The organism is [Clostridium] clostridioforme AGR2157, assembly GCF_000424325.1.
Lineage (GTDB): Bacteria > Bacillota > Clostridia > Lachnospirales > Lachnospiraceae > Enterocloster > Enterocloster clostridioformis_A.
Window position 1 is genome coordinate 1 of sequence record NZ_AUJR01000008.1, and the last position, 115,343, is coordinate 115,343.

Annotated in this window: 107 protein-coding genes, 3 tRNA genes, 3 pseudogenes and 2 riboswitches (1 of these 115 running past the window's edge); of the genes and pseudogenes, 78 read left to right on the top strand and 35 right to left on the bottom strand. The window is 50.7% G+C overall.

The genetic code is table 11. The annotated features are described in order from the left end of the window. Positions 1-797 (top strand): DUF1266 domain-containing protein (locus G614_RS0104625; protein WP_027641007.1); only part of this gene is annotated, 797 nt, incomplete at its 5' end. 702 nt (positions 798-1,499) lie between these two features. Here the strand turns inward: G614_RS0104625 and G614_RS0104630 are convergent. Further along, positions 1,500-2,246, bottom strand: a complete 747-nt coding sequence (locus tag G614_RS0104630) for a GntR family transcriptional regulator (protein ID WP_027641008.1) — start codon at positions 2,244-2,246, stop codon at positions 1,500-1,502. Positions 2,247-2,553: 307 nt separating this feature from the next. On the opposite strand from G614_RS0104630, the gene udp reads away from it, so the two are divergent. From udp to citF, 9 genes are all read left to right on the top strand, one after another. After that, a complete protein-coding gene (gene udp / locus G614_RS0104635) occupies positions 2,554-3,333 on the top strand; it encodes a uridine phosphorylase (RefSeq protein ID WP_027641009.1) in 780 nt (259 codons plus the stop codon). Positions 3,334-3,358: 25 nt separating this feature from the next. Then, positions 3,359-4,561, top strand: a complete 1,203-nt coding sequence (locus G614_RS0104640; RefSeq protein WP_027641010.1) for a NupC/NupG family nucleoside CNT transporter — start codon at positions 3,359-3,361, stop codon at positions 4,559-4,561. Positions 4,562-4,573: 12 nt separating this feature from the next. Then, entirely contained in the window at positions 4,574-5,761 is a 1,188-nt protein-coding gene (locus G614_RS0104645; RefSeq protein WP_027641011.1) for a phosphopentomutase, read from the top strand. A 71-nt stretch (positions 5,762-5,832) separates the two neighbouring features. Further along, entirely contained in the window at positions 5,833-6,468 is a 636-nt protein-coding gene (gene deoC / locus G614_RS0104650; protein ID WP_027641012.1) for a deoxyribose-phosphate aldolase, read from the top strand. A 169-nt stretch (positions 6,469-6,637) separates the two neighbouring features. Continuing rightward, a complete protein-coding gene (locus G614_RS0104655) occupies positions 6,638-7,540 on the top strand; it encodes a DMT family transporter (RefSeq protein ID WP_027641013.1) in 903 nt (300 codons plus the stop codon). 122 nt (positions 7,541-7,662) lie between these two features. Next, positions 7,663-8,427, top strand: a complete 765-nt coding sequence (locus G614_RS0104660) for a Sir2 family NAD-dependent protein deacetylase (protein ID WP_027641014.1) — start codon at positions 7,663-7,665, stop codon at positions 8,425-8,427. A gap of 346 nt (positions 8,428-8,773) precedes the next feature. Further along, positions 8,774-9,073 (top strand): citrate lyase acyl carrier protein, encoded by a 300-nt coding sequence (gene citD, locus G614_RS0104670; protein WP_027641015.1) that lies wholly within the window; start codon positions 8,774-8,776, stop codon positions 9,071-9,073. After that, positions 9,070-9,972, top strand: coding sequence for an aldolase/citrate lyase family protein (locus tag G614_RS0104675; RefSeq protein ID WP_027641016.1), 903 nt, complete (start codon positions 9,070-9,072; stop codon positions 9,970-9,972). Before citD ends, G614_RS0104675 begins: the two co-directional genes overlap by 4 nt. A gap of 1 nt (position 9,973) precedes the next feature. Then, positions 9,974-11,536, top strand: a complete 1,563-nt coding sequence (gene citF, locus G614_RS0104680) for a citrate lyase subunit alpha (protein WP_027641017.1) — start codon at positions 9,974-9,976, stop codon at positions 11,534-11,536. A gap of 131 nt (positions 11,537-11,667) precedes the next feature. On the opposite strand, the gene G614_RS0104685 is transcribed toward citF, so the two are convergent. After that, a complete protein-coding gene (locus tag G614_RS0104685) occupies positions 11,668-12,354 on the bottom strand; it encodes a response regulator transcription factor (RefSeq protein WP_027641018.1) in 687 nt (228 codons plus the stop codon). Between the two features lie 120 nt (positions 12,355-12,474). Here G614_RS0104685 and G614_RS0104690 point away from each other — a divergent pair, with 120 nt between their 5' ends. The 3 genes from G614_RS0104690 to G614_RS0104700 all read left to right on the top strand — a co-directional run bounded on the left by G614_RS0104690 (position 12,475) and on the right by G614_RS0104700 (position 16,777). After that, complete coding sequence (locus G614_RS0104690; RefSeq protein WP_027641019.1) at positions 12,475-14,664, top strand: ATP-binding protein; 2,190 nt, start codon at positions 12,475-12,477, stop codon at positions 14,662-14,664. Positions 14,665-14,771: 107 nt separating this feature from the next. Continuing rightward, positions 14,772-16,112 carry a CitMHS family transporter gene (locus G614_RS0104695; RefSeq protein ID WP_027641020.1) on the top strand — a complete coding sequence of 447 codons (1,341 nt, stop codon included), beginning with the start codon at positions 14,772-14,774 and terminating at the stop codon, positions 16,110-16,112. 86 nt (positions 16,113-16,198) lie between these two features. Next, positions 16,199-16,777, top strand: coding sequence for a L,D-transpeptidase family protein (locus G614_RS0104700; protein WP_027641021.1), 579 nt, complete (start codon positions 16,199-16,201; stop codon positions 16,775-16,777). A 104-nt stretch (positions 16,778-16,881) separates the two neighbouring features. Here G614_RS0104700 and G614_RS0104705 read toward each other — a convergent pair whose 3' ends face one another. Continuing rightward, on the bottom strand, positions 16,882-18,339 hold the full coding sequence (locus G614_RS0104705; RefSeq protein WP_027641022.1) for a sodium:solute symporter family protein: 1,458 nt from the start codon (positions 18,337-18,339) through the stop codon (positions 16,882-16,884). A gap of 195 nt (positions 18,340-18,534) precedes the next feature. Between G614_RS0104705 and G614_RS0104710 the strand changes: the two genes are divergently transcribed. From G614_RS0104710 to G614_RS0104745, 7 genes are all read left to right on the top strand, one after another. Next, the gene (locus G614_RS0104710; protein ID WP_027641023.1) at positions 18,535-19,248 is read left to right on the top strand and encodes a LytR/AlgR family response regulator transcription factor; all 714 of its coding nucleotides are present in this window, start codon (positions 18,535-18,537) and stop codon (positions 19,246-19,248) included. 7 nt (positions 19,249-19,255) lie between these two features. Then, entirely contained in the window at positions 19,256-20,560 is a 1,305-nt protein-coding gene (locus G614_RS0104715) for an ATP-binding protein (protein ID WP_027641024.1), read from the top strand. A 210-nt stretch (positions 20,561-20,770) separates the two neighbouring features. Continuing rightward, a riboswitch (TPP riboswitch) is annotated at positions 20,771-20,880 on the top strand. Between the two features lie 149 nt (positions 20,881-21,029). Beyond that, entirely contained in the window at positions 21,030-21,821 is a 792-nt protein-coding gene (gene thiD / locus G614_RS0104725; RefSeq protein WP_027641025.1) for a bifunctional hydroxymethylpyrimidine kinase/phosphomethylpyrimidine kinase, read from the top strand. A gap of 12 nt (positions 21,822-21,833) precedes the next feature. Then, positions 21,834-23,042 (top strand): putative hydroxymethylpyrimidine transporter CytX, encoded by a 1,209-nt coding sequence (gene cytX, locus G614_RS0104730; RefSeq protein ID WP_027641026.1) that lies wholly within the window; start codon positions 21,834-21,836, stop codon positions 23,040-23,042. A 213-nt stretch (positions 23,043-23,255) separates the two neighbouring features. Next, positions 23,256-23,969 carry a peptidylprolyl isomerase gene (locus G614_RS0104735; protein WP_027641027.1) on the top strand — a complete coding sequence of 238 codons (714 nt, stop codon included), beginning with the start codon at positions 23,256-23,258 and terminating at the stop codon, positions 23,967-23,969. A gap of 205 nt (positions 23,970-24,174) precedes the next feature. Next, a complete protein-coding gene (locus tag G614_RS0104740) occupies positions 24,175-25,611 on the top strand; it encodes a L,D-transpeptidase family protein (protein ID WP_027641028.1) in 1,437 nt (478 codons plus the stop codon). A 43-nt stretch (positions 25,612-25,654) separates the two neighbouring features. Next, a complete protein-coding gene (locus G614_RS0104745; RefSeq protein WP_027641029.1) occupies positions 25,655-27,034 on the top strand; it encodes an MATE family efflux transporter in 1,380 nt (459 codons plus the stop codon). Between the two features lie 15 nt (positions 27,035-27,049). Here G614_RS0104745 and G614_RS0104750 read toward each other — a convergent pair whose 3' ends face one another. Continuing rightward, the gene (locus G614_RS0104750) at positions 27,050-28,285 is read right to left on the bottom strand and encodes a BTAD domain-containing putative transcriptional regulator (protein WP_027641030.1); all 1,236 of its coding nucleotides are present in this window, start codon (positions 28,283-28,285) and stop codon (positions 27,050-27,052) included. A gap of 194 nt (positions 28,286-28,479) precedes the next feature. On the opposite strand from G614_RS0104750, the gene G614_RS0104755 reads away from it, so the two are divergent. The 5 genes from G614_RS0104755 to G614_RS0104780 all read left to right on the top strand — a co-directional run bounded on the left by G614_RS0104755 (position 28,480) and on the right by G614_RS0104780 (position 33,133). Then, on the top strand, positions 28,480-29,340 hold the full coding sequence (locus tag G614_RS0104755; protein ID WP_027641031.1) for a hypothetical protein: 861 nt from the start codon (positions 28,480-28,482) through the stop codon (positions 29,338-29,340). A 26-nt stretch (positions 29,341-29,366) separates the two neighbouring features. Next, a complete protein-coding gene (gene srtB, locus G614_RS0104760) occupies positions 29,367-30,290 on the top strand; it encodes a class B sortase (protein WP_027641032.1) in 924 nt (307 codons plus the stop codon). Positions 30,291-30,600: 310 nt separating this feature from the next. Then, on the top strand, positions 30,601-31,545 hold the full coding sequence (locus tag G614_RS0104770; protein WP_027641034.1) for a transporter substrate-binding domain-containing protein: 945 nt from the start codon (positions 30,601-30,603) through the stop codon (positions 31,543-31,545). A 44-nt stretch (positions 31,546-31,589) separates the two neighbouring features. Next, positions 31,590-32,393, top strand: coding sequence for an amino acid ABC transporter permease (locus G614_RS0104775; protein ID WP_027641035.1), 804 nt, complete (start codon positions 31,590-31,592; stop codon positions 32,391-32,393). Further along, positions 32,390-33,133, top strand: a complete 744-nt coding sequence (locus G614_RS0104780; protein ID WP_027641036.1) for an amino acid ABC transporter ATP-binding protein — start codon at positions 32,390-32,392, stop codon at positions 33,131-33,133. The genes G614_RS0104775 and G614_RS0104780 overlap by 4 nt, the downstream gene beginning before the upstream one ends. Positions 33,134-33,280: 147 nt before the next feature. Here the strand turns inward: G614_RS0104780 and G614_RS31905 are convergent, their stop codons facing one another. Together G614_RS31905 and G614_RS0104795 are read right to left on the bottom strand one after the other, a co-directional pair. Beyond that, on the bottom strand, positions 33,281-33,445 hold the full coding sequence (locus tag G614_RS31905; RefSeq protein WP_166430217.1) for a hypothetical protein: 165 nt from the start codon (positions 33,443-33,445) through the stop codon (positions 33,281-33,283). A 111-nt stretch (positions 33,446-33,556) separates the two neighbouring features. Continuing rightward, the gene (locus G614_RS0104795) at positions 33,557-35,170 is read right to left on the bottom strand and encodes a CTP synthase (protein ID WP_027641037.1); all 1,614 of its coding nucleotides are present in this window, start codon (positions 35,168-35,170) and stop codon (positions 33,557-33,559) included. Positions 35,171-35,405: 235 nt separating this feature from the next. On the opposite strand from G614_RS0104795, the gene ftsH reads away from it, so the two are divergent. Next, positions 35,406-37,367 (top strand): ATP-dependent zinc metalloprotease FtsH, encoded by a 1,962-nt coding sequence (ftsH, locus tag G614_RS0104800; protein WP_027641038.1) that lies wholly within the window; start codon positions 35,406-35,408, stop codon positions 37,365-37,367. Between the two features lie 361 nt (positions 37,368-37,728). Here ftsH and G614_RS0104805 read toward each other — a convergent pair whose 3' ends face one another. Then, on the bottom strand, positions 37,729-38,556 hold the full coding sequence (locus G614_RS0104805; RefSeq protein ID WP_027641039.1) for a DUF4397 domain-containing protein: 828 nt from the start codon (positions 38,554-38,556) through the stop codon (positions 37,729-37,731). A gap of 457 nt (positions 38,557-39,013) precedes the next feature. Further along, a complete protein-coding gene (locus G614_RS0104810; RefSeq protein ID WP_027641040.1) occupies positions 39,014-39,904 on the bottom strand; it encodes an AraC family transcriptional regulator in 891 nt (296 codons plus the stop codon). Between the two features lie 87 nt (positions 39,905-39,991). On the opposite strand from G614_RS0104810, the gene G614_RS0104815 reads away from it, so the two are divergent. The 4 genes from G614_RS0104815 to G614_RS26785 are packed head-to-tail and all read left to right on the top strand — an operon-like array spanning position 39,992 to position 45,364. After that, positions 39,992-41,347 carry a glycoside hydrolase family 32 protein gene (locus tag G614_RS0104815; protein WP_027641041.1) on the top strand — a complete coding sequence of 452 codons (1,356 nt, stop codon included), beginning with the start codon at positions 39,992-39,994 and terminating at the stop codon, positions 41,345-41,347. An 18-nt stretch (positions 41,348-41,365) separates the two neighbouring features. Beyond that, positions 41,366-42,763, top strand: coding sequence for a sucrose-specific PTS transporter subunit IIBC (locus G614_RS0104820; protein WP_027641042.1), 1,398 nt, complete (start codon positions 41,366-41,368; stop codon positions 42,761-42,763). Between the two features lie 2 nt (positions 42,764-42,765). Further along, positions 42,766-44,979 (top strand): alpha-galactosidase, encoded by a 2,214-nt coding sequence (locus G614_RS0104825; RefSeq protein WP_027641043.1) that lies wholly within the window; start codon positions 42,766-42,768, stop codon positions 44,977-44,979. Beyond that, entirely contained in the window at positions 44,954-45,364 is a 411-nt protein-coding gene (locus G614_RS26785) for an HAD family hydrolase (protein WP_049948047.1), read from the top strand. The genes G614_RS0104825 and G614_RS26785 overlap by 26 nt, the downstream gene beginning before the upstream one ends. Here the strand turns inward: G614_RS26785 and G614_RS34245 are convergent. The 7 genes and pseudogenes from G614_RS34245 to G614_RS26805 all read right to left on the bottom strand — a co-directional run. Beyond that, a pseudogene (locus G614_RS34245) lies at positions 45,319-45,545 on the bottom strand (amino acid ABC transporter substrate-binding protein); the annotation flags it as partial. The gene G614_RS26785 and the pseudogene G614_RS34245 overlap by 46 nt on opposite strands. Next, complete coding sequence (locus tag G614_RS0104835; protein ID WP_027641044.1) at positions 45,514-46,374, bottom strand: helix-turn-helix domain-containing protein; 861 nt, start codon at positions 46,372-46,374, stop codon at positions 45,514-45,516. The pseudogene G614_RS34245 and the gene G614_RS0104835, both read right to left, overlap by 32 nt. 19 nt (positions 46,375-46,393) lie before the next feature. Further along, positions 46,394-46,858 (bottom strand): macro domain-containing protein, encoded by a 465-nt coding sequence (locus G614_RS26790; RefSeq protein ID WP_242827999.1) that lies wholly within the window; start codon positions 46,856-46,858, stop codon positions 46,394-46,396. Between the two features lie 5 nt (positions 46,859-46,863). Continuing rightward, positions 46,864-47,196 carry an AAA family ATPase gene (locus G614_RS29700; RefSeq protein WP_044917426.1) on the bottom strand — a complete coding sequence of 111 codons (333 nt, stop codon included), beginning with the start codon at positions 47,194-47,196 and terminating at the stop codon, positions 46,864-46,866. A 97-nt stretch (positions 47,197-47,293) separates the two neighbouring features. After that, a complete protein-coding gene (locus tag G614_RS29705) occupies positions 47,294-47,932 on the bottom strand; it encodes an ATP-binding protein (RefSeq protein ID WP_044917427.1) in 639 nt (212 codons plus the stop codon). 48 nt (positions 47,933-47,980) lie between these two features. Continuing rightward, a pseudogene (locus tag G614_RS34250) lies at positions 47,981-48,233 on the bottom strand (hypothetical protein). 26 nt (positions 48,234-48,259) lie between these two features. Beyond that, positions 48,260-48,661 (bottom strand): MmcQ/YjbR family DNA-binding protein, encoded by a 402-nt coding sequence (locus tag G614_RS26805; RefSeq protein ID WP_080664473.1) that lies wholly within the window; start codon positions 48,659-48,661, stop codon positions 48,260-48,262. A 182-nt stretch (positions 48,662-48,843) separates the two neighbouring features. Here G614_RS26805 and dapF (G614_RS0104860) point away from each other — a divergent pair, with 182 nt between their 5' ends. From dapF (G614_RS0104860) to G614_RS0104890, 7 genes are all read left to right on the top strand, one after another. Continuing rightward, complete coding sequence (gene dapF, locus G614_RS0104860) at positions 48,844-49,704, top strand: diaminopimelate epimerase (RefSeq protein ID WP_027641045.1); 861 nt, start codon at positions 48,844-48,846, stop codon at positions 49,702-49,704. A gap of 211 nt (positions 49,705-49,915) precedes the next feature. After that, positions 49,916-51,253: a type I glutamate--ammonia ligase gene (gene glnA, locus G614_RS0104865; protein ID WP_027641046.1), complete on the top strand. Its 1,338-nt coding sequence runs from the start codon at positions 49,916-49,918 to the stop codon at positions 51,251-51,253. Positions 51,254-51,298: 45 nt separating this feature from the next. After that, positions 51,299-51,850, top strand: coding sequence for an ANTAR domain-containing response regulator (locus G614_RS0104870; protein ID WP_027641047.1), 552 nt, complete (start codon positions 51,299-51,301; stop codon positions 51,848-51,850). 56 nt (positions 51,851-51,906) lie between these two features. Further along, a complete protein-coding gene (dapF, locus tag G614_RS0104875) occupies positions 51,907-52,737 on the top strand; it encodes a diaminopimelate epimerase (RefSeq protein WP_027641048.1) in 831 nt (276 codons plus the stop codon). Positions 52,738-52,951: 214 nt separating this feature from the next. Then, on the top strand, positions 52,952-54,172 hold the full coding sequence (locus G614_RS0104880) for an LL-diaminopimelate aminotransferase (protein ID WP_027641049.1): 1,221 nt from the start codon (positions 52,952-52,954) through the stop codon (positions 54,170-54,172). A 74-nt stretch (positions 54,173-54,246) separates the two neighbouring features. Then, positions 54,247-54,681: an Lrp/AsnC family transcriptional regulator gene (locus tag G614_RS0104885; RefSeq protein ID WP_027641050.1), complete on the top strand. Its 435-nt coding sequence runs from the start codon at positions 54,247-54,249 to the stop codon at positions 54,679-54,681. A gap of 81 nt (positions 54,682-54,762) precedes the next feature. Continuing rightward, positions 54,763-55,545, top strand: coding sequence for an N-acetylmuramoyl-L-alanine amidase (locus G614_RS0104890; protein WP_027641051.1), 783 nt, complete (start codon positions 54,763-54,765; stop codon positions 55,543-55,545). A gap of 95 nt (positions 55,546-55,640) precedes the next feature. On the opposite strand, the gene malQ is transcribed toward G614_RS0104890, so the two are convergent. The 3 genes from malQ to G614_RS0104905 all read right to left on the bottom strand — a co-directional run bounded on the left by malQ (position 55,641) and on the right by G614_RS0104905 (position 60,350). Beyond that, entirely contained in the window at positions 55,641-57,140 is a 1,500-nt protein-coding gene (gene malQ / locus G614_RS0104895) for a 4-alpha-glucanotransferase (protein WP_027641052.1), read from the bottom strand. Between the two features lie 30 nt (positions 57,141-57,170). After that, entirely contained in the window at positions 57,171-58,043 is an 873-nt protein-coding gene (locus tag G614_RS0104900; protein WP_027641053.1) for an endonuclease/exonuclease/phosphatase family protein, read from the bottom strand. A 66-nt stretch (positions 58,044-58,109) separates the two neighbouring features. Continuing rightward, positions 58,110-60,350 (bottom strand): PTS transporter subunit IIBC, encoded by a 2,241-nt coding sequence (locus G614_RS0104905; protein ID WP_080664474.1) that lies wholly within the window; start codon positions 60,348-60,350, stop codon positions 58,110-58,112. A 389-nt stretch (positions 60,351-60,739) separates the two neighbouring features. Between G614_RS0104905 and G614_RS0104910 the strand changes: the two genes are divergently transcribed. From G614_RS0104910 to G614_RS0104930, 4 genes are all read left to right on the top strand, one after another. Further along, the gene (locus tag G614_RS0104910) at positions 60,740-61,777 is read left to right on the top strand and encodes a LacI family DNA-binding transcriptional regulator (RefSeq protein ID WP_027641055.1); all 1,038 of its coding nucleotides are present in this window, start codon (positions 60,740-60,742) and stop codon (positions 61,775-61,777) included. A gap of 351 nt (positions 61,778-62,128) precedes the next feature. Beyond that, a complete protein-coding gene (nrdD, locus tag G614_RS0104920; protein ID WP_027641056.1) occupies positions 62,129-64,288 on the top strand; it encodes an anaerobic ribonucleoside-triphosphate reductase in 2,160 nt (719 codons plus the stop codon). Position 64,289: 1 nt separating this feature from the next. Beyond that, complete coding sequence (gene nrdG, locus G614_RS0104925; RefSeq protein ID WP_027641057.1) at positions 64,290-64,826, top strand: anaerobic ribonucleoside-triphosphate reductase activating protein; 537 nt, start codon at positions 64,290-64,292, stop codon at positions 64,824-64,826. Next, positions 64,807-64,944 carry a histidine kinase gene (locus G614_RS0104930; protein ID WP_027641058.1) on the top strand — a complete coding sequence of 46 codons (138 nt, stop codon included), beginning with the start codon at positions 64,807-64,809 and terminating at the stop codon, positions 64,942-64,944. Before nrdG ends, G614_RS0104930 begins: the two co-directional genes overlap by 20 nt. Positions 64,945-64,952: 8 nt before the next feature. On the opposite strand, the gene ribE is transcribed toward G614_RS0104930, so the two are convergent. The 5 genes from ribE to ribD are packed head-to-tail and all read right to left on the bottom strand — an operon-like array spanning position 64,953 to position 68,616. Beyond that, entirely contained in the window at positions 64,953-65,480 is a 528-nt protein-coding gene (ribE, locus tag G614_RS0104935; protein WP_027641059.1) for a 6,7-dimethyl-8-ribityllumazine synthase, read from the bottom strand. 35 nt (positions 65,481-65,515) lie between these two features. Then, positions 65,516-66,715, bottom strand: a complete 1,200-nt coding sequence (locus G614_RS0104940) for a bifunctional 3,4-dihydroxy-2-butanone-4-phosphate synthase/GTP cyclohydrolase II (RefSeq protein ID WP_027641060.1) — start codon at positions 66,713-66,715, stop codon at positions 65,516-65,518. After that, the gene (locus G614_RS31695; RefSeq protein ID WP_162142731.1) at positions 66,694-66,861 is read right to left on the bottom strand and encodes a hypothetical protein; all 168 of its coding nucleotides are present in this window, start codon (positions 66,859-66,861) and stop codon (positions 66,694-66,696) included. Before G614_RS31695 ends, G614_RS0104940 begins: the two co-directional genes overlap by 22 nt. Further along, positions 66,851-67,531, bottom strand: coding sequence for a riboflavin synthase (locus G614_RS0104945; protein WP_027641061.1), 681 nt, complete (start codon positions 67,529-67,531; stop codon positions 66,851-66,853). The genes G614_RS31695 and G614_RS0104945 overlap by 11 nt, the downstream gene beginning before the upstream one ends. After that, entirely contained in the window at positions 67,516-68,616 is a 1,101-nt protein-coding gene (ribD, locus tag G614_RS0104950; RefSeq protein ID WP_027641062.1) for a bifunctional diaminohydroxyphosphoribosylaminopyrimidine deaminase/5-amino-6-(5-phosphoribosylamino)uracil reductase RibD, read from the bottom strand. Before ribD ends, G614_RS0104945 begins: the two co-directional genes overlap by 16 nt. A 252-nt stretch (positions 68,617-68,868) precedes the next feature. After that, positions 68,869-68,983: riboswitch (FMN riboswitch) on the bottom strand. Between the two features lie 164 nt (positions 68,984-69,147). On the opposite strand from ribD, the gene G614_RS0104955 reads away from it, so the two are divergent. From G614_RS0104955 to G614_RS0104970, 4 genes are all read left to right on the top strand, one after another. Then, positions 69,148-70,398, top strand: a complete 1,251-nt coding sequence (locus G614_RS0104955) for a peptidoglycan-binding domain-containing protein (protein WP_027641063.1) — start codon at positions 69,148-69,150, stop codon at positions 70,396-70,398. A 306-nt stretch (positions 70,399-70,704) separates the two neighbouring features. Continuing rightward, complete coding sequence (locus tag G614_RS0104960; protein WP_027641064.1) at positions 70,705-71,778, top strand: carbamoyl phosphate synthase small subunit; 1,074 nt, start codon at positions 70,705-70,707, stop codon at positions 71,776-71,778. Then, positions 71,778-74,996 (top strand): carbamoyl-phosphate synthase large subunit, encoded by a 3,219-nt coding sequence (gene carB, locus G614_RS0104965; protein ID WP_027641065.1) that lies wholly within the window; start codon positions 71,778-71,780, stop codon positions 74,994-74,996. The genes G614_RS0104960 and carB overlap by 1 nt, the downstream gene beginning before the upstream one ends. A 161-nt stretch (positions 74,997-75,157) precedes the next feature. Further along, complete coding sequence (locus G614_RS0104970; protein ID WP_027641066.1) at positions 75,158-75,772, top strand: CarD family transcriptional regulator; 615 nt, start codon at positions 75,158-75,160, stop codon at positions 75,770-75,772. Between the two features lie 92 nt (positions 75,773-75,864). On the opposite strand, the gene arcC is transcribed toward G614_RS0104970, so the two are convergent. After that, entirely contained in the window at positions 75,865-76,794 is a 930-nt protein-coding gene (gene arcC / locus G614_RS0104975; RefSeq protein WP_027641067.1) for a carbamate kinase, read from the bottom strand. Between the two features lie 158 nt (positions 76,795-76,952). Here arcC and G614_RS0104980 point away from each other — a divergent pair, with 158 nt between their 5' ends. The 7 genes from G614_RS0104980 (at position 76,953) to G614_RS0105010 (ending at position 80,873) form a co-directional block, all read left to right on the top strand. Further along, on the top strand, positions 76,953-77,402 hold the full coding sequence (locus G614_RS0104980) for a CPBP family intramembrane glutamic endopeptidase (RefSeq protein WP_027641068.1): 450 nt from the start codon (positions 76,953-76,955) through the stop codon (positions 77,400-77,402). Between the two features lie 74 nt (positions 77,403-77,476). Continuing rightward, positions 77,477-78,496, top strand: a complete 1,020-nt coding sequence (locus G614_RS0104985) for a glycosyltransferase family 2 protein (RefSeq protein ID WP_027641069.1) — start codon at positions 77,477-77,479, stop codon at positions 78,494-78,496. Positions 78,497-78,566: 70 nt separating this feature from the next. Next, the gene (locus G614_RS0104990) at positions 78,567-78,899 is read left to right on the top strand and encodes a hypothetical protein (RefSeq protein WP_027641070.1); all 333 of its coding nucleotides are present in this window, start codon (positions 78,567-78,569) and stop codon (positions 78,897-78,899) included. Between the two features lie 321 nt (positions 78,900-79,220). Further along, on the top strand, positions 79,221-79,376 hold the full coding sequence (locus G614_RS32455; RefSeq protein WP_242828000.1) for a hypothetical protein: 156 nt from the start codon (positions 79,221-79,223) through the stop codon (positions 79,374-79,376). 54 nt (positions 79,377-79,430) lie between these two features. Then, complete coding sequence (locus tag G614_RS32460) at positions 79,431-79,919, top strand: DUF1016 N-terminal domain-containing protein (protein WP_242828001.1); 489 nt, start codon at positions 79,431-79,433, stop codon at positions 79,917-79,919. 5 nt (positions 79,920-79,924) lie between these two features. Further along, entirely contained in the window at positions 79,925-80,338 is a 414-nt protein-coding gene (locus G614_RS32465; RefSeq protein ID WP_242828003.1) for a PDDEXK nuclease domain-containing protein, read from the top strand. A 205-nt stretch (positions 80,339-80,543) separates the two neighbouring features. Next, complete coding sequence (locus tag G614_RS0105010; protein ID WP_027641071.1) at positions 80,544-80,873, top strand: hypothetical protein; 330 nt, start codon at positions 80,544-80,546, stop codon at positions 80,871-80,873. A 161-nt stretch (positions 80,874-81,034) separates the two neighbouring features. Here G614_RS0105010 and G614_RS0105015 read toward each other — a convergent pair whose 3' ends face one another. Then, the gene (locus G614_RS0105015; protein WP_027641072.1) at positions 81,035-81,700 is read right to left on the bottom strand and encodes a phosphatase PAP2 family protein; all 666 of its coding nucleotides are present in this window, start codon (positions 81,698-81,700) and stop codon (positions 81,035-81,037) included. A gap of 247 nt (positions 81,701-81,947) precedes the next feature. Between G614_RS0105015 and G614_RS0105020 the strand changes: the two genes are divergently transcribed. From G614_RS0105020 to G614_RS0105030, 3 genes are all read left to right on the top strand, one after another. Then, a complete protein-coding gene (locus tag G614_RS0105020) occupies positions 81,948-82,802 on the top strand; it encodes a MurR/RpiR family transcriptional regulator (protein WP_027641073.1) in 855 nt (284 codons plus the stop codon). Between the two features lie 207 nt (positions 82,803-83,009). Beyond that, positions 83,010-83,912, top strand: coding sequence for a 1-phosphofructokinase (pfkB, locus tag G614_RS0105025; protein ID WP_027641074.1), 903 nt, complete (start codon positions 83,010-83,012; stop codon positions 83,910-83,912). A 21-nt stretch (positions 83,913-83,933) separates the two neighbouring features. Further along, positions 83,934-85,931, top strand: a complete 1,998-nt coding sequence (locus tag G614_RS0105030; RefSeq protein ID WP_027641075.1) for a PTS fructose transporter subunit IIABC — start codon at positions 83,934-83,936, stop codon at positions 85,929-85,931. A 182-nt stretch (positions 85,932-86,113) separates the two neighbouring features. On the opposite strand, the gene G614_RS0105035 is transcribed toward G614_RS0105030, so the two are convergent. The 4 genes from G614_RS0105035 to G614_RS0105050 all read right to left on the bottom strand — a co-directional run bounded on the left by G614_RS0105035 (position 86,114) and on the right by G614_RS0105050 (position 88,959). Beyond that, positions 86,114-86,941: a M28 family peptidase gene (locus G614_RS0105035; RefSeq protein ID WP_027641076.1), complete on the bottom strand. Its 828-nt coding sequence runs from the start codon at positions 86,939-86,941 to the stop codon at positions 86,114-86,116. Between the two features lie 10 nt (positions 86,942-86,951). After that, positions 86,952-87,317, bottom strand: a complete 366-nt coding sequence (locus tag G614_RS26820; RefSeq protein WP_044917429.1) for a YhcH/YjgK/YiaL family protein — start codon at positions 87,315-87,317, stop codon at positions 86,952-86,954. A 51-nt stretch (positions 87,318-87,368) separates the two neighbouring features. Then, complete coding sequence (locus G614_RS0105045) at positions 87,369-88,148, bottom strand: SDR family NAD(P)-dependent oxidoreductase (RefSeq protein WP_027641077.1); 780 nt, start codon at positions 88,146-88,148, stop codon at positions 87,369-87,371. Between the two features lie 73 nt (positions 88,149-88,221). After that, complete coding sequence (locus tag G614_RS0105050; RefSeq protein WP_044917430.1) at positions 88,222-88,959, bottom strand: GntR family transcriptional regulator; 738 nt, start codon at positions 88,957-88,959, stop codon at positions 88,222-88,224. A 488-nt stretch (positions 88,960-89,447) separates the two neighbouring features. On the opposite strand from G614_RS0105050, the gene G614_RS0105055 reads away from it, so the two are divergent. The 6 genes from G614_RS0105055 to G614_RS0105080 all read left to right on the top strand — a co-directional run bounded on the left by G614_RS0105055 (position 89,448) and on the right by G614_RS0105080 (position 96,409). Continuing rightward, entirely contained in the window at positions 89,448-90,161 is a 714-nt protein-coding gene (locus G614_RS0105055; RefSeq protein ID WP_027641079.1) for a GntR family transcriptional regulator, read from the top strand. Between the two features lie 157 nt (positions 90,162-90,318). Beyond that, the gene (locus tag G614_RS0105060) at positions 90,319-91,713 is read left to right on the top strand and encodes a hypothetical protein (protein ID WP_027641080.1); all 1,395 of its coding nucleotides are present in this window, start codon (positions 90,319-90,321) and stop codon (positions 91,711-91,713) included. Between the two features lie 167 nt (positions 91,714-91,880). After that, the gene (locus G614_RS0105065; protein ID WP_027641081.1) at positions 91,881-94,019 is read left to right on the top strand and encodes a hydantoinase/oxoprolinase family protein; all 2,139 of its coding nucleotides are present in this window, start codon (positions 91,881-91,883) and stop codon (positions 94,017-94,019) included. A 6-nt stretch (positions 94,020-94,025) separates the two neighbouring features. After that, positions 94,026-94,823 (top strand): hypothetical protein, encoded by a 798-nt coding sequence (locus G614_RS0105070; protein ID WP_027641082.1) that lies wholly within the window; start codon positions 94,026-94,028, stop codon positions 94,821-94,823. Positions 94,824-94,874: 51 nt separating this feature from the next. Continuing rightward, a complete protein-coding gene (gene yiaK / locus G614_RS0105075; protein ID WP_027641083.1) occupies positions 94,875-95,924 on the top strand; it encodes a 3-dehydro-L-gulonate 2-dehydrogenase in 1,050 nt (349 codons plus the stop codon). Between the two features lie 32 nt (positions 95,925-95,956). Further along, entirely contained in the window at positions 95,957-96,409 is a 453-nt protein-coding gene (locus G614_RS0105080) for a YhcH/YjgK/YiaL family protein (RefSeq protein ID WP_027641084.1), read from the top strand. Positions 96,410-96,454: 45 nt separating this feature from the next. Here G614_RS0105080 and G614_RS34955 read toward each other — a convergent pair. The 4 genes and pseudogenes from G614_RS34955 to G614_RS0105110 all read right to left on the bottom strand — a co-directional run. Then, positions 96,455-96,761: pseudogene (locus G614_RS34955) on the bottom strand (FCD domain-containing protein); the annotation flags it as partial. Between the two features lie 208 nt (positions 96,762-96,969). Beyond that, positions 96,970-98,097 (bottom strand): MFS transporter, encoded by a 1,128-nt coding sequence (locus tag G614_RS0105100; protein ID WP_027641086.1) that lies wholly within the window; start codon positions 98,095-98,097, stop codon positions 96,970-96,972. A gap of 105 nt (positions 98,098-98,202) precedes the next feature. Then, positions 98,203-98,276 (bottom strand) — tRNA-Met (locus G614_RS0105105). A gap of 20 nt (positions 98,277-98,296) precedes the next feature. Continuing rightward, positions 98,297-98,369, bottom strand: a tRNA-Val gene (locus tag G614_RS0105110). Positions 98,370-98,547: 178 nt separating this feature from the next. Here G614_RS0105110 and G614_RS0105115 point away from each other — a divergent pair. The 17 genes from G614_RS0105115 (at position 98,548) to G614_RS0105195 (ending at position 114,404) form a co-directional block, all read left to right on the top strand. Next, the gene (locus G614_RS0105115) at positions 98,548-99,471 is read left to right on the top strand and encodes a diacylglycerol/lipid kinase family protein (RefSeq protein ID WP_027641087.1); all 924 of its coding nucleotides are present in this window, start codon (positions 98,548-98,550) and stop codon (positions 99,469-99,471) included. 268 nt (positions 99,472-99,739) lie between these two features. Next, entirely contained in the window at positions 99,740-100,291 is a 552-nt protein-coding gene (gene ispF / locus G614_RS0105120) for a 2-C-methyl-D-erythritol 2,4-cyclodiphosphate synthase (RefSeq protein WP_027641088.1), read from the top strand. Positions 100,292-100,373: 82 nt separating this feature from the next. Continuing rightward, positions 100,374-101,783, top strand: a complete 1,410-nt coding sequence (cysS, locus tag G614_RS0105125; RefSeq protein WP_027641089.1) for a cysteine--tRNA ligase — start codon at positions 100,374-100,376, stop codon at positions 101,781-101,783. Further along, positions 101,768-102,238 (top strand): Mini-ribonuclease 3, encoded by a 471-nt coding sequence (locus G614_RS0105130; RefSeq protein ID WP_002565294.1) that lies wholly within the window; start codon positions 101,768-101,770, stop codon positions 102,236-102,238. Before cysS ends, G614_RS0105130 begins: the two co-directional genes overlap by 16 nt. Then, a complete protein-coding gene (gene rlmB, locus G614_RS0105135) occupies positions 102,235-102,978 on the top strand; it encodes a 23S rRNA (guanosine(2251)-2'-O)-methyltransferase RlmB (RefSeq protein WP_027641090.1) in 744 nt (247 codons plus the stop codon). Before G614_RS0105130 ends, rlmB begins: the two co-directional genes overlap by 4 nt. Before the next feature lie 30 nt (positions 102,979-103,008). Beyond that, complete coding sequence (locus G614_RS0105140; RefSeq protein WP_027641091.1) at positions 103,009-103,932, top strand: transglutaminase-like domain-containing protein; 924 nt, start codon at positions 103,009-103,011, stop codon at positions 103,930-103,932. A gap of 15 nt (positions 103,933-103,947) precedes the next feature. Next, positions 103,948-105,006: a type II secretion system F family protein gene (locus G614_RS0105145; RefSeq protein WP_027641092.1), complete on the top strand. Its 1,059-nt coding sequence runs from the start codon at positions 103,948-103,950 to the stop codon at positions 105,004-105,006. 17 nt (positions 105,007-105,023) lie between these two features. Further along, on the top strand, positions 105,024-105,353 hold the full coding sequence (locus G614_RS0105150) for a hypothetical protein (RefSeq protein ID WP_027641093.1): 330 nt from the start codon (positions 105,024-105,026) through the stop codon (positions 105,351-105,353). 12 nt (positions 105,354-105,365) lie between these two features. Next, on the top strand, positions 105,366-105,860 hold the full coding sequence (locus G614_RS0105155; RefSeq protein ID WP_027641094.1) for a DUF4860 domain-containing protein: 495 nt from the start codon (positions 105,366-105,368) through the stop codon (positions 105,858-105,860). Further along, the gene (locus G614_RS0105160; protein ID WP_027641095.1) at positions 105,853-106,368 is read left to right on the top strand and encodes a hypothetical protein; all 516 of its coding nucleotides are present in this window, start codon (positions 105,853-105,855) and stop codon (positions 106,366-106,368) included. Before G614_RS0105155 ends, G614_RS0105160 begins: the two co-directional genes overlap by 8 nt. Before the next feature lie 47 nt (positions 106,369-106,415). Continuing rightward, positions 106,416-106,895, top strand: a complete 480-nt coding sequence (locus G614_RS0105165) for a hypothetical protein (protein WP_027641096.1) — start codon at positions 106,416-106,418, stop codon at positions 106,893-106,895. 25 nt (positions 106,896-106,920) lie between these two features. Further along, on the top strand, positions 106,921-107,982 hold the full coding sequence (locus tag G614_RS0105170) for a type IV pilus twitching motility protein PilT (RefSeq protein ID WP_027641097.1): 1,062 nt from the start codon (positions 106,921-106,923) through the stop codon (positions 107,980-107,982). 120 nt (positions 107,983-108,102) lie between these two features. Continuing rightward, positions 108,103-109,050, top strand: a complete 948-nt coding sequence (locus G614_RS0105175; protein ID WP_027641098.1) for an L-lactate dehydrogenase — start codon at positions 108,103-108,105, stop codon at positions 109,048-109,050. Positions 109,051-109,280: 230 nt separating this feature from the next. Next, positions 109,281-109,353, top strand: a tRNA-Thr gene (locus G614_RS0105180). A gap of 297 nt (positions 109,354-109,650) precedes the next feature. After that, complete coding sequence (locus G614_RS0105185; RefSeq protein ID WP_027641099.1) at positions 109,651-110,184, top strand: methyltransferase family protein; 534 nt, start codon at positions 109,651-109,653, stop codon at positions 110,182-110,184. Positions 110,185-110,190: 6 nt separating this feature from the next. Continuing rightward, positions 110,191-111,825 (top strand): GH3 family domain-containing protein, encoded by a 1,635-nt coding sequence (locus G614_RS0105190; protein ID WP_027641100.1) that lies wholly within the window; start codon positions 110,191-110,193, stop codon positions 111,823-111,825. Positions 111,826-111,839: 14 nt separating this feature from the next. Continuing rightward, positions 111,840-114,404 (top strand): HD domain-containing phosphohydrolase, encoded by a 2,565-nt coding sequence (locus G614_RS0105195; RefSeq protein ID WP_027641101.1) that lies wholly within the window; start codon positions 111,840-111,842, stop codon positions 114,402-114,404. Positions 114,405-114,495: 91 nt separating this feature from the next. Here the strand turns inward: G614_RS0105195 and G614_RS29720 are convergent, their stop codons facing one another. Both G614_RS29720 and G614_RS0105205 read right to left on the bottom strand, forming a co-directional pair. Beyond that, on the bottom strand, positions 114,496-114,825 hold the full coding sequence (locus G614_RS29720; protein WP_027641102.1) for a branched-chain amino acid transporter permease: 330 nt from the start codon (positions 114,823-114,825) through the stop codon (positions 114,496-114,498). 3 nt (positions 114,826-114,828) lie between these two features. Continuing rightward, positions 114,829-115,343: the 3' portion of an AzlC family ABC transporter permease gene (locus G614_RS0105205; RefSeq protein ID WP_027641103.1), read on the bottom strand. Its footprint extends 187 nt past the window's final position; 515 of the gene's 702 nt are visible here — the last part of the coding sequence; the start codon falls outside the window, past its right edge; its stop codon occupies positions 114,829-114,831.

The window sequence follows — 115,343 nt, forward strand, 5'->3', positions numbered from 1 at the left end:
CTGAAGGTGGATGGAGGGAAGAAAATGAAAAATGGGTGTTCTACCGGGATGGAGGGAAGGTAAAGAATGATTGGATTTCTGATTTAGGCATATGGTATTATTTCGATTCCGACGGATATATGGTTGGTGACCAGATTTGTAGCATTGATGGAAATTTATATAGTTTTGCAGGAAATGGCCATATGGAAACCAACATTGAAAAATTCTATAATGGGGTCAATTATTACTTTGGTGAAGACGGGATTGGTGTGAGAAAAGCCCATAAATATGATAATATCTATCGCCATAATGAGGTTGTTCAATGGTTCAATGCTACATATGCAATCCTCACCAAATCAAATAATGGAGCATGTACCTATCTTGGGGGATATGCTAAAAATTCTTCTTTCGATTCATATGAGGGTGTATTAGAGTTACTCCAGAGAGATTGGGGGATAACGGACAGAGCCTCCGGGGAAAATGCAGTGGCCAATCTGCTCCTGTCCGCACAAAATGCGGATCATTCAACCAAAGCCTGGTACTATAGCCGCGCCATGCAGCTAAGCGCCTGGTTCTATCTTGTAGACTACTACACGGAACAGGAAAGCCTAGACAGGCAGTTAGAGATTGCCAAGATGATACAGCCTGAATTTTCTTCATGGGATGACTTCAATCGCTCATACATGAATGGATACCAGAAATGGTCAAACAATGAAGAAAAAATAGAAAACCGGCAGTTTATTTATAATTACCTTAATAAATTGGATGACGGACCGTTTACTATCAGGTGGAGTGTTTCATTAACAAAGACCTGGTAACCATTGACTCCTTTGTCCTGCGTCACGCAGGAAGCGGAATCCAAACATGACCTGGCAGCTCACATGGTTTGCCGGGTCATGCCTGTATTTCAGGAGAAAAAGACTTTGAATTCGTCAAGGGAAGATGCTTGCGGGAGCCGTTTAGGCGGAGAATAGCTAATAGTGTCCAGGAGCCGGCAGACCGTCTGGACGGAAACACCGGTAAGTTCTGCGAGTTTTCATGCAAAAGGCAACCTTACAGGCAGTAATCAAGAACCAGTTTTAAAGTTATTCGCCCGGCTTTGCTGGTCGATGTCCTCCGGTCGGGTAGCATCAAGCCACCTGACCTTTAACCTGTACACTTTTTGACCCTGACTATTTTGGCTCTTTGAGGGAAAATGTCTTTGTCTCAAATCCGCTCAACGAGCCAGAACATCCGTGCAGTGGTATATCTTTTCGAGTTAGGGTCTAAAATCGGCACACGGGCTGTTAAGATTTCAGTAAGGAAAACGCAAGGGATTCGAAATTGACAGTCACACGGGCGCTATGGTACAATGACGCACCCCCGGGGGTTTAAGGGGGTGGAAACACGCTGAAAGCAATCGTCGGAAGACAAACACACCGGCCGCTCCATGATGGATACGGCCGGTGTGTTTTCTTTTTGCCGGACCCAGCTGGCTGTATTTGCGGCGAAGCATGATTTGGATTAATGAAAATGGGCCTTCAGACGTGCCCGGCCACAGCGTTGACCTGAGTTTTGAAGGATTCCACAGGTATATAGTGCTTGCTGGATACCAGTACCCGGTGGTTTTCACCGTATAGTGTCTCCTGGATCAGGATGAAGGAGGCATGCTGGGAGAGCATGTACTTGACGGCTGTGAAATTGCCTGTGGTGGTATAGGAGAGCTGGCAGGAGCTGCTGCCGGCATCCTCATATACACCATACTCCAGGTATTGGAGTAAATCTTCTTTCTCCCTTAAATCTATCTGTTTCTCGGAAATAACCTCGATGGGAATGAAACTGAGGCTGTAGGCACACGCCTTCCCGGCGCGTTTATACCAGCGGTCTGCGATCACCACCACGGCGGTTTTCCGTTTCAGGTTCTGATTGATGGATTCTGTGGGGGGTTCTATACGGAATTCCATCTCTGTCTCGACAATGGGGCCGGACAGCGTACAGCGGACCGGGTGCTGTGTGACCTCCAGGCCCGGCAGCTCTGCGTCGGGATTGCGTTCGCTGATGAAATTTCCTTTTCCGCGTATGTTGATAACCAGATTGTCCTCCTGCAGCAGTGCCAGAGCCCTGCGCAGGGTCATGCGGCTTACGTCCATCTGCAGGGCCAGCTCTGGTTCGGAGGGAAGCTGGCTGCCCGGAGGATACACGCCGTCCTGTATCATGGAATACAGGCGGTTATATACTTTCACATGTTTTAATTTCTTTATTTTCTCAGATAATACATCTACTTCCATTGGTTCATCCTTCCTGTCTGGCTGTATCACAAAAATATACAAGTCCTTATTCAACATCATAATTCCCGGAAGCTGTTTTGTCAATAAAATAGACATGTCTAGTTGCATAACAAGATAAAATCAGTAAAAATCCATAAAAAAGCCATGGTATATTGTTGTTATACACAAAAAAAGCTTATATTAATTGTAAATTATTTCATCTGGTAATTATACAAGTTAGATGATATTATACAAGTATGCAATAAACAGACAAGAAAATAAACAAAAAACAAAAGAAAAAGCAATTAAGAAAGAGAGGGTAATTATCATGCAGAACTATTCAGGAGAAGAAGGTTTACAGTACCATTTACAGATCAGGAAGGGAGACGTGGGACGGTATGTCATCATGCCAGGGGATCCGAAACGCTGCGAAAAGATTGCAAAACATTTTGACAATGCAGTGCTGGTAGCGGACAGCAGGGAGTATGTTACATACACCGGTTATCTGGACGGGGAAAAGGTAAGCGTGACCTCCACGGGCATCGGCGGTCCGTCTGCGTCCATTGCCATGGAGGAATTGGTATTGTGCGGGGCTGATACGTTTATCCGTGTGGGAACCTGCGGCGGAATGGACATGGACGTGAAAGGCGGGGATATCGTGGTCGCCACAGGCGCCATCCGCATGGAGGGCACCAGCAGGGAATACGCTCCCATCGAGTTCCCGGCCGTGGCTGACCTGGATGTGACCAATGCCCTGGTTTCCTCGGTAAAGGCGCTGGGATACACGTACCACGTGGGAGTGGTGCAGTGCAAGGATGCGTTTTACGGGCAGCATGAGCCCAAACGTATGCCGGTGAGCTATGAGCTTCTGAACAAGTGGGAGGCCTGGAAGCGCATGGGCTGCAAGGCATCTGAGATGGAATCCGCGGCCCTGTTCATTGCAGCCAGCCACTTAAGGGTGCGCTGCGGTTCTGATTTCCTGGTGGTGGGAAACCAGGAGCGCCAGGAGGCCGGACTGGATAACCCCATTGTCCACGATACGGAGGCAGCCATCAAGGTGGCGGTGGAAGCCATCCGCCGGCTGATTCAGGCAGATAAGCAGGCTTAAGGAGAAAGGTAAGGGGTGGGGACAAATGAAAATATTATTAAACCTTACAGGTATCCTTTTGGTGCTGGCCATCATCTATCTGATTTCCTGGAAGAAGAAAAACATATCTGTCAAAATGTTGGTTAAGGCAGTTATTGCCCAGTTCCTGATTGCGGTGATTCTGGTAAAGATTCCGGCTGGCCGTTACGTGGTGTCCAAGGTATCGGATGCAGTGACCAGTGTCATCAACTGCGGGCAGGACGGTTTAAGCTTTGTGTTCGGTTCACTGGCAGACAGCACGGCTGCCGCCGGATCCATATTTGCAATACAGGTCCTGGGCAACATTGTATTCCTGTCTGCCCTGGTAAGTCTTCTTTACTATATCGGAATTCTGGGATTTGTGGTAAAATTGATTGGTAAAGCAGTGGGTAAGCTTATGGGCACATCCGAGGTGGAAAGCTTTGTGGCGGTTGCCAACATGTTCCTGGGACAGACCGACAGCCCGATTCTGGTGAGCAGGTACCTGGGCCAGATGACGGACAGCGAGGTCATGGTGGTCCTGGTTTCCGGCATGGGCAGTATGTCCGTGTCCATATTGGGCGGTTATACGGCCCTGGGCATTCCCATGGAGTATCTTCTGATTGCCAGCACACTGGTGCCGGTGGGCAGCATCATGGTGGCCAAGATGCTTCTGCCCCAGACAGAGGAGATCCGGGAAGTGGGAAGCGTTAAGATGGACAATAAGGGGAATAATACCAACGTCATAGAGGCAGTTGCAGAGGGGGCTGTCACCGGCATGCAGATGGCTCTGTCCATCGGCGCCTCCCTGGTGGCCATGGTGGCTCTGGTGGCAGCGGTGAATAAGCTGTTAGGCGTCTGCGGTATCAGCCTTCAGCAGGTATTTTCCTATGTATTTGCTCCATTTGGCTTCTTCATGGGCCTGGACCCGTCGGAAATCCTGTTGGAAGGAAATCTCCTGGGAAGCAAGCTGGTTCTCAATGAATTCGTGGCGTTCCAGCAGCTGGGCGGCATGATATCTTCCATGGATTACAGGACGGGGATGATATGCGCCATTTCCCTGTGCGGGTTTGCCAATTTCTCCAGTCTTGGAATCTGCGTTTCAGGTATCGCGGTCCTGTGCCCTGAAAAGAAAAGCACCCTTGCCCGTCTGGTGTTTAAGGCTATGTTAGGCGGTGTGGCGGTTAGCCTGATCAGCGCCATGGTAGTGGGTCTGGTCACATTATTTTAAGGAGGTTGTAAGATGGGAAAATATAAACGTATCTTTGTTGTGGTCCTGGATTCGCTTGGAATCGGGGCAGTGGAGGATTCACCGGAATATGGCGATGTGGGGGTGGACACCCTGGGACATATTGCCCAGAAGGTTCCGGGGCTTAAGATTCCGAATCTGAAAAAGCTGGGCATGGTCAACCTGCATCCCTTAGAAGGGATGGAGAAGGCAGAACACCCCATGGGGCGTTACATGCGCCTGAAGGAGAGAAGCCGGGGCAAGGACACCATGACGGGACACTGGGAGATGATGGGGCTTCTTGTCACCACGCCCTTCCAGACATTTACCAGCCACGGCTTTCCAAAGGAACTGATAGACGAGCTGGAGAAAAGGACCGGACGGAAAATCATCGGCAACAAGAGCGCCAGCGGAACGGAAATCCTGGATGAACTGGCAGAGGAAGAGATTCGGGAAGGCCATCTGATTGTGTATACTTCTGCTGATTCCGTGCTTCAGATATGCGGCAACGAGGAGACCATGGGACTTGACAACCTGTATCACTACTGCGAGATTGCCAGGGAACTGACACTGCGGGATGAGTGGAAAGTGGGACGCGTCATTGCCAGGCCCTATACCGGCATGAAGAAGGGCGAATTCAAGCGCACCTCCAACCGCCATGATTATGCGCTGAAGCCATATGGAAGGACTGCCCTCAACGCCCTTAAGGATGCGGGATATGATGTGGTGTCCATTGGTAAGATATACGATATTTTTGACGGCGAGGGACTGACACAGTCCAATCATTCCAATTCATCTGTTCACGGTATGGAGCAGACAATCCAGTATGCAAAAGCGGATTTCAATGGACTTTGTTTTGTGAACCTGGTGGATTTTGACGCTCTGTGGGGACACCGCCGCAATCCGGAAGGGTACGGCAGGGAGCTGGAGCGCTTTGATGAGAGGCTGGGCCGGCTGCTTCCCCTTCTGCGTGAGGACGACCTTCTGATTCTCACCGCGGACCACGGCAATGACCCCACCTATACAGGCACGGACCACACCAGGGAGCAGGTGCCCTTCATCGCCTATTCCCCGTCCATGGAGGGCGGAAAGGACCTGGGCTGGGCAGATACATTTGCAGTCATCGGAGCAACGGTTGCTGATAACTTTGGGGTGAAGATGCCGGAAGGCACCATAGGGACTTCTGTTCTGAACGAATTGTAATACGGAAGAATGCCCCTTGGATTGTTTTCTCTGCGGGGCGGCTGACTGAAGGATAGAAAGGATTGAAAATTATGGATAAGAAGGATATTTTAAGCAAGGTAGACCACACACTGTTAAAGCAGACAGCTACCTGGGAGCAGATAGAGAAGCTGTGCAGGGAGGGAATGGAATACGGCACCGCCTCTGTGTGCATTCCTCCCTGTTATGTGAAGCAGGCAAAGGATTTTGTGGGGGATAAGCTGGCTATCTGTACAGTTATCGGATTCCCCAACGGCAACATGACTACCGCGGTGAAGGTGTTCGAGACAGAGGATGCGGTGAAGAACGGCGCGGATGAAATCGATATGGTCATCAACATCGGCCTGGTAAAAGCAGGGCATTATGACCAGGTCCTGGACGAAATCAGACAGATTAAGGCTGCCTGCGGCGGCAGATGCCTGAAGGTCATCATCGAGACCTGCCTTCTGACAGTGGAAGAGAAGAAGGAAATGTGCCGTGTGGTCACGGAGTCAGGGGCGGATTTCATCAAGACTTCCACCGGGTTCTCCACGGCCGGCGCAACGCCGGAGGATGTGGCCCTTATGAGGAAGTACTCAGGACCTGAGGTCAAGGTTAAGGCAGCCGGCGGAATCGCCTCCATTGAAGACGCAGAGCATTTCATAGAGCTGGGTGCAGACCGCCTGGGAACCAGCAGGCTGATTCCATAGGACGGGAGCCGCCCAATAAACGGGAGTGGTCCGCAAACGGGAGCCAGCCAATATAGGGAGTCATCCGCAAAGGAGAGTTATTCACTAAAGTATCTGGACGCAGGACGGTTGGTGTGGTAGAATTTCTACAGCAGTTTAGCAACCAATCACTTAAGCGAGGATACATAAGATGAAGTTGATGGAAAAACATCCATTGGTCATGATAATCATAGGAATAGCCGGTATTTCATTATCGGCTATTTTTGTTAAATATTCCCAGGCCCCTGCTGTGGTCACGGCCCTTTACCGCCTGCTTTGGACCGTGGCTCTGATGACGCCGGTGGTTTTGGGACGGAAGGACTGCAGGCGGGAACTGATGGACACGGACAGGAGGACGGTTTTGCTGTGCGGGGCCAGCGGTGTATTCCTGGCGCTGCATTTTACTGCATGGTTTGAATCGTTGAACCAGACCTCGGTGGCCAGTTCCACTGCCATTGTCTGTACGGAGGTCATATGGGTGGCGCTGGGGTACTGCCTGTTCATGAAGGGAAAGATATCCGGGGCTGCTGCCCTGAGCATTCTTGTGACCGTGGGAGGAAGCCTGTTGATTGCCTTTTCCGATTACTCCGCCGGCGGAAACCACCTGTACGGGGATGTACTGGCCCTTGCCGCCGCCGTATTCTGCGCCGTGTACACCCTGATTGGGCGGCAGGCCAGGGGATATATGTCCACGACGATTTACACCTACATTGTCTATGTGTTCTGCGCCCTGGCCCTGGGGCTGGCAACGGCTTTAAGCGGGCTTGCCTTTACTGGCTACGGGGTGCGTTCCGTGGTTGTGGGACTTCTTCTCAGTGTGTGTTCCACCCTTTTTGGGCACAGCATTTTCAGCTGGTGCCTGAAATTCTTTTCCCCCTCCTTTGTATCCGCCTCCAAGCTGTGCGAGCCTGTGGCAGCAGCTGTGTTTGCCCTGTTCCTGTTCGGGGAAGTGCCTGCCCCCCTCCAGATAGCAGGGGATGTGGTGACAATCGGAGGCGTTTTCCTTTATTCTCAGGTGGAAAAGAAAGAAAATGACGTTTTAAAAGGAAAATAGTAAGATAAGATTGACAAAAAAGGTGGAAATTATCTGGAAAAAATTATATAATAGTGATAATAAGAAACAGTTGTAACCTCCCAGGGGGGACTTTCTGGGTTGGACTGGAAGGAGGTATCACTATGAATGAAAAAATAGCTCAGTTGAGAAAGATTCTGGATGAAAGTACCTATACTGTGGCTCTCTGCGGTTCCGGTATGATGGAAGAGGGCGGTTTTATCGGTATCAAGAAACAGGATAAGGCTTATGACATCGAGAACCGGTATGGCTACGGCGTTGAGGAGATGTACACCAGTGCATTTTACAATACCCGCCCGGAGCAGTTTTTTGAGTTCTACAAAAAAGAGATGCTTCACAATGCGCCAAGGGACACTGCTTCCGGCCCGGCCCTGGCTGCCATGGAACGGGCCGGAAAGCTTCAGTGCATCATAGACAGCAACATCTACGACAAGGCCCGCAGGGGCGGCTGCCGTCATGTCATAAACCTTCACGGAAGCATTTACCAGAACCAGTGTCCCAGATGTAAGAAAAAGTATCCCATTGAATACATCGCAGGCGCAAAGCGGGTTCCAATCTGCGGGGACTGTAATGTTCCCATACGCCCCATGATTTCCCTGATTGGCGAGATGGTGGACAGCCAGAACATGACCAGGACCACGGAGGAGATAACAAAGGCAGATACCCTGCTGCTGTTGGGCACTACCCTGGCTTCCGAGGTGTTCTGCCAGTACATACAATATTTTGCCGGGCGAAACATGGTAATCATCCATAAGCAGGAGCACTATCTGGATAAGGATGCAAACCTGGTGATACTGGACCATCCCATGAATGTACTGCCCCGGCTGGGGTATGGGGAAGAGAAAACAGAAGAGAAAACAGAAGAATAAACAGAGATGATGACAGGCCGGGAAGCACGCAGCTTTCCGGCCTGTTTTATGCCCTGATTTGTGCATATAGCCCAAGAAATGATTCATGTATGCAGTTTGGTTAATTCCTGCTCTTAAAGAGTAAGACAATACCCGCTGTTGTGTTTGTTGTTCTGCCCATTGTCACCATCTGGACGGCTCCGGCTGCGCTTCACACGGAGAGCTGCGGGCATTTTTCATGGCCGGAATCTTAACGATTTTTAAGATAAAGCCTTTCTGCATTTAAGATTCCGCCGCTATGATGAAGTCAGAAACAAGGAAATAAGGAACAAAAAATAAATCATGATATAAGGAGGTCCTGGGGAGTATGGAGATTCGCAAACCAGCCGTGGCAGGGACACTGGAGTCCAGTGACTGCCAGGTCACCGTGGAGCCGGGAGAGGGAAATATTGAGTTCGCGCTTGAGAGCGCTGTCATCAACCAGTACGGAAACCAGATTAAGAGAGTGGTCATGGAGACACTGGGAAATCTGGGCGTGGAGGATGTAAGGATTGCCATTGTGGACAAGGGCGCTCTGGACTGCACCATCAGGGCCAGGGTGGAAGGCGCGGTGTTCCGTGCAGCCGGACAATATGACAATCTGCCGTGGGGAGGTGCCATCCGATGATGAATACAGGTAAAAAGAGGCTGAGAAGGACCATGATGTTCCTCAATGCCCAGAAGCCGGGACTGATTAAGGACCCATATATCTACAGGCCGGACTCCATCATGCTGGATTTGGAGGATGCCGTGGCTGAGAACCAGAAGGACGCGGCCAGGTTTTCACTGTACCATGCCCTTAAAACCATTGATTACCGGGGATGCGAGCGGGTGGTGCGCATCAACGGACTGGACACTCCTTACTGGAAGGAGGATATCCGGTGCGCGGTGGCCGGCGGCTGTGACGCCATCCGCATTCCCAAGACAGAGCGTCCTGAGGATGTGAGGACAGTGGAAGACCACATTGAGGCAGCGGAAAAGGAATTCGGCATTCCGGAGGGCAGGACCTTAATCATGGCAGCCATTGAGTCGGCCAGGGGGGTCATGAAGGCCCTCGATATATGCGAGGCCTCGGAGCGGCTTTTCGGCATTGCCCTTTCAGGCGGGGATTATACAAAGGACCTTCAGACCCATATTACAGGGACGGGAATTGAGCTTATGGGCGCCCGCCAGAACATGATTATAGCTGCCAGGGCAGCGGGCGTGCAGTGTTTTGACACGGTTTACACCAATCTGGACGATATGGAAGGCTTCCGCAAGGATGTGGAGACCATACATCTCATGGGATTTGACGGGAAATCCATTATTAATCCCAGGCAGATAACCATTGTCCATGAAATCTTTACGCCCACCCCGAAGGACATCATCTTTGCGGAAAAAGTGGTGAAGGAGATTGACGACAAGAAGGCCAAGGGAATCGGCGTGTTTACGGTTGACGGTAAGATGATTGATATAGCATTTTATGACGGCGCCAGAAGAATCATTGCACTGGCTAAGGCATCCGGCGTGTATAAGGGGGATTTGTAAGATGATGAATGCGGTTGGACGGGACATACCCGAGGAAATCTTAAGGCAGACAGGCAAGGAAGTGTTTCAGGGAGTCCACCATTTTGACGGGTACACCTATAAGAAACACGGACCCATGACACAGTGCGTCATTAACTCCGATGGCAGCAAGCTGGTGGAAAGCATCCATGATGTACTGGTAAAATGCGGCATACGGGACGGTATGACTCTTGGATTCCACCACCATTTCCGGGAAGGTGACTTTGTGGTCAACATGGTCATGGAGGAGGTCCATAAAATGGGAATCAGGGATATCACCATCTGCGCCAGCTCCCTGGGCAAGGCCCATGACCCTATTGTGCCCTATATTGAGGACGGCACCATTACTAACATTCAGTCATCGGGCGTCCGCGGGAAGGTGGGGGAAGCCATATCCGGGGGAAAGCTTAAGGGGCTTGCCATCATGCGGTCCCACGGCGGCAGGGTGAGGGCCATTGAGACAGGGGAAACCGTCATAGATATTGCCTTTATCGGAGCGCCTACCTGCGATGATTACGGCAACTGCCGGGGAATTGGCGGCAAGAGCGACTGCGGCGTGCTGTCCTACGCCATGGCGGATGCATTCCATGCTGATAAGGTGGTGGCCATCACGGACTGTCTTGTTCCCTTCCCCAATTTTCCGGCCCATATCAGCATGACAAAGGTGGATTATGTGGTTGTGGTGGATGCCATCGGCGACCCGGAGAAGATAGCCACCGGAGCAGCCAAGCCAACCACGGATATGAGGAAGCTGATGATGGCGGATTACTGCACCAGGTTTGTGGTCAATACCCCCTATTTCAAGGACGGGTTTTCCTACCAGACCGGAGTGGGGGGAGCTTCCATCGCCTCTACCATCTCCCTGGCAAGAGTCATGAAGGAGAGGAATATCCGAATGAGGTTCGGGGTGGGCGGTTTGACAAAGCCTATGTGCGACCTGTTGATTAACGGCCAGGCGGATTGCCTGCTGGATACCCAGGACTTTGACCTGGATGCAGTGGAAAATTTAAAGGATTTAAAGCATTTCCGCATATCGGCAGGGGCCTATGCCGACCCCTTCAACAAAGGGGCCGTGGTCAATAAGCTGGATTTTGTGATTCTGGCAGCCCTGGAGGTGGACGTGAATTTTAACTGCAATGTGGTGGTTGGCTCTGACGGAGTCATCACAGGAGCCCAGGGCGGTCATCCTGACACGGCGGCCGGTGCAAAGTGCACCATTGTTATCACACCTCTGCTCCAGGGCAGGATACCGGCAGTATGTACCCAGGTGACCACGGTCACCACGCCGGGAGAGAGCATTGACGTGGTTATTACGGATTACGGCATTGCCATCAATCCCCTCAGACAGGATTTGATTGAGTGCATGAAGGATGTGGACCTGCCTTTTAAGACCATAGCGGAGCTGAGGGACATTGCCTACTCCATAGTGGGCGAACCGGAAAAGGTCCGGTTTACAGATAAGGTGGTGGGAATCATCGAAAGCCGGGACGGAACCATCATGGATGTGGTGCGGCAGGTGAAGAAGTTTGAGTTTGCAGAAGAATGAGTTTTCAGAAGAATGTGTTTGCGGAAACGTAAATAACAGAAACAGCAGATGAAAATGGCCTGAACCGGGGACCGCTGGGCGGAACCTGGTTCAGGCCGTCTGTATATTTATATGTCTGTATATTTATAAGGTTACGGAACAAACCGGTACCCCAGGCCCCGTACCGTCATGATGTGGGCCGATTTCTGGCGGTCCTTCTCAATCTTTGAGCGGAGACGGTTGATATAGACCATGATGGCGTTGTCGTCCACGGCAATGGTATTGCCCCACACATGCTCGTATATCATTTCTTTGGTGAATACCTGCCCTGGGTGCTTCATGAACAGGAGCATAAGGCTGCTCTCCTTGGATGAGAGGAAGATTTCCCCGCCGTCCTTATAAAAACGCATGGTGGATGTATTGTATGAAAAGGGGCCGCACTCCAGCTCGTCCGGGCTGTCCGGGGACAGGTTCTTGCTGCGGCGGATTAGCGCCTTGACCTTGGCGCCCAGCACCAGGGGCCGGAAGGGTTTGGTGATGTAGTCGTCCGCTCCGATGGAAAGGCCGTAGAGGGAGTCGTAGTCTTCGTTGCGTCCGCTGACAATCATCACAGGGGTCTTGATGCCCTGGCTCCGCAGGGCCTTGATGACCTCAAATCCTTCCATGTCCCCCAGCATCACATCCATGAGAATCATGTCATAGGCATGGTTTTTAAGGAGATGCAGGGCAGCCTGCCCGCTGTCCGCCACAGTGGTTTCCAGGTCATTGCTGTGCATTACCTTTTCCAGCAGTTTGCAGATGGACGGGTCATCGTCCACAATCAATACTTTATCAGCCATAGTTCCCCCCAAAATCTTTTGTTTCGTTGTTTGTTTTTATGTAAAATTCTTTAAATCATTATAATATTAAGGTGGGGACAAGTCAATAAGGGAGTCTTTTTACATCGTAAGGGGTAGTTTATGAAAGAGAAGAAAAAAGACAGGCAGAGGAACGGATACCTGGCGGCAGCGGCCGGTCTGCTGTACGCGGTGCTGCTGGCCCTGGCCTTTGCCGGGGTCAGTGTGTGGAATGAATATAAACAGTCCATCATAGACAACCAGAAGCAGCAGATGCTTCTGACCGCCCAGAGCCTGGCGGACAATCTGGAGGTGCTGATTGAGGAATATAAGGCGGACCTGGAGGCTCTGAGCGGCATGGCCCTCAGGAGGACTGAGGGGGATGGGGAACCGGACTGGACCGTGTTCCAGGAGTATGCCGGCGCCCATCATGCATTTGTCTATGACATCATGCTGGAAAATGAGGATGGAGAGGTGGTGCGGAGCATGAAGGGGCACCGGATTATCACCATATATTCCGTCAGCGCGGTTGACAGCACCATGAAACTGTATCAGGCCAGGCTGGACAACGGGGAAATCTATCTGATATTAAAGAAAAAGACCGAACACAAGAATTCAATCTCCCTTGTCATTGACGGCCAGGCCTATTACCAGAGCATGATTTCCGGTATTCGCCTGGGGACCAACGGCTATGTGGTGGTCAAGGATTCCAAGGGAACCATCCTGATGCACCCGGCCCAGGAACAATGGGGGATTGATGTCATATATGGACGGCGCCAACTGTATCCGGATAAGGACCTGGCCAGCCTGGAGGATATGATAGACAAACAGAACCAAGGGCAGGAAGGGGTATCGGAGTATTATTCCTACTGGTGGACCGAACCGGAAGCGCCAAGGGTAAAGAAGATAAGCGCCTATTCCCCGGCCCCCATAGGTCAGGATTTCCTGGTGGTCAGCGCTGTCATTGATTATGACGATATCTATATACCCATTGCGGAGGGATTTTTAAAGCTGGTCATGGTGTTTTCAGGCATTATTGGGGCCATCCTTCTTATGGGGGCTTATATGTTCCGCCTGGTGCTCCAGCGGAAAAAGGATACGGAGCAGATTGCCTATCTGACCGAGCTTAACCGCCTGCTGGAGGAAATGCACCAGAGTGAGGAGGCCATTGCCCATCAGCAGAGGCTCCAGATTATGGGGACCATGACAGGCGGCATTGCCCATGAATTCAACAACCTGCTTACGCCCATAATGGGGTATGCGGAGATGCTTATGATGGACCTGGATGAGGACTGCGGGTCATATGACAGTGCGTCGGAAATCTTCGAAGCTTCGGTAAAGGCAAAAGAAATCATACAGCAGATATCCTCCCTCAGCAGGAAGAACATGGAGACAGCCTATAAGAACATGGGGGCGGAGCGGATGATGAAACGCGCCCTGAAATTGGTACGGTCCGTATGCCCATCCAATGTGCACCTGGAAACAGACCTGGATTTCAGGGGAAAATGCATTCTTGGAAATGAAACTCAGATGAACCAGGTCATCCTGAATATATGCGTCAATGCCATTCACGCCATAGGCCATGAGGACGGCCGGATTCTTGTAAGGGGCAGGACAGTGGAAAAAAGGGAGCTGGAGTCCGGCTGTCGTGTACCGGTTTCAGGTACCTGGGATGAGTATGTGAGAATCGGCATTGAGGACAATGGCTGCGGCATGAGCCAGGATGTGCTGAAACAGATATTTGACCCGTTTTTTACCACAAAAAAGGGAGGAAAGGGAACCGGACTGGGGCTGGCCCTGGTGGAACAAATCATCACCTCCCACAGGGGATACATATATGCGCAGAGCCAGCCGGGAAACGGCAGCGTATTCCACATTTACCTGCCTGTCAATGAACAGACAGAGCCGGATAGTGAGGAAGCGGGGACGGAGGCCAGAGAGCCTGAGCTGCGGCTTCTTATTGCAGATGACAACCCCAAGGTGCTGGGGCTTCTGGAAAAGAACTTTCACCGCCTTAAGATACCGGTGGTGACAGCCATGGGATTTGAGGAGGCCAGGAAGCTTCTGAGGACCCGTACCTTTGACGCTGTGGTGGCGGACCAGTACATGGAAGGAGGCAGCGCGGTGGATTTCTGTATGTCCGTCCAGGGGCAGTATCCCGGCCTGATAAAAATTGTCATGGCGGACCAGGTGGACAGGGAGCTGGCGGAGGCCAGGCAGAGGGGAATCATAGACGGGTACATTGACAAGCCGGTCTCAGACACCTCTATACTGAAAGCCCTCAGGAACTGCGGGCGGGAAATGGAATCTTAACAATCATTCATGTTCCTCTTAATCCGATTTAAGGGACCGGCCGTAAGGGTGTAAGGTTGGGCGCTTATACTTGAATCATAAAATAAATGAGAAGAGGAGGAACAGACATGAGTGAGACCATGCTTGCATTGCTGGGCTTTGCAACCATTATCATGATTATTGTTTTGTTGCTGAAAAACGTTACGGTGCCGGCCATTGCATTCATCGGCGTGTCCACGGTGACAGCCCTGATTCTGGTGCTGACCGGTACATTTACGGTAAAAGAAATGGGGGGATTTATCAAGGCGGGCGTACAGGGGGTACATTCCACAGCGGCCCTGTTCATTTTCTCGGTGCTGTTTTTCGGAATCATGACAGATGTGGGGATGTTTGACCGCATCATCAATGCCCTGATGAAGAGAGTGGGACACAATGTGGTGGGGGTGGCCCTTATGACCTGTATCATTGCCATGATTGGACATCTGGACGGAGGCGGGGCATCCACCTTTCTGATTACCATTCCGGCCATGCTGCCTGTGTACAAGCGCTTGAAGATGCGTCCCACCACCCTGCTGCTGATTTGCGTGACTGCCATGGGTGTCATGAACCTACTGCCATGGGGCGGCCCTACCATGCGTACTGCTTCTGTGCTGGAGATTGAGTCCAATGTACTCTGGATGAAGCTTATGCCCATGCAGATTGTAGGTATCGGCATTGCATTGTTCACTGCTGTGTTCTGGGGATTTGTGGAGAAAAAAAGGGGCGCGGGCATTGACAGCGGCCTGGCGGCGGATGACAGCGGGATTTTAGAGATTGCAGAGGAGGCAGGGGACCACAGCGATTTGGTCAGGCCAGGAATGTTCTGGTTCAATGTATGTCTGACCCTGTTCATCATCGTGTGCCTTATATGGCTTCCCGTGCCATCCTATTACACCTTTATGCTGGGGTGCGTGATTGCCCTCCTGGTCGATTATCCCGGAGCCAGGCTCCAGAACAAAATCATCAAGTCCCATGCAGGCCCTTCCCTGATGATGGCCTCTACCATTCTGGCGGCAGGCGTGTTCCTGGGCGTTCTGGAGGACAGTGAAATCATGAACCATATGGCAAATGTGCTGGCGTCCTTCATACCTCAGTCCATGGGCCGGTTCCTGCCGCTTATCATCGGAGTGCTGTCCGTGCCGCTTACACTGATGTTCTGTACGGACTCTTATTTCTACGGGCTGCTGCCTGTGCTGATTGGAGTGGGGAACAAGTTCGGCGTGGACCCGGTACATATCGGCATTGCCATGGTGGTGTGCCGCAACTGCGCCACCTTCATCAGCCCGGTTGTGCCTGCTACCTTCCTGGGGGTGGGACTGGCCGGCGTGGAAATCAAGGACCACATCAGGACCTCCTTCTTCTGGATATGGGGCGTCAGTCTTGTGTGCATGGTGGCAGGACTGCTGTTAGGGGTGCTTTCCGTCAGCTGATTCGATTTTATTACATTGGTTTAGAATTTGGGATTATATGGTATACTAAACCAGATATGAAAATAAGCGTAAGGAGATGGAACAGGATGAGATTCAGAAAATGTGCTGCTGCCGGAGTCCTGGCACTGTCCCTGATGGCAATCAGTCCTCTGAGTGCCCTGGCCGGGCAGACAGCGGGACCGGGGGCAACGTATCAGCCGTCTGTCAACGGGGTGAACATCTATGTCAGCAAGATGGGGAACACGCTGACTTTGAAACAGTATTCCCAGACCATAGGGACCTGGCCCGTAAAGCTGGGACGGCGGTCTGAGACAGGGGACAAGGTGCAGGAGGGGGATGAAATTACGCCTTCCGGATCGTTCTATGTGTGTACGAGAAATGACCAGAGCATATGCTATCTGGCACTGGGACTTTCCTATCCCAATGCCGAGGATGCAGAGCGGGGCCTTAGGGACGGCCTGATTAATGAGGAACAGTATAATGCCATTGTGGAGGCGAATAAAGCAGGCAGACAGCCGCCCTGGAATACCCCTTTGGGCGGGGCCATTGAGATACACGGGGACCAGGGAGGCGGAACCTCCGGATGCATTGCGGTTACCAATGACGTGATGGATATTCTGTGGGAATACTGCCCTCTGGGGGTTCCGGTAACGGTGGGGCCATAGAGCCGGTAATCAGGTATAATCAAGAAAAAAGAGCCATTTCAAAAAAGACAGGGACTGTTGCCGCCGTCCATATGCCGGCGGCAACAGTCCCTGTCATGCCGTATCTAGTCGTCTTCCTCAGGTGCCAGCTCCGTGGTCTCTTCCTTAGGCGGCATGGCCAGTGAGAAAATGATGAAGCAGACAAAGGCAGCCACCAGACCCGGAATAATGGGCTGGCTTAACTTGATGCCGAACAGCATACCATTGGAAACATGCTCCAGGTATACCACCACGATGGTACCGGCAATCAGGGATGCAATGGTGCCTGCTGTGGACGCCTTCTTCCAGTAATGGCCCATGACATATGGGAAGAAGGACCCGGCTGCCCTTAATGTGAAGCAGAACATCAGGATGGATACAATGCTCTGGGTGTTGAAGAGAGCGATGAACATGGAGGCCACGCCAACCAGGCACATAACGATTTTTGTCACCTTCATGACGGACTGGCTGGATGCATCCGGCTTCAGAACTGCCTTGTAGATGTCATTGGCAAAGATGGAGCCCGCGCCAAGGAGGTCGGAGTCAGAGCTGGACATGGTGGCGGAGATGATGCCTGCAAACAGAAGTCCGCATATGAGGGCCGGCATGGTGTTGATGGCAAGGACCGGCAGGGCGTAACGGGCGCCCACGGACTCAAACTGCGCGGAGCTGAACTTGCCCATATTGATTAAGGCCAGCGTGATGATGCCCAGGATGGTAGGAATGAAGGCGTAGATGAAGTTGACCAGGGCTGCCAGCCATGCGCCGCCCCTGGCTGCCTTTTCATCCTTAGCGGCGTAGAAACGTGACACTGCCTCCTGTCCTACGGAGAAGGTGGCTGTGTACATGATTACAAGGGAGATGATTCCAAACAGGTCATAGCCCTGGAACAGGCTTAAGGTGCCCCCCGGTATATTGGACGCCACATTTCCCCAGCCCCCGGCGTAATTCATGGCAAAGGGAACTGCGATAATCATGCCGATAACAATCAGGAATACCTGGACAAAGTCTGTCAGCGTAACGCTCCAGAGGCCGCCCATGATGGAGTAAACCGTAACCACCACGGCCACGATGATGACAGCCACCTGGTAGTCAATGTTCAGCATGGTGGACAGAATGACGGCAGATGCGATAAACTGTCCGGCAGTAAGGCCCACCAGGGGAAGGAGCATGATGACGGCTGTTATGATGCCGCAGGATTTGCCGTAGCGCCTGCGGAAGTATTCAGGAACCGTCTTGACTGTGGCTGCCCTGAATTTTGGGGCCACAAAGCTGAGGATGATGAAGGCGATTCCCATGGTGGTTATGTACCAGGATGCGCTGAGCCCGAAGCCTGACATACCGTTCTGGACCACGCCCAGGGAGCTGCCGCCGCCGATTTCCGTGGCTGCCAGGGTGCCGGCCATGAGAAGCGGTCCCAGACGGCGTCCGGCCACCATGAAGTCGGTGTTGGTGGAAATTTTAGTGGATGAGTACCAGCCAATCCACAGCATCAAAAGCAGGTAGATGATTACAATGATTGTTACAATTACATTTGAATCCATAAAACCCCTCCTGTTGAAATGTTTTTCTTACCATTATTTTACCATAGCAGGAACGGGGGAATAAGGGCCATTTCTGCAGAAAATATACCGAATATGATACTTTGTGGGGGAACTTGACTTATGGTATAAATGTCAATAAAATATAGGATAGGCTGTGGGACGTACAGCAGTTTTATGGGAGAGGGGGTCCTGGGTATGTATGAGGTGGCTATCTGTGACGATACAGAGGAGGAGCGTCTTCAGGCAGCGGAATATGCCGGGCGTTTTTTTGACAGAGAAGGCCTGGAGGTTCACATAGATACATATGCTGCCGGAAAGGAGCTTCTGGAGTCAGGCAAGGCGTATGATTTGTATCTTCTGGATGTGCTGATGCCCGGAATGAGCGGCATTGATACGGCGGAAGCGCTGGCAGGGGAAGATGGGCAGGGCCATCCGGTGGTGGTGTTTATCACATCCTCCCTGGAATCCGCCGTGGAGGGATACCGGGTGGAGGCAGCCGGATTCATCCTTAAGCCGGTGGAGGAGGAGAACTTCCGGTCTACCATGGAACGGGTGATGAGGCGCAGGCTGGGATTGAAAAAGGCGGTCCTGTCCGTGGTCCATAACCGGGTGAATGTGGAGCTTCCTTTGGAGCGTCTGGCCTGGTTTGAGAACCGGCTGCACCGCGTTTTTGTGAGACTGACAGATGGGGAAGTACTGGGCATTAACCAGAAGCTGTCCGAGCTGCAGCAGGCTCTTGAATGCCATTCCCAGTTCCTGCGCTGCCATCAGAGCTACCTGGTGAATCTGGACTATGTGGATAAGCTGGAGGATTCCTGTTTTTACATGAGGGATGGGCAGATGATTCCCATATCCAGGAATTTTTATAAACAGAGCAAGAATGCCTATTACCATTACCGGCTGAAATGAGGTACCTATGAACGACGCGGCTTGTACTGTCTTTATAAATCTGATTAACCTGGCTGTGCGCATGATGCCCATTTTCGTGTGCCTGGAGCCAAAGCACAGCTACAGGGAAAACATAGCAGCCATTTCCGCCTGCCTGTGGGTCATCATGATATCCATGGAATCTGTATTCCATATCAGCCCCCAGGTCTTTTTTGTGTTCCGGGGCATATTTTCCTGCCTTTATTTCCTGGTGCTCCTTATCTTTTTTAAGGGGTCCCTGCTTAAGAAAGGCTTCCTGTACATATCCGCATGGCTGTTCGCGGTCCTGTCCACATCGCTGAACGAGTTTGCAGCATGGATGTTAAAGGGGCATGTTTCCCTGACATACGGACAAATCTGTGTGGCGGTATCCCTGCTGTGGGCCTGCGGCTTTTATGTGTTTGTCCGGTTCTGGCTGAGAGATAAGGTGAACCGGCTTTTTGACCAGTTATCCAGGCGCTCCTGCTCCCTGCTGCTGACGTATCCCTCGGTTTCCCTGTTCATTCTTTTCATCGGGAACAACACCATATTTTCATCCCTTTCCCTGTCTGTGCGCGGGCTGGAGGACGTGCTGTTCTACCTGGCCCTGTGCATCATGATACTGGTGCTCTATGTGCTGATTTTAAGCAGTACCCTGGAAATCATGTGCAGACGCAGGACAGAGGAGGAGCTGCAGTTTGCCAGGCAGCTCATCAGCCAGCAGAGGGAGCATTATAACCAGACCCTGGATTACATTGAACAGGTGCGTATCATCAAACATGATTTCCGCCATCACATCCATGCCCTTCTGAACATGGACAGGGGGGAGCGGACCAATTATCTGATGAACCTGAAACGGGAGCTGGACATGACGGCGGAAATGGTGTTCTGCCAGAACCAGGCCGTGAACGGACTTCTCCAGGAGTATGCTGCCAGGGCAAGGCAGGATGGAGTGGAGTTCACTGCCATGGTGGATTTATCCGCCCATGTGCCTGTGGATGATTTGACCCTGTGCATTGTCATCGGCAATCTGCTGGAAAATGCCCTGGAAGCATGCCGCCGCCTGTCAGGGCAGCGTTTCATCCTGGTCCAGGCCAGATGGCTGGATGACAACCTGATGATGCTGGTGGAAAATTCCTACAACGGACAAATAAAAAAGAACGGGAGCAGGATTCTATCCAGCAAAAGGGACGGAGGGCTGGGCATACTGAGCATAAAGCGAATCCTGAACCAGCCGGGGGACGAGTTCGACGTGGATTACAATGACTCCACCTTTACGGCCATGGTGAAAATCGTGGACAGGGCCCTGGGATAGGATGTACAGATAGATTATTGTTCGCTGTCTTTGTGAGACTGTAATTTGGACTGGGTAGTTCGCCAGGAACTGGCAAAGAGCGGATTGTGGAACGGTTCTTACAGATGTGACAATAAGATTCAGAAAGGACTCCCAGGATATGTCGCCAGGATGCGGTCAATCAGAAGATAAAAGGATTGCAATCTCCTTGAAACCATGTATAATGGTAGTTGTAAATAAACGGGGAGCTCACTTAAGTGGGCTGAGAGTAAGCTGTTCATGCTTAGACCCATTACCTGATTTGGATAATGCCAACGTAGGGACCATAGCGGACGATTGCCGGCGGAGCACCTGTTTTGGTGTTCCGCCTTTTTGAGTATGACGGGCATGTCCGTATGGCATCAGGCATGGGCGCCGGAGCTTCCCGGCGGCGGATTGGGGGCACCACCTTCCGCCGCTTTATAAAATTAATGCGAAAAGGAGAATGACTATGAAAACAGCATTAACAATCGCTGGAAGCGATTCCAGCGGAGGCGCCGGCATCCAGGCAGATATCAAGACCATGACCGCTCACGGGGTATACGCCATGAGCGCCATAACGGCATTGACTGCCCAGAATACGACCGGTGTGACAGGAATCATGGAGGTGACTCCATTTTTTTTAAAGGAACAGTTAGACGACATATTTACGGATATATTCCCGGACGCAGTTAAAATCGGGATGGTTTCCTCCGGCGGCCTGATAGAGGCCATCGGGGACAGGCTGGCATTTTACAGGGCAGCCAATGTGGTGGTGGACCCGGTCATGGTATCCACCAGCGGTTCCCGGCTAATCAGCGGGGAGGCCATAGAGGCGCTGAAGAAAGTCCTTCTTCCCATGGCAAACCTGCTGACTCCCAATATCCCGGAGGCAGAGGTGCTGTCAGGAATGGAGATACATAATCCCGGTGACATGGAGAGGGCGGCAAGAGCCATCGGGGAGGGCTATGGCTGCGCCGTGCTCCTTAAGGGCGGCCACCAGCTCAATGATGCCAATGATCTGCTGTACCGGGATAAGAAACTGAAATGGTTTAACGGCAGGCGGATTGACAACCCCAATACCCATGGGACAGGCTGTACCCTGTCCAGCGCCATTGCCTCCAACCTGGCCAAGGGCATGGATATGGACCTGGCTGTGGAGCGGGCCAAGGTATATCTCTCAGGCGCGCTGGAAGCGCAGCTGGACCTGGGAAAAGGAAGCGGACCAATGAACCATGGATTTGCCATCCGGGGCGAGTATTAAGGAGGGATGAGCATGAAGGAAAAGATAAGTATGAAGGAAAAGGGGACCTCCGTGTCTGCCAACAGCCTTATATGGTTTGGGGCAGGCGTATCCATAGCCGAAATACTGACAGGCACATATCTGGCGCCTCTGGGATTTGGAAAGGGGTTGGCAGCCATTTTGCTGGGCCATGTGATTGGCTGCGTTCTGCTGTTCATGGCAGGACTCATTGGAGGATATACCGGGCGCAGCTCCATGGAAACAGTGAAGATGAGCTTTGGGCAGAAAGGAAGCCTGCTGTTTTGCGGGCTTAATGTCCTGCAGCTGGTGGGCTGGACCTCCATCATGATTTACGACGGCGGGCTGGCTGCCAACGGTATTTTTGACGCAGGCCTGTGGGTCTGGTGCCTTGTGATTGGCGGTCTGATTCTGGTGTGGCTTTTAATTGGAATCAGGAACCTGGGAAAAATCAATACGGCAGCCATGGCAGCGCTGTTTGTGCTGACTCTCATCCTGTGCCGGGTTATATTTGCCGGCAACGGGGAGCCGTCCATGAATGCAGACAGTTCCCTGAGCTTTGGGGCTGCAGTTGAATTGTCTGTGGCCATGCCGCTGTCCTGGCTGCCACTAATCAGCGATTATACAAGGGAGGCCGAACGGCCCTTCGGGGTAACGGCTGCAAGCGCCGTGGTCTACGGCCTGGTAAGCTGCTTTATGTATGTCATTGGTATGGGAGCAGCCATCTATACGGGCGAATATGATATCTCTGTCATCATGGTCAAGGCAGGGCTGGGAGTGGCGGGGCTCCTCATTATCGTGCTGTCCACCGTGACCACCACGTTTCTGGACGCCTACTCTGCCGGTGTATCCAGTGTGTCCATCACACGCAGGATTAAGGAAAAATGGGCGGCAGTGGCAGTTACTATCGTTGGCACTGCGGCAGCCATGGTATACCCCATGGACAACATTACGGATTTCCTTTATCTGATTGGTTCCGTGTTTGCCCCCATGATTGCCATTCAGATTGCGGATTATTTTATCATCCGGCAGGACCATGAGGCGGAGGCGGCTAATCTGCCAAACCTGGTTATCTGGCTGGCTGGTTTTGTGATTTACCGCGTACTGATGCGGGTGGATACACCTGTGGGAAGCACCCTTCCAGACATGGCGGTCACCGTGGTTCTGTGCGTGGTCTGCCGCCGGGTGATGGCTGCCGGCCGTGCGCTGCCCGGACGGGCATGAGAGACGGCTGGCAAGCGGATTTTGTGATTTACGTTCCGGGGAAAATGTGACAAAAGTATGATATTTCTAAAAAGTCCTTTACGGGAAGGCATTGCAGGTGTTACAATATGCTCTGGCAGTCCGGGTGACATAACGCCCGGACGTCTATTACGGTAAAATGGCCGGACATAGGGACGGCGGACCGGTTTTCCCATAAGAAGAGGAGCAGAATAAATGAAAAAATGGATTTGTATATGTGCGGCAGCGGTACTGGCGGTTTCAGCCCTGACCGGATGCAGCACCAGTTCAGGGGCCGCGACTACGGCGGCGCAGACTGAGGTGGTTAAGGAACATGCAGCCAAGGCGGAGACGGCTAAAAAGGAGACAACCAAGACAGCGGAGGCTTCAGAGGAAGCCCAGGATACCGATTCTGAGGAAATTGAGGCAGCGGCAGGAAAACACCATGTAAAGATTAACGTAAAGGACTATGGAACCATTTCCGTGGAGCTTTACGGGGACGAGGCCCCCATCACGGTGGCTAACTTCCTGAAGCTGGCCAAGGACGGTTTCTATGACGGACTTACCTTCCACCGCATCATAAGCGGTTTCATGATTCAGGGCGGCGACCCGTTAGGCACGGGCATGGGCGGTTCTGACCAGGAAATCAAAGGCGAGTTTTCCAACAACGGAGTGGAGAACCCATTGTCCCACACCAGGGGAGCTATTTCCATGGCACGTTCCCAGATAAAGGACAGCGCCAGTTCGCAGTTCTTCATTGTACACGAGGACAGCACATTCCTGGATGGGGATTACGCCTGTTTCGGATATGTGACAGAGGGCATGGAGGTAGTGGATGCCATCTGCGAGGATACAAAGGTGGAAGACAACAACGGTTCCGTGGCAAAGGCCAACCAGCCTGTCATCGAGAGCATAGAGGTAGTGGACTGATAAAGGTCCTGACATACGAAAGAATCCGGGTTTTCCTGTTTTAGGGACCCCGGATTTTATATTTTTATGAAGAATTCTTACATTTTTGATTTTCATATTGAAAATATGGTGAAGGGCTGTTATGTTAAGAAAGCATCCTGCCGTTTTCAGGCAGGAGTGGAAGAAAATGCAGTAAATATCAATAAAAGGCAGGGCAGGATTGTTTATGCAGAAGTTAAGGAAGAGGACATGGATGGGAAGGCTGGCCGCAGCGGTGATGGCAGCGGCTGTGCTTGTGCTGGCAGGGGCGTTTGTGTCCCTGGCGGATGAGAGCGGAGATACAACCCGTTTTGTATCCGGTACAAAAGTCAACGGCGTGGGAGTGGGCGGACTGACCGTGGATGAGGCCAAGGCCAGAATCGAGGGTTTTTATGCCGGTGAATACAATCTCACCATCAAGGAGAGAGGCGGACGCCAGGAAACCATAACAGGTACGGATATCGGTTACAGGGTGGAGGTTCCCGAGGGACTTAAGGCTATACTGGACGCACAGAACGCAACCGGGCGTGTCTCAGGACCGGATGCGGATAACTCCCATACCATGGGCATGACAGTGACCTACAGCCAGGAGGCCCTGGGGGCAAAGATTAAGGCTCTGACCCTGATAAGCGGCTCCGGCATCACAGTCACTTCCGATGCCCGCATATCCTCCTATGAGGAGGGACAGCCTTTTTCCATCATACCGGCTGTCCAGGGAAATAATGTGGACGAGGCCAAAACCACGGAGGTGATTACCGCTGCTGTAAAAGCAGGGCAGAACTCAGTGGATGTGGACAGCGCAGGCTGTTATTACCAGGTAAATATATGGGAGACAGATGAGAACCTTATCGCCCTGTGCGCCCGCATGAACCAGTACCGGGACATGAGCGTCAATTATGTGTTTGGCGGTGAGAAGGAGACCCTTGGCGGTGAGACCATAGCCACCTGGGTCACAGGAAGCCAGGACGGGGTACCGACGGTTGACCTGGAGAAAATCACGGCCTTTGTGACAGAGATGGCTTCCAGAAGGGATACGGCCGGAACCGCCCGCATATTCCATACAGCCACGGGCAAAGATGTGGAGCTGACAGGCCCCTACGGCTGGAAAATAGATGTGGCAGGCGAGGTCCAGGCCCTGGCAGCCCTGATTCAGGCCGGCCCCGCAGCTGGTCCTGTGGACAGGGAACCTGTATACGCCATGACGGCAGCAAGCCGCACGGCTCCTGACTGGGGCACCACGTATGCGGAGGTGGACCTGACAGGACAGCACGTATACATGTTCCAGGAAGGAAACCTGGTGTGGGATGCGCCCTGCGTCACGGGAAATATATCCAAGAATTACGACACGCCCGCAGGCATCTACAGCCTGACCTACAAGGAAAAGGACAGGATACTGAGGGGAGCCAAGCAGGCGGACGGAACCTATGAGTACGAGAGCCATGTGGATTACTGGATGCCCTTTAACGGAGGCATTGGTTTCCATGACGCCGCATGGAGAAGCAAATTCGGAGGCACCATCTTCCAGACCAGCGGAAGCCATGGCTGCATAAACCTTCCGCCGGAAAAAGCCAGCGTGCTCTATGACTTAATATATAAGGGCATGCCTGTGCTCTGCTACCAATAACAGGCTTGGGATGAAATTCACAGAAACAGAGAGGAATACATACATGGCCGCAAATGTGACAAAGGATATGACGGAAGGCTCCCCGGTAAAACTGATACTGGGATTTTTCATCCCCATGCTGTGCGGGCTGCTGTTCCAGCAGCTGTACAATATGGCGGACACCATCATCGTGGGCAAGTGCCTGGGGGTCAGGGCTCTGGCAGCGGTGGGCTCCACCGGTTCCATTAACTTTATGATTATCGGTTTCTGCCTGGGGGTGTGCAGCGGTTTTGCCATTCCGGTGGCCCAGAAATTCGGGGAAAAGAACGAAAAGGCGCTCAGACGGTTTGTTGCCAACAGCGCATGGCTGGCAATCCTGTTTTCAGTGGTCATGACCGTGGCCGTGTGCCTGTTATGCCGCAACATCCTGGAGCTGATGCAGACGCCGGAGGATATTATTGATGGGGCCTACAGCTATATCTTCGTGATATTCCTGGGTATTCCAGCCACCTATCTCTATAACCTGCTGTCCTGCACCATACGTTCCCTGGGAGACAGCACTACCCCCCTGATTTTTCTGGTGTTCTCATCTGTGGTGAATGTGGCCCTGGACCTCTTTATGATTCTGGTCCTTAAGATGGGCGTGTCAGGGGCTGCCTGGGCCACCGTCACGGCCCAGGCAGTGTCGGGAATCCTGTGCCTGATGTACATGAAAAAGAAATTCACCATTCTTAAGATGAATGATGACGAGTGGAGGCCGGATGCCCATTACATGAAGATTCTGTGCAACATGGGAATTCCCATGGGGCTGCAGTATTCCATCACCGCCATAGGAAGCGTAATCCTGCAGACCGCAGTCAATTCCCTGGGCTCCATGGCAGTGGCCGCAGTGACGGCAGGCAGCAAAATCAGCATGTTCTTCTGCTGTCCCTTTGACGCTCTGGGCTCCACCATGGCCACCTACGGCGGACAGAATGTGGGGGCCAGGAAGCTGGACCGTATTGACCAGGGCCTGAAGGCAGGGGCTGTCATGGGCTGTGTCTATGCCGTTATAGCCTTTGCCGTGCTCTGTATCTTCGGACAATGGATTGCCCTTATGTTTGTGGATAAGGGGGAAGGGGAAATCCTGAGGAACACGCGCCTGTTCCTCATCGGCAACAGCTTGTTCTATATTCCTCTGGTGTTCGTCAATGCGGTGCGGTTTATGATTCAGGGACTTGGATATTCCAGGCTGGCCATTATTGCCGGAGTATGCGAGATGGCAGCGCGCTCCTTTGTGGGCTTCTGCCTGGTGCCTGTGTTTGGATATACAGCAGTGTGCATCGCCAGCCCGGTGGCCTGGATCGCCGCGGATCTGTTTCTCATACCGGCTTACCGCCATGTGATGAATAATCTGAACCAACTTTTTTATGGCAGGAGCAGGGCCACAGACGCGGCAGAATGATTGTGAAAAGTATGTTTATTCCCGAAGGCCTGCCGGGGTGCGCTTCCAGGGAAGCACCGGCTGAAGCTTGTAATCCACAATCAGGTCCTTGCGGCTGTAGAGCCTGCGGAAATTGCTCAGTATCCGCTTCATGACCATCTCACCCTTTTCCATGGTCACGGTGGGAAGGAGGATGATGTACTGGCTGATACTGTAACGGGTGTAAACGTCGCTGCAACGCAGGGAGCCGCGGATGGCATGGTTCAGATGCTCCATTGCCTTGTTAAGGACCGTTGTCTTAGGGACCCGTCCGTCCAGGTCACCGATGGTGAGGAGACACAGATAGATGGAATCCCCGGTACGCTCAATGGCCCTGCGTTCCAGATGGAACAGGTCGTGAAATACAGGATATTCACAGTAAAATGCCCCTCCTGAGGCTTCCTCCTTAAGGGTCTCCTGGATGGAATCCAGGTTTGTGTTGATGCCCTGCTCCTTGCTGCGGATGGACTTGTATAAATCCTTAAAATGGTCCGACGGAGAGATGGAGAATTCATTATAAAACAGGTCCAGTGTATGGTTGTATTCTTCTATGGCCTGGCTGGTGTGGCCGTCCCTGTAGAGGGAGTATACCAGGTGATAGCGGAATTTTTCATCAAAGGGATCTATCCCCACTGCTGCCTGGCAGATGGAGGTTATCCTGGAGAAATCTTCCTTTCTGGTAAGCAGCTCCACCGTCTTATAGACCAGCTTCTGGTACAGGGAATGGTAGTATGTGCTGATGGGGATGACCCAGGATTCATATTCGGATTTGGGAAGGAAATCCCCCTTGTACAGTTCCAGTCCCTCAAGGCAGAGCTTAAGGGCCTCGGCCTCATCCATGTCCTGATTCAGGACCCGGGTACAGACGGACTCAAACTGTTCAGTGTCCAGGACGGATGAATAGTCCTGCGTCCAGCAATAGGAACCTCTCTGCTGGACTAACAGCTTCTGGGGAGGAATCCCCAGGGGCTCTAACAGCTTGCGGCTGCGGAACATCAGGGTTTTCAGGGCTCCGCCCGGGTTGACGCCGGGGGCGTCGGCCCATACGATGTTGATAAGTTCACCGGGACTGATGGATTTCTTCTGGAACACCACCAGATATTCCAGGAGGCACCAGGGTTTTTTGGACTGGTTGCTGTTGTCGGTTATCTCTTTATCGCCAACCTTGAGGGAAAATCCGCCCAGGGTTTTTATATAAATAGTAGGTTTATCTTCCAGAATGGATGCATTCATGTCTGCTCTCCTTTGCAAAAACGAGGTCATTCTAAGATAAGTATACTAATCAGAACCATAATTGTCCAGAAAAAAGTACATAAAAAAGCAGCCCGGTGTTCTTTTGTAACCGGATTGTAACCGGAGGCTGTTATAATGGTAACAGGTTTAATGGGATTACTATGTCAATTTAGTAGAGAAAAGCAGGTGAATATATGTCGATTGCAAAAACCGGGGCCCTACAGGATTCGTACAAATATGTAAATATAGCCATTGACAGCTTTGATGGCCGCCTGTTACAGGGAAGGCTCTGCCATGACAGCCTGGAGGAGGCAGTACCCTTTGGCTGTATATCGGAGATGGCCATCTGCCTGGAAAAACTTTTTGATGAGCTTCGCTATCCCATGAAGAGTGTGGGCCAGAGGTCCTTTGCGGGGATAAACCATGGCGGTCTATCCTTAAGGTGTGGGGAGGAGTCCGGCAAAAAGCGGCTCCAGGGAAAACTGGCCGAGTTCTGCCTTCATGTGAAATACAGGTTTCATTCCACGTGGCAGGGTGAAATAATGGACCTGAGAAACGGCATCACCTATTCCTTTCAGAGCTTTTTGGATCTGATGGAGTATCTGGACCGTTCTCTCGGACACGGTAGTGATATCATGCACGGCCTCGGCAAGCGGATGTGCGAGGTGGCTGTGCGGAATTTCAGCCATTTCGTCATGGGCGGGGATGTATCCCATCCGGCAGTGGCGGACCGCCGGGAGTTTGTCAGTGAGTTTGAACTCAGGGATGAAGTGGAGCGCCTTCTTCTTCCTCTTCCGGAAGGCGAGGAGGAAGAGACCATCATCAGTCCCAGAAGCGTTATGGTCAATGCAGGAGGCTTTGGCCCCATGACCTTTGTTATAAGGGTCATGTTCAGAAGGAACGCCACCTGGCAGGGAACCATCTGCTGGAAGGAGAAGCGCAGGCAGGTTAGTTTCCGCAGCTTTTTGGAGATGCTGCTTCTGATGCAGGAGGCAGCGGCTGACAGCGAAGGATGGAGCGGGGAGCTTAAAGCGGCCTCCGGCCATATGGGATGACAGCAGGAAAGGACACAGAATCATCTATGGATCAGAAAAAAGGAATGAGCAGGATACGGGGCATCATCATCCTTGTCTTGCTGGCCGTCATGCTGGTAAGCGGCGCCATGAGCATACACAGCTGGGTGGAGGACAAGAGGACCGGAGAAGAGTATGAGCGGCTGGCTGAGCTGGCCAGGGAGACAACCGCGCAGCCGTACACAGAGGCAGTGGCGGAGCCCGGTCCCGCGGAGCCGGAGACAGAACCATATGTATCTCCAATTAACTTTGAGGAGCTGATGAAGGAAAATCCGGATACCATCGGATGGATCCGGGTGCCGGATACCAACATCGATTATCCCATTGTCCAGGGAGAGGACAATGATTTCTACCTGAATCATGATTTTTACGGCAAGGAGAACATTGCAGGCGCCATTTACCTGGATTTTGAGAGTCAGGGCGATTTTGCGGGACGCAACAATGTGCTGTACGGCCATAATATGAAGAACGGAAGCATGTTCAAGGATGTAAACCGCTTTAAGGACGAGGCATATTTTAAAGAGCACCGTTTTTTCAGCATCTACACTCCTGACCGGGAAATCAAGTTACAGGCAGTGGCTGCCTATTACGGGGAGGCCCAGCCCATTGTGCGCAAGACCAGGTTCAAATCCCAGGAATCCTTTGACGCCTTTGTACATGAGATGGTGAAGCCCTGCAGCTACGGCGAGGAGATTACATATCCGGCCAAGACACTGTATACCCTGGTTACATGCAGCTACGAAATCAAAGATGCCAGGACATTCCTGTTTGCCGTGGAGGTGGATGAGGACGGTAATCAAATTCAGCCCGACGATGCATTCTTACAGCGCATGGATGAGCTGATGGGGGACAAGAACCATGAAACAGTTCAGGAAACAGCCCAGGGGGCAGTCCGGGGACCAGAGGATGGGACAGAGGAAAACAAACAGTAGGAAATGATTATATATGACAGCCATGAATTCCCAATTAAAGGATTTATGGCTGTTTTTACAAGTATTTATACCTTTTTCCTGTATAAAAAAACGTATTTGGGTATTGGAAAACAGGACGAGTTATGTTATACTTAGCACGTTAGGCGCATGTATGCTTAAGAAAGTAAAGTGCGCCGTGTTTAATAGGGCAAGGTTTTAGCTGTTTGGGATTGCCGGTCATCAGATGACAGTGGAGTCATACCTGTGAGGATGGGTGTGGCTTTTTTCTTAGACAGTAAAGCCTGGAACATTTTTAAGAGGAGAGATTATTATGAAAATGAGTGCAAAGAAAGTTTTAGGCCTGATTCTGGCCGGCGTCCTTGCTGCCGGTTCCTTGACGGCGTGCGGCGGACGCGGCACAGCAGCCACTGCAGCAGACACAAAGGCAGAGGCAACAACCACAGCAGGCGATGCCAAGTCACAGGGCGATGCCGCAGCAGATACCACAGCCGCAGACAGCGGAGAGAAGAAGACGCTGCGCGTGGCCATGGAATGTGCATATGCGCCTTACAACTGGACACAGCCTGATGATTCCAACGGCGCAGTGGCCATTGCTGACAGCAATGAGTTTGCTTACGGATATGATGTCATGATGGCAAAGAAGATTTGTGAGGAACTGGGCTATGACCTGGAAATCGTACGTCTGGACTGGGATTCCCTGATTCCGGCTGTCACCACAGGACAGGTTGACTGTGTCATCGCAGGACAGTCCATTACCTCCGAGCGCCTTAAGGCAGTGGATTTCACTGAGCCATATTACTATGCAACCATCGTTACCCTGGTAAAGGAAGGCAGCAAGTATGCAGATGCCAAGAGCGTCGCAGACCTGGCAGGAGCCACCTGTACTTCCCAGCAGAGCACCATCTGGTACAACACCTGTCTGCCTCAGATTCAGGATGCCAATGTACTGGCAGCCACTGCCAGCGCTCCTGACATGCTGATGTCCTTAAACGCCGACAAGTGCGACCTGGTTGTTACTGACCAGCCTACAGGCAAGGGCGCTCTCATCGCTTATCCCAATTTCAAGATGATTGAGTTTGGCGGCGGCGATGCTGACTTCCAGGTGACGGATGAAGATATCAATATCGGTATTTCCTTAAAGAAGGGCAATACAGAGTTAAAGGATGCCATTAACAGCGTCCTCACAAAGATGACAAAGGATGACTTCTCCAAGATGATGGATGAAGCTATCTCTGTTCAGCCTCTGGCAAACTAAGTTGCCGTCAGGCTAAAGTACGTTAAAGAGTAAGGAGAAGGGATATGCCAACAGATTTTTTCGGCCGAGTTATGGTCGTATTCAACCGATACGGTATGTCAATGCTCCAGGGCGCAGGCGTCAGCCTTAAGATTGCCCTGGTAGGTACTCTGGTGGGCTGTATCATAGGCTTTGCCGTGGGTATTGTGCAGACCATACCAAATGAGCGGGGAGACAACCCGGTAAAGAGGGCCGTGCTCTGGGTCGTGAAACTGATTCTGAACGCCTATGTGGAGTTCTTCCGCGGTACGCCCATGATGGCCCAGGCCATGTTTATTTATTACGGGCTTCTGCCCATGTTAGGAATCAATATGTCCATGTGGGGCGCCGCCTATTTCATTCTTTCCATCAATACAGGCGCTTATATGGCTGAGACAGTCCGCGGCGGAATCCTTTCCATTGACCCGGGCCAGACAGAGGGAGCAAAGGCCATCGGCATGACCCATGTACAGACCATGCTCTATGTGATTCTGCCCCAGGCGCTGAGGAACATCATGCCTCAGATTGGCAACAACCTGATTATCAATATCAAGGACAGCTGCGTGCTCTCTGTTATCGGCGTCACGGAGCTGCTGTATAAGACCAAGGCAGCTGCAGGAGCCCTGTACATGAATTTCGAGGCATATACCATTACCATGATTGTATATTTCATCATGACATTCACCTGCTCCAGAATCCTGCGCTGGTGGGAAAACAGGATGGACGGCGCGGACAATTACGACCTGGCCACCACTGACACCCTGGCGCATACCAGCGGTATGTACCGGTTCCCGGATGAAAAGGATAAGAAGAAGGAGGATGCGCGATGAAAGGAGACAGGATATTAGAAATCCGTCATTTGAGCAAAACCTTCGGTACCAATCCTGTGCTTAAGGATATTGACTTTTCAGTAAGCAGCGGGGATGTGACCTGTATCATCGGCGCGTCGGGTTCCGGAAAGTCCACACTGCTCAGATGTCTGAATCTGTTGGAAACGCCTACCACAGGCGAAATCATGTACCATGGAACCAATATTGCCGATAAGAAGGTCAATGCGCCCCAGTACCGCTCCAAGGTGGGAATGGTGTTCCAGAGCTTTAATCTGTTTAACAACATGACCGTGTTGGAGAACTGTATTATCGGACAGGTCAAGGTGCTTAAGAAGAACAAGACAAATGCCCATAAGAATGCCATGTATTACCTGGAAAAGGTGGGGATGGCTCCTTATATCAACGCCAAGCCCAGGCAGCTTTCAGGCGGACAGAAACAGAGGGTGGCCATTGCCAGGGCATTGGCCATGGAACCTGAGGTGCTGCTGTTTGACGAGCCCACATCGGCACTGGACCCGCAGATGGTGGGCGAGGTGCTGGAGGTCATGCGCAAGCTGGCCGGAGAGGGCCTTACCATGATTATCGTCACACATGAAATGGCCTTTGCCAGGGATGTGTCCAGCCATGTGGCATTCATGGCAGGCGGCGTGATTGTGGAGGAGGGAGAGCCCTCAGAGATATTCGGAGCGCCGAAGCAGCTTAAGACCCAGGAGTTTTTAAGCAGATTTATGCATGGGTGATGGCGGTCGGCAGATTGCAGATGACAGATGCAGTTTACAGATTGCAGAAACAGTGTATTAAGATGATGTATAAAATGAAACGGAGCAAAGGCAAGTGTCTCGGCTCCGTTTTTGTAATTTAGGCTGTGCTGTCCTGCCCCCATTCCTTTATTCCTTGTCCGATGAAACAGCCTTGGTGACATAGGGATAGAGGTCCTCATAGGCTTCCTTTTCCGCCTCATCCTGGGGCAGGGAAGGAATCAGGCCGGTACAGTCCATGATGGAGCAGGCTTGTATGTCAACGTCAAAATCGTCTTTTTCCTTGCGTTCCAATTGGGATTCACCTCCTTTGATGCATTATGATTGAATCTTAAATATAGTTTGTGCAAAGTCAGATGATTCATACTGGCAAATCAAAAACAGGACAGCCATTTTTGTCATACATTATTTTTTACATCCCTTTTCCTTTAAAGCGGCCTCTATGAAACCTGTGAACAGGGGATGGGGCCGGTTGGGCCTGGATTTGAGCTCGGGATGGGCCTGGGTGGCAATGAACCAGGGATGGTCCAAAAGCTCTATCATTTCCACAATCCGTCCGTCGGGGGACAGGCCGGAGAGCATCATGCCGCATTTTGTAAGTACGGTGCGGTAGTCGTTATTGACCTCGTAGCGGTGTCTGTGGCGCTCATGGATGGTGGTTTCACCGTACAGGCCATAAGCTTTGGAGGTCTTGTCCAGGACGCATGGATAGGAACCCAGCCTTAAGGTGCCGCCGATGTCCTCCACTCCGTTCTGTTCCGGCATCAGATGGATGACAGGATGGGTGGTGGCGGGATTCAGCTCCACGCTGTGGGCATCTGCGTATCCGGCCACATTTCTGGCGAACTCCACAATTGACAGCTGCATTCCCAGACAAAGTCCAAGGAATGGTATGCGGTGTTCCCGGGCATACTGGATGGCGTGAATCTTTCCGTCAATGCCGCGGTCGCCAAAGCCGCCGGGAACCAGGATGCCACTCACATCTTTGAAGGTTTCAGGGGCATTTTCCGGCGTGACTGTCTCGGAATCCACCCATTTGATGTGAACGGCGGCACGGTTGGCAACGCCTCCGTGTTTCAGGGCTTCCACCACGGAAATATAGGCGTCGTGGAGCTGGATGTATTTGCCTACCAGGGCCACGGTCACTTCCTGCTCCGGATGCTTCCAGGCATCTATCATGGCCTTCCAGTCTGTCAGGTCCGGCTCCGGACAGGGCAGCTCCAGGCATTCACAGGCGGACTGGGCCAGATGCTCTTCCTCCATTACAAGGGGTACTTCATAGAGCACGTCCACATCCAGGTTCTGGAGTACGTGATGTTTGGGAACGTTGCAGAATTGAGCGATTTTCGTCTTAATGCCGCCGTCCAGGGGGAGTTCGCTGCGGCAGACAAGGATATCGGGCTGAATGCCCATTCCCTGAAGGTCTTTTACGCTGGCCTGAGTCGGCTTGGTCTTAAGCTCCTCTGAGGCTTTCAGATAAGGAATGAGAGTTACATGGATGATGCAGGTGTTACCGGGGCCGGCCTCATGCTGGAACTGACGGATGGCCTCCAGGAAGGGCTGGCTTTCGATGTCGCCGACCGTGCCGCCTACCTCGATGATGGCGATTTCCGTCTCGTTTTCCGTGTAGTTGCGGTGGAAACGGCTTTTGATTTCGTTGGTAATATGGGGGATTACCTGTACGGTTCTGCCGCCGAAGTCTCCGCGGCGTTCCTTCTGCAGGACCGTCCAGTAGACCTTGCCGGTGGTGACGTTGGAATTCCTGGTAAGGCTTTCGTCGATAAAGCGCTCATAGTGGCCTAAGTCCAGGTCTGTCTCAGCGCCGTCATCCGTCACGAAGACTTCTCCGTGCTGGACCGGGTTCATGGTGCCGGGGTCTATGTTGATGTAGGGGTCGAACTTCTGCATGGTCACTTTGTAGCCTCTGGCCTTTAACAGGCGGCCAAGAGATGCCGCAGTGATGCCTTTTCCCAGGCCGGAGACTACGCCACCGGTTACGAATACGTATTTGACTGGCATGATGGGGATACCTCCTTTTCTTGTTGTGGGTGTCGTGTGACTTGCTTGATATAGTTTCAAAAAAATAACTGAAACATTATACATCCTCATTGAGAATAAATCCAGGACTTTTTAAAATTTAAGAAAATTAATTGTTCTTTTCTTGATTTATGGGGAGACTGACACTATAATGGTAGAGAATGGGCTTTTGCTGGAAATTGATAGATGACTCATTCAGAGGGAGAATTTATACAATATGGATAATAATAGCAAACAGGACCCGAATATGAAAAGTAACTGGCAGACCATAACCATGCTGGTGGTTGCTGCCATACTTACATTTATCGTGGTCAGCAGTATGAACAACTATCTGAATTCCAAGAAACGTCAGGAGTTGTCCTATAATGAGTTCGTCCAGATGGTTGAAGCCGGCGAGGTGGACTCCATCAAGGTGGGCAGCACGGAAATCACGGTCATCCCTAAGAAGGGTAATACTAAGTATTCCCAGAATCTGGATTATTATGTGGTGAGGCTGGAAGGCGATTATGATTTCGTCAGCAGGATACTGGATAATAACGTGGTCACCAACCGTGAGAAGTCCGACAGCAGCACCCTTCTTCTGGTCCTGCTGAATTATGCTGTCCCATTCCTGTTCCTGCTGTTCCTCATGAACTTCACCATGAAGCGAATGGGCGGCGGCGGAATCATGGGCGTGGGCAAGTCCAATGCCAAGATGTACGTCCAGAGGGAGACCGGCATCACCTTTAAGGATGTGGCCGGTGAGGACGAGGCCAAGGAGTCGCTGACTGAAATCGTGGATTTCCTCCACAATCCGGGCAAGTATACCAAGATTGGCGCCAAGCTGCCCAAGGGCGCCCTTTTAGTGGGCCCTCCCGGAACTGGTAAGACCCTGCTTGCCAAGGCAGTGGCAGGCGAGGCCCATGTGCCCTTCTATTCCCTTTCCGGTTCTGACTTTGTGGAAATGTTCGTGGGCGTGGGTGCGTCCCGTGTCCGTGATTTGTTTAAGAACGCCACTGAGAATGCGCCCTGCATTATCTTCATTGATGAGATTGACGCCATTGGACGCAGCCGTGACAGCCGTATGGGCGGCAACGACGAGCGTGAACAGACCCTGAACCAGCTTCTTTCCGAGATGGATGGATTTGATTCCACCAAGGGACTTCTGGTTCTGGGCGCCACCAACCGTCCTGAGGTCCTGGATCCGGCCCTTCTTCGTCCGGGACGTTTTGACCGCCGTGTGGTGGTGGATAAGCCGGACCTTAACGGTCGTATCAACATACTTAAAGTACATTCCAAGGATGTGCTCCTGGATGAATCCGTAGACTTTAAGGAGATAGCGCTGGCCACCTCGGGCGCTGTGGGCGCGGACCTGGCCAACATGATGAACGAGGCAGCCATCAATGCGGTTAAGCACGGGCGCAATGCCGTGTCACAGAAGGATTTGTTTGAGGCAGTGGAAGTGGTTCTTGTGGGTAAGGAAAAGAAGGACCGTATCATGAGCAAGGAAGAGCGCCGCATCGTATCCTACCACGAGGTGGGCCACGCTCTTGTAAGCGCACTCCAGAAGCATTCCGAGCCGGTACAGAAGATTACCATTGTGCCAAGGACAATGGGCGCTCTTGGATATGTCATGAATGTGCCGGAGGAGGAGAAGTACCTCAATACGAAGAAGGAGCTGGAGGCGAGGCTGGTAGAGCTGATGGCCGGCCGTGCCGCCGAGGAAATCGTATTTGAGACAGTTACCACAGGAGCGTCCAACGATATCCAGCAGGCCACCAACCTGGCCAGGGCCATGGTTACCCAGTACGGCATGTCTGATAAATTCGGCCTCATGGGGCTTGAATCCCAGGAGAACCAGTACCTGACAGGACGGGCCGTGTTAAACTGCGGCGATGCAACGGCAGCTGAAATTGACCAGGAGGTCATGAAGATACTGAAGGCTTCCTACGATGAGGCAAAGCGTCTCTTAAGCGATAACAAGGATGCCATGGACCAGATAGCCGCATTCCTCATTGACAGGGAGACAATCACCGGCAGGGAATTCATGAAGATATTCCGCAAGGTTAAGGGCATTCCGGAGCCGGAGGAAACAAAAGAGGATTCAGACAAATGTAATGATTCAGACAAATGTAATGATTCAGAGAATAAACCGGAGGATACAGTGTGGAGTCATCCTGGAAATGACAGGAATCTGTAGGATTGGCTAATACAAAGGTAGCATATATCAGACAGGATTATACGTATTATGACTACAGGGACTGCCCTCTGTGTAAACAGGGAAAGAAGTTCTGTAATATAAGAAATAGAGATATAGGTTAAAAAGGCCGGGGAGCATTGCTTCCCGGCCTTATCAGCGTGTGCCTAGCGGCGCACGTTTCCAACAGGTGCAAGCAACACAAGACCTGTTTATGAACAATGACAATAAAAACAGGACCTGGTATTGGAATTGAGCTGATTCCGTGGAAGATAAGTTCCCATTTCAGGCACACAAGATTAACACACGTCTGTATGAAGACGGCTCCATCTGCGACCAGTAAATCCTAGGGCAGATGGTCCCCTTACTGTTCCGTTGTCTGGAGCCAGAAGTTAGAACCTGAGCCGGCCAGGGTAACGGTTGTGGATGTGTTCCGCTGGAATGACATCCAGGTATCCACGATTGGCGTACGCATGTTGTTGTCGCTGTAGATGGTAATGCGGTAGCGGCCTGGCGCCACATTATAGAACCGGGTGAAATCCAGGAAACCAAGATTGGATACAACCAGACGGTTATTTATATAAATCTGGATTGGGCCACGTATTGCCGCATTATAAAACCGAACCCGCGCAACGGAGACAGGGAAGACCGTACCTGGAAGGATGAATCCCCAGTTCCACGACCAATCCGGATTCACTATAGGAGGAACTGGCCTCGGAGGAACTGGCCTTGGAGGGTTAGGTCTGTCGGGCCGTTCGGGAGGATTTGGCCTATCGGGTCTTACAGGAGGGTTAGGTCTGTCGGGCCGTTCGGGAGGGTTGGGTCTGTCGGGTCTTACGGAAGGATTCGGCCTGTCTGGCCTAAACATTGCTGGCTGGGCCTGCATGGGTTGGGCCTGCATGGGCTGATCCTGCATGGACTGGGCAGTGCGTCCGGACATGGGGGCGCCAAAAACCTGCTCATCCTCCGGGCTGTCTGTATATGGGATGATTGGGTCATACTCCTGTGAATTAACCCAGTCTTCTGAATAGTCCATATCAGATTGTAAATCATCAGGCTGCAATTCATCTGTCTGCAGATCATCAGAGATGGATTCATCCATCTGCAGGCCATCAGGCTGTAATTCAGAACCTGCTGCAGGGTAAGAATAGAGGTCTTCCGGCATGGAAGGATAGTAGTTATCGTAATACATACAGTAACCTTTCATAATACGCTTTGTCATATCTTATGCGGCGGAATTGGATTGGTGAGTTGGCTATGCGATTCAAAGAAGTTTTAGAACTATTTTACAAGTCTTGACGTAACGGTGGAACAGCAAAATAATGCATATTACTATGCAAAGACAGAATAATCTATGCGGGGCGGAAACGACCAAATCAAAGAAGCCGTTGAAAGATTGGCCTGCAGCGCTGTTTATTCAGGCCGGGCTTGTGATTGCCTCCCATGCTGGAAATCGTTCCCACAAAACGGCGGCAGGCGGCGTAGTAAGGCATTATGATATGGCGGTTCTCTGTGTCCTGATGGCAGCCGTTGTCTCAAGACTTATGTTTTTCGGCGAGGAAACGGAATGGGCGCAGATGGTTTGCCTGACAGGTGCTGGTCGGAATCACTTCTTTACTGAGGTACCGCCATTTCAGGCGCATGGAGCGCTAAGACGTATTTGGTTCATGGATGGCTGCACGGCTCTTCTTTCTGTATTCAGAAGGAGACTCCTCATAACTTTTTTTAAAGATACGGGAAAATGCAAGCTGGTCATCAAATCCTAAAGAACTTGAGATTACCGAAACAGGAAGTTCTGTAGTAGTCAGCAATCTGCGGGCTTTTTTGAGTTTGATATCCATCAGGTACTGTTTGGGGGACATTCCATATTTGTTGTGGAATATTCTGGTCAGATAGTTGGGATGGACGCCAAAAGATTTTGCTACGTCTTTTAGCTTCAGCTTTTCCGCATAATGCATATCAAGATAAAATTTTACTTCATCAATAACAGATTCTTTTCCCCAATTGTTTTCATTAAATGAAACGTCTTCAAAAAGGGAAGACATAATCAAAAAAAGAAGGCTGTTCGCTTTAAGGTATTCGCTTGTAGTGTTTCCTTCCAGTGTCAGTATTTCAAAAATGCAAGCTTTATATTTCTCTGTATCCAGATTGTGGATAATATAGATGTCATCAGAAGACGTCATCAGCTGATAGATATATCTTTGTGAATTAATTCCCAGAAAACTAACCCAGGCATAACACCAGGGAGCCTCTTTCGATGCCTCATAGTAGGAGACCTTTCCAGACGGTATGATAAATGCATCTCCTGCAGATAACTGGAATACATGCTCATTAATATGTAATTCCCCCTTACCGCTGAGCACAAAATGAATTAACTGATAGGACCTGAATCTTGGCCCATAGCTGTATCCGGGGCTGCATTCCTCATATCCGGCACTATAGAAAGATAAGTCAGAGGTTGATTTGTACATTAAGGTATGTTGGGTTTCTTTATATTCTTTCATGATTTGATTATAGTACAAAAGGTTAGTTTTTTCCATATATATTTGATGAAATGCTATAGAAAATCAAGATAGAATATAGTTTAATATGCTCATAGGTGCCAAGTAAAAAAGAGGAGATAGAAAATGACAGGAAAGATAAGACAGCAATATCATTTGGAACCGGATTGCGGCTTATTGAATGATCCGAATGGATTGGCTTATTTTAAAGGAAAATATCATGTCTTTTTTCAATGGAACCGATTTGCCAAGAATCATTCTTATAAAGAATGGGGGCTGTTTACCTCACCAGATTTGTGTTCATGGGAATTTGAAGGCAGTGCAATTCTTCCGGATCAGAGCTATGACAAGGATGGAGTATATTCCGGCAGCGGTTATGTAATACAAGACAAATTATATTTGTTTTATACAGGTAACACCAAAACCTGCGGAAAACGAAAAAGCAGACAGTGTATGGCTGTTTCGGAAGATGGGAAAAAATTCTTAAAGACTGGTCCGGTATTGGAGACACCGGAAGGATTTACGGAACATTTCAGGGATCCTAAAGTATTTAAAGGGAAAGGCAATCACTATTTTATGGTAGTGGGAGCGCAGAGAAAAAATGGAAAAGGATCGATTGCACTGTGCCGCTCAAAAGACGGAATAACCTGGGAATACACAAATATGCTGGCGGTAACCGAACAGTATGAAATGATAGAGTGTCCTGATTTATTCCAACTGGACGGAAATTATGTGCTGTTGTTTGACCCGCAGAAACGAGACAATGAAAAAGATGAACCAGAGTACAGCTTCGCGGCATCTAAAATCGTAAATTTTGATGAGAAGACAGGAACACTGGATCGTGAAAATCTGGATGAAGGATATACGGTGATGGACAGTGGTTTTGATTTTTATGCGCCTCAAACTTTTCTTGCTCCGGATGGAAGACGAGTTTTATTCGCCTGGATGTCCAGGATGGAAGAGGAACAGGAAAAGGCATTTGCAGAAAATGAACCGAACATTCATTGCCAGACGATTCCGAGAGAACTGTCTGTAAAAGACGGAAAATTATATCAGCATCCGGCCAGGGAACTGTATCAACAACTTGGAAATGAAGTGACTGTGATTTTGAAATCACAGAATGTAAAAAAGGCTTATCCGGAAAATCGTGCTTTTTCTATGCGGATTCAGAATATAGATTTAAAGCAGAACCTGTGCATGGATTTCCATCAGGGGGAAGCAAAAATAGAATATAATCCCGTTGAGAAGAAAATCGTGTTTTCAAGATGTAGCTGGCTTACGGATGAGTGGGAATCAAAAGAATGCCGGCTTGAGAATCTGCAGGAAATGGAAGTATGGTCAGATAATTCCAGCCTGGAAATCTTTGTAAATGGCGGAGAAAAAGTATTTTCATCCAGAATCTTACCGAAAGACAGAAAACCAGAGCTCACATTTGCAGGCATAACCGAACGTACCAATATAAAAATAAAAGAGATTATTTAGAAGGAAAAGGAGAAAATTATGAGTGAAAAGGAACTTGCAAAAAAGATTATTGAACTTGTGGGTGGAGAAAGCAACATCGTGTCCGTCAGACACTGTGCTACCCGGCTGAGAATCGTTGTATCTGATAAAGAAAAAATTCAGACAAAAGATGTGGAAGCACTGGACAAGGTAAAGGGATCTTTTTTTAACTCCGGGCAGTACCAGATCATTCTGGGAACAGGTCTGGTAAACAGAGTCTATGATGAAGTAATCAAAATAACCGGAGATGAGGGAGAAGCACCGGCATCTGATAAAAAGAAAGAAACCGTTGTTTACGGCAATAAATTCCAGAGGGCAGTCCGTATGTTCTCGGATGTATTTGTTCCGATTATTCCTGTCCTTGTTGCAACCGGTCTTTTCATGGGACTCAGAGGATTACTGACGCAGGAAGCCGTGTTGGCGGTATTTGGCTTAACACCGGAGAACGTTTCGCAGACGCTGCTTACATTTACACAGATTTTGACGGATACAGCATTTGCATTCTTACCTGCATTAGTTTGCTGGTCAACCTTCCGCAACTTTGGCGGAAGCCCTGTCATTGGCATCGTATTAGGACTTATGCTGGTAAGCCCAAGCCTGCCGAATGCCTATGCGGTAGGTGCAGGGGAAGCAGACCCGTTGGTATTTTTTGGATTTTTGAAGGTTACCGGTTATCAGGGTTCCGTTCTGCCGGCCTTTGTGACAGGTATTCTTGCAGCCAAGTTTGAAAAATGGCTCCGCAGACATGTGCCGGATGCAATTGACCTGATTGTAACACCATTCGTAACCCTTTTAGTTGGCAGCATCCTTGCAATTTTCGGAATCGGACCCTTACTTCATTCTTTAGAAGCAATTATTTTGAAAGTGGTAGAGACGATTATTTTCCTCCCGATGGGAATCGGCGGATTCTTATACGGATGCTTTGGACAGCTCCTTGGTATCTTCGGTATCCACCATGTACTGAACTTCCTGGAAATCAGCATGCTGGCTCAGGACGGCTGGAATTATCTGAATCCGATTGGAACCTGCGGAAATATGGCTCAGGCGGGAGCGGTTCTTGCCGTAGCAATCAAAGCGGTATCCAATAAGACAAAACAGGTTGCTTACCCTTCCTGCTTATCCGCTATGCTGGGAATCACAGAACCTGCAGTGTTTGGTGTAAACTTAAAATTCGTGAAACCGTTTATCATGTCCATGATTGGCGGCGGTGTCGGTGGTTTCCTGGCATCGATCTTCCACCTGAGAGCAACCGGAATGTCCATTACCGGTATTCCCGGAACCTTATTATACTTAAATGAACAGCTACCGCTGTATATTTTAGTAAATGTGGTATCCTTTGCAGTTGCTTTTGCATTAACATGGTCTATTGGATTTAACAAAAAAATGGAGCAGCAGTAGATATGAGTATAACATTTCATCAGAATAATCAGATCGTACATATCCAAAATACGTCAATCAGTTATGTGATGGAAGTGACAGACGGGAAATATCTGGTTCACCGCTATTTCGGACCAAGCATCCGGAAATATCGGGGAACCGGGATTCCGCAGTATTTTAAAAGAGGATACAATACCGAGCATGAATGCAGTGAGGAACATGTATCCTTTGACGATTTCCCATTTGAATATCCGGTGAGAGGACATGGCGATTATCGAATCCCGGCATTGTCGGTTATGCAGGAATCCGGGACAGAATTTACAGAGCCGGTGTTTAAAAGCTGGAAGGTTTTAGATGGAAAGCCTGAAATAAAGGGGCTTCCCAGCACATTTGCAGCAGACAGCAGGGGTGAGACGCTGGAGATAATGTGTGAGGATGAAGCAGCCGGAATCCGTATTTACCTGTATTACTCTGTTTTTGAAGACAGGGGAATCATTGCCCGTCATCAGAAAGTAGAAAATATCGGAATGCAGACGGTAAAACTTCAAAATGTGCAGAGTATGTCCTTAGAGCTTCCGGCAGAAAATTATGATTTCCTTTCCTTATATGGGACCCATGCGAAGGAAGGAAATAGAGAACGTTTTTCATTGCATCATGGCGTTCAGAGAATCGAAAGTGTCAGAGGCAGCAGCAGTCCGCAGCACCAGCCGTTTTTTGCACTGATCTCAGAGCAGACAACGGAACATTCAGGTGCAGTATATGGATTTCATCTGGTATACAGCGGCAACTTCCTTGCACAGGCTGAAAAAGACCAGTTTGGAAATGTACGTGCCCAGATTGGGATGCACCCGGATACGTTCTGCTGGGAATTAAAACCGGGAGATATATTTGAGACACCGGAAGCAGTTTTGAATTTCAGCCCCGATGGATTAAATGGTATGAGCCGGAATTTTCACTGGCTGTATCAGAATCATCTTATGCCGTCCCGTTTTAAAGACAAGGTGCGTCCTGTCCTGTTAAACTCCTGGGAATCCATGTACTGTGATGTGAGTCTGGAAAAGATTGAAGAGCAGTCGGAGCTTGCAAGGCAGACTGGCGTGGAGTTATTTGTTCTGGATGATGGGTGGTTCCGGAAAGAAAATAATACCAGAACTTCTATGGGAGACTGGAAATGCAATGAAAATAAGCTCCCAGGCGGCATCAGACGTGCGGCAGAAATCATTCATGGAAAAGGGATGCAGTTTGGGCTGTGGTTTGAGCCGGAAGCGGTCAGCGAAGACAGCGAGGTGCTGCAAAAACATCCGGAGTGGGCCTTACAGATTCCTGGGTACCAGATGGTAAAGGGACGCCATGAATATCTGTTTGATTTATCCCGAAAAGAGGTAAGAGAGTACCTTATTTCCATGCTGGATTCCTATTTGAGGAATGGGGACATTGACTATATCAAATGGGATATGAACCGGCCGCTGACAGATGTGAATTCTCTTGTACTTGATAAGGACAGAAAAGGTGAAATCAGTCATCGCTATGTGCTGGGGCTGTATGAAATACTGGATACCATTACAAAAGCCTATCCCAAGATACTGATTGAAGGATGCTCCAGCGGAGGTGCAAGGTTTGATCCGGGAATGCTTTACTATGTTCCACAGAATTGGACCAGCGATAATACGGATGCCTTTGACAGAACACAGATTCAGTCAGGATACAGCCTGCTGTATCCACAGATTGCAATGGGAGCTCATGTAAGTATCACACCGAATCACCAGACAGGAAGAACAACTTCTCTGAAAACAAGGTATCAGGTAGCGAGGCTCTATAATCTGGGGTATGAACTGGATTTGACAAAATGCTCTGAGGAAGAAAGAGAAGAGATTGCTTGTCAGATTGCAGAACATAAGCTGGAAAGAGAGTGGATTCAAAAAGGAACTATGTGCCGTCATGAAGTTCCAAACGAAAATTATGTCATGTGGTCTGTTGTTAGTGAAGATAAAGAAGAATGTGCAGCGATTATTTTCCAGAAATTCCATAATCCGATTTTTTCTCACGGAAGATTTAAAATGTGTTCCCTGAATCCGGATTTTGATTATATGGACCAGGATAGTCAAGTGATTTATGGCGGAGATGAATTGATGCAGATTGGTATTACAGTACCAATAATAAAAGAAGATTTTTATGTGTTTTCATTTCGTTTTACAAAGGTGGATGAAAAGAATGGCAATAAAGCTGATTGTGAGTGATCTGGATGGTACTTTGTTGAATGAGAATCATAAGATTTCTGAAGTAACAGTAAAAGCGATAAGAGCTGCCGAGAATGATGGCATTCGATGGCTTACGGCAACAGGACGTGCCTGGAATACAGCATTTCCACTATTAGAAGAGGCCGGAGTTACGTGTGATTTTGTATTGCTGAATGGAGCGGAATTCCGAAGTTCAGGCGGCAGATTGATTCAGGCTGAAGCTATTTCGAACAGGGAAGCCGGGAAGACTATCAGGATTCTGCAGGAACAGGGGATTGGTTTTGAACTTAACACGGAATCCGGGGATTATTCTACAGATACGGAATTATGCAGCACAGCATCCGTGGAGCCTGCATCCTCAATGGCTTTGATGGCAGCCAGGTAGGAATCGTAACCCAGAGCGGAGACAGCCGGGATGATGTCTTCCTGCTTTCCCTTTACCAGTATTCCTTGAAGCCCTCGATGAAGACCGCAGCCTCGTCGTTGGCCGGCTCCGCCTCGTCGAAGAAGGTGGAGAGCACTACGCCCTCTGAGTCAGCTCCTGCTTCGTTTGGGGAGCTGGTGGAAGTGATTTTTGTAGGCCCTGAGAAAGGTGGAATAATGGCTGAAGCCGGAACGGAAGCAGGCGTCCGTGGCGTTTACCCCCTCGCCAAGCAGGTCCCTGGCGTAAAGCAGGCGTTTTTCGGTGATGTAATTTCCTATGGTACATCCTGTTTCTTCCTTGAAAATACGCATCATGTGGTATGGGCTGATGCAGCTTAAGGCGGACAAAGTCCCGATGCTCAGGTCCTCGTCCAGATGTTCATTTATATAGGATATAAGGCCGGAGACCCGGTAGTTTAAGACGCCCGTGGGAAGGTACTGGGCGTTGTCATCCATGGAGGCCCTGTTCAGCTCCACCAGGAATTCCAGGCATAAAAGGCGGCTCATGAGGGACCCGGCAAATTCTTCCTGCTGCCAGTTCTGGGAGCGTTCCAGCCGCTTTAAAAGGGAGAGCATGCTTACCCGGACCTCATCCTTAAGCCTGAGAACATTAGAATGGCGGTAGGCTGCCGTGGCAAAACACCGGTCCAGGGAATCCTCGTTTTCCCTGTGGCGGTCCAGAAAATCCTGGGACAGGTAAAGTATCTGCCGTTCATAGGGCTGTCCCGGGTCCACCTCCGGCCGGTGAATCTGTCCCCGTCCCACCAGCACAATATCAAAGGGGTGAAGGGTATATGAACGGCCTTCTATGACATAGTTCACCCTTCCCTCCAGCAGCACCATGATTTTCAGGAAATCGTGATAGTGGAATTCATAGCAGGGACTTACCTTATCTTTTAAATGGAACAGCCGGAAGTCCTCCTTCAGGAATCCCTGGCGCTCAAACGCAGGGGCGTCATCTGTGATGGGCATGGAACAGTTACCTCCTTTATTATATGTCTAATGTTACTTTATCTTTATCTCCTTTATATATAACAACATCAATTTCTCCATGTATTTTATCTCCATACAATTGAAATAATGATGTTATTACTCTCAGTGAATCATTATGTGATAATCCTGCTCTCGAAAGGTTTGTTCCCATCAATGGAATTACCAATCTATGCCCTTGCCCATGTTGATCATAAAAATTAACAAGTGATTTTATACACCATTCTAAATCATCAACAGAAGTGTGTGCAATATTATCTTTATCAAATTCAGAGATTGCAAGTAATAAAAAAGTACTATTATTCTTGCCCCTAATCATCGCCACTGTACCCAAATCATATACTTCTTTTTTTCCACGTTCTTTATCTTCATCGGATATAATCCTTTTAGGCACTAACTTTTGCATTTCCAAACATTTATGTATTTTACTATCAATATCTTCTATGGTAAATCCATTATTAACCATTGCTTTTATCCATCTTCCATGTAAGGAATTAGGCGACACCAATGGTTTTGAACAGGATGATATATCTCATCACCTTTAATACTAAGTAAGGAATTGATTAGTTCTGGATCAGGCAATGCTCCAAGAGCACCTTTCCTATATTTTTCCATAACATCTGTCGTATCTCTCACTCCCTGCTGTGCTGTAAAATCAGCAAGTGAATATACATATACGCCTTCTTCATCTTTGTGGATAAACCAAATCTGCTCCTTCCGGAACATTCTCTTGCAATCCATAAGATTAATATCGTGAACTGTAAATATCATCTGCGCATTTGTATTCAATTCATTATTAAACATCGCAACAATTGCCCTGGTAAGCTTAAAATGAATACTGCTATCTAATTCATCTACAATAGAATTCTGCCCTGTTCAAGTGCTTCTATGACATAACTGGCTACAAGTTATCCATATACAAGTCTGCATTTTTTATGAACTCAACAACCTTTTGCTGCAACTGATTCTTATTCTTCATGAGTTCAATCGTGTGCTTCATAGGAATATCGTTCATCTTGATTATGTCAATTTTCTCTGCAAATCCAACAAGAATCTGCTTCATCTCGTTGATGTGTTCAAATTTACTTGTATCTATTACATAACACAGCAAATTATTTTTCGATACAACCGGAATCATTGCCAGCACATCCTCATCAACACATTCGTATATTTCTTTAATGGTATCCTTTTTCAACCAGCAAACTTCCTTTTCATTGTTATACTGATCTTTGAATATCTCCGAAAATGATTCATATATATACTCTTCTTTTTCTGCATCATACTTAAAGTCATAAGAAAACTTTCTTTCAGATGCCATAAATGTTACGCCTAACTCACATACATCACTCTCCGTAAATATATTAGGCATTAAACCATTTTTCTTATTCAAAAGCACTCTCTTTATTGCCCTAATGCACTTGATCAAACAGGTTTTTCCTGCATTGTTTGGACCGTATATTCCCACCGTTTTAAGCACATTAAAATTGTTCTCTTTATGAACATTGGATCCAAATTTCTTATTTCGCATATCTGCTTTCATTGAAAATGTAATATCATCCTCAAATGCATAACAGTTTTTTGCTTTTATTTATTCCGCCATATAAATCTCATGGTGTAAACGCTGTTCATTTATATCATTCTCATAGCCCTGCTCCTTCAGGTAATCTTCCATCAAAGCTAATGTTAAGGGTTCCGAATCAAATGAACCTAGATGCATAATCTGGACGAGGATTTCCCTTTCCGCGAACTGCAACATAATTCATAGGAGGAATTTTTATAATTTCCGGTTTATTCTTCGGCATATAAAATTCCTTGTACTCTTTTTTAAAATCAAATGCCATCTTTTTTCATCCTTTCTTTAATCTATTTACTCGCTCCTGTATATTACATTCAAATTCACCCCTTGCATATATTTCCGAAGCAACCCACACTTGGAGCAATCTGTCCCACAACAGCTTATTATATTTACCGGTTGAGCCACCTCTAATATTTCCCGCTGTTTCTTTTTACTAAATCCCCCAAGCACAAGTTGATACGATTTATCCAATAAGTCCTTCAATAAATCATCGGGCTGGGTTTTATTCATATAATATCCTGGAATGATATCCTCGTACTGTTGACGCAAGAAATCACCTTCGCCCGGTTCAAGTCTCAGTGTAATATAATATGGCTCATTGTTCTCATCCATACAGACTGCTGCAAACATTTTCCCACCTATTTGATAACGAATCCCATTCCACTCTTTCTGAATGTCCTTTGTCACGCCCATTTATGTACATAATTTAAGTATAAAATAATTAGAGCATTATTTGCAATATAAAATAGCAATATATCTATATTTTTCTCAAAAAATGCTTGATAAAATAATGGTAAAGTTTTCAGGCGGCGAACCTGTTATGCAGCCGGTAAGCAGAGCTGTTGAATCAGACCGCAGATATGGAGGATATCTATATGAGGATTGTAGTGGAAAAATATCATGGACTGGGAAATGATTATCTGGTATATGACCCCAATAAAAACAAACTGAAGCTGACTCCTTCCAATGTACAGCTCATGTGCAACCGCAATTTTGGGGTGGGTGCTGACGGCATTCTGGAGGGACCCATTCTGGACGGTGAGCAGATTTCCATGGTGGTGTGGAATCCGGACGGCAGCGCTGCACAAAAGAGCGGGAACGGCGTCCGCATTTTTGCCAAATATTTAAAGGACGCAGGGTACGTACAGAAGAAGGATTTTACCATTTTCTCCCAGGGCGGTGAGGCGTCCATCCATTATCTCAATGAGGAGGGCACCCGGTTAAAGGCATCCATGGGAAAGGTATCCTTCTGGAGTGACGATGTGCCGGTGGAGGGACCGCGCAGGGAAATCATCAACGAGACCATGGTGTTTGGCCGGATTCCCTATCCTGTTACCTGCCTGTCCATCGGCAATCCCCACTGCGTTATCCTTATGGATGAGATTTCAAAGGATTTGGTATGCAGGATTGGAAGGTATTCTGAGAGCGCCAAACAGTTTCCGGAGAAAATCAACACCCAAATCATGAAGGTGCTGGACCGGACCCATATCCAGACAGAAGTGTACGAAAGAGGAGCGGGATATACCCTGGCTTCCGGAAGCGGCTGCTGTGCGGCTGCTGCGGCTGCTTGCCGCCTGGGGCTTACGGACCCCAAGATGTTTGTGCAGATGCCGGGAGGCACCCTGGAGCTGGAGATTGACGGGGAAGGTGTGGTCCACATGACCGGCGATGTGGGGTATGTGGGGACCATCAAACTGGGAAGCCATTTCACAGAGCAGCTTCGCGCGTTAAAGTGATATCAGAAAAAAAAGAGGAAATTCATTGACAAATGAAATATCTGCTGATATATTTTTTATAACATAAAGCAGGGGTAAGGGAAGGCTGACGAGGACGTCTTAAGGGGGGCCCTGTCCCTGCCCGGTGGTTTTAAGGAGGCGGGAGCATGGTAAGAGGTTCCCGCCTCTGCGTGTTTGCCGGTATCACAGTTTGCAAGAGAGGGAGATTAATATGAGCAAATACAGTAAAGAAGACATCATGCGTATGGTGGAAGAGGAGGATGTGGAGTTTATCCGCCTACAGTTTACGGATATCTTCGGAATGCTTAAGAATGTGGCCATCACTGCCAGCCAGCTTGAAAAGGCATTGGATAACCGCTGCATGTTTGACGGATCTGCCATTGAAGGTTTTGTGAGGATTGACGAGTCGGATATGTACCTGTATCCGGATTTGGATACCTTCGAGGTGTTTCCGTGGAGGCCCCAGCAGGGCAAGGTGGCCAGGTTCATCTGCGACGTGTATAACCCGGATGGAACCCCGTTTTCCGGCGACCCAAGGTATGTGCTCAAACGGGCTGTGAAGCGGGCGGAGGACATGGGATATGTGCTCAATGTGGGGCCGGAATGTGAATTCTTTCTCTTTCACACGGACGAGGAGGGAAGGCCCACCACCAGCACACATGAGATGGCGGGATATTTTGACGTGTCTCCCATTGACCTGGCGGAAAATGTCCGCAGGGATATTGTGCTGAACCTGGAGGAGATGGGATTTCAGGTGGAGGCCAGCCATCATGAGATTGCGCCGGCCCAGCACGAGATTGATTTCCAGTATACGGATGCGCTTCGGGCCGCGGACAATATTATGACCTTTAAGATGGCTGCCAAGACCATAGCAAAGCGCCACGGACTCCATGCCACCTTCATGCCAAAGCCCAGAGAGGGGATGAACGGCTCCGGCATGCATATCAATATGTCCCTGTCAGACAAGGAGGGCAGGAACTTGTTTGCGGATGACCAGGATGCTTTGAGACTGAGCAGGGACGCCTATTATTTCATGGCCGGCATCCTTAAGCACATGAAGGCAATGACCATCCTTACCAACCCCCTTGTGAATTCCTATAAAAGGCTGATTCCGGGATTCGACGCACCGATTTATATTGCCTGGTCCCCTACCTCCAACCGCAGTTCCCTGATTCGCATACCATCCCCCAGAGGGGAGAGCACGCGGATTGAGCTGCGATGCCCGGATTCTGCCATGAATCCTTATCTGGCGCTGGCAGCCTGCCTGTGGGCAGGCCTGGACGGGATTGAGAAGAAAGTCGGACTTCCCGCGTGTGTGGAGGGAAATATGTTCACCATGGAGCCGGAGGAGCTGAGGGAAAGGAACGTGGAGCGGATTCCGGAAACCCTGGGTGATGCCATCGAGGCGTACAACGGGGATGCCTTCATGAAGGAGGTGCTGGGAGAGCACATTTATACCAAGTATCTGGAGGCCAAGGAGCAGGAATGGAGAGATTTTCGGGCTCAGGTAACGGATTGGGAAGTAAGCCAGTATCTGTATAAATATTGATTGCGCCGGCAGTTGTGAATAAGGTTTTACCTGGAGGTGGGACTTGTGACTAACATCATCGTAGCGTTCTCCAAGCCGGAGGACGGGAAGAACATAAAGAGCATACTGGTCCGAAACGGTTTCCAGGTAGTCGCAGTCTGCACCTCAGGCGGTCAGGTTCTGTCGGCTGCGGACTGTCTGAACGGGGGAATCGTGGTGAGCGGTTACCGGTTTGAGGATATGATGTACGACGAGCTGCGCCAGTGCCTGCCGGGGGATTTTGACATGCTTCTGATTTCATCGCCTGCCAGGTGGGGCGGACAGTGCCCGGACAGGGTCATCTGTCTGCCCATGCCCCTTAAGGTCCACGACCTCTTAAATACCCTGGAAATGATGGTGCAGGCCCAGGAGAGAATCCGCAGAAGGAGAAGAAGCAGGCCCAGGGAGCGCAGCAAGGAGGAGCAGGATATCATAACAGAGGCAAAGACACTGCTGATGGAACGGAACAATATGACGGAGTCTGAAGCCCACAGATATATACAGAAATGCAGCATGGACAGCGGCACCAATCTGGTGGAGACAGCCCAGATGGTAATCAGCCTCATCCATGTGTGCTAGGGATGGATAAGGGAAATATTTAATAGAAAGCCTTATACGGCAGGATGGAGACGGATATGGAGTTTACAAAAATGCAGGGAACCGGCAATGATTATGTGTATGTGGACTGTTTTAAGGAGACGGTGAGGGATCCGGCAAAGACAGCAATCTATGTGAGCGACCGCCATTTTGGCATCGGGTCGGACGGACTGATTCTCATATGCCCCTCCCGGACAGCGGACTGCAGAATGGAGATGTACAACGCGGACGGTTCCCAGGGAATCATGTGCGGCAACGGTGTGCGCTGCGTGGGAAAATACGTTTACGACCACGGTCTGGTGGATAAGGATAAAAGGACCATCACAGTGGAGACACTGGCGGGAATCAAGACGCTGGAGTTAGATACTGAGGATGGCAGAGCGGTGTCCGTTACCGTGGACATGGGGGAAGCAGCCCTCACATCCCGGCTGCCGGAGGATATCACGGTGGACGGGAAGGAATACAGGTTTGTGGGAATCAATGTTGGAAATCCCCATGCAATCTATTATGTGGACCAGGTGGACAGTCTGGATTTGGAGCGGATTGGACCGGCCTTTGAGAACCATGTGCGGTTTGCGCCTGACCGTGTCAATACGGAGTTCATTCATGTGGTGGACCGGAAACACCTTGAGATGCGGGTGTGGGAGCGGGGAAGCGGTGAAACCTGGGCATGCGGTACAGGGGCCACGGCCAGCGTCATGGCTTCCATCCTCATGGGATATACGGAGGATGAGGCGGAGGTGGCTCTGCGCGGAGGAAAGCTGGTGATACGGTATGACAGGGAGTCCGGCCATCTGTTTATGACAGGGCCGGCCGTGGAGGTGTTCCGGGGCTCTATTGACATACCCGAAGAAATATATTATGATTGATGAGGTGAATTTCATCAATTAATACTTTAAAGCGAAAATGTTTACTATACACTCTCAGGAACCAGACGCACGACGGCGTGCGTCCTGGTACATCTTTTGCGGCACAGCGGCGGTCATGGGAAAGACATGGCAATTTGTTCTGCGGCGAAAGGCGTATCCGGTTTTTGGGAGTGTTTTCATATTTAACAGAGACAGAGGACAGGAGGAAACGGACATGTTTAAGATCAATGAAAATTATTTGAAGCTGCCGGGCAGCTATCTCTTTTCCGCCATTGCAAAAAAAGTGGCTGCATATGAAAAGGCCAACCCGGACAGGCGGGTCATACGGCTGGGAATCGGGGATGTGACACTTCCCATTGCCCCGGCCATTGTGGAAGCCATTCACAAGGCGGCGGATGAGATGGGACATGCAGAGACATTTCACGGCTATGCGCCGGATTTGGGCTATGCCTTCCTGCGTGAGACGATTGTGGAAAAGGACTACAGGTCATGGGGCTGTCATGTAGAGGCAGACGAGATATTCGTATCGGACGGAGCCAAAAGCGACTGCGGCAATATCCAGGAGATATTCAGTGAGGACAGCCGCATTGCGGTCTGCGACCCCGTATATCCCGTGTATGTGGATTCCAATGTTATGGCAGGCCGCACAGGTAGTTATGACCCTGCCACAGGCGTGTGGAGCAATGTGATTTACATGCCCTGTACGGCGCAGAATCATTTTGTGCCGGCGCTTCCGGAGGAAACGCCGGACCTTATTTACCTGTGTGTGCCCAATAACCCTACAGGAACCACGCTGACCAGGGACCAGCTAAAGGTGTGGGTGGACTACGCTAACAGGGCAGGGGCCGTAATTCTCTATGATGCTGCTTACGAGGCATATATATCCGAGGAGGATGTGCCTCACAGCATATTTGAGATTCAGGGAGCCAGGACCTGTGCCATTGAGTTCCGTTCCTTCTCAAAAAAAGCCGGGTTCACAGGCGTGCGTCTGGGATTTACCGTGGTTCCAAAGGATTTGAAATGCGGGGATGTGACGCTCCATTCGCTGTGGGCCAGACGCCACGGCACCAAGTTCAACGGGGCCCCCTATATTGAGCAGAGAGCCGGGGAAGCCGTATATTCCGAAGAAGGCAGCCGGCAGGTCATGGAGCAGGTGGCGTATTATAAGAGGAATGCCAGGGTAATCTATGACGGGCTGAAGGAAGCGGGCTACACCGTGTTTGGCGGAATCAATTCCCCCTACATCTGGCTTAAGGTGGAGGACGGGATGGACAGCTGGGAGTTTTTTGATTATCTTCTGGAACAGGCCAATGTGGTGGGAACACCGGGAAGCGGCTTCGGGCCCAGCGGCCAGGGGTATTTCCGCCTGACGGCCTTTGGCACCTATGAGAATACGGTGGAGGCTGTAAAACGGATAAAGGCCCTCAGGCGGTAACGGCGGCAGAGCGTGAGACTGAAAAAATGTGCTGACGCGCCAAGGGCAGGAGAACAGGGAGGCAAGGGAGTAATATGGATGATATCGACCGCAAGATACTAAAGCTTTTACAGGACAATGCCAGGGTTTCCCTAAAGACCATCGCAGAGAATACATTTTTATCCTCTCCGGCGGTATCTGCCAGGATTGAACGCCTGGAAAAGGAGGGAATCATAACCGGTTATCATGCCGCGGTGGATCCGGTGAAGCTGGGGTATCACATACTGGCATATATTAACCTGGAAGTGATACCGGAGGACAAGGAGCAGTTCTATGCCTATGCCGAGGAGGTCCCCAATATACTGGAGTGCAGCTGTGTCACCGGAGGATTTTCCATGTTGTTAAAGGTTACCTTTAAGAGTACCATGGAACTGGATATGTTCATAGGGCAGCTGCAGAAATTCGGCAGGACAAGCACACAAATCGTATTTTCCACCCATGTGGGCCCTAGAGGAGTGGATGTGGACTAAATTTAGTTCCAGGTTCAGTCAACATTTGTCTTACTTTCACATATGGTATAATGTAGAGTCATATATGAAGGAGAATCTGGTATGACAGATGTTAAGAGAGTCATAATTGATGCCGGCCACGGCGGCGAAGAGCCGGGCGCCATGTACGACGGGCGCCGGGAAAAAGACGATACCCTGCGGCTGGCTCTTGCGATAGGACGGATATTGGAGAATAATGGGGTGGATGTGGTATATACCAGGACCACGGATGTATACGACACACCTCTTGAGAAGGCTCAGATAGCAAACCAGTCAGGGGCTGATTATTTTGTGTCCATTCACCGGAATGCCTTCCCTGTGCCGGGAGCGGCAAGCGGCGCCATGACGCTGGTGTATCAGGATGCGGGTGTGCCTGCCATGCTGGCGGATAATATCCAGCGCAATCTGGTGGAAACAGGGTTCAGGGACCTGGGGGTACAGGAGCGTCCCGGTCTTATCGTGCTGCGAAATACACAGATGCCTGCAGTACTGGTGGAAGCGGGATTTATTGATAGTCCGGAAGACAACCTGCTTTTAGATGAGAATTTCGATGCCATTGCCCAGGCCATAGCAGACGGTGTGCTGGAAACCATCCGGCAGCAGGAGGCGCAGCGGCCTGAATATTATCAGGTCCAGGTGGGAGCCTTCCGCACCAGGATGCCGGCAGACAGGCTGGTAAATGAGCTCCAGGCCAGCGGCCTCCCGGCCTTCCTGGTTTACGACGACGGGCTGTACAAGGTAAGGGTTGGCGCTTTCCTCAATATGGACCATGCGGTACAGATGGAGAGGAACCTGAGAAACATGGGGTATCCCACTGTTCTGGTGAGGGAACGGGCCATATACTGATGGGTGTAATGTAAAAAACTGCTAAACACATACAGAATAAATGCCGCAGGTCAAATTCTCTTGGATTTGGCCTGCGGCAGCTTTCATATGTCCTATCACCAGTTCCAGCGCCCGTAGCGCAGTGTGACGGAGGCAATGGTTTTCACTAACTGGTCCGACATCTGGCCGGGAAGAAGGCGCCATTTCCAGTTGGTGCCAACGGTGGAAGGGGTGTTGATGCGGCAGTCATTGTCCAGGCCCATGTAATCCTGGAGGGGGATGATGCATATTCTGGCCTGGCTGCGCATAATCAGGCTGATGAAGGACATATGCAGACGGTTTGCGGGGGTGCAGCTGTCACAGAGATAATCCCTGGCCAGCTTCCGCTCCTGGGCCGTGATGGAGGCGTACCATCCTTTGATGGTTTCATTGTCATGGGTGCCGGTGTAGGCCACACAGTTTTCAGGGTAGTTGTGGGGAAGATAATCGCCGGCACAGCCGGAATCCCTGGAATCAAATGCAAATTCCAGCACCTTCATGCCCGGAAATCCGCTGTCTTTTACAAGCTGTCTGACGGAGTCTGTCACATATCCCAGGTCCTCGGCAATGATTTCCTTTTCTCCTAACGTATTTCTCACCATGTGGAAGAAGCCGATTCCCGGTCCCTGCTCCCAATGGCCTCCGATGGCAGTGGCGGAACCGGCCGGAATGGAATAATACTGGTCAAATCCCCGGAAATGGTCAATTCTCACCACATCATAAAGTTTATAACAGTAGGACAGGCGGGCCAGCCACCATTCATAGCCCGTGCTGCGGTGGTATTCCCAGCGGTACAGGGGATTGCCCCAGACCTGCCCTGCGGCAGAAAAGCCGTCAGGAGGGCAGCCTGCAACTGCGGTGGGTATATTGTCCCTGTCCAGCTCAAAGAGTTCGGGGTGGGCCCATGTGTCGGCGCTGTCCATGGCCACATAGATGGGAATGTCCCCTATGATGCGGATTCCGTTGGCATTGGCATAGGATTTTAGTTTTTTCCACTGCTGGCTGAATTTGAACTGAAGGTATTGGTGGAATTCTATGTCGTAATATAGCTCCCTGCGGTAGTAATCCAGGGCATTCTGCCAGCGAAGGCGGATGTCCTGTGCCCACTGGGTCCAGGCGGTTCCTCCGAACCGGGTCTTCACTGCCATGAAAAGGGCGTAATCCTCCAGCCACCATCTGTTTTCCTCCATGAATTTCCCAAACTCCGGGTCAAGGCTTATGCTGCTCCTCTCATAGGCTTTTCTGAGCAGGGGGAACCGCTCTTCGTAAATCTTTGCGTAGTCCACAAAATCCGGCTGGCTGCCGAAGTCGGCCCGGCTGCATTCTTCCTCTGTAAGGACGCCCTCCTGGATAAGGTCCTCCAGACTTATGAAATAGGGATTGCCTGCAAAGGTGGAAAAGGACTGGTAGGGGGAATCCCCGTAACTGGTGGGGCCCAGGGGGAGAATCTGCCAGTAGGACTGGCCGGCCTCTTTTAAACGGTCCACGAATTCGTAGGCCTCCTTTGAAAAGCAGCCGATTCCATATCTGGAGGGAAGGCTGGTGATGGATAGTAAGATTCCGCTTTCTCGTTTCATATCTATATGCTCCTTTTAGCAGGCATTGGTCTAGTATTCTGTGATGATTCCAAAATGGTCTGATACAACGGGACAGGATGTGCCGTCGTATATGGTTCTGGAGGAAATAACCGGCACCCTGCGGCTGGTCCAGATGTAATCAATGCGCATTCCGGATATATCTCCCTGTTCCCGCCATCCGTCAATGGCATTTGCCACCGTGACGCCTGAATCCCTGGAGACAGCCAGGTCATATGTGTCAAACCAGCCTGAGGCCAGAATCAGATCCCGTCCCTGGCCGGTTACATGGGCCGGGGAGTTGAAATCCCCCATGAGCCACAGCTGTTTTCCGGATAAGGGGGCCAGGCCGTTGCATATGCGTTTCCATTGTCCCTCAAAGGGTTCCTCGCTGTCATTCCACCAACCCATGTGGACACTGTAAAAATATTCATCTCCGTATTCTGTCCGGGTATTGATTCCAAGTATTTTGCGGGTCTTCCAGTTTTCATAATCCCGGATGCCGGTGATGTAAAACTGGCTGGTCCCCAGTATGGGAGAACGGCTGAGGACGGCCAGGCCCTCGTCGTATTTTCCGTATCCTATCTTGGCCGGGGTCCAGGTCCATTGGTAGGAAACACCGGCCCGGGCCAGGAGCAGCGCTAGGTTAAAGGCGTGGTTGTCTGCCCGGATGACTGTTCGGGGCGCGCAGGGGGAGTACGGACTCAAGTCTTTGGTGCAGCAGGGGACGCAGCCGGATTCCCGCAGCCGGCCGGAGGCTGCGGGGAGAGCGCTCCTGGACTGGTTGACCTCCTGGAGGGCTATGATATCCGGCTTGATTTGGACAAGGGAGCCGGCAAAGGCGGCGAGCTTGGATGCATAATCCGGTTCCGCCAGACTGTGTGTGTTAAGCGTCATTATTTTCATATTACCTGTCTCCGGTGGTTTTCAGTTACAGCAGATTGCTGTGGTGCGTCAGTTACAGCGCGCAGTTTACAGTATATCATTGATATCGGATTTGAGCACATCTGCTTTCGGTCCGTAGATGGCCTGGATGCCGCCATCCTTTTTAATCAGTCCCATGGTGCCCTCTGCCTTCCATTGGGGCAGTTCGGCTACCTTATCCACGTCCCTTACCGTGACGCGCAGCCGGGTCATGCAGGCGTCCACCAGGACAATGTTATCCCTGCCGCCCAGGAGGGAGATGATGCGCTCAGCCTGGCTGTTTCCGGATGATTTGGATCCGGCCTGGCCCTGGCTGTTCTCTGAGGCAGAGTCGTCGGTATAGTTGCCCAGTCTGCCTGGGGTGGCAAAGTGGAGCCTTCCTATCATGAAATAGGCGATTGCATATCCTGCGGCAAAGAATACAGCCACACAGAGGATAAAGTTAACCAGGTCTCCGCCAAGTCCTGCACGGATGGACATGGGAACGCGCGTCAGGAATTCCAGGTTGCCAAAGGAATGCAGCCTGAGGTGGATGATGCCGGCCATGGCAAACGCGCATCCCTGCAGCACTGCGTATACCAGATACAGCGGAAGGGCGCAGAACATGAACATAAATTCCAGAGGCTCCGTGACACCTGTAAGAAATACGGCCAGCACAGTGGAGATGAACATGGAACGGTAATTATGGCGCTTATCCGGGTCTACGCGGCGGTACATGGCCAGGGCAATGCCCAGAAGGAGCCCTGTGGCGCCAATCATCTGTCCCACCTTGAAACGCGCAGGGGTAATGGTGGACAGCAGGTTCTGGTATCCCGCCATGTCGCCCGCGTCCTTAAGGTTGATAAGGTCTGTTGCCCAGGCCAGCCACAGCGGGTCCTGCCCAAAGACCCGGGAACCTGCGTTGACGCCTGTGAGGATGGTATAAGTGCCTCCGAAGGAGGTATAATTCATGGGTATGGTCAGCATATGGTGCAGGCCGAAGGGGAGGAGAAGCCTCTCCAGGGTTCCGTAGATAAAGGGGGCCAGCACAGGCGAGGTGGAGGAGGAGTTGGCAATCCACACGCCGAAGGAGTTAATGCCGGTCTGGACCACAGGCCATAGGATGGCCAGCACCAGGGAGATGATTACGGACCAGAGGATGACCATCATGGGGACGAAGCGTTTGCCGTTGAAGAAGGCCAGGGCGTCCGGCAGCTTCCTGTAATTATAATATTTATTGTAAATGACTCCGCCTGCAAAGCCTGATATGATGCCCACGAACACGCCCATGTTCAGTGCGGGAGCGCCCAGGACCGATGTGAAATATCCGTTTACAAGGATTTCCTGGCCCAGCAGGGTCCGGGTGACGGCGGCCGGGTCATTCAGTTCGGCGCTGCTGACTCCAAAGAGGGCGCCGGTTATAACATTGATGAGGATGAAGGCAATGACAGCCGCAAATGCGCCGCCGGCCCGTTCCTTTGCCCAGGAGCCGCCGATGGCAACAGCAAACAGGATGTGCAGGTTGTTGATTACGGCCCAGCCTATGGTTTCCATGGTGCTTCCGATTGTAAGGACAGCGCCCATATCCCCGCCCGCCATCTGTATCAGCTTTCCTACGCTGATCATCAGTCCGGCTGCGGGCATGACGGCAATGACTGTCATCAGCACCTTGCCCAGCTTTTGGAGGAAGTCAAAATTTATCAGGGATTTTCCGGCCTTTCCGATTTTCCTGTCCGCGGTGTCTGTGAGGGAAGACGCATTTGCTGCCGGGGAGCCATCTGGATTTTGGAGGGCGGTTGTCTCGGCTTCTGCGGCCCCGTCCGGCGGACAATGGTCTAAAACCGTTATCACGGCATCTGTACCCGCCTTTACAGGACCTGTGAAGGCATTCATGGAACGGCCTTCCATTCCGCCGCATATGAGGACAGGCGTGATGGTATTGACCTGCTTTTCCTCAAGGGCCTTTAAATCGGCTTTTGCCAACAGGTCGCCGGCCTTTACCTTATCTCCGGCCTTTACACAGCACTGGAAGCATTCTCCCTTTAAGGCCACGGTCTCCAGGCCGAAGTGGACCATGACCTCTATGCCGTTCCCGGAACGCAGACCATAGGCGTGGAGGGTCTCTGCTACGGAAACCACCTCTGCGTCAATGGGACTGACCAGATTGCCGTCCTGAGGCAGGATGGCAACGCCGTCTCCTATGATTTTCTGTGAGAATACAGGGTCCGGCACTTCCTCTAATGGGACCGCTGTCCCGGTTAAAGGGGAGAGAATCCTGATTCCAATACAGCCGTCAGTGTTCTTGTTCATATGTAACCTCCTGAGTTTAATTGTTGCACTGTTTGCGCAACCGATTGCATTAAATATAGTCCGGTTGTCTGAAGAATGCAATAGATATTTTGAAAATCTTGTGTTTTCTACGTTTTGGACAAAAATAGCTCCAGGCATTTGTGCAATTTTCTTAAAAGAGAATGCAAATGAGCGGGGTTGGGGGGTGCGCAAACAGAGCGCAAACGAGTTGACAAAAATTGCATTAAACTTTACAATATAGGAAGGGTGTATATGAATTGCGGAGATGGATTCGGTCAGCGGATTCGGTCAGCGGATTCGGTCAGCGGATCCTGGCAGCGGATCCGGACAATGGGTTTATATACATCCCCGTGACGATGAAAATGAAACGCATATTAAGGAGGCTGTTTATGCCTGTTACAATCAAAGACGTGGCTGCCCTTGCAGGGGTGTCGCCGTCAACCGTAAGCCGTACGTGCAAGGACCATCCCTCTATCAGCCGCCAGACCAAGGAGAAGGTCCGGCAGGCCATGGCGAAGCTGGGCTATGAACCGAATTTTCAGGCCAGCAGCCTGGCCACCCAGAATTCCCGCACCGTGGGAATCATTCTGCCCCCGTCGGAGTGGGAGGCTTACCAGAATCCCTTCTATCTGGAGATGATACGGGGAATCAGCCAGTATTGCAACCAGAAGCAGTACATCAATACCGTGATTACGGGACAGAATGAGGATGAGGTCCTCCAGGCCATAAAGACCATGGCAAGAACCGGCCTGGCAGAGGGATTTATCGTGCTCTACTCCAGGGAGCAGGACCCGGTTCTGGATTATCTCTATGAAGAGGGACTGCTGTATGTGCTCATAGGAAAGGCATGCCGGAATGTGAACCAGACCATCTATGTGGATAACGACAATGTGCTCGCGGGCAGGGAGGCGGCGGAGTACCTGCTGAATTTGGGCCATGTAAGGATTGCCTGCCTGTCCGGGGACCATTCTCTTTTGTATAACCACGACAGGAAGATGGGGTACATGCTGGCCCTGGCAGAGCGGAGCATTCCTTTTGACGGCCGGCTGTGCGTGGAGGTTCCCTCTGTGCCGGAGGAGCAGGACCAGGCCCTGGCAGCCCTGTTCGCAAGGGAGGACAGACCCACGGCCGTGCTGGTCAGCGATGACATACTGGCAGTGGCCCTGGAAAAGACCTGCATTGGTCTGGGGCTATCCATTCCGGGGGATGTATCCATCCTGTCCTTTAACAATTCCCTTCTCTCCAGACTCACATTTCCGCCCCTGACATCCGTGGATGTGAATGCCTGCCAGCTGGGAATCGAGGCAGCCGCCCAGATGATAAGCCATGTGGAAAATCCGGAGCTGGTGGCCACGAAAATCATTGTTCCCCACCACCTGGTGGAGCGGGAGAGCTGTGCGGGAGCCGGATGGTTCTGTGGTGATTGAGATACTGAAACAGTATAACACATCCCCGGCAGGGGACTACCTGAAATAGGGCGGAAGAAGGCGCCGGATGGCCGGCGCGGCATGCTCAAGAGCAGCGGCCGGGCATCCGGGCGCCTTTTTGCTGTCAGACTTATCTCCGGGTTCGGCCGGGATTTCAGCCAATTGTCTTATTTTTCTGAAATACATCTTATCGTATACTTCCTCTTGAAAAACACAACATTTAGTGCTAAAATCTTATACTGTTGCACAAGCAACAGATTTTTCCAGTATTCTGTGATAAGATGCCTTTAAACCGTTTACCTTATGACAGGCAGCGTGGGAGAGCATTTGGATAAAAGGAGTGTAGTGACGATGAAGATTATTAAGAGGAATGGCGCGGAAGAGGATTTTGACAACAATAAGATCGTGGTGGCCGTGGCAAAGGCCAATACGGCTGCCGGAAAAAACAAGCTGAGTCTGGAGCAGATTAAGGACATTGCGGATTACGTGGAGTACAAGTGTGTAAAGCTTAACAGGGCTGTGTCCGTTGAGGAGATCCAGGATATGGTGGAGAACCAGATCATGTCTACAGGCGCGTTTGAGCTTGCAAAGGATTATGTGAGATACCGTTACCAGCGCTCCCTCATACGCAAGGCCAATACAACGGATAACCGTATTCTGTCCCTGATTGAGTGCAATAACGAGGATGTGAAGCAGGAGAATTCCAACAAGAATCCAACGGTTAACAGTGTGCAGAGGGATTACATGGCCGGTGAGGTCAGCAAGGACCTGACCAAGAGGATGCTCCTTCCACAGGATATCGTGGAGGCGGACAAGGAGGGCATCATTCATTTCCATGATTCCGATTATTTTGCCCAGCACATGCACAACTGCGACCTGGTGAATCTGGAGGACATGCTGCAGAACGGCACGGTTATCAGCGAGACCAGGATTGAGAAGCCCCACAGCTTTTCCACGGCCTGCAACATCGCCACTCAGATTATCGCCCAGGTAGCCAGCAACCAGTACGGCGGGCAGAGCATCAGCCTGGCCCATCTGGCTCCCTTTGTGGACGTATCCAGAAAGAAAATATACGCGGAGGTTCAGGAAGAGGTAAAGACCTTTGGCTGCATGCCTTCCGAGGAAACCATCCATGAAGTGGTGGAAAACAGGCTTCGCAAGGAGGTTACCAAGGGAGTCCAGACCATCCAGTATCAGGTCATCACACTGATGACCACCAACGGACAGGCCCCCTTCCTGACCGTGTTCATGTACCTGAATGAGGCTAAGAACGAGCGGGAGAAAAAGGACCTGGCCATGATTATCGAGGAGACTCTGAAGCAGCGCTGCCAGGGGGTAAAAAATGAGTCGGGCGTATGGATCACGCCGGCATTTCCAAAGCTGATTTATGTGCTGGAGGAGGATAATGTCAACGAGGGAACCGAGTATTATTACCTGACCGAGATGGCTGCGAAATGTACGGCCAAGCGTCTTGTTCCCGACTATATTTCCGAGAAAAAGATGATGGAATTAAAGGAAGGCAACTGCTTCCCTGTCATGGGATGCCGCAGCGCCTTAAGCCCCTGGAAGGATGAAAATGGAAATTATAAATTCTACGGCCGTTTCAACCAGGGCGTGGTGACCATCAACCTGGTGGATGTGGCCCTGTCCTCCGGCGGGGACATGGAAGCCTTCTGGAAGATATTTGACGAGAGGCTGGACCTGTGCTACCGGGCCCTGATGTGCCGCCACAACCGTCTGAGAGGCACTCTGTCCGATGCGGCGCCCATTCTCTGGCAGAACGGCGCCCTGGCAAGGCTTAAGAAGGGCGAAACCATTGACAGGCTCCTTTACGGCGGCTATTCCACCATTTCCCTGGGATATGCGGGACTCTATGAGTGCGTGAAGTACATGACCGGAAAGTCCCATACCGACCAGGCGGCCACTCCCTTTGCCCTGGAGGTCATGGAGTACATGAATAAGGCCTGCAACCGCTGGAAGGATGAGACTAACATCGGATTCAGCATCTATGGTTCACCCATAGAGAGCACCACCTATAAGTTTGCCAAATGCCTCCAGAAGCGTTTTGGCATCATCGAGGGCGTGACGGACAAAAGCTATATCACCAACAGCTATCATGTGAATGTTTCCGAGGAAATCGATGCCTTCTCAAAGCTGAAATTTGAGTCGCAGTTCCAGGCTCTTTCCACCGGCGGAGCCATCAGCTACGTGGAGGTGCCCAACATGCAGAACAACATTCCGGCCGTGCTGGGAATCATACGGTATATCTACGACAATATCATGTACGCGGAGTTAAACACCAAGAGCGATTTCTGCCAGGAATGCGGATTTGACGGCGAGATTCAGATTGTGACGGATGAGAGCGGCAAGCTGGTGTGGGAATGCCCCAAGTGCGGCAACCGGGACGAGAACAAGCTGAACGTGGCCAGGAGAACCTGCGGCTACATCGGGACTCAGTTCTGGAACCAGGGCAGGACCCAGGAAATCAAGGAAAGGGTGCTCCATTTATAAGATGAATTACGGTACAATCAAGAAGTATGATATTGCCAACGGCGCAGGCGTGAGGGTATCCCTGTTTGTGTCAGGGTGTACCCATCACTGTCCGGGCTGTTTTAATGAGGAGGCGTGGGATTTTGGCTTCGGGAAACCCTTTACAGAGGAGACTGAGGAGGAAATCCTGGACGCTCTTGCTCCGGATTATATAGACGGCCTCACCCTTCTGGGGGGAGAGCCCTTTGAGCCTGAGAACCAGGAGGCGCTGGTGCCTTTTTTGGAAAAGGTGAGGGCGCGCTATCCGCAGAAGAATCTGTGGTGCTATACAGGATATACCCTGGAACAGGACCTTCTGAAGGACAGCCGGGCCAGGTGCGGGTATACGGACCGGATGCTGTCCATGATTGACGTGCTGGTGGACGGGCGGTTTGTGGAGGCCCTTAAGGATATCAGCCTTGCCTTCCGGGGATCGTCCAACCAGCGCATTCTGAATCTTAAGGACACCCTTGAGAGCGGGAGCGTGAAGCTGCTGGAGATTGGCAGCGGAAGAATCTAGCGCTGCCAATGCCTCTGAGGAGGATAAGGCCAAGGCCTATGAGGCGGGCATGAACGGTTATCTGGTGAAGCCTCTGGATATGGAGGCAGTGCTGGATGAGCTGAAGAAGCATTTGTAAGCAGCGTGCTATGGGCGGCAGGGTCCATCCTGGACAGAGGGCATGGCGGATAAGCTGTCATCCGCCGTCCCTCCGTGGAGTTCATGTATCAGATTTACCATCTCTATGGCTCCCGCAGCGCAGTCATATCCCTTGTTGCCTGCTTTGGTCCCGGCCCGTTCAATGGCCTGCTCAATGTTCTCCGTGGTCAGCACGCCGAACATGACCGGGACTCCGGTGGCAAGGGAGGTCTGGGCAATGCCCTTGGAGACCTCGCTGCACACATAGTCGTAATGGCTGGTGCTGCCCCGGATTACGGCGCCCAGGCATATGACGGCGTCATAACGTCTGCTGGCAGCCATGCGGGAGGCGATGAGCGGAATCTCAAAGGCGCCCGGAACCCAGGCTACCGTGATATCGTCCTCTGACACCTCATGGCGCCGCAGGCAGTCCAGGGCGCCGGACAGGAGCTTGGAGGTAATGAATTCGTTGAAACGGGAGGCGACAATGCCTACCCTTATTTTTTTGGGAACAAGTTTTCCTTCTAATATATACATGGCGTATTCTCCTATTCTGAATATGTGACAGTTTCTTAATAATGCGTCAAATGTCCCATGCGCTGTTCCTTTGTCCTTAAATAGAACAGATCATGGACCGTTGGCGCCATCTGGATAGGCACCCTTTCTTTGATATCCAGGCCAAAGCCGGAGAGCTGGTATACCTTATCCGGGTTATTGGTCAGAAGCCGCAGGGTCCTGGCTCCCAGGTCCCTTAATATCTGGGCGCCTATGAAATATTCCCTCAAATCCCCCGGAAAACCCAGAGCCAGATTGGCTTCCAGGGTATCCATGCCCTGGTCCTGCAGTTCGTAAGCCCGGAGCTTATTGAGAAGCCCGATTCCCCTCCCTTCCTGGCGCATGTAGAGGAGAACTCCCCTGCCCTCCTGTTCAATCCGGGCCATGGCCGCGGCAAACTGCTGACCGCAGTCGCAGCGCAGGGAGCCAAAGGCGTCGCCGGTCAGGCATTCCGAGTGGACCCGGCATAATAAGTCCTGGCCGTCCCCAATCTCACCTTTTACTAAGGCCACATGATGTTCCCCGTTCAGCAGGTTCCTGTAGCCGTAAGCCTTAAAGGTGCCGTAACGGGTGGGCATATGGGTGACGGCAGCGCATTCCACCAGCTTATCGTGCTGTTTGCGGTAGTCCTGGAGGGCCTTGATGGTGGTGATTTTCATGTTCCATTGTCCGGCGCATTGCAGGAGCTGGGGCATACGCATCATGGTTCCGTCCTCCTTCATGATTTCACAGCAGAGTCCGCATTCACTGAGACCGGCCAGACGCATCAGGTCAACGGTGGCTTCGGTATGGCCGTTCCGTTCCAGCACTCCGTTTTTTCTGGCTGCCAGCGGAAACATGTGGCCCGGACGCCGGAAATCCTCAGGCCGGGACCGGGCATTCGCACACTGTCTGGCCGTCACGCCCCGTTCGGCCGCGGAAATGCCGGTGGAGGTGCTTATGTGGTCAATGGATACGGTAAAGGCTGTCTCATGGTTGTCGGAATTGTCGGATACCATCTGCGGGAACTTAAGCCTTGTGCACAGTTCCATGCTCATGGGCATACAGATAAGGCCTTTGCCGTGCACAGCCATGAAATTTACGTTTTCCGTGGTGGCATATTGGGCGGCGCAGATAAAATCGCCCTCATTTTCCCTGTCTTCATCGTCTGTAACCAGTACGATTTTTCCCTGGCGCAGGTCGTCCAGTACTTCTTCTATGGTGTTGAATCCTTCCATGGTGCGGGAATCCTCCTTGTTTTTAATGGGGACAATCCAGGTGTCCTGTTTTTAATTATCCTGTTTTTAATTATCCTGTTTTTAATTATCCTGTTTTTGATTATCCTGTTTTCAGTTGTCCTGTTCTGGTACTGCTTAAAACCCATATTGTTTGAGTAATTCCGGTGTGATTCGGCTGTTGGTCCTTCTGTTTCCGGTGTCCGCCCATTCTGTGCTATGGGCAGACGGGGGGATTTTCATAAATTTTTCGATATATTTCCCCACACAGTCATTTTCCAGATTGACCACGCGGCCCGGTTTCAGGGACCCCAGGGTGGTGCGGGAGGCTGTATGGGGAATCAGGGATACGCTGAAATCCTGCTCCCTTACCTGGGCAACCGTCAGGCTGACGCCGTCTATGGCAATGGATCCCTTTTCAATGATGCAGCGCAGGATGGACGGGGCAGAGCGGATGGTGTACCACAGGGCATTGCCGTCGCGGACAATATTCACAATGGTCCCGGTGCCGTCAATATGGCCTGATACAATATGTCCGCCGAACCTGCCGCCTGCCATCATGGCCCGTTCCAGGTTAAGGGGGCTTTTGATGGGCAGACAGCCAAGATTGGAACGCTTCAGGGTTTCTGGCATCACATCCGCAGTAAAACAGCAGGAATCAAAGGAAGCCGCGGTAAGGCAGACGCCGTTGACGGCAATGCTGTCCCCCTTTTTTATATCTTCCAGGACCCTGCCTGCCCCGATGACCAGGCGGGAACCGGATGAACCGCCCTTAACAGACAGCAGGATTCCGGTTTCTTCTATTATTCCTGTGAACATGGCATCAACTCCCCTTCGATAAGAATGTCCTGGTCCAGGGCTGTGATTTTGGTCTTTCCCAGGGAAAAGCCCTGGTGCGGGAATTCCACCCCGCTGCCGCCCACAGGTGTTTTGGCGGTTGTGCCGCCAAAGAGTTTTGGGGAAATGTAGGCCTGCACCCTGTTTACGATTCCATGGGACAGCGCGGACCAGTTGAGGGCGGCTCCGCCCTCCAGCAGGACGCTGTCAATACCCATCTGCCCCAGGTGTTCTGTGAGGGCATTCAGGTCCACGCGTCCCTCACGGGGCGGAAGGAGGAGGATTTCACAGCCCTTTTCTTCATAGGGAAGCCATGCTTCTCTGTCAGGACAGCAGGTGGCCAGTATGGTCCTGGCCTGGGAACAGGTGGTGACAACCTGGGAATCCGGCGGAGTGCGAAGCCGTGAATCGCAGATAATCCGCACCGGATTCCTGGTATCCGGGAGACGGCATGTAAGCAGGGAATCATCAGCCAGTATGGTTCCCACCCCGCACATGACTGCAAAATACCTGCTTCTGTCCTCATGGACCCTTTGGCGTGAGCGCTCCCCGGTAATCCATCGGGAATGCCCGGCCCGGGTGGCTGTCTTGCCGTCCAGTGTCATGGCGTATTTCATGACAACGAGGGGAAGCCCGGTCTTTATGTAGTGGAAGAATACGTGATTAAGTTCCCTGCATTCTTCTTCCAGGATACCCTCTGTTACCTCAATGCCATTGGTTATTAAAATTCCGGTGCCTTTGCCGGACACCATGGGATTGGGATCTCTTGTGCCTATGACGACCCGGCTGATGCCGCTTTCCACGATGGCGTCCGTGCAGGGCGGTGTCTTGCCGTGATGGCAGCAGGGCTCTAAGGTCACATACAGGGTTGCCCCCCTGGGAGATTCGGTCAGGGATGCCAGGGCATTTCGCTCTGCATGGGGCCCGCCGAAACAGAGGTGGCTGCCCTGTCCGATGATACGGCCCTCCCTGACAATTACAGCACCTACCATGGGATTGGGGCTGACCCTCCCGCAGCCCTTTTCGGCCAGTTTCAGTGCGATGGACATGTAATCAGTATCGTTCAATGCAGTGCCTCCTTTACAAATGTTGGGATCCACATGGTGCTGCCATGGTCCGTCCCCTGGTTCACAGCCAAAAAACAACTGTAAAAAATGCCTTGAACCGTATCGTTCAAGGCAGAAAATATAAAACCACAAGGCACAATGTTTTGTGCCTTCAGGAGGACATGGGAGATACACAAAAGCCCTGGAATGATAGTTCATTCCAGGGCACTGTCAGCCAGCCACGAAAAGCGCATAAGCGCGTCCATGTCATCTATTCATCTTCTTTCATCCAGACTGTACTGTCGGCTTCGGAGTTTCACCGAATCATGCCTTGCGGCTCGTGGGCTGTACCACCGGTAGGGAATTGCACCCTGCCCTGAAGATATTATTCAATTAAGTGTTATTATAAGCACTGTGTGGCGGTATGTCAAGAAGGACTTTTGCCGTATACGCTTCTTTTTGCACTTTTCAGGTTTAGGGGAAAATACATGCATATAATAGGCTGGGCAGTATTATACTTAGGTAATGAAAGAAGAAACTGCGAGGTATTACATGGCAACCAATCCAGAACGGACATCCAGCGGACTGCTGCAAATTAACGTAATCAACATACAGAACAATTTTCCCATACAGAACGCCCGGGTCACCATCAGCTATAAAGGAGAACCGGACCGCCCTGTGGAGCAGCTGACCACCAACAGTTCAGGACAGACAGAACAGGTACAGCTTCCGGCGCCTCCTGTGGAATACAGCCTGGAACCAAGCATTATACAGCCTTATTCGGAATATAACCTGATGGTGGAGGCGGAGGGCTTTGAGCCTCTGGCCATATCCGGCACCGAGATACTGGCCCAGTCCACGGCCATACAGCCGGCAGCCATGACACCGGTTGGAGGGGAAACACCTCCTGAAGAACCGGTGGTGATACCGGACCATACCCTGTATGGGAATTATCCTCCAAAGATAGCGGAATCAGAGATAAAACCAGTGAACGAAAGCGGGGAAATCGTACTCAGCCGGGTGGTAGTGCCTCAGACCGTGGTGGTCCACGACGGGGTTCCCACGGACAGTACGGCCAAGGACTATTATGTGCCTTACAGAGACTACATAAAGAACGTGGCCTCCAGCGAAATATATTCCACCTGGCCAAGGGCCACCATAACAGCCAATGTGCTGGCAATTATGTCCTTTACCCTGAACCGGGTATACACGGAGTGGTACAGGAACCAGAGCTATGATTTCACCATCACGTCCTCCACTGCCTTTGACCACAAGTGGATATATGGAAGGAATATATTTGAGAGTATCAGCCTGATCGTGGATGAGATATTTGACAACTACCTGTCCCGTCCGGGTGTGAGACAGCCTATCCTGACCCAGTACTGTGACGGACGTCAGGTCCAGTGTCCTAACTGGATGACACAGTGGGGGTCCTGTTCCCTTGGAGAGCAGGGATACAGTCCCATTGAGATTCTGCGTTATTTTTACGGGGACAGCATCTACGTGAACACGGCGGAGCGGATATCCGGGATTCCGGCCTCCTGGCCGGGCAACGACCTGACCATAGGAAGCTCCGGGGATAAGGTGCGCCAGATGCAGGAACAGCTGGATGAAATAGCAATGGTTTACTCGGCCATTCCCAGGGTGACGCCTGACGGTATATACGGAACCAGGACAGCGGATGCGGTGCGGGAATTCCAGTCCATCTTCGGACTGCCTCAGACAGGGGTGGTGAATTTTGCCACTTGGTATAAGATATCGCATATTTATGTGGGAATTACGCGGATTGCGGAGTTGGTATGATGATTTGGTAACATGGTGAAAAAGAATTGAGATGTATGATGGCCTCCGGTGCTGCCGGGGGCCTTATTTTTAATTCTGGCTTTAGCCAGTTGAGTGCGTTGGAGTTCCTCAGGTGAGGAACGGAGACGTGCGAAACAGAAAACCACATGTATTGCCAGGTTACACTAAAAAATATTTGATTAGCACAAAAAAATTTAGCTTCCAAAGTCATTGCAAATTCATATGAAATACAGTATAATCTTTACAATTTGGGCTGAGGTCACATGGCCCTTAAGCAAACACATAAGAAAGGACAGGTACCCCCATATGAAAGCATACCTCATACTGGAAGATGGAACTGTATTCACCGGGACCAGCATTGGTTCTGAACGTGAAGTCATCAGTGAAATCGTGTTTAACACGTCAATGACCGGTTATCTGGAAGTGCTGACCGATCCGTCCTATGCAGGACAGGCCGTTGTCATGACATATCCCCTTATTGGCAATTATGGAATCTGCCATCAGGACATGGAGTCAGCAAAGCCCTGGCCGGATGCCTATATTGTAAGAGAATTATCAAGAATCCCCAGCAATTTCAGAAGCGAGGATACCATTCAGAACTTCTTAAAAGAACACGACATTCCCGGTATCTGCGGTATCGATACAAGAGCCCTTACCAAAATATTAAGAGAAAAAGGCACCATGAACGGTATGATTACTACAAAGGAATATACCGATTTTAGCGAGCCCATAAAACGTATGAAGGAGTATGCCGTGACAGGCGTGGTGCTTAAAACCACCACAAAGGAAACCTACGTTCTTCCCGGAACCGGTAAGAAGGTTGCCCTCATGGATTACGGCGCTAAGAGAAACATTGCCCGTTCTCTGAACCAGAGGGGATGTGAGGTAACTGTTTATCCGGCTGACACACCCGCGGAGGAAGTACTGGCAGGGAAACCTGACGGCATTATGCTCAGCAACGGCCCCGGGGATCCAAAGGAAAATACGGCCATCATACGGGAAGTGAAAAAGCTTTATGAATCAGATGTGCCTATCTTTGCCATCTGTCTGGGACACCAGCTCATGGCCCTGGCCAACGGCATGGATACCCATAAATTAAAATACGGACACAGAGGCGGAAACCATCCCGTGAAGGATTTGGAGACAGGAAGGGTTTATATTTCTTCCCAGAACCATGGCTATGTGGTGGATACGGACAACCTGGACCCATCGGTGGCCGTACCGGCATTTGTCAATGTAAATGACAGCACCAACGAGGGCTTAAAGTATGTGGGCAAGAATATCTTCACGGTGCAGTACCATCCGGAAGCATGCCCCGGACCCCTTGATTCCGGTTACCTCTTTGACCGTTTCCTTAAAATGATGGAGGTGAATGACTGATGCCAAAGAATCCTGATATCAAAAAAGTACTGGTGCTTGGCTCCGGCCCCATTGTCATCGGACAGGCAGCAGAATTCGACTATGCAGGCACCCAGGCCTGCCGTTCCCTGAAGGAAGAGGGGGTTGAGGTGGTTCTCCTCAACTCCAACCCTGCCACCATCATGACAGACAAGGACATTGCAGACCGCGTCTACATTGAGCCCCTTACCGTGGAAGTGGTGGAACAGCTTATATTAAAAGAAAAACCGGACAGCGTACTGCCCACCCTGGGCGGACAGGCAGGGCTTAACCTTGCCATGGAGCTGGAGGATGCAGGTTTCTTAAAAGAACACAATGTGCGCCTGATTGGCACCACGGCCCTGACCATCAAGAAGGCAGAGGACCGCGAGATGTTTAAGGAAACCATGGAAAAGATTGGCGAACCCGTGGCTCCCTCTGATATTGTGGAGGATGTAAAGCATGGTCTGGAGATTGCCGAAAAAATAGGCTATCCGGTTGTGCTTCGTCCTGCATACACCCTGGGCGGTTCCGGCGGCGGTATTGCAAGCAACCCGGAGCAGTGCGCCGAAATCCTGGAAAATGGACTGCGCCTTTCCCGTGTGGGACAGGTGCTGGTGGAGCGCTGCATCGCAGGGTGGAAGGAAATCGAGTACGAGGTAATGCGCGACGGCGCAGGCAATGTAATCACTGTTTGTAATATGGAAAATATTGACCCTGTCGGCGTTCATACAGGCGACAGTATTGTGGTGGCTCCCTCCCAGACACTGGGAGACAAGGAGTACCAGATGCTCCGCACCTCTGCCCTTAACATCATCAGCGAGCTGGGAATCACCGGCGGCTGCAATGTGCAGTATGCCCTGAATCCGGACAGCTTCGAGTACTGTGTTATTGAGGTAAATCCCCGCGTAAGCCGCTCTTCCGCACTGGCAAGTAAGGCAACGGGATACCCCATCGCCAAGGTGGCTGCCAAGATTGCCCTGGGATATACTCTGGACGAAATCAGGAATGCGGTTACAAAGAAGACATATGCAAGCTTTGAACCCATGCTGGATTACTGCGTGGTCAAGATGCCAAGGCTTCCATTTGATAAATTTATCAGTGCCAAGCGTACGCTGGGCACCCAGATGAAGGCCACAGGTGAGGTCATGAGTATCTGCACCAATTTTGAGGGTGCGCTCATGAAGGCCATCCGTTCCCTGGAGCAGCATGTGGACTGCCTGCTGTCCTATGATTTTACGGACCTTTCCGACGAAACGCTGACAGAGGAATTATCCAGGGTGGATGATATGCGTATCTGGAGAATTGCAGAGGCACTGCGCCGCGGATTCACCTATGAGCATATTCATGACATCACCAAGATTGATTTCTGGTTCATTGACAAGCTGGCCATCCTGGTGGAGATGGAAGATGCCCTGAAGACAGTGGGCGCTGGAGAAAAGCAGCTGACCGTGGAGCTTCTGGCTGAGGCCAAGAGAATCGAGTATCCTGACAATGTCATAGCAAGGCTTACAGGCATTGCCAGGGAAGAAATCAAAAAGCTGCGCTACCACAATGATATCCGAGCGGTTTACAAGATGGTGGATACCTGTGCGGCTGAGTTTGCAGCCGAGACCCCTTACTATTACTCCTGCTTCGGCGGTTTCAACGAGGCGGAGCAGACCGGCGGGCGCAAGAAGGTGCTGGTGCTTGGGTCCGGCCCAATCCGCATAGGACAGGGAATCGAGTTCGACTTCTGTTCTGTCCACAGTACCTGGGCTTTCAGCAGGGAAGGCTATGAGACCATCATTATAAACAATAACCCGGAAACCGTCAGCACAGACTTTGATATTGCAGATAAGCTGTATTTCGAACCCCTTACTCCGGAGGATGTGGAGAGCATCGTGGACATTGAGAAGCCGGATGGCGCAGTGGTGCAGTTCGGCGGCCAGACAGCCATCAAGCTGACAGAGGCCCTGATGAAGATGGGAGTTCCCATTCTGGGCACGGCGGCAGAGGATGTGGATGCGGCAGAGGACAGGGAGCGCTTTGACGCCATCCTGGAGCAGTGCAATATCCCAAGGCCTGCGGGCCATACCGTATTCACGGCCGAGGAGGCCAAGGAAGCAGCCAATAAGCTGGGCTATCCGGTGCTGGTGAGACCGTCCTATGTGCTGGGCGGACAGGGTATGCAGATTGCCATAAGCGATGAGGATATCGACGAATTCATCGGCATCATCAACCAGATAGCCCAGGAGCATCCGATTCTGGTTGACAAGTATATCATGGGCAAGGAAATCGAGGTGGATGCCATCTGTGACGGCACCGACATCCTGATTCCCGGTATCATGCAGCATATTGAGCGTACCGGTATCCACTCCGGTGACAGTATCTCCGTATATCCGGCCCAGGATATCACCCAGCACAATATCGACACCATTGTGGACTACACTGAGAAGCTGGCAAGGGCTCTCCATGTAAAGGGCATGATTAATATTCAGTTTATTGTGGATGGGGACGACGTATACATCATCGAGGTGAATCCCCGTTCCTCACGTACGGTTCCCTATATCAGCAAGGTAACCGGAATCCCCATTGTACCGCTGGCTACCCGGATTATCTGCGGCCATACCATCCGGGAGCTGGGCTATAAACCGGGATTACAGCCGGCTGCTGATTATATTGCCATCAAGATGCCTGTGTTCTCCTTTGAGAAGATTCGGGGCGCTGACATCAGCCTTGGGCCTGAGATGAAGTCCACCGGCGAGTGCCTGGGCATTGCAAAGACGTTCAATGAGGCGCTCTATAAAGCGTTTGAGGGAGCGGGAATCCGTCTTCCAAAATACAAGAAAATGATTATGTCCGTGCGTCACAGCGACCAGGAGGAGGCGGTGGATATTGCCCGCAGGTTTGCTGCTGTGGGGTATCAGATATTTGCCACCAGAGGCACTGCGGGAACACTGAACAAGAACGGTGTAAAGGCTTACGAAATCCGCAAGCTGGAGCAGGAATCTCCCAACATCCTGGACCTGGTGCTGGGCCATCAGATTGACCTGATTATCGACATTCCGGCCCAGGGCGCAGAGCGCAGCCATGACGGTTTCATCATCCGCCGCAATGCCATCGAGACAGGCGTCAATGTCCTGACCTCCCTGGATACGGCCAACGCGCTGGTAACCAGCCTGGAGAACCGGGCCAAGGAGCTGACGCTGATTGATATTGCTACGGTGAAGAATGCCTAAGGGAATGGAAACACGCCTAAGGAATAAATGACTTGTGCCGGAGGCGCTGGGTATGGTGGTTCATCTGCTGTATGCAGCGCTTTTGCATAAAGAATGCTTGAGCTTCCTGAGCTGCAAAGGATAGTGAACTGGTTATTGTATACAAAAAATTATACGGCATCATGGTGTATTATTTACAAAATTTAAGGCGGCGCCAAAAAACTTCTGACATCGACACCTTTTTAGTGATACAATATAGGTATTATAAAATAAGGGAAGTAGGCGGTAAAATTATGTATCAGAAAGGTCAGTATATCATATACGGCATCAGGGGCGTCTGCGAGGTGATGGATATCATCAGAATAGACAGACCTGACGGTCCAAAGGACCGGCTGTATTATGTACTCCGTCCCTATTATCAGCAAGACAGCAAGATTGTGACGCCTGTGGATTCGGAGAAAACCATAACCAGGCCGCTTCTTTCCAAAGAAGAGGCCCTTGAACTGATTGACAAAATCTCTGATGTGAAGGAGATGGAGGTAACCAATGATAAGCAGCGGGAGGAACGGTATAAGGAAGCCCTTAAGACCTGTGACTGCCGGGTGTGGATCAGCATGATAAAAGCATTGTACCTGCGCCGGAAGGACCGCTTAAAGCAGGGAAAGAAGATGACGGATCTGGACGAGCGGTATTTTAAGACAGCGGAGGATAATCTGTATTCCGAGCTGGCCTTGTCTCTGGGGATGCAAAAGGATGAGATGGTCAGCTTTATTACGGAGCGGGTACTGGCACCATAAAATGCATACAAAAAAGAATCCATTAACCGTTTGGGAAATACTTGCGGTTAGTGGATTTCTTTTTACTGTTTCCTCATGGGAAATCAAAGTGCTTATTCAATTACCGTGCCTGCATGGCCTTTCAGGCTGTCCTTTGCCTTATCCAGGGTGGTGATGATGGCCTTCCTGCCTTTTCCGCTCTCCAGGAAATCAATGGAGGCAGATACCTTTGGCAGCATGGAGGCAAATTCGAACTGGCCCTGGCTGATATAATCCCTGGCCTGGTCTATGGTCATGTGGCTGATGGGCTGTTCCTGGGGAGTGCCGTAGTTTAAGGTCACATTATCCACGCTGGTGAGTATCATCATCACATCCGCGTCAATCTCCTTGGCCAGCAGTCCGGTGGCAAGGTCCTTCTCAATGATGGCGCTGGCGCCCCTTAAGTTATAGCCCTGTTCCATGACAGGAATGCCTCCGCCTCCGCAGGCAATGACAATCTGGTCCGCGTCCATAAGGGCCTTGATGGCATCAATCTCCACAATGGCAACAGGATGGGGGGAGGCGACGATTCTGCGGTAACCGCCTTCCACTTCTGTCACATGGTTGCCCTTGGCTTCCTCGGCGTCCGCTTCCTCTTTGGTCATCACACGTCCGATGACTTTGACGGGGGTATAGAAGGCCTCATCGTATGGGTCCACTGTCACCTGGGTCAATACAGTGCTTACTGGTTTGTAAATGCCTCTCTTAATGAGTTCAGCCCGAATTCCGTTCTGAAGATCGTATCCAATATAACCCTGGCTCATGGCGGAGCAGACAGACATGGGAGCCTGGCTATAGCCGTCATGCTGTTTGCCGAATTCATTCATGGCCGTGTGAATCATTCCTACCTGGGGAGCGTTGCTGTGTACAATGGCTACCTGCCACCCCTCCTGGATGAAATCAGCGATAATTTTGGCGGTTCTCGCCACAGCTGCCTTTTGTTCAGGAAGATTGGTTCCCATATCTTTGTGGCCAATGGCCATTACGATGCGTTTTTTCGCCATAATCCATACCTCGCTTGTCTTTAAAATCGTCATATAAATTAAGTTTATTATAGGGTAATATGGGAAAAAATGCAATGGAAAGAGAAAAAAGATGGTGGCAAAACCCAGGGAGCCATGCTATACTGTCAGCAGAATAAGAATAGAAGGACAGGAAGCGTATGAGGGATGGAAAACAGCTTCTGCCCCCAGGGTGGCAGAAGCGTATACTGGCGGCAGCGTTGGCGGCACTGGCCGGCAATCTGCTGGTAAAGGTTATACCATGGCCAGCCAGTCTCTTATCATCTTACCAGGAGGCCATGAAGCCGGCCGTATCCCAGGGAGCGGGATTTTTGTGGATGACATTGGTCCTGGCGCCCGTTCTGGAGGAAGGAGCATTCCGCCTGGTCCTGTACGGATGGCTGAGGCGTTTCATGGCCTTTTTTCCGGCGGTTTTCATATCCTCCCTGGCCTTTGGGATGTATCATGGAAACTGGATTCAAGGCACATACGCATTCCTTTTGGGAATGGTGCTGGCATGGGGCTATGAAGGCAGTGAATACCGCAGATATCCTATGGTAGTATTGATGCATGGGGCCGCCAATCTGGCAGCCCTGGCAGCGTTTGGTTAAGTACTTATAACGAGCCATCGCACGTAGGAGACCAAAGGACGGTCTCCAAGTGCTCATAACGAGGAGGTAGAAACGTGAAGTTATTGACTGTGGCAATCCCCTGCTATAACTCGGAAAGCTATATGGAGCACTGTATCAACACCCTGCTTACGGGCGGGGAGGAAGTGGAAATTATTATTGTGGATGACGGCTCCACCAAAGACAGGACAGGAGAGATTGCTGACCGGTATGCCCGGGAATATCCCACTATCTGCCGCGCCATTCATCAGGAAAACGGCGGGCATGGGGAAGCGGTGAACACAGGACTTAAAAATGCCACAGGCATTTTCTTCAAGGTGGTGGACAGCGACGACTGGGTCAATGAGGAGGCATATGAGCAGGTCCTTGCAACCCTGAGGCGGTTTGTATACGGGGGGGAGAAACTGGACATGCTGGTAACCAACTTTGTCTATGAGAAGGAAGGGGCCAGAAGAAAAAAAGTGATGAAATACCACACGGCATTTCCGAAGGACAGGGTATTTGGATGGAATGACGTGAAGTTCTTCATGACAGGGCAGTATATATTGATGCACTCTGTTATTTACAGGACAGGGCTGCTTATCCAGTGCGGACTGGAGCTTCCCAAACACACCTTTTATGTGGACAATATTTTTGTGTACCAGCCCCTGCCTCATGTGAAGCATATCTATTACCTGGACGTGAATTTCTACCGCTATTACATCGGAAGGCAGGACCAGTCAGTCAACGAAGAGGTAATGATTGGCCGCATTGACCAGCAGATTCGGGTCACCAAGCTGATGCTGGGGTATTATGATGCCATGAAGATAAGCAGCAGGAAGCTGCGCCACTACATGATACAATACCTGGAAATCATGATGACCATTTGTTCTGTCCTGGCTATCAAATCCGGAACAGAGGAAAACCTGGAGAAAAAGAAGGAGCTGTGGCAGTATCTGAAAAAGCAGAATCTGCCCCTTTTCCTGCGGCTCAGGATGGGCTTTTTGGGACAGGGCTGCAACCTTCCCGGCAAGGGCGGAAGGGGGCTTTTGATTCTGGGATATAAAATAACGCAGAAATTTTACGGTTTTAATTGACATCATTTTAACGAGGTAGTATAGTATAGCCGGTATCAAAAAATTTCCATATGCATGGAGGTCTTATAAAATGGTAAAAGAATTTCTGAAGTGTAATTCAATCAGGGAGCGGATTCAGTTTCTTGCAAACACAGTTCTTAAGGACTGGGATGCCAGTGAGCTGGATACGGTCATGGACATCATGGGACTATCTAGGGAAGGTATGGAGGCGCCTGAGGACAAAATCAGCGCCATCGAAAAATACCTGGCTGACTATAAGCATGAAGTAGAGATGAGGGGGTGCGTTGACGGTTCCAAGGTGGACAGCATACCTGCTAAGGACCAGGGAAGTACCCTGTTCGAAGGCCCGTCTGAGGAGGAAGTGGTGAGCAGGATGCTGAATCCTTTTTCGAAGGAGCAGTAAGCCCAATCTAATTTTCAATCGAATACTAAAGTGAAAAATCCATGGAAATCCTGTTGGTCGGGAGGAACGTGGATTTTTTTATCCACGTTTACAGGATGGATGGCAGGGGGGTATTCCGGAGGGAAAGGTTGACTTTTGCCCATAAACTGGATAGAATGGAATTAAGATTTTTATCTGAGACAATAGAAAAAGAGAGGAACAGGGATTGACGCAGGGAGGAAACAGCTGGAGCGCTCAGGACTCCTCTACCGGGGGCGCGAGCGGTATAATGAAAAGAAGGTCCTGTATTATCCCACTGAGAAGGGACTGGAGCTTCACGAAATGCACCGGGCTTATGACACGGAAAATTTCGGCAGGTTCATCGCTTATCTGGAGCAGCGTTTTACAAAGGAGCAGATTGAATCTGCATTTCAAATCCTGCAGGCCTACAGCGATTATATTCCTGAGCATCACTTTCATGGGACGACGCCATGGTAAAGGCTGATGGACGGGTTACCATGGCCATTGCCTTCATATCAGGTGAATGCCACAATGATTGACCTTTATTGGGGGATTGGAGAATTTGTTTCCCATAAGGCCATGCAGGATGGCTGGGGGCGTTCTACCGTAAAGGCACTTTCTGAATATATCCTGTCACAGGAGCCGGGAATCAGAGGCTATTCTCCACAGAATATCTGGCGTATGAAGCAGTTCTTTGAAACCTATTGTGACAAACCGGAGCTGGGAACTCTGTTACGGGAAAATACATGGTCAAATAATCTGCATATCATGTCAAAGACAAAATCGGATGCAGAGCGATTATTCTATTTGAAGCTGGCCTCCCGGGAAAAGTATAAGGCAAAGGAACTGGAACGGCAGATTGACAGCGGATATTACGAGCGTTTGATGCTGTCGGACGGTAAGGCTCCTTCCGCCATATCCCAGGCCGCTCCTACGAACATAATCAGGGACATGTATATGCTGGAGTTTTTAGACCTGCCGGAACCTTATAAGGAATATGATTTAAAAAGGCTATTTTGAAGAACATGAAAAATTTTTTACTGGAATTTGGCAGAGATTTCATTTTTATGGGAGAAGAATATCATCTTCAAGTAGGAAAGAACGACTATTATACTGACTTAATCTTTTTTCATAGAGAACTCCAATGCCTTGTTGCGATTGAGTTGAAAATTGATGATTTCAAACCGGAATACCTTGGAAAAATGCAGTTTTATCTTGAAGCACTGGACAGAGATGTAAAGAAGCCCCACGAAAATCCCAGCGTTGGCATTATCCTTTGCAAGAGTAAGGACGAGGACGTTGTTGAATATGCCCTGAGTCGAAACATGAGTCCCACAATGATTTCCGAATACCGGACAAAACTAATCAGCAAGGAAATCTTACAAAAGAAACTTGAAGAATTAACGGAAATGGTAGATGAGGATAAAAACTCTCAATGACGTTGAGAGTTTTTCAAAAAATTTTTTATCATATTAGTACAAGAATAGCAGGGGATTATGATGAACCTCTGTTATTTTTATACCCTCAAGCCAACATAAGGAGCAAAGCGACGCTGACACTTCGGGCCTCGGATTTCCAACCATTTTTCTTCATGGAAATACCGCTTGCCCTAAGGCAGAATTTGAACAGTTCATTTTTACCGCTATGGGAGAGAAATTCCGTGATTTCAAACACCTCCGGGGCGGTGAGGAAAAGGCCAACCCGAAGTTGACCGCCTATCAGGTGGAGCTTGCACAGGTAGAGGCGGAAATTGAAAAGCTTCTTGATACATTGACCGGGGCAAACGCTACCTTGCTTGCCTATGCCAACAAGAAAATCGAGGAACTGGACACGCGCCGCCAGAAAATCGCAAAGGCGATTGCCGATTATCCGTTGAGACCATTTCCCAATAGCAGATTGATTTGCTGTCCGGCTATCTGGACGACTGGGAGAATATCAGCTTTGAGGATAAGAGGAAAGCCACGGACGGCCTGATTTCATCAATCAGCGCAACCAGCGAGTATGTTAAAATAGAGTGGAAAATCTGACTTTTCCACTCTGCATATCTGAAACATTTCTTTATATCGTTTGTAGCCCCTTGTACACTGATGTTTAATTTCTGCTATTTAACTTCTCTCCCTTTAGTCTCCATCCAGCTAACTGAGCGCCTTCTGGGTGACCTTCTTGTCTTCTGCGGACCAGTTGTATCCGTAGACGATTCCGTAAATCACATAAGCCATGATAGCTGCTCCCACCATGTCGATGACCGAGTGCTGTTTTAAGAATACGGTGGACAGGCAGATGGAAACCATAAGGATGGCTGAACCGGCTCGCACCCAGGGATATTTCTTAAGGGACTCACTCTTCATGATGGCGATGTGGGTGCCGATGGAGTTGTACACATGGATGCTGGGGAATACGTTGGTAGGCGTATCCGTCTGGTACAGGGCGGCAACCATGCCGGAAAATATGTTCTTACCCGGGTCAATGACCGGTCTGAAATCTGTGCCGTTGTGGAAAAAGGTACAGATAATCAGGCTGATGGTCATGCCTGAGAACAGGAAGGTACAAATCCTGTAATAATCTTCCTTATTCCGGAAAAGGAAGAAAACAATGGTTCCCGCCACGTATAAAAACCACATCATGTAGGGAATAATAAAATATTCATTGAACGGTATGAAGTCATCCAGTGCCACATGCATTACATGGTAATTACGGGTGATCGTCTTTTCCAGGTAACAGAACCATGGAAGATAAATGAAGCCGTAACTCAGCAGCCATGCATGTTTGTACTTGGAAAGAAATGTTTTAATATTTTTCATGATACCAGCCTCTTTCCCACATTTGAAGACCTGATAAAATGCGGCTAAATATAAACAAATTGTTAATAATATGTTAACGTTTAGAGATTATAGCACAGTAAATTAGGAAAAACAAGGGGAGTAACGAAAAGTTAATAAAGTTTCATAAAGTATTATAATATATGACGAAGAACAACTTTTATTTTAAAATTTTGTGTGCTATATTTAAATCATGAAATATATTTACATGAGACAGGCGGATTATGATATGGGAGAGACACGAAGCGCGTTGGGAGTCATCTGCTCCTCCTATGATGAATTTTTTGAAGCAGAGAAAAAGATAGCGGATTACATGATGGAGCATAAGGCGGAAGTGGTGGATATGACAGTGGGCGAGCTGTCCAGGGCCAGCGGGACCAGCGATGCCACCGTATCCCGTTTCTGCAGGCGGTGCGGCTTCAAGGGATTCCACAGCCTGAAGCTGGCATTGGCCAGGGAGGTGCTGGAAGAAGAACAAAAGGACAGGAATGTGTCCAATGACATTGACCGCGGCGATCTGCGGCAGTCCCTTCAGAATATATTGGCCAACAAGGTGGCCGAGCTGACAGAGACCGTGAACATGATGGACCCCGCCAATCTGGAACATATCCTGGACAAGCTGGAACATGCCCGAATGGTGCAGCTGGCAGCTGTGGGCAATACCATTCCCGTGGCGCTGGACGGCGCTTTTAAATTCAACCAGCTGGGGATACCGGCTGTGGCAGGGGATATATGGGAAACGCAGACAGCCTATACCTTTAACCTGGGACAGGAGGATGTGGTTATGGTCATATCCAATTCAGGAAGCTCCAAGCGTCTCCAGACACTGGCGGAGGGGGCAAGGGAAAACGGATGCACGGTCATCCTCATTACTAACAATGGAAATTCACCTTTGGCCAGGATATGCGACTACAAGATTGTCACTGCCACCAGGGAAAAACTGCTGACAGAGGAGTTCTGGTTTTCCAGGGTGACGGCTACGGCAGTCATGGAGATACTGTACCTTCTGCTGATGGCCGGTATGAAGGGATCCGTGGAGCATATACGTCGTCATGAAAAAGCCATATCGCCGGATAAGAAATGACGCAACGCAGTACTAACGATAAAATAGAAAATAATGCACAAAAAACAGACGGCTTTTTACGAAAACAGGCCGTCTGTTTGTATATTGCGACGAAAAAATGCGTGAAATTAATTTTCTTATAAAATACTATTGACGAAAATTCAGTATCGTATTATGATAGAGACAAGATAAGAAATAAATTTTCATGAGAGGGCGGTGCAGAGATATATGATTTACACAGTAACATTTAATCCGGCACTGGACTATGTGGCGGCAGTAGAACATTTCACATTGGGAAGTGTAAACCGGACCATCAGAGAAAACATCTTTTACGGAGGTAAGGGCATCAATGTTTCGGCTCTTTTGGCAAACCTGGGATACAGGAGTACGGCCCTGGGATTTATAGCCGGGTTCACGGGCCGGGAGATTGAGCGGGGAGTCAGGAGCCTGGGCTTTGACTCTGATTTCATCCAGGTGGAGAAGGGCATGTCCCGCATCAACGTAAAGCTGAAGTCCGACCAGGAAAGCGAGATTAACGGCATGGGACCGGAGATTACAGCCGGCGATGTGGAGCAGCTTTTTCAGAAGCTTTCCTATTTAATGAAAGGGGATGTGCTGGTCCTTTCCGGAAGCATACCGGCTGCCATTGACAATGACATCTACCAGAGAATCATGGAACGCCTGGACGGCAGGGGAATCCGCATGGTAGTGGATGCGGAGAAGGATTTGCTCCTAAAGGTCTTAAAGTACCATCCATTCCTCATCAAACCCAACAACCATGAGTTGGGACAGATGTTCGGGCTGGAGCTTAAGACAGAAGAGGAAATCATTCTCCATGCCAGGAAGCTTAGGGAACAGGGAGCGGTGAATGTACTGGTATCCATGGCAGGAAACGGAGCCATACTGGTAGCAGAGGACGGCAGCGTACACCGCCAGGGAGTTGCCAGGGGAACCGTAAAGAATTCCGTTGGAGCAGGGGATTCCATGGTGGCAGGATTCATAGCCGGATACCTGGAAAAAGGGGACTATGCATACGCTCTGAAGCTGGGAACAGCCTGCGGCGGCGCTACTGCATTTTCCGACGGCATTGGAACAAAAGATGAAATTATGAGACTCTTAAACACACTTTAATCAGTCAGGAGGGGCGCATTTATGCGGATTACAGAGTTATTAAAAAGTGAGAGCATTGAGCTGGGCGTAAAGGTTTTGGGTAAGGAGGAGGCCATCGACAGGTTGGTATCCCTGATGGATGCAGGCGGAAGGCTTAAGGACACCGCCGGATACAAGGAAGGCATACTGGCAAGGGAAGCTCTGGGCAGCACGGCCATCGGTGAGGGAATCGCCATTCCCCACGCAAAGGTAGAGGCAGTGAAGGAGCCCGGACTGGCAGCCATGGTGGTTCCTGAGGGCGTTGATTACGACGCGTTTGACGGTTCCCTGGCAAATCTTCTGTTCATGATTGCGGCGCCTGCTGAGGGAGCAGACGTACACCTGGAGGCATTATCCCGCCTGTCTACCCTGCTTATGAATCCTGGATTCAAGGAAGGGCTTATGGGGGCAGCGGATAAGGATGAATTTTTACGCATCATCGATGAGGCAGAGGTAGAGCGTTTTGGGGCGCTTGAGGGAGAGGCGGGCCAGGATGCGAAGGCGGATGCCAAGATGAGTGCCAAGACAGACGCGAAGGCGGGGGCCAAGACAGATGCACAGGCGGGTGCAGAAGCAGGTTCCTCCTCCGGTTACCGGGTTCTGGCTGTTACGGCCTGCCCCACCGGCATTGCCCACACCTACATGGCGGCTGAGAACCTGGAGAATACGGGAAAGAAGCTGGGGATTGCCCTGAAGGCTGAGACCGACGGTTCCGGCGGAGCCCAGAATGTGCTCACAAGGGAAGAAATCGCAGCGGCGGATGCCATTATCATTGCTGCTGACAAGAACGTGGAGATGGCCAGGTTTGACGGAAAGCCTGTCATCATGGTCCCTGTAGCCGACGGTATCCACAAGGCCGAGGAACTGATCAAACGGGCAGTGGACGGCACGGTGCCGGTGTACCATCACACAGGAGCCGCGGGGGGAGAGTCCGTGTCAGAAGGCAATGACAGCATTGGGCGAACCATCTACAAGCACTTGATGAACGGCGTATCCCACATGCTTCCCTTTGTCATTGGCGGAGGTATCCTGATTGCCCTGGCGTTCCTGTTTGACGATTATTCCATTAACCCGGCCAACTTTGGAAAAAATACGCCACTGGCAGCCTATCTTAAGACTGTGGGCGAGCAGGCATTCGGAATGATGCTTCCTATCCTGGCTGGCTTCATCGCCATGAGTATTGCGGACCGTCCCGGCCTGGCAGTGGGACTGGTGGCAGGACTGATTGCCAAGATGGGATCCACCTTTGCCAACCCGGCAGGGGGCGATGTGAACGCAGGATTCCTGGGCGCTCTGTTTGCGGGCTTTGTAGGCGGATATATCGTGGCGGGCTTAAGGAAGCTTTTCTCCAAACTGCCAAAGTCACTGGAAGGCATCAAGCCGGTGCTTCTCTATCCGGTTATCGGTATCTTCCTGGCAGCAGTGGTAACCACATTCATCAACCCATATATGGGTATGATTAACGACGGCCTGACCCGTTTCCTGAACGGAATGGGCGGCACCAGCCGGATCGTGCTGGGTATGGCTTTAGGCGCCATGATGTCCATTGATATGGGCGGTCCGTTTAACAAGGCAGCTTATGTGTTCGGAACCGCACAGCTGGCGGAAGGCAACTTTGAGGTTATGGCAGCCGTCATGGCAGGCGGTATGGTGCCTCCGATTGCCATTGCCCTGTGCACCACCTTCTTTAAGAAGAAATTCACGGCAAAGGAGCGTCAGTCCGGTATTGTCAACTATGTGATGGGACTGTCCTTCATCACAGAGGGAGCCATTCCCTTTGCAGCCCAGGACCCGCTGCGCGTGATTCCTTCCTGTATCATCGGTTCCGCCATCGCAGGAGGACTTTCCATGGCATTTGGCTGTACCCTCAGGGCGCCTCATGGAGGTATTTTCGTCCTTCCCACCATCGGAAATTCCTTTATGTATCTGGCTGCGGTAGTTGTGGGAGCAGCGGCCGGATGCGTGATTCTGGGGATGCTTAAGAAGAACGCAGTGGAATAGAGGAAAATAAGATATGCGGTGCTGCGGCTGACAGGGGAGACGGATGGGCGGCAGTACCGGAGCCAACAGGGGAGTATTTGGTCATATAAATATAAGAGTATAAATAATATCCGCATTAAAAAGCAGTCCCGGTTTCTTGGCCGGGGCTGATTAAGAAAACTAAAAAATGGTGCAGCCGGTTCCTAAAGAAGCCCGAGCCGTTTTTTCACAGCAGGCGGGGCCGTCACTCCTTCCAGGAGATACTCATAGACCTGCATCATGGCATCTTCCTCCACGTACTGTGGATTGTCGCGGTAGCCGCCGTGCATGGTGGTTATGACTTCCATCTGTTCCAGCATCATATCAAACTCAGGGGGGCGGCCAAGAAAGCCGTCGCCATAGGTGGCTATGGCCTTCAGGTACTGGATATCCCACCGGGGGACCACACACAGGCTCATGGTGGGGATCCGGCTGCCTGCAAAGGAGACCTCATCGCTTTTGGGAAGGTATTTTAATACCTGTCCATTGTGCTTGTCCAACAGGGCTTTGTCACAGAATGGGCGCAGCACAGGCCTGGTCTCATGGCCCTTGCCGCAGATGGCAATGGTATCACCGAATCCGCACACATCCAGATTGATGATTCCTGTAATGGCGGACTTATCCATCTGTGCGGCGTAGAACCTGCTTCCCGCGTTGCCGTTTTCCTCTCCGTCAAAGAAAGCAAAGCGGGCGGGAAGATTCCTCATTTTTAATTCCTTTGCAAGGGCAATGAGGATACACAGGGATGCCGCGTTGTCATTGGCCCCAAAGCTACCGGGCACCGCGTCATAGTGGGCGCAGAACAACAGGCAGGGAGTTTCCTGCCAGGGGGTCAGGAGGTAATTAGCCACGCCTCTTGGATTCTTAAAGCTGGCTTCCTCCTCCTGGAGGGTGTAAGAAAGCCCCTCGGCTTCAAGCGCCTGCACCAGTGCCTGGCGGCGCTGGTCGGGGTCCTTTTGGGCGAGGGCTTCCAGATGAGTGATCATATCCATAATCAAAACCTCAGTTTTCTGCCACGGGGGCGCAGGCGCTCATGGCAACCTTAATCACGATCTTGCGGATCGGCGCAGGGGAAGCTCCTGTCTGGACAGCCGGAATATGCACATCCCATGGAAAGTAAACAGCATAGGTCCCGGGAACCATCTCAATGGTACCTTCCGGGGCATTGGGATTGTTGCGGTAAAACAGGATGTCCCTTGGCGTGTCGAGAAGGTCCTCATCCACCAGGTTTGTCTGGTCATCATTATAATATCCCGCCCGCTCCGGTCCGCCGGCAGCCAGGAACTGGACATCTATGTTCCTTCGGTGGATTTCCGGCCTTAAAGTTTCGCGGGGAGCGGTGTTTAAGTCCAGGACCTGAAGTATCATGGGGACGCCGCCCCCTTGTTATAAACAGCCGGCGGCCTGTCCCGGCGCCTTTTACTGCATGGATGTAAGTCCGCCGTCCACGGCCAGTACCTGTCCGCTTACGAATTCCGCCGCGTCACTGCAAAGGTACAGGGCCGCTGCCGCAATATCCCGTTCCTGTCCGATGCGGCCCAGGGGGATCCGGTCCGTCAGCTTTTTGCAGAAAGCCGGATCGTCCAGCTGGAAAGAATTGATGGGGGTGCGGACAAAGGTGGGGGCGATGGCGTTGCAGGTGATCCTGTATTTGCCCCACTCACAGGCCAGCTGTTTGGTGTACATGTTCACAGCGCCCTTGCTGGCGCAGTATGCGATATAGTTTTCCGTGGTCCCGATCAGGCTCTTGACAGAGGAAAGGTTGAGGATCCTGCCATAATTTCTGGGGATCATAAAGCGCTTTCCAATCGCCTTTGTTATCAGGTGAAGCCCTTTTACGTTCAGTCCCATGACCTGGTCAAAGGCTTCCTCCGTGTAGTCCTCAGCAGGCAGAAGACGGTTCATGCCCGCGCTGTTTACAAGGATATCCAGAGTGTCCAGCTGTTCCTCGATCTCATTTAACATATTGTCAATGTCTGACTGTTTCTGGATATCACAGCGTATGGAGAGGAACTTTCTTCCTGCCTGGGCCGCATAGTCAGCCAGGCCGGCCGCCTTTTCCGGATGGCCGCCGCACACAGCCACATTAGCTCCCTGCTGTAAAAAGGCCAGGGCAATGGCGCTGCCAAGTCCGCCCGTTCCTCCTGTGATCAGTGCAGTCTTGCCCTCCAGGGAAAATAAATCCCTATAATTTTCCATATCACATACCTCCTGGTTATGAGCACTTAGCGCCTGTCCTGCAGGCGCTAAAGCGCGGTCAATGTTTTGCAGATCAGGACGCGGCATCACTGCTGCCGCAGATAAAATATTCCGGGTTATGCTGCTTTAAAGGCGGGAGCAGAAGCAGCATCCTGGACATGTGATGGCTGTAGATCAGGCAGGCCTGGTCATTGTCCCTGTTGGCCAGGGCATCGGTCAGGTTGGTGAGCTCACACAGGAAACCTTCCGCCACAGCGGAACTGCTGGTGGCCAGGTATAAGAGCCGATGCAGGTCCATATCTACCTTTTGCAGGGATTCCCATACCAGGTCCATGTCCCCGGCCAGTATATAGAGCTGGTGATAGTAATCAGACAGCAGCCTGGGGGCCTGGTTTAGGTTGCCCTGGTAAAGATAGTCGTCCAGCTGGCTAAGGTTGTAATACAGGGATTCCAGATCATTTTTCTTCACATTTTTTATAAAGATGGTGTGAAGCATGGAGGTGCCCAGCTTTGTGTGAAGCCAGATGGCGTGCTCAATCCGTTCTGAGTCGATCCTGGATACAAAGGCCCCTCGCTGGGGAATGATGTCTACCAGGTTCTCCCTGGACAGTTTGGTAAAAGTATCGTGTACAGGCGTACGGCTTACATTTAAAGAGGAAGCCAAGGCTATTTCGTTCATCTTCTGCCCCGGAGGAAGAAACAGTTCCAGTATGCAGTTTTTAATCACGCGGTATGCATACTGGCGGGCATCCTCTGATGGGCGGCGCGCGATCATACGGCTGTTAGGGTCATTAAAGGGAAGTAGTGACATAACGATCACCTTTCTTATATTCTGCGAAAAATCAAGTCGGTTCAGGTGCGTATTCCATTGGTAATCAATGGCACATATCAAATTATAGCATAAAAGGACAGGTTTGATAAGAATGCATTTCCATTATTTAAAACATTGGAGCAGAACGTGAAATATGTAAATAAGTTCCAATTCAAACTTGTATGCAATTTCTCTCATTGCATTTTTTAATATAAATATTATCATTATTTGTGCAAAAAGCAACTAATAAATAAAAACAATGACAAAAATCATGGGTAAAATGTCAAAAATTGTGTTGCACTCGTGAGAAAAATATGTTACCTTGTATATGTCTTGAAAATAATACAATCCATTTTAAACCGTTATTTCCGCAGCTGATATGCAATTTTAAGTCAAACTGGTATGCAAAAGCGAAAATAACTTGTATGCAATCCTGGCAGACCCCCGTGACAGGCAGGGGGCGAAGCGGGCAGAGAGGGGATGAAAGTATGCCTGAGGTAAAAGACAAGATTCTGAAAGTCGATTCCAGAAATGAGATTTATAATTTTCTGCGCAATCAGATACTAAGCCTGGCCATCGAACCCGGTGAGATGCTCAGTGAGAATTCCCTTTCCTCCCAGATGAGCGTAAGCCGTGCCCTTGTAAGAGATGCACTGGCCCGGCTGATCGAAGAGGGCTGCATAGTGGTGTATCCTCAGAGGGGGACTGTGGTCACTATGATCAACCCTGAGCGGATCAAACAGTCCGTGCACACCCATATTGTTCTGGAGCAGGCGGTTATTGAGGAAATCTGCAGACAGGGGCTGACCACGGAGCAGAGGGATGCCCTGGAACAGACCCTTGCAAAACAAAAGGAGATCACAGGGGATAATGAGGTGCTGGAACTGCTGGCAGCGGATGAACATCTGCGCTACCTGCTGTCCACCTTTTGCGGCAAGGAGCATATATGGGATTATTTCAGGACAATGGACTGTGACCTGATGCGGGTCAACTATCTCCAGTACAGCACCTTTAATTTTAAGGTCTACATGTCATCCCTGACCAGGTGGGAACACACCCAGGTGGAAGGGCGCCTGCTTGTTGACAACATAATGCGGAGGGATGCGGAGGCAGCTTCCCTGATCTGTTCCAACCATTTCAACACAATTCTCTGGAACATGGATACACTCCAGGGGATCTATCCACAGTTCTTTTCCACATAAGGTCAGAGCGTGCCGATCTGGATGGAAATATATTTATTACATAATGAAGGGAGATGAGTTCAGAATATCCTGATGTTTTGAGAGAGAAGGGGACCTGAAGCAACAGGGAAAGCAGTTTCACGTGTAGGAAAATAAAAAAGATATGAGGAGGAATACCATGGAATACGTTATTGGTATAATTTTGTTACTTTCTTTCTTCGGCTTGGCATACTACTGTATCAAGGGCCACAATCTGATGATCGGATTCTTGATGATTACCGTTATCTGGACCGTTCTGCCGCTGGTGGGAACCATGTTTGCCAGCCAGGCATTCATTGAAGCTAACCCGGTTCTGCAGTTTGGCGAAGGCACAGACACAAAGCTGGTATTTATCCTGAACAAGATTTTCCAGAGTGCTCCTGAAGGCTGGGGTACCACACTGGTTAATGTTTGCTGGGGGGCATGGTTTGGACGTGTCCTGATGGATACCGGTATTGCATCTACTCTGATCCGTAAGACCGTTGAACTGGGCGGAGATAAGCCAATGGTTACCATCGCGCTGTTAAACATAGTAACAGCACTGATCTTTACCGCTATGACCGGCGCTGGCCCTGTTATCGCTATCGGCGTTATCGTACTTCCTATTTTGATGTCTCTTGGCGTACCCAAGGCAATCGCAATGTTCTCTTTCATGGGATCTGTTGCAGCGGGTATCTACCTGAACCCTGTTAACTTTGCGCAGTACCGTGCATTCTATATTACTCCTGATGAGATGCCTGAATTCACACTGGGATGGTATGCAGCTCACTGGGGTTATGCAGCACTGATCATCATGCTGGTGGCAACCACTGTACTTGCTGCTGTTTATCTTAAGAAGTCAAAGACAGTTTATTCATGGGCAGCTCAGAGCCGCAATTCCTCTCCTGACCAGAAGAATGCACCAATGTATACATTGATCCTCCCAATCGTACCGGTTGTACTGAAAATTTGGCTGGATTTCTCCGTTATCGGCGGATTCATCATTGCTGGTTTCCTGGCCCTGTTCCTTTGCGGCAGGATGAAGGGATCCTTCAAAGAGAACTGTCAGCTGGTAAACAAGCTGTACTATGATGGCGTGGTTGATACCGCTCCGCTGGTAGGCTTCCTTCTTACACTGCCTATGTTCAATCAGGTTGCTACATATGCATCTCCTTATTTCAAGGCGATCTTAGGAAATGTAATGCCTAAGAGCGAACTGGCTGTTTGTGTAATATTTGCTGTACTGCTTTTCATGGGCCTGTTCCGCGGACCTATGACACTGGTTGGCTGCGGTGCTGCTACACTGGGTGTGTTATCTAACGTTGCATCCTTCTCAGTACCATTCTTATACGCCGTATTTGCCATCCCAACCATCACTGTTAATATCGGAAGCTGTATCACCCAGTCATGGGTTGCATGGGGTCTTGCTTATACCAAGGTAGAATCCAGAGACTTCCTGAAACTATCAATTCCAAACTCTTACCTTACAGGTGTGATCCAGTACATTGCTGTATTCTTCCTGTTAGGCGGACTCGGAGCTGCTTGGTTCATCTAAGATTTGACAATGAATTTCTCTTAAAAAATAAAAGAATATTCTGTATAACCGGGCGTACATCATGTGCGCCCGGATATCTCCCGACAAATGTTTCGTTAAAGTAGTAATAAAAGTCCACGCTCATAAGGATCTTGGAAAAGTATTGTAGAGTGAAAGGAATGGATAATATGGCAGAGCGTAATCATAGAGCTGTTCGTATGGGGATTGACGTTGGTGGAACTTACACCAAGTGCGTTGCAATGGATAATGAGTCCCATGAAATTATTGGAAAAAATCAGGTTAAAACCACACATGATGATAAAAGTGGCGTTGCTGCCGGTGTTGTAAAGAGTTTTCAGAATTGTATGCGCGAGAACAACATCGCACCAGAAGATGTTGTGTTCGTTGCCCACTCTACCACTCAGGCTACCAACGCTTTTATTGAAGGCGACGTGGCAAGTGTCGGCGTGGTCGGCGTTGCAGGCGGCGGCCTGGAAGGATTTCTGGCAAAGCGCCAGCTGGCCCTTAAAGACATTGTTCTGGATGAAAAGGTTGGCAGGATGATCAAGGTATACAATACCTTTATCAAGAAGAAAATGCTGACAGAAGATGTGATCAACCAGAATATTGATGAATTACTGAACCAGGGCGCACAGGTAATTGTTGCCTCCATGGCCTTTGGTGTGGACAGTATGGATGAGGAAATGATGATCCATGGCTGTGCGGAGAAGAAAAATGTGCCAGTTACCATGGCTTCTGATATTACAAAGCTGTACGGACTTACCCGCCGTACACGTACTGCAGCGATCAATGCATCCATCCTGCCAAAGATGATGATGACAGCCAATGCAACCGAGTCATCTGTACGTGCGGCAGGCGTTACCGTGCCTCTGATGATCATGAGAGGCGACGGTGGCGTTATGGAGATCAGTGAGATGCGTAAGCGTCCTATCCTGACAGCACTGTCAGGACCGGCTGCTTCCGTTATGGGTTCCCTGATGTATCTGCGTGCTTCCAATGCAATCTACTTTGAGGTGGGCGGAACCACTACCAACATCGGTGTGATCAAGAACGGCCGTCCGGGTGTTGACTATGCCAAGATCGGAGGACATGACACTTACATCAGTTCCCTGGATGTGCGTATCCTGGGCTGCGCAGGCGGTTCCATGGTGCGTATCAGCGACAAGGCAGTGGTGGACGTTGGTCCCCGTTCTGCACATATTGCAGGCTGTGAGTATGCATGCTTTACTCCTGAGGAGGAGATTGAGGATCCGCAGATTGAAATGGTAAGCCCTAAGCCAGGGGATCCAAACGATTATGTGACCATCCGTTTAAAGAATGGAAAGCGTATCTGCTTTACCAATACATGTGCGGCTAACGTGCTGGGTCTGATCGAGGAGCAGTACTTTGCTCACGGCAATGCCAATGCAGCCCGCAAGGCCATGCAGCCCGTAGCGGATAAACTGGGCATTACAGTAGAAGAGCTGGCTACCCAGATTCTGGATAAGGATTTTGAAAAAGTAAATGCATGTATCAATGCTCTGGCAGAGAAATATCAGCTTGATCCTGAGAGCATGAAGCTGGTAGGCTGCGGCGGCGGAGCAGCATCCCTGGTTCCCTACTGCGCGGGAAAGATGGGACTTCAGTACAGCATTCCTGAGAATGCGGAGGTTATCTCCTCCATCGGCGTTGCCCTTTCCATGGTACGTGACGTGGTTGAGCGTGTGATCCCCAATCCTTCCCGGGATGATATCAGGGAGCTTAAGAAGGAAGCGGCTGATATGGCTGTAAGCTCCGGCGCATCACCGGATACGGTTGAAGTCCATATCGAGATCGACAACCAGACCGGTAAGGTAACTGCCATTGCAACCGGTTCTACGGAAGTTAAGACCACGGATCTGTTAAAGGAATGTGATGAGGCAGAGGCGTGTGAGCTGGCCACCCAGGATTTTGGACCAAAGGTAAGCCAGATCGCACTGGCGGAGATGACTGATAAATTCTATGTGTACCAGGGTCTGCGTGATGACAGGCATCCGCTGCGTATTGTTGATAAGAAAGGATTTATCAAGGTTCAGTGCTCTAATGGTAATGTTGTGAAATGCAAGGTCGCAGATTACAGGGATGTGGTTGAGCGGATGTGGAAGGATGAGGCTGTGTTTAAGACCGATACGGTCATAAGACCTGACTTCTTCGTATGTGTGGGACCGCGTGTAGGCGATTACAGTGCAGTTGACCTGGATCAGATCTACCTGTTGATGGATCTGGATCTGGGTGACAGGGAACCTGATGAGGATATCCTCATCGTGGCATCAGTGACGGAGATTTAATTTATTATGAACAAGGAAGAGTTTCAGAAAGCTTTAAAGCCCATAACAGACGGGCTGTTCGGAAAACAGGGGACGAAACGCTATGAGCGTCCCCATTTTCCGCTGCGGCCTCTGGAACGGATGCTGGAGGACCTGGCCGCCATCCGGCCGGTGGAGTGGTTCCGGTATGTGTTCTCAAGGGAACCGTTAAATGGAAAATTTACGGATGAGCAGCGCCGCAGCTGGATGGAGCAGGCCCTGGCCTGCGGGCAGGAATATGCCCGAAAGGTGATGGAGGAGTACAAAAGCTCCGATCCTGAGGTGATAGCAAAGGCCATGGGCATGAAGGTGTCCTATCCCACCTATCCGGAGAAGACGGACCGGGTGCTCTTTGCCGAATACCGGGTTCCGGACACCATATGCATCTACATGGATGCGGTGAAAAAGGCAAAGAAATTCCTGGAAAAGCCGGAAATCAGAGAGATCCTGACGGACAGGCTGAACATAAGCAGGCTTTTGCTGGCCCATGAGATCTTCCATAATGTGGAAGAAAAATATAAGCACGAAATATATACAAAGACCGAAAAGATCAGGTTGTGGTCTCTGGGTCCTGTGCACAATGACTCCACCATCATTGCACTCAGCGAGATCGCGGCCATGGCATTTGCAAAAGAGATAACAGGCATTCCCTATGCCCCCTATGTCATGGACGTGTTTCTTGTATACGGCTATTCCCCCGAAGAAGCCAGCGGCCTTTATGAGGAAATGATGGAGTTTGCAGGACTTGAGCCATGCGCGCCTGAACAGGCGCCTGATCTGGAATGATCCGGAACAAGTAAGGATGAATAATATAAATGTGTTTAAAGGAGAAGGACTATGAGTTTACGTATCCCCTATGATACTGTCAAAGACACTGTAAAGACTGCATTTTTAAACATGGGACTGAGCGGGGAGCAGGCAGAGGTGTGCTCCGCCATCCATGCCCAGTCCAGCGCGGACGGCGTTGAGAGCCATGGGCTTAACCGTATTCCACGCTTTGCGGAGTATGTACAGAAGGGGTGGATCAACCTGGAAGGCAAGCCTGTGTTAATGGGAGCAAAGGGCGCTGTGGAGAATTATGACGGTCATCTTGGAATCGGCATCACCAATGCGCTGTACTGCGCCGACCGTGCCATGGAGCTGGCAAAGGTCCACGGCATCGGCTGTGTGTCCCTTAAGAACACCACTCACTGGATGAGGGGCGGCACCTACGCATGGCGTATGGCGGAGGCCGGATTCATGGGGATCAGCTGGATCAATACTGAGAGCTGTATGCCTCTATGGGGAAGCGATGAGCCGGGAGTTGGAAACAATCCGTTCTGTATCGCCATCCCAAGGGAAGACGGACCCATTGTGCTGGATATGGCCATGAGCCAGTATGCCTATGGCAAGCTGGGGGGTTACCGTCTGGCCGGCAAGGAGCTTCCTTTCCCGGGCGGATTTGATAAGGACGGCAACCTGACCAGCGATCCGGGAGCCATTGAGGAGAGCAAGCGCATCCTGCCCACCGGATACTGGAAGGGCAGCGGAATGGCCATTGCCCTGGACATGGCAGCGGCTCTTATGGCAAACGGAAACTGCGGAACAGACATGGATGAGGCAAACAACGGAAGCTGTACCGGCTGCTGTCAGATCTTCATTGCATTTGACCCATATCTGTTCGGAAACAAGGAGGATATCCAGGCAATGCTCAACAGGCGTGTGGCTGCAGCGGACGCAAGCCATCCGGAGCGGGAGGGCGGCCACGTGACCTGCCCGGGTGAGCGCACTGTTACCACCCGTGCAAAGAGCATGACAGACGGTGTCAGTGTGGATGAAGCGATCTGGGCACAGATTCAGTCCCTTGCAGCAGGAAATATGGAAACAGAAGATATTGCAAGCAGATAATAACATATGGTTCAGACAAGGAGGTCATGACAATGTTTTTTTCAAATGTAAGTATTGCCGAGAAGTACAATTACCTGGAAGAAAAGTTTACCTGCGCCTATAAGTGGCTGGCTGAGACTGATATCAAGTCCCTGGCAGCGGGAAGCTATCCGATCATGGGGGATACGGTGGTTGCGAACGTACAGGAATATACCACATTTACTGCAAGCCAGGGTTCCTTTGAGACTCATGAGAAATATTTTGACATTCAGTACATGGTGTCCGGCAGGGAGCAGTTCGGGGTGTGCAAGAGAGACGGACTGGTGGAGAAAGAGCGCAATGAAGCCAATGACCTGATCTTCTATGAAGAGCCTGAATTTTCAGGAAGCGTATTCCTGGAGGAGGGCGACCTGATCGTAGTTGCTCCTGAGGATGCTCACAAGCCAAGATGTCAGGCAGGCGGACCATGTGAAGTAAAAAAGGTAGTTGTGAAAGTGGCATTATAATTGGACAGTGCAGGCAATTTTAATCCTGTGAACTGCCCTTCCATGTCACAGGATGTCCATATTAAGGGGCATCAGCAGGTGGGCGATGAGGATCCTGTAGGCTTTATCCCCGTCCTCTGATTTTAAGCAGTTGTAAAGTTCCTGATGTTCCTCAAACGTGGCCTGGACCCGTCCTTCAATGGACAGGGCGCTGGATGTGGTCAGATGGATCATGTACATGAGCCGCTGGAACAGATGGTTAAATTCCCCGCATGGATTCCTTGCTCAGCTGGCGTATCTTAAAGCCGCGGCTGGGAATGATAGTGATATACCCGTCCTGGGAAAGGCACTGGAGCGCCTCCCTCATGGGCGTGCTGGGTCATCTCCTCATCATCCGCGTCAATAACAGGCGCGGTGGCTGCAATGGCCCACCATTTCGGGACATGTTCTTCGATGTGCAGGGCGTGGGTGGAGCCGGCCGCCACATAATTCCTGTCATAAATCTGGTCATAGTCTTTTCTTCCAGAATACGTATTTTTCCGTACATTATATTCTTATCGTAGAGCATGGATCCATAGCTCCTATTCTTTCAGCCGTTTTACAGCTGCGCTGAATAACAGCATGCCTGCGCAGGGAATGATATTGGAAGCCATTCCGATTCCAATGCCTGCATATTCAGCCACCATGCCGATAATCCAGGGCATGATGATGGCGCCGCTGCTGGCAGCCGGAAGCATGATTCCCATGCTGGCCGCACTGGTCATACGGCCTGCGCTGGCCACGGCAGTGGGATTCATGCCGGCCATGGCAAAGGCAAAGGCGAACAGCAGGAGAATGGCAGTGGTCTGGGTACTGGCCATCATCAGGCCCAGGTAGAAGATGATGCAGCCAATGCCCATCTTAATCATGGCAGAATAGCTGTTTTTGATAGGAATTACAAATGCTATGAGCAGGCGGGCAATCAGGGTAGTGCCCCACATCACGGTCACGGTGTAGGGGCTGAGAGATCCGGATATGATGCCGTTTCCTTTAAAATATGTAACCATCCAGCCGGTTACACTGGTTTCCGCCGCGTTCTGGCAGAACAGAAGACCGGTGAGCATCCAGAATTTTCTGCTTTTAAGGAAGCTTTTATCTATGTTCGTGTCCTTTTTCATGGCCTTTGTTTCGGCGGGAGTCACACAAAAGGTCAGCCACAGCAGGAAACCGCAGGCTGCCAGCACCAGCATTGGGGCGGCATTTCCGGCCTTCATGGCGGCGCTGATGAAGAAAGGACACAGGAGCGCGCCCAGGGCGTAGCAGCTGTGCATGATATTCATGCCCTTTGTACGATCGCCGGAGTTATCAGCCACCAGGATCGTACAGGTATTGATGGTGCTTCCTTTGGCAACGCCCACCAGAAAAAAGCCCGGCATGAGAACCGGCATCCATCCGGAAAATCCCATGATCAGATATCCGGCCCCATAGCCTGCTGTCAGGAGCACCGCTGTTTTCCTGGTGCCGATTTTCGCAGGCAGCATGCCTGAGGCAAAGCCGGCCAGAAGATTGCCTATGCTCATAAGGGACAGCAGTGTCCCTGTCATGCCGTATGCAAAGCCGCAGGTCTCCTGCAGAATGCTTACGACAACACCGCTGCTGATGGCACATATGCCGCTTAGAAAAAATGCGAAAAATCCTGCATTTCTCTGAAAGATTTGTTCCTTTTCCATGATGCTCATATCCTCCATGGCAGATTTCAGACGGATTTAATGCTCTGGCAGGCAAATACCCGGCGGCAAAATAAAAGAAGCCTTGACAATCCAAAGCTTCTCGAGTAGCGGAAGGGAGATTTGAACTCTCGACACCACGGGTATGAACCGTGTGCTCTAGCCAACTGAGCTATTCCGCCATATTTGGTTTGGTAGATAGTGGGGCCTACAGGGCTCGAACCTGTGACCCTCTGCTTGTAAGGCAGATGCTCTCCCAGCTGAGCTAAGACCCCATATCCTGCCGTCGTTTGTGTCTCACTCGCGACTGCCTGTACAGTATATGATAAATTGTGGTAATTGTCAAGACTTTTTTTACAACTTTTTTTATAGAAATTTTCTTAGTGTTTTATAGGGTATTATGCTATAATTTAAGGCAGAGTAAAATATTAGAAAGGACGACCTGAATCCTTCATGTATAACTTCATTGTAAATCCCAAAGCAGGCTCCGGCAAGGGTCTCAGAATCTGGAAAGCCATAGCCCGTTATATGGACAGTCATAATATTGAATACGAAGTTTTCCTGACAGAAGGCATTGGGGACGCAAGAACCGCGGCAAGGCTGCTGACAGACAGCCATGATGAGCCCAGATATATCATCGTCGTGGGCGGGGACGGTACCATGAACGAGGTTCTGGACGGTGTGTCTTTCCATGGGCCTTTAAGTCTGGGCTATATCCCGGCCGGTTCCAGCAACGACCTGGCCAGGAGTCTTCGCATGCCTGGCCGTACCATAAAGTGTCTTAAGAAACAGCTGGCCCCCCGGCATTTCACCATGATTGATTACGGAGTCCTTACCTATGGGAATCAGGAGGTATCCCACCGCCGGTTCCTGGTCAGCGCCGGAATCGGATTTGACGCAGCCGTCTGTCAGGATGCTCTGTCTTCCAGATGCCGTCAGCGTTTAAATCGTTTCGGTATGGGGAAACTTTCTTATATACTCATAGGCATACACCAGTTTTTCAAATGTAAATCCTGCAAAGGATATATTTTATTAGACGGGGTAAAAAAGGTAGAGTTCAACAACATTCTTTTCATATCCTGTCACATACAGCCCTCAGAGGGAGGCGGCTTCCTTTTTGCCCCAAGGGCAGACGGAAGCGACGGAAAATTAAACATCTGCGTCATGAGCCACGGCACCAGGACAAAGCTGATACCCGTCCTGCTGTCAGCCTTCATAGGAAGGCGGCGGCCCAAAGGCGTCAGAACCTACGAATGCAGGGAAGTATCCATCCACACAGAAGCAGCGCTGCCCGTCCATGCAGACGGCGAAAGCTGCGGCTTCCAGACAGACATCCAAGCCGGCTGCATAGCCAGAAAGGTAAGGATGATGATATGACGCAGGCAATGAGCCATGCAAAATAAGGCAGAAGGAAATCTTCGTTGTGCCCGCACAAAAGAAGATTTCCTTATGGCTTATTTTATAGGGCGAAGCCCGACACGGAGAGCAGCAAAATCACGGTGTGCATGGCGGGGTAACGGGATCGCGATGAACATGGCCGGCCGGCAAAATCGCGGCGAGCATGGCGGCGCAGCAAAATCGCGGCAAGCATGGCGGTCCCGCCCAACCCCAACCCCAACCCAAACCCATCAAACAAGGAGACACTATGAGAATCGGACAAGGATACGATGTTCACAAATTAGTACAAGGCCGTGACCTAATCTTAGGCGGCGTCAATATCCCATATGAAAAGGGCCTCTTAGGCCATTCCGACGCGGATGTTCTGGTCCACGCGGTCATGGATGCCCTGTTGGGGGCTGCTGCCCTGGGAGACATCGGACAGCATTTCCCGGACACGGACCCGGCATATAAAGGTATCTCCAGCATAGAACTGTTAAAGAAGGTAGGAGAACTCCTGGACGAGAAAGGCTACGTGGTTGAGAATATTGACGCCACCATCATAGCCCAGCGTCCCAAGCTGGCCGCATACAGGCCTCAGATGGCGGCAAACATAGCAGACGCCCTCCGCCTGGATGTGACCAGGGTAAGCGTCAAGGCCACTACAGAGGAAGGACTTGGATTTACGGGAACCGGAGAAGGAATCTCTTCTCAGGCAATTACCTTATTGACGGAAACAGCAGATTACTGCTATGATAGTAAGATAATGGAAGGCGGCTGTGGAGGCTGTCCTGGCTGCAGCCGGGCGAATGAAGTATAAGACAGGATAAAACACATTTGACACAGCTGACCCGGCATGTTCCGGACATGCCGCAAGAGATTCATTTGAGGAGAATAAGAGTATGAAGATATTTAACACACTGAGCAGAAAAAAAGAGGAATTCGTTCCGCTGACCCCGGGAGAGGTCAAGATGTACGTCTGCGGCCCTACGGTGTATAATTTTATTCATATAGGAAACGCCAGGCCCATGATTGTATTTGACACGGTACGCAGGTATTTTGAGTATAAGGGATACGACGTGCGCTATGTGTCCAATTTCACGGATGTGGATGACAAAATCATCAAAAAGGCAATCGAGGAAGGTGTGGACGCTGATACAGTGTCACGCCGGTACATTGAAGAGTGCAAAAAGGACATGGCAGCCATGAATGTAAAGCCTGCTACCATCCATCCTCAGGCAACCCAGGAAATCTGCGGCATGCTGGAGATGATACAGACCCTTATCGACAAGAACCACGCCTATGTGGCCGGGGACGGGACCGTGTACTTCAGGACCGGTTCCTTTAAGGAATACGGAAAGCTGTCCCATAAGAACCTGGATGAGCTTCAGTCCGGGTTCCGTGAAATCAAGGTCACCGGCGAGGAGGGCAAGGAAGATCCCAATGATTTCGTGCTCTGGAAGCCTAAGAAGGAAGGGGAGCCTTTCTGGGAGTCACCGTGGTGCGACGGACGTCCGGGCTGGCATATTGAGTGCTCCGTCATGTCCAAACGCTATCTGGGCGAGCAGATTGATATTCATGCCGGCGGCGAGGATTTGATATTCCCTCATCACGAGAACGAGATTGCCCAGAGCGAGTGCGCCAATGACAAGACCTTTGCCACATACTGGATGCACAACGCATTCCTGAATATTGACAATAAGAAAATGTCCAAATCCCTGGGAAATTTCTTCACAGTAAGGGAAATCAGTGAAAAATACGACTTGCAGGTACTGCGTTTCTTTATGCTCAGCGCCCATTACCGCAGTCCCCTTAACTTCAGCGCCGACCTGATGGAGGCTTCCAAGAACGGTCTGGAGCGTATACTGACCTGTGTGGAAAAGTTAAGGGACCTGGAGGCAAAGGCCTCAGACAGTTCCAAGACTGCCGTTGAGCAGGGGAATATGGAAGAGGCAGATAAGCTGCGGAGCAAATACGAGGAGGCCATGGATGATGACTTCAACACCGCGGACGCTATTTCCGCCATATTTGAACTGGTGAAGCTGGCCAACACAACGGCAGATGAATCCAGTACCAGGGAATTCGTTTCTTATATGAAGACAATGATAGAAAAGCTGTGCGATGTACTGGGCATCATCACGGAGAAGAAGGAAGAAGTGCTGGACAGCGAGATTGAAGAGATGATTGCAGCCAGACAGCAGGCCAGGAAAGAGAAGAACTTTGCGCTGGCGGATGAAATCCGCGGAAAGCTTCTGGATATGGGAATTGTATTAGAGGATACCAGAGAGGGCGTCAAGTGGAAGAGAGTGTAACCATTCAGGAATTTCTCACATATTATAGACAGTGCATGAGGCTTGAACCAGTGGATGAGAATTCTTACTCCCCGCTGGTTCTGGCCTATATTGGAGATTCGGTGTATGAGGTCATCATACGAACCAAGGTGATAAACCGGGGCAGCATGCAGGTAAATAAAATGCATAAGCAGAGCTCGGAGCTTGTAAAGGCCGGGACGCAGGCAGAGCTCATAAAGGCCATCGAGGACATGCTTACCCAGGAGGAACACGCTGTATTCAAGCGGGGGCGCAATGCAAAATCAGCCACATCGGCCAAGAACGCGTCTGTCATTGATTACCGCATGGCCACAGGGATGGAAGCCCTGGTGGGATGGCTGTTCCTGAGGCAGGAATACAACAGGCTGGTATATCTGATAAGCCAGGGGCTTGAGAAGCTGGGCAGGATGCCGGACCCGGAAGGAGATAAGACATGAGATACGAAGAACTGACCATAGAGGGGCGCAATGCCGTGCTGGAAGCATTCCGGTCAGGCAAGACAATCGACAAGCTGTTCGTCCTGGACGGCTGTCAGGACGGTCCGGTGCGCACCATCCTGAGAGAAGCCAGGAAATATGATACTATCATTAACTACGTGCCAAAGGAGAGGCTGGATCAGATATCAGAGACAGGAAAGCATCAGGGCGTTATTGCCTATGCGGCAGCTTATGAGTACGCCGAGGTGGAAGACATGCTGAAAGCAGCGGAGGAAAAGGGGGAGCCGCCCTTCCTCATACTGCTGGACGGCATAGAGGACCCCCACAACCTGGGAGCCATCATCCGTACGGCCAACCTGGCAGGGGCCCATGGTGTCATTATTCCCAAACGCCGCGCCGTGGGACTGACCGCCACCGTGGCAAAGACATCGGCAGGAGCCTTAAACTATACGCCGGTGGCGAAGGTTACAAATCTGACGGCTACCATGGAAGATTTGAAGAAAAAGGGCATGTGGTTTGTCTGTGCCGACATGGGCGGGGAACTCATGTATAAGATGAACCTGAAAGGTTCCATCGGACTTGTGGTGGGAAATGAAGGGGAAGGAGTCGGCAAGCTTGTGCGCGGGCACTGTGATATGGTTGCTTCCATTCCCATGAAGGGGAATATTGACTCCCTGAATGCATCGGTTGCGGCAGGAGTGCTGGCCTATGAGATTGTAAGGCAGCGCCTGGAGGTATAGTCCTTTTAGAGATAAAGGAGTGATAATGTTATGAAGGCAGCATATAAACCTGTTGTTAAGCTTGCGGCAGCAGCGGCAGCGGCTTTTTTTGCCGTCAGCAGCATCCAGGCGCCGGTGACGGCCCTGGCTTACACAAAGCCTGCCGGAAGTCATGTACTGACTCCCATTGCTTCCGGAGTCACTACATACAGCAACGAGAAGGCCACCCTGGATGCATCCAATGTGTCAGAGGGCTATATCATGGTAAAGTATACGGGAAGCGTCGGCAAGATTAAGGTGCAGATTACAAAAAGCGGTTCCGAGACATATACATATGATTTAAGCAGCAGCGGCGTATACGAGGTATTCCCTCTGTCCGAGGGCAGCGGCAGCTATTCGGTGAAGGTGTTTGAAAATATCCAGGGAAACCAGTATTCCCAGGCATTCAGCCAGAATGTAAATGCCAGCATAACTAACCAGTTCGGACCATTCCTGTACCCCAACCAGTATGTGAATTTTAATGCGGCCAGCGCAGCGGTGCAGACGGGCGCATCAGTGGCTGCCAGCGCAACGGACCAGCTGGGAGTGGTGTCAAACGTATATAACTATGTAATCAACAACGTCACCTATGATACTGCCAAGGCAAGTTCGGTCCAGTCCGGCTATCTGCCCAATGTGGATGTGGTTCTGGCGCAGAAAAAGGGCATCTGCTTTGACTATGCGGCCCTTATGACAGCCATGCTCAGGTCCCAGGACATTCCGACCAAGCTGGTAGTGGGGTATACGGGGAATCTGTATCACGCGTGGATAAATGTATATCTGGAAGGCCAGGGATGGGTTGATAATATCATCTATTTTGACGGCAACAGCTGGAAGCTGATGGACCCCACGTTTGCGTCCTCCAGCGGCCAGAGCCAGGAAATCATGGAGTACATTGGAAACGGCTCTAACTACAGGGCAAAATACAGCTATTAAGGGGAGGCAAAAGAGATGGCGAAAAAGGGAGAGGCTTATTACAGGTATTCCTATGAGGAGCTGTCGGCCTTCTGTCTGCAGATATCCCTGCTGTTGGAAGCAGCTGTTCCGTTGGAGGAAGGGCTGGCCATTATGGCTGAGGATGCGGCTGCGCAGAGCGAGAAGGATATGCTTTTGTACATGGCAGAGGGTGTGGAACTGGGAGACCCCTTTTTCAAGGTTATGGAGGATACGGGAGTATTCCCGGCTTATGTGGTGCGTATGGCCAAGCTGGGCCAGCAGACAGGAACCATGGACCAGATGATGAAGTCGCTGTCCGATTATTATGAGAAGGAATACCGGCTCTTGCGGGCCATAAAGAATGCGGTCACATATCCTGTGATGATGGTAGTAATGCTTTTGGTGGTCCTCTTTGTGCTGTTTTCCAAGGTCATGCCTGTGTTTAACAAGGTATATGAGCAGCTGGGGGCGCAGATGCCTCCTGTGGCAGCTTCGGCCATGAGGCTGGGAGGCTGGTTAAGCGGCGGAGCCCTTATTGCGGGGGCTGTACTGGTCCTGGTGTTATGCGGAATCTGGACAGTCTCCAAATCGGGCAAACGCTTTGCCCTGGTGGAGCGTTCTGTGAATTTCGTGAAGGGCCGCAGCAAGATTGCCCTGGCAGTGGCCAACCGGCGCTTTGCCGCGGTGCTGGCCCTGACCTTAAAGAGCGGTATGGAGCTGGAAAAGGGCATGGACCTGGCAAAGGAGCTGGTTGAGAACGAAAGTGTGGCAGTCCGCATCGGGAAATGCTCGGAGCAGCTTCAGATGGGTGAGAGCTATTACCAGGCCATGAAGGATACCGGCCTGTTTTCCGGTTTTTATATCCAAATGATTAAGGTGGGAACCAGAAGCGGCCATCTGGACAGCGTCATGGATGAGATATCCCAGGATTACGAGGAAATGGCTGATACTGCCATCAATGATATGATTGCCAGATTTGAACCGACCATTGTGGCGGTCCTGGCCATATCCGTGGGACTGGTCCTTTTGTCCGTCATGCTTCCTCTGGTGGGCGTATTGTCCGCTATAGGATAACAGTTAGGAGGCAGTAAATGAAGGTTAAGTCTCAGAAAAAAGAGAAGAATCAGGCGCTGGGATACATACTGTCGCTGGCGGCAATGGCGGCCCTGGTGGTTGTATTTGCGGTGGCTGTGCTGAATTTTTCAGGCAGGACAGGCACAAGGGAGGAGGAGACTCTCAGGAAGGCAGTGGCAAGGGCTTCGGTCCAGTGCTATGCCATTGAGGGCCGTTATCCACCCAGCGTGGAATATCTGGAGGAGAATTACGCGGTCCAGATTAACAGGAAGAAATATAATGTGTTTTACGATGGTTTTGCATCCAACGTGATGCCTGAAATCACCATCATACCCATAGAAGAGTAGGGGGCATACAGTATGAATCGGAAGACAGACAAGAAGGGAAATGCCGTTAGCGTGCTTTTTACCATGCTGTTATTTCTGGTATTTGTGCTGTGTGCCCTTTTCACAGTGCTGATTGGCAGCCGGGTATATGAAAATATCATTGTGCGCAGCGACGCCAATTATACAGGCAACACAGCGCTGAGCTACATTGCCAACAAGGTGCGCCAGGGTGACCGGGCCGGGATGGTAAATGTGGTGGATGTGGATGGAACCCAGGTGCTGGAGATGAAACAGGAGATTGGGGATTCAGAATACGTCACATGGATTTACTGGGACAACGGAAGCATCAGGGAACTGTTTACAGACACATCCAGCGGCCTGGGGCTTGGGGACGGTCTGGAGATTCTGGAATGCCAGGGCCTGAAGCTTTTGAGGGACGGCAGGCTGCTGCATATAGAGACTGTGGGAGAGGGCGGCGGAAGCCTGGAACTTTCCCTGCGGAGCGGAGGACTTGAGACGGATGAATAGGAAAAGCGGGTCAGGTTCAGGGCCATTTTTAATGGAAATGCTGGTTGTGGTGGGTTTCTTCATCATCTGCGCCAGTATCTGTGTTCTGGTGTTCGTGAAGGCTGACAACATAAGCCGGGATGCCCGGGACATAAACCAGGCGGTGCTGAGGGCGCAAAGCCTGGCAGAGGAGCTTAAGGCAGGCCAGACCCTTATGTGGTCAGAGATGCTGCCGGACCGGAATATCCGGGAACACCTGGCAGCTGCCGACAGTGGAAACCAGGAGCAGGCTGAATGGAACCAGGAGCTGGTCAAAAGCGAAGGCTACTACGGCATACATACCATGTACTGGAACAGCAGCTGGGAGGAAATAGAAGCCGGCAGTGAACCGCCTTTTTTGGGCGTCATATACACAGGAACAGCGGACGGCATGAAGCGGGCGGACATACTTATAATGCGCTATGGAAGAGGCGCTGATAAGGGAAAGCTGCTTTACCGCTTGCAGACAGAGACATATGCGCAGCCGTAAGTACATGACAGGGTTCAGGAAAATGAAACACGGGAAAGGTAAGACAGATGGCAGGAGAGGCATCCAGGAATAAAGTGAATATAGGGGCGTCGTCCCTGATTCTTATTTTCATCGTTCTGTGCATGGCTACCTTCGGACTGCTGTCCTTAAGCAGCGCCCAGGGTGATTTAAAGCTTGCCAAACGCAACGGGGACGCGGTCCGGGCATATTACGAGGCAGACAGCAGCGGGCAGCAGTGGCTTAAGGAAGTGGACCAGGTTCTGACAGAGGAGATGGGTGAGGGAAAGGATTCCACCCAGTGCAGCCTGGACATCAAGGACAGGCTGGGAGACCTCTATGACAGGGAGACCGGCCTTATTTCCACGGACATCCCCATGGACAGGGGACAGTCCCTGCACATTGAGCTGGTCCTTATGTGCGGGGAAAAGCATTACGACATAAAATCATGGTATGTATATGCCAGTGATGAGTATGAAATAGATAATTCAATGCCTGTGTGGGGCAAAGCAGCCCCATCCCAGGAATAAAACAGAGGCAAAAGGAGCAAAACAGATGAATGTGATGGAATTGCTTACATCGGCCGTGGAGAAGAATGCGGCTGACATATTTCTTATTCCAGGCATGCCCTTCTCCTATAAGATTGGCGGCCGGATTATCTGTCAGGGTGACAACCGAATCATGCCCGACGAGATGGACAAGATGATTACCGAGATATACGGCCTGGCAAAGAACCGGGGCATGGATAAGGTCCAGTCCCACGGAGATGATGATTTTTCCTTTGCCATCCCGGGAGTATCGCGTTTCAGGGCCAGCGTGTTCCGCCAGAGGGGATCTTTGGCAGGAATCATCCGCGTGGTGCGTTTTGAACTGCCGGATGCCGGACAGCTCCATCTGCCGGACAGCATCATCGGCGTCTCCAGGCTTACCAAGGGAATGGTCCTGGTGACCGGACCGGCAGGCAGCGGCAAAAGCACAACCCTGGCCTGTATTATCGATGAAATCAACAGCACCAGAAATGCCCATGTCATCACACTGGAGGACCCCATCGAATACCTGCACAGGCATAAAAAGAGCGTGGTGACCCAGAGAGAGATTGTTACGGATACGGACAGCTACGTCACGGGCCTGAGAGCATCCCTGCGCCAGGCGCCGGATGTCATCCTGTTAGGAGAAATGAGAGATTATGAGACCATCAGCATAGCCATGACAGCAGCTGAGACAGGCCATCTGATTCTCTCCACCCTTCATACCGTGGGAGCAGCCAATACCATTGACCGTGTCATTGATGCATTTCCGTCAAATCAGCAGCAGCAGATAAGAACCCAGCTGGCCATGGTGCTGGATGCGGTCATATCCCAGCAGCTCATACCCACTGTGGACGGCGGTGTGCAGCCAGCCTTTGAAATCATGTTTTTAAACAATGCAATCCGCAATATGATACGTGAATCCAAGATTCATCAGATAGACGGAATCATTGCCACCTCCCAGGAGGAAGGCATGATATCCATGGATAACAGCCTTATTAAACTATACCGTGACGGAGTGATTTCCCGTGAAAATGCTTTGGCTTACAGCAGCAACAGCGAGCTCATGGAGAAGAAACTGGCCAGGTAACCGGAGAACTTGCAGAGGTCCTGGAAAACCAGCTGGACATCCTGCCGGAATAAGATGCAGGTTTTCCAGATATACTAAGGATATGAACAGCAGACCGGGACGGTGGGAAAGGAGCAGTACGTGAGAGCAGATAAGAGGAAAGTGGTAATCGTAGGAACTGGAATGGTGGGCATGAGCTATGCCTACTGTCTTTTGAATCAGTCGGTGTGCGATGAGCTGGTGCTCATTGATGTGAACAAGAAGAGGGCCGAGGGGGAGGCAATGGATTTAAACCATGGCCTGGCATTTGCCAATTCCAGCATGACAATATATGCAGGAGAGTACGATGACTGCAGGGATGCGGATATCGTGGTCATCTGCGCCGGAGTGGCCCAGAAGCAGGGGGAAACCCGCCTGGACCTTTTGAAAAGGAATGCAGAGGTGTTCCGTTCCATCATTGAGCCTGTTACCTCATCGGGCTTCAATGGCCTGTTTCTGGTGGCAACCAACCCGGTTGACATCATGACCAGGATAACCTGTACCCTGTCGGGCTTTAATCCAAGACGGGTGCTGGGAACGGGAACAGCCCTGGACACAGCCAGACTCAGATACCTGTTAGGCGATTATCTGAAGGCAGACCCGAGAAATGTCCATGCCTATGTCATGGGAGAGCATGGGGACAGCGAGTTCGTACCGTGGAGCCAGGCGCTGCTGGCCACCAAGCCCATACTGGAACTGTGCGGGGAAAACGAGGAAGCGGTGTGCCGGCAACGGTTTGATGAAATCGAGGAGGAGGTTCGCACTGCCGCCTATAAAATCATAGAGGCCAAGAATGCCACCTATTATGGCATTGGCATGGCCCTTACCAGAATAACCAAGGCCATTCTGGGGGATGAGCACAGTGTGCTTACCGTATCCGCCATGCTGCGGGGAGAGTACGGCCAGATGGATGTATTTGCCGGCGTTCCCTGTATCATAAACCAGAACGGAGTACAGAGGGTCTTGCCGCTGTCCCTGACACCGGAGGAGCTGGAGAAGCTGGGGCGCTCCTGTGATACGCTGCGGGAAGGGTATGACGGGATTTTCTGATATTTGGAAGAGGGTTGATTTTAGAATTCCGTTTTTGGGAAGCTGGCGCACAGACCGCTGCTCACGATTGCCAGGGAGGCTTGAGGGAGCAGCGGTTTGGATGCGGGGGATAGAATGAAAGAAAGAATTGTTGGTGAATTGTTTAAAAAAATTCGAAAATTATTGTTGACAAAACCATGTGGTCATGATAATATATACAAGGTTCGCGAATGCGTACCAAAACAGAATAAGCTGCTGTGGCTCAGTCGGTAGAGCGTCGCATTGGTAGTGCGGAGGTCACGGGTCCGATTCCCGTCAGCAGCTTGTGGATAGCCTGGTGTTTACCGGGCTTTTTTCTTTTTATTCCGCATTAGTGTATATCGTATACATATGAGGATATTTATAAGAAAAGATAAATAATATCCGGACAAATCCCTTCCTTTTTCGGCATATTTATGATAGAATTTATTCTATTCGGCAAATAGTTTCTATTTGCATAATACTTTACATAATTTCCCAAGGGTTGAGAACAGATGGGAGGATTTATTTTTGATACGGTTGGGAGTCTGGAATCATGAAGAGAGCGGGCTCCCTTTTATATATCGGACAGGGGGGATGCAGATGTTGGATTGGGGCTTTGGGTTAGGGGCCTTTGGGATGTTTTTCCTATATGACTGGAATCGGGTTTTTTGGAAAAAGAAGTGGTTTGTCCCGTTTTTTGCGGCAGGCAACCTGCTGTTGGCTGTAGTAGGAGGAAGGATGGTATATACTTGTGTTTCCTCAGGGTTTAAGGAACAGTCTGTCTGGCTCCTTCCGGGCGCATTTTTTCTGGCAATGCTGATTTATACGCTGTATTTTGCATTGCCCTTTGACAGTACTTATTGTCAGGAGGCGGACCGGCACAAGGTCTGCCGCTCAGGTATGTATGGCTGGTGCCGTCATCCAGGTATCTGGTGGTTTTTTGGCTGCTTTTTCTGTATGGGCCTGTCCACCGGGAATCTGAACCGGGTGATGCTCAGTCTTTGTCTTTCTTTTCTGAACCTTCTGTATGCCTGGTATCAGGACAGGCTTATATTTGCAGAGGAATTTTCTGACTACAGGGATTACCAGGAACAGGTACCATTTTTACTACCCAGACTGTGGGAAAGGCGGTGAATCGGAATGACATTTGAGGAAAAGCTGACCAATCAGGAATATGACAGGATATGGCAGGAATACTGCGGATTTCTGGACCTGGATATGGAGTCTTATATGAAAATCCAGAGAAGGCTTTTGGAGGAGCAGATTGGACTTTGGTGCGCAAGTCCTCTTGGAAAGAAGATTCTAAAGGATAAGAGGCCGGAGAACATAGATGAGTTCCGGGCCATGGTACCTTTGACTACCTACGAAGATTATGCTGATGTCCTTCTTTTGAAGAAGGAGGACATGCTTCCTGATAAACCGATCATATGGATACAGACCACATGGGAGGGCGGCAAGCATCCCATAAAGGTGGCGCCCTACACCAGCGGCATGCTGCAAACCTACAAGAATAATATCCTGACCTGCCTGATGATGGCTGCCAGCAAGGGCAGGGGAAGCTTTGACATCGAAATCGGCGATACATTTTTGTATGGCCTGGCGCCTTTGCCCTATATCACGGGTTTGATTCCACTGGGATTGGCGGACGAGCTCCACATAGAGTTCCTTCCTCCGGTGGACGAGGCCGTGAACATGACCTTTTCCGAGCGGAATAAGAAGGGGTTCAAGATGGGGCTGGGGAAGGGGATTGATTTCTTCTTCGGCATGGGCAGCGTTGCTTATTATGTGAGCATGAGCATTGCCAGCCTGTCCGAGGGCGGTAAGAAGGGCGGGTCTTTCCTTAAAAAGATGTTCACCATGCCCCCCGCTATGACACTGCGGTACCTTAAGGCTAAGAAACAGTGTGAGAAGGCGGGGCGGGGACTGATGCCTAAGGACCTTTTCAAACTGAAGGGATTTTTGTGTGCTGGAACAGATAACCGCTGCTATAAAGATGACTTGGAGGAACTGTGGGGCATCAGGCCCGTGGAAGTGTTTGCAGGGACAGAACCCAGTTTTATCGGGACAGAGACATGGAACCGCAACGGACTGTACTTCTTCCCGGATGCATGCTTCTATGAATTCATACCGGAAACGGAAATGTACAAGAATCTGGATGATCCCTCCTATGTTCCCGGGACCATATGTATGGATGAGGTGGCAGCCGGAGAAGTATATGAGATTGTTCTTACTGTGTTGAAAGGCGGGGCATTTGCCCGGTATCGGGTGGGGGATGTCTACCGCTGTCTGGGACTTACCAGCAAGGAGGATGAGACGCGGATTCCCAGGTTTGAGTACATCGACCGGGTGCCGGATATTATTGATATTGCCGGTTTTACAAGGATTTCGGAAAATTCCATTAAGAATGTTATCAGCCTTTCGGGAATCGATGTGACGGACTGGGCAGCACTGAAGGAGTTTACCGAGGACAGGGGGAGACCTTATCTCCATATGTACGTGGAACTGGCGCCTGGCTGCGTGGTGAACAGGGCCGTAAGCCGGGAACTTCTGAAGGAACACCTGACCATTTATTTTAAATACGTGGACCAGGATTACCATGATTTGAAACGGATACTGGGTATGGACCCGCTGGAGATAACCATTCTGCGGTGCGGCACCTTTGCTTCCTATCGGGAAAAGACCGGAAAGACACTGAGGCATATCAACCCATCCATCCATGATATACAGGAAATGATAAAGATGCAGACGGCTTTTAACGGGCACAGGAGATACTAGGAGATACTGATTGTATGAGAAGCTATGTTTTTATATCCATAACAGCTTTATATTTCTATACCTTTCTTATGCTGGCTTTTATGTCGGCTAAGAAATCACGGCTGATTCGTGATTTTATCGCTGTGTTGGGCGCCATGATTCTGTGGACCGGCGGCTCTCTTTTGATGAGGCTTCGGGCCTGGCCGTCCTATGAGCTGTGGTTCCATCTTTCGCTGGCAGGAATCAGTCTGGTGCCATGTGCGTTTTTCTGCTTTATCAGGGATTTCTGCGGCCATAAGGCGAAAAGCTCCCACAGAATGTGGCTGGTGCTCATCCTTCTGGTGAATCTCTATAACATATGGACAGAAAACCTGGTCCAGCCGCCCGCCATCGTGTGGAACGGGGCCAGTGCCGTGTTTGTCTATCATATGGACTGGCGTGCCAGCATTATGTACGGACTCTGCTTCCTGGTAATCATACATACGGCCGCCATCATTTGGAGCAGCCGGAAAAACAGGGCCCTTAAGGCTAAAGTGGTTCCGCTGCTGTCAGGCATATTTCTGCTTTTTGCAGGCAATATGGCTGTGCCGCTGTTCAATGAATTTCCCATTGATATCCTGTCAGGGGTGCTGAATGCAGGGGTGATGTTCTATACGCTTTATTCCAGGCACGTGTTCCGTATGACCATGCTGGTGTCCAGAGGGAACTGCTACATCATTGCCATGGCAGTAAGCGCCCTGGCCTTTTACAATGTGGCCCAGACCCTGGACGGCATCATCCGCAGGGATGTGCCAATGCTGGCGTCTTTCAGCGTCATGATTGTGGCTACTATGACCATGATGGTCACCCTGCTGATTTACATTGTGGCCAAGGGATTTTTTGACCGGATTTTCATTAAGGAAGAGGTGAGCCAGACAGAACGGCTCAGCGAATATACGGCCATTGTGTCCCAATCCCTCAGACTGACTGAAATCCTCAATGCTCTGGTGAACGTCATAGGAAGCACCCTGCACACAAGGAAGATTTATATTTGTATCAAGGATTCACAGGGGAATTATCCGGCTGTGTTCAGCAGCAGTCCCCTGGATGACAAGAATTTTTCTCTGGCAGGCAGTGCGCCGCTCATCAACTGGCTTAAAAGCCATGACTCCTGTCTGCTGCTTAAGGATTTCCGCAGGACCGTGGAATACAAGTCCATGTGGGAGGAAGAAAAATACCAGATGGAGGTCCTTAAGATTGAGTGTATCCTGCCTCTTAAGGACGGGGACGACATGGCCGGACTGGTGCTTATGGGGGGCAAGGAGAAGCGGGGAAAGATGCGTGCCGGGGGGTATTCCGAGGAGGACATCATATTCCTTAACTCCATTGAATCCGTAAGCTCCATTGCGGTAAAGAATTCCAGGCTCTACGAAAAGGCATATGCGGAAGCCAGGACAGATGAGCTTACCGGACTATTGAACCGGAAATATTTCTGCGAGACACTGGAGGAAAATTACGAAAAATGTAAGCGCACCTCCCTGGCCCTTGTCATCTTCAACGTGGATGATTTTAAGCTGTACAACCAGCTTTACGGCAATCATGAGGGAGATAAGGCACTGGTGTATATTGCGCGTATCATACAGGGAACCGTGGGGGATAACGGTTACTGCGGACGTTACAGCGGCAAGGAATTTGCCGTCATTCTGCCTGATTATGATATCTATTCAGCGCAGAATCTGGCTGAGAACATTTCACGGCAGATTCAGAACATGAATCTGGATTGTACGGATACTTACTTAAAGCCGCTGACTGTCAGCTGCGGAATCTGTGCGGCTCCGTACGCGGCCGCGTCCACGAATGAGCTCATATCCAATGCAGACTGTGCGGTATACCATGTGAAGCGTTCCGGAAAGAACGGAATCCGGGTATACTCAGACGGTATCATCGGAGTGAGGGATACGGATGAGGGACTGGCAAAGAAGCACCGAAGCATGTATTCCGAGTATGCTCCCACCATCTACGCCCTGACAGCTGCCATCGACGCAAAAGACCACTATACATTCCAGCATTCCAAGAATGTGGCCTATTATGCTCATGCCATGGGGCAGGCCCTGAAAACCAGCGAGGAATACCAGGAGATTCTTAAGGAGTCAGCCCTGCTTCACGATATCGGGAAAATCGGGATACCGGAAAACATCCTGAACAAAACCGTAAAATTGACGGACGAGGAGTACAGCACCATGAAACGCCACGTGGAGGCATCCGTGGAAATCATACGCCACCTTCCATCCATGGATTACGTTATCCCCGCTGTCCTGGGACACCATGAGCGGTATGACGGAAGGGGATACCCCAGGCGCATCGCAGGAAAGGATATTCCTCTGGCAGCCAGAATCCTTTGCATTGCAGATTCCTTTGACGCTATGGTATCCAAGCGCAGCTATAAGCCCAGCATGTCAGTGGAATTCGCGGTCAATGAGCTGGAACGGGGCGCGGGAACACAGTTTGATCCGGAGCTGGTGCCGGTATTTATCGGCCTGGTGAAGGATGGAATTATCATGCCTGTGCTGAATGAAGGGAGCGGCGTTTGCGACAGGGAGTCGGAAGGGACGGATGCATGATTTTGCGAAGTATATTCAGACTGCCGGAGGCCGCCGGCAGGGTACGCCCAGAACATTGGCAGGGTACGGACAGAACATGGTCAGAGCATCATCAGAATACCATCTGCACCAGCAGCATGTAGCATACCGTCCCCAGCGCGATGCTGGCAAGGGTATTGCCCTTCCAGAGGTGGAGTCCCACCACCACGGCAACGGATATGAGCTCCGGCAGGCCATAGGGGTAGGCCAGCGGTGTGATTCCCTTCAGGCAGTAGACCACCAGCACGGCCATGATGGCGGCCGGGAGGATGGTCCCCAGGTAGCGGACCAGCCCGGGGACTTCCTTTTTACCGCCGAAGAGGAGGAAGGGAAGCCATCGGGTAACCTGGGTGCACAGAGCGCAAATAAGTATGGTAATTAGTACATAATTTGATTGGGTCATGGTTTAATCCTCCTCCATTTTCTGTTCCACAGTCCTGCGCAGGAACAGCAGCATGGCTGCGGCAGCTGCCAGGGCAGGCAGGATAAAGTTGGAAGAGCGGATGAGCACCAGAAACAGTGCGCCGCATATAAAACCGGTGACAGCCGGTATATGGGTCTTTGCCGCCTTCCACTGGTCCGCACATATTACCACGAACAGGGCGGTCATGGCAAAATCAATGCCTGTGGTGTCAAAGGTAATCAGCTCACCCATAAGGGCGCCCAGCACCGACCCGGCTATCCAGTAGCACTGGTCGAAAAACGCGGTAAAGAAAGTGGCTGCCTTCCATTCCCTGTCCGTAAAGTCGGACGGACGAGCCATGGAACATAACAGGGAATAAGTTTCATCCGTCAGGGAAAATACCATGTAAGGATAGGATTTTCTCATTTCCTTGAAACGCCCGATGAAGGTGAGCCCGTAAAATGCATGGCGGCTGTTGATAAACAGGGTCATGACAGCCGTGGTCACATAGCTTAAGC

Coding starts and splice junctions, on each gene's coding strand:
- G614_RS26820 (WP_044917429.1), bottom strand. CDS start 87,317: ATGATACTTCAGGTCCTGGACTTAAACACCGCTCCCCGCGAAACTTTA.
- G614_RS0105055 (WP_027641079.1), top strand. CDS start 89,448: ATGCCTGAGGTAAAAGACAAGATTCTGAAAGTCGATTCCAGAAATGAG.
- udp (WP_027641009.1), top strand. CDS start 2,554: ATGCAGAACTATTCAGGAGAAGAAGGTTTACAGTACCATTTACAGATC.
- G614_RS0105010 (WP_027641071.1), top strand. CDS start 80,544: ATGGGAGAGAAATTCCGTGATTTCAAACACCTCCGGGGCGGTGAGGAA.
- G614_RS0104980 (WP_027641068.1), top strand. CDS start 76,953: ATGAGGGATGGAAAACAGCTTCTGCCCCCAGGGTGGCAGAAGCGTATA.
- citF (WP_027641017.1), top strand. CDS start 9,974: ATGATGAATGCGGTTGGACGGGACATACCCGAGGAAATCTTAAGGCAG.
- dapF (WP_027641048.1), top strand. CDS start 51,907: ATGGAGTTTACAAAAATGCAGGGAACCGGCAATGATTATGTGTATGTG.
- G614_RS0105015 (WP_027641072.1), bottom strand. CDS start 81,700: ATGAAAAATATTAAAACATTTCTTTCCAAGTACAAACATGCATGGCTG.
- G614_RS0104825 (WP_027641043.1), top strand. CDS start 42,766: ATGAGTATAACATTTCATCAGAATAATCAGATCGTACATATCCAAAAT.
- G614_RS0104735 (WP_027641027.1), top strand. CDS start 23,256: ATGAAAAAATGGATTTGTATATGTGCGGCAGCGGTACTGGCGGTTTCA.
- cysS (WP_027641089.1), top strand. CDS start 100,374: ATGAAGATATTTAACACACTGAGCAGAAAAAAAGAGGAATTCGTTCCG.
- G614_RS0104750 (WP_027641030.1), bottom strand. CDS start 28,285: ATGAATGCATCCATTCTGGAAGATAAACCTACTATTTATATAAAAACC.
- G614_RS0104745 (WP_027641029.1), top strand. CDS start 25,655: ATGGCCGCAAATGTGACAAAGGATATGACGGAAGGCTCCCCGGTAAAA.
- G614_RS0104810 (WP_027641040.1), bottom strand. CDS start 39,904: ATGGAAAAAACTAACCTTTTGTACTATAATCAAATCATGAAAGAATAT.
- G614_RS0104695 (WP_027641020.1), top strand. CDS start 14,772: ATGAGTGAGACCATGCTTGCATTGCTGGGCTTTGCAACCATTATCATG.
- G614_RS0105020 (WP_027641073.1), top strand. CDS start 81,948: ATGGGAGAGACACGAAGCGCGTTGGGAGTCATCTGCTCCTCCTATGAT.
- G614_RS0104770 (WP_027641034.1), top strand. CDS start 30,601: ATGAAAATGAGTGCAAAGAAAGTTTTAGGCCTGATTCTGGCCGGCGTC.
- nrdD (WP_027641056.1), top strand. CDS start 62,129: ATGAAGATTATTAAGAGGAATGGCGCGGAAGAGGATTTTGACAACAAT.
- dapF (WP_027641045.1), top strand. CDS start 48,844: ATGAGGATTGTAGTGGAAAAATATCATGGACTGGGAAATGATTATCTG.
- G614_RS0105165 (WP_027641096.1), top strand. CDS start 106,416: ATGGCAGGAGAGGCATCCAGGAATAAAGTGAATATAGGGGCGTCGTCC.
- G614_RS0105155 (WP_027641094.1), top strand. CDS start 105,366: ATGAATCGGAAGACAGACAAGAAGGGAAATGCCGTTAGCGTGCTTTTT.
- G614_RS0105045 (WP_027641077.1), bottom strand. CDS start 88,148: ATGGAAAATTATAGGGATTTATTTTCCCTGGAGGGCAAGACTGCACTG.
- G614_RS0104815 (WP_027641041.1), top strand. CDS start 39,992: ATGACAGGAAAGATAAGACAGCAATATCATTTGGAACCGGATTGCGGC.
- G614_RS0105065 (WP_027641081.1), top strand. CDS start 91,881: ATGGCAGAGCGTAATCATAGAGCTGTTCGTATGGGGATTGACGTTGGT.
- G614_RS31695 (WP_162142731.1), bottom strand. CDS start 66,861: ATGGGTTTTAAGCAGTACCAGAACAGGACAACTGAAAACAGGATAATC.
- G614_RS0104655 (WP_027641013.1), top strand. CDS start 6,638: ATGAAGTTGATGGAAAAACATCCATTGGTCATGATAATCATAGGAATA.
- G614_RS0104940 (WP_027641060.1), bottom strand. CDS start 66,715: ATGGAAGGATTCAACACCATAGAAGAAGTACTGGACGACCTGCGCCAG.
- G614_RS29720 (WP_027641102.1), bottom strand. CDS start 114,825: ATGACCCAATCAAATTATGTACTAATTACCATACTTATTTGCGCTCTG.
- G614_RS0105060 (WP_027641080.1), top strand. CDS start 90,319: ATGGAATACGTTATTGGTATAATTTTGTTACTTTCTTTCTTCGGCTTG.
- G614_RS0104805 (WP_027641039.1), bottom strand. CDS start 38,556: ATGTATTACGATAACTACTATCCTTCCATGCCGGAAGACCTCTATTCT.
- G614_RS0105030 (WP_027641075.1), top strand. CDS start 83,934: ATGCGGATTACAGAGTTATTAAAAAGTGAGAGCATTGAGCTGGGCGTA.
- G614_RS0104740 (WP_027641028.1), top strand. CDS start 24,175: ATGCAGAAGTTAAGGAAGAGGACATGGATGGGAAGGCTGGCCGCAGCG.
- ispF (WP_027641088.1), top strand. CDS start 99,740: ATGAGAATCGGACAAGGATACGATGTTCACAAATTAGTACAAGGCCGT.
- G614_RS0104690 (WP_027641019.1), top strand. CDS start 12,475: ATGAAAGAGAAGAAAAAAGACAGGCAGAGGAACGGATACCTGGCGGCA.
- G614_RS0105145 (WP_027641092.1), top strand. CDS start 103,948: ATGGCGAAAAAGGGAGAGGCTTATTACAGGTATTCCTATGAGGAGCTG.
- G614_RS0104780 (WP_027641036.1), top strand. CDS start 32,390: ATGAAAGGAGACAGGATATTAGAAATCCGTCATTTGAGCAAAACCTTC.
- G614_RS32465 (WP_242828003.1), top strand. CDS start 79,925: ATGAAAAATTTTTTACTGGAATTTGGCAGAGATTTCATTTTTATGGGA.
- G614_RS26805 (WP_080664473.1), bottom strand. CDS start 48,661: ATGGGCGTGACAAAGGACATTCAGAAAGAGTGGAATGGGATTCGTTAT.
- carB (WP_027641065.1), top strand. CDS start 71,778: ATGCCAAAGAATCCTGATATCAAAAAAGTACTGGTGCTTGGCTCCGGC.
- G614_RS26785 (WP_049948047.1), top strand. CDS start 44,954: ATGGCAATAAAGCTGATTGTGAGTGATCTGGATGGTACTTTGTTGAAT.
- malQ (WP_027641052.1), bottom strand. CDS start 57,140: ATGAAACGAGAAAGCGGAATCTTACTATCCATCACCAGCCTTCCCTCC.
- G614_RS0104675 (WP_027641016.1), top strand. CDS start 9,070: ATGATGAATACAGGTAAAAAGAGGCTGAGAAGGACCATGATGTTCCTC.
- G614_RS0105115 (WP_027641087.1), top strand. CDS start 98,548: ATGTATAACTTCATTGTAAATCCCAAAGCAGGCTCCGGCAAGGGTCTC.
- G614_RS0104990 (WP_027641070.1), top strand. CDS start 78,567: ATGGTAAAAGAATTTCTGAAGTGTAATTCAATCAGGGAGCGGATTCAG.
- G614_RS0104910 (WP_027641055.1), top strand. CDS start 60,740: ATGCCTGTTACAATCAAAGACGTGGCTGCCCTTGCAGGGGTGTCGCCG.
- arcC (WP_027641067.1), bottom strand. CDS start 76,794: ATGGCGAAAAAACGCATCGTAATGGCCATTGGCCACAAAGATATGGGA.
- G614_RS0105160 (WP_027641095.1), top strand. CDS start 105,853: ATGAATAGGAAAAGCGGGTCAGGTTCAGGGCCATTTTTAATGGAAATG.
- G614_RS0104705 (WP_027641022.1), bottom strand. CDS start 18,339: ATGGATTCAAATGTAATTGTAACAATCATTGTAATCATCTACCTGCTT.
- ribE (WP_027641059.1), bottom strand. CDS start 65,480: ATGTATATATTAGAAGGAAAACTTGTTCCCAAAAAAATAAGGGTAGGC.
- G614_RS0105070 (WP_027641082.1), top strand. CDS start 94,026: ATGAACAAGGAAGAGTTTCAGAAAGCTTTAAAGCCCATAACAGACGGG.
- G614_RS0104700 (WP_027641021.1), top strand. CDS start 16,199: ATGAGATTCAGAAAATGTGCTGCTGCCGGAGTCCTGGCACTGTCCCTG.
- G614_RS0104640 (WP_027641010.1), top strand. CDS start 3,359: ATGAAAATATTATTAAACCTTACAGGTATCCTTTTGGTGCTGGCCATC.
- G614_RS0104795 (WP_027641037.1), bottom strand. CDS start 35,170: ATGCCAGTCAAATACGTATTCGTAACCGGTGGCGTAGTCTCCGGCCTG.
- G614_RS0105140 (WP_027641091.1), top strand. CDS start 103,009: ATGAAGGCAGCATATAAACCTGTTGTTAAGCTTGCGGCAGCAGCGGCA.
- G614_RS0104900 (WP_027641053.1), bottom strand. CDS start 58,043: ATGAAAATAATGACGCTTAACACACACAGTCTGGCGGAACCGGATTAT.
- G614_RS0104945 (WP_027641061.1), bottom strand. CDS start 67,531: ATGTTCACAGGAATAATAGAAGAAACCGGAATCCTGCTGTCTGTTAAG.
- G614_RS0104660 (WP_027641014.1), top strand. CDS start 7,663: ATGAATGAAAAAATAGCTCAGTTGAGAAAGATTCTGGATGAAAGTACC.
- G614_RS0104835 (WP_027641044.1), bottom strand. CDS start 46,374: ATGCCCATCACAGATGACGCCCCTGCGTTTGAGCGCCAGGGATTCCTG.
- rlmB (WP_027641090.1), top strand. CDS start 102,235: ATGAGATACGAAGAACTGACCATAGAGGGGCGCAATGCCGTGCTGGAA.
- G614_RS0104710 (WP_027641023.1), top strand. CDS start 18,535: ATGTATGAGGTGGCTATCTGTGACGATACAGAGGAGGAGCGTCTTCAG.
- G614_RS0105195 (WP_027641101.1), top strand. CDS start 111,840: ATGAGAAGCTATGTTTTTATATCCATAACAGCTTTATATTTCTATACC.
- G614_RS0104970 (WP_027641066.1), top strand. CDS start 75,158: ATGGTGTATTATTTACAAAATTTAAGGCGGCGCCAAAAAACTTCTGAC.
- deoC (WP_027641012.1), top strand. CDS start 5,833: ATGGATAAGAAGGATATTTTAAGCAAGGTAGACCACACACTGTTAAAG.
- G614_RS0104960 (WP_027641064.1), top strand. CDS start 70,705: ATGAAAGCATACCTCATACTGGAAGATGGAACTGTATTCACCGGGACC.
- G614_RS29705 (WP_044917427.1), bottom strand. CDS start 47,932: ATGAAAGCAGATATGCGAAATAAGAAATTTGGATCCAATGTTCATAAA.
- G614_RS0105035 (WP_027641076.1), bottom strand. CDS start 86,941: ATGGATATGATCACTCATCTGGAAGCCCTCGCCCAAAAGGACCCCGAC.
- G614_RS0104955 (WP_027641063.1), top strand. CDS start 69,148: ATGGCAACCAATCCAGAACGGACATCCAGCGGACTGCTGCAAATTAAC.
- yiaK (WP_027641083.1), top strand. CDS start 94,875: ATGAGTTTACGTATCCCCTATGATACTGTCAAAGACACTGTAAAGACT.
- cytX (WP_027641026.1), top strand. CDS start 21,834: ATGAAGGAAAAGATAAGTATGAAGGAAAAGGGGACCTCCGTGTCTGCC.
- glnA (WP_027641046.1), top strand. CDS start 49,916: ATGAGCAAATACAGTAAAGAAGACATCATGCGTATGGTGGAAGAGGAG.
- G614_RS0104685 (WP_027641018.1), bottom strand. CDS start 12,354: ATGGCTGATAAAGTATTGATTGTGGACGATGACCCGTCCATCTGCAAA.
- G614_RS0105170 (WP_027641097.1), top strand. CDS start 106,921: ATGAATGTGATGGAATTGCTTACATCGGCCGTGGAGAAGAATGCGGCT.
- ftsH (WP_027641038.1), top strand. CDS start 35,406: ATGGATAATAATAGCAAACAGGACCCGAATATGAAAAGTAACTGGCAG.
- G614_RS32455 (WP_242828000.1), top strand. CDS start 79,221: ATGCACCGGGCTTATGACACGGAAAATTTCGGCAGGTTCATCGCTTAT.
- thiD (WP_027641025.1), top strand. CDS start 21,030: ATGAAAACAGCATTAACAATCGCTGGAAGCGATTCCAGCGGAGGCGCC.
- G614_RS0104890 (WP_027641051.1), top strand. CDS start 54,763: ATGACAGATGTTAAGAGAGTCATAATTGATGCCGGCCACGGCGGCGAA.
- G614_RS0104715 (WP_027641024.1), top strand. CDS start 19,256: ATGAACGACGCGGCTTGTACTGTCTTTATAAATCTGATTAACCTGGCT.
- nrdG (WP_027641057.1), top strand. CDS start 64,290: ATGAATTACGGTACAATCAAGAAGTATGATATTGCCAACGGCGCAGGC.
- G614_RS0104755 (WP_027641031.1), top strand. CDS start 28,480: ATGTCGATTGCAAAAACCGGGGCCCTACAGGATTCGTACAAATATGTA.
- G614_RS26790 (WP_242827999.1), bottom strand. CDS start 46,858: ATGGTTAATAATGGATTTACCATAGAAGATATTGATAGTAAAATACAT.
- pfkB (WP_027641074.1), top strand. CDS start 83,010: ATGATTTACACAGTAACATTTAATCCGGCACTGGACTATGTGGCGGCA.
- G614_RS0105050 (WP_044917430.1), bottom strand. CDS start 88,959: ATGTCACTACTTCCCTTTAATGACCCTAACAGCCGTATGATCGCGCGC.
- G614_RS0105150 (WP_027641093.1), top strand. CDS start 105,024: ATGAAGGTTAAGTCTCAGAAAAAAGAGAAGAATCAGGCGCTGGGATAC.
- G614_RS0104820 (WP_027641042.1), top strand. CDS start 41,366: ATGAGTGAAAAGGAACTTGCAAAAAAGATTATTGAACTTGTGGGTGGA.
- G614_RS32460 (WP_242828001.1), top strand. CDS start 79,431: ATGATTGACCTTTATTGGGGGATTGGAGAATTTGTTTCCCATAAGGCC.
- G614_RS0105080 (WP_027641084.1), top strand. CDS start 95,957: ATGTTTTTTTCAAATGTAAGTATTGCCGAGAAGTACAATTACCTGGAA.
- G614_RS0104905 (WP_080664474.1), bottom strand. CDS start 60,350: ATGAACAAGAACACTGACGGCTGTATTGGAATCAGGATTCTCTCCCCT.
- citD (WP_027641015.1), top strand. CDS start 8,774: ATGGAGATTCGCAAACCAGCCGTGGCAGGGACACTGGAGTCCAGTGAC.
- G614_RS0105190 (WP_027641100.1), top strand. CDS start 110,191: ATGACATTTGAGGAAAAGCTGACCAATCAGGAATATGACAGGATATGG.
- G614_RS0105100 (WP_027641086.1), bottom strand. CDS start 98,097: ATGGAAAAGGAACAAATCTTTCAGAGAAATGCAGGATTTTTCGCATTT.
- G614_RS0104775 (WP_027641035.1), top strand. CDS start 31,590: ATGCCAACAGATTTTTTCGGCCGAGTTATGGTCGTATTCAACCGATAC.
- G614_RS29700 (WP_044917426.1), bottom strand. CDS start 47,196: ATGTTTAATAATGAATTGAATACAAATGCGCAGATGATATTTACAGTT.
- G614_RS0105185 (WP_027641099.1), top strand. CDS start 109,651: ATGTTGGATTGGGGCTTTGGGTTAGGGGCCTTTGGGATGTTTTTCCTA.
- G614_RS0104645 (WP_027641011.1), top strand. CDS start 4,574: ATGGGAAAATATAAACGTATCTTTGTTGTGGTCCTGGATTCGCTTGGA.
- G614_RS0104885 (WP_027641050.1), top strand. CDS start 54,247: ATGGATGATATCGACCGCAAGATACTAAAGCTTTTACAGGACAATGCC.
- srtB (WP_027641032.1), top strand. CDS start 29,367: ATGGATCAGAAAAAAGGAATGAGCAGGATACGGGGCATCATCATCCTT.
- G614_RS0104880 (WP_027641049.1), top strand. CDS start 52,952: ATGTTTAAGATCAATGAAAATTATTTGAAGCTGCCGGGCAGCTATCTC.
- G614_RS0104630 (WP_027641008.1), bottom strand. CDS start 2,246: ATGGAAGTAGATGTATTATCTGAGAAAATAAAGAAATTAAAACATGTG.